Origin of the sequence: Streptomyces umbrinus (genome assembly GCF_030817415.1) — a bacterium.
GTDB lineage: Bacteria > Actinomycetota > Actinomycetes > Streptomycetales > Streptomycetaceae > Streptomyces > Streptomyces umbrinus_A.
The window spans coordinates 5563445-5676194 of sequence record NZ_JAUSZI010000002.1 but is presented as its reverse complement, the minus strand read 5'-3'; the positions used below and the strand labels follow the sequence as shown (position 1 = coordinate 5676194).

The 112750-nt window shown below is 69.8% G+C and carries 108 protein-coding genes, 1 tRNA gene, 1 pseudogene and 1 riboswitch (1 of these 111 only partly in view); of the genes and pseudogenes, 59 read left to right on the top strand and 51 right to left on the bottom strand.

Annotated elements, in window-relative coordinates; all coding sequences use genetic code 11:
- Positions 1 to 77: 77 nt before the first annotated feature.
- Together QF035_RS24755 and QF035_RS24750 are read right to left on the bottom strand one after the other, a co-directional pair.
- Positions 78 to 1100, bottom strand: coding sequence for a LacI family DNA-binding transcriptional regulator (locus tag QF035_RS24755; RefSeq protein WP_307522755.1), 1023 nt, complete (start codon positions 1098 to 1100; stop codon positions 78 to 80).
- Positions 1101 to 1123: 23 nt separating this feature from the next.
- Entirely contained in the window at positions 1124 to 1948 is an 825-nt protein-coding gene (locus tag QF035_RS24750; RefSeq protein ID WP_307522754.1) for a response regulator transcription factor, read from the bottom strand.
- A 277-nt stretch (positions 1949 to 2225) separates the two neighbouring features.
- On the opposite strand from QF035_RS24750, the gene QF035_RS24745 reads away from it, so the two are divergent.
- From QF035_RS24745 to QF035_RS24715, 8 genes are all read left to right on the top strand, one after another.
- On the top strand, positions 2226 to 3140 hold the full coding sequence (locus QF035_RS24745; protein WP_307522753.1) for an alpha/beta hydrolase: 915 nt from the start codon (positions 2226 to 2228) through the stop codon (positions 3138 to 3140).
- Between the two features lie 93 nt (positions 3141 to 3233).
- Positions 3234 to 3488 (top strand): MoaD/ThiS family protein, encoded by a 255-nt coding sequence (locus QF035_RS24740; RefSeq protein ID WP_055614662.1) that lies wholly within the window; start codon positions 3234 to 3236, stop codon positions 3486 to 3488.
- Positions 3489 to 3495: 7 nt separating this feature from the next.
- Positions 3496 to 4803, top strand: coding sequence for a hypothetical protein (locus tag QF035_RS24735; RefSeq protein ID WP_307522751.1), 1308 nt, complete (start codon positions 3496 to 3498; stop codon positions 4801 to 4803).
- A 309-nt stretch (positions 4804 to 5112) separates the two neighbouring features.
- On the top strand, positions 5113 to 5880 hold the full coding sequence (locus QF035_RS24730) for an LmeA family phospholipid-binding protein (RefSeq protein WP_307522749.1): 768 nt from the start codon (positions 5113 to 5115) through the stop codon (positions 5878 to 5880).
- A gap of 292 nt (positions 5881 to 6172) precedes the next feature.
- Entirely contained in the window at positions 6173 to 6280 is a 108-nt protein-coding gene (locus tag QF035_RS55840; RefSeq protein ID WP_362082748.1) for a putative leader peptide, read from the top strand.
- A 145-nt stretch (positions 6281 to 6425) separates the two neighbouring features.
- Positions 6426 to 7265 carry a sulfurtransferase gene (locus tag QF035_RS24725; protein WP_055617550.1) on the top strand — a complete coding sequence of 280 codons (840 nt, stop codon included), beginning with the start codon at positions 6426 to 6428 and terminating at the stop codon, positions 7263 to 7265.
- Between the two features lie 37 nt (positions 7266 to 7302).
- Complete coding sequence (locus tag QF035_RS24720) at positions 7303 to 7590, top strand: DUF1416 domain-containing protein (protein ID WP_055617549.1); 288 nt, start codon at positions 7303 to 7305, stop codon at positions 7588 to 7590.
- A 211-nt stretch (positions 7591 to 7801) separates the two neighbouring features.
- A complete protein-coding gene (locus QF035_RS24715) occupies positions 7802 to 8062 on the top strand; it encodes a DUF3099 domain-containing protein (RefSeq protein ID WP_143639496.1) in 261 nt (86 codons plus the stop codon).
- A gap of 22 nt (positions 8063 to 8084) precedes the next feature.
- On the opposite strand, the gene QF035_RS24710 is transcribed toward QF035_RS24715, so the two are convergent.
- On the bottom strand, positions 8085 to 8447 hold the full coding sequence (locus QF035_RS24710; RefSeq protein ID WP_055617547.1) for a DsrE family protein: 363 nt from the start codon (positions 8445 to 8447) through the stop codon (positions 8085 to 8087).
- A 234-nt stretch (positions 8448 to 8681) separates the two neighbouring features.
- Between QF035_RS24710 and QF035_RS24705 the strand changes: the two genes are divergently transcribed.
- From QF035_RS24705 to ygfZ, 3 genes are all read left to right on the top strand, one after another.
- Positions 8682 to 9257 carry an FABP family protein gene (locus tag QF035_RS24705; RefSeq protein WP_055617545.1) on the top strand — a complete coding sequence of 192 codons (576 nt, stop codon included), beginning with the start codon at positions 8682 to 8684 and terminating at the stop codon, positions 9255 to 9257.
- A gap of 30 nt (positions 9258 to 9287) precedes the next feature.
- Positions 9288 to 9749, top strand: a complete 462-nt coding sequence (locus QF035_RS24700) for a Fur family transcriptional regulator (protein WP_189838334.1) — start codon at positions 9288 to 9290, stop codon at positions 9747 to 9749.
- An 86-nt stretch (positions 9750 to 9835) separates the two neighbouring features.
- Complete coding sequence (gene ygfZ / locus QF035_RS24695) at positions 9836 to 10810, top strand: CAF17-like 4Fe-4S cluster assembly/insertion protein YgfZ (RefSeq protein ID WP_307522743.1); 975 nt, start codon at positions 9836 to 9838, stop codon at positions 10808 to 10810.
- A gap of 13 nt (positions 10811 to 10823) precedes the next feature.
- Here the strand turns inward: ygfZ and dtd are convergent, their stop codons facing one another.
- A complete protein-coding gene (gene dtd, locus QF035_RS24690; RefSeq protein ID WP_307522741.1) occupies positions 10824 to 11249 on the bottom strand; it encodes a D-aminoacyl-tRNA deacylase in 426 nt (141 codons plus the stop codon).
- 195 nt (positions 11250 to 11444) lie between these two features.
- On the opposite strand from dtd, the gene QF035_RS24685 reads away from it, so the two are divergent.
- Positions 11445 to 12137, top strand: coding sequence for an RsiG family protein (locus QF035_RS24685; RefSeq protein ID WP_373466713.1), 693 nt, complete (start codon positions 11445 to 11447; stop codon positions 12135 to 12137).
- A 295-nt stretch (positions 12138 to 12432) separates the two neighbouring features.
- The gene (locus tag QF035_RS24680; RefSeq protein WP_307522739.1) at positions 12433 to 13689 is read left to right on the top strand and encodes a GNAT family N-acetyltransferase; all 1257 of its coding nucleotides are present in this window, start codon (positions 12433 to 12435) and stop codon (positions 13687 to 13689) included.
- 211 nt (positions 13690 to 13900) lie between these two features.
- Here QF035_RS24680 and QF035_RS24675 read toward each other — a convergent pair whose 3' ends face one another.
- Positions 13901 to 14086, bottom strand: a complete 186-nt coding sequence (locus QF035_RS24675) for a hypothetical protein (RefSeq protein WP_055618441.1) — start codon at positions 14084 to 14086, stop codon at positions 13901 to 13903.
- Between the two features lie 204 nt (positions 14087 to 14290).
- On the opposite strand from QF035_RS24675, the gene QF035_RS24670 reads away from it, so the two are divergent.
- Complete coding sequence (locus QF035_RS24670; protein ID WP_307522737.1) at positions 14291 to 15199, top strand: winged helix-turn-helix domain-containing protein; 909 nt, start codon at positions 14291 to 14293, stop codon at positions 15197 to 15199.
- 106 nt (positions 15200 to 15305) lie between these two features.
- Here QF035_RS24670 and QF035_RS24665 read toward each other — a convergent pair whose 3' ends face one another.
- Positions 15306 to 15494 (bottom strand): hypothetical protein, encoded by a 189-nt coding sequence (locus QF035_RS24665; RefSeq protein ID WP_055618439.1) that lies wholly within the window; start codon positions 15492 to 15494, stop codon positions 15306 to 15308.
- A 216-nt stretch (positions 15495 to 15710) separates the two neighbouring features.
- Here QF035_RS24665 and QF035_RS24660 point away from each other — a divergent pair, with 216 nt between their 5' ends.
- The 4 genes from QF035_RS24660 (at position 15711) to QF035_RS24645 (ending at position 19887) form a co-directional block, all read left to right on the top strand.
- Positions 15711 to 16589 carry a GntR family transcriptional regulator gene (locus QF035_RS24660; RefSeq protein ID WP_307522735.1) on the top strand — a complete coding sequence of 293 codons (879 nt, stop codon included), beginning with the start codon at positions 15711 to 15713 and terminating at the stop codon, positions 16587 to 16589.
- Positions 16589 to 17338 carry an HAD family hydrolase gene (locus QF035_RS24655; protein WP_307522734.1) on the top strand — a complete coding sequence of 250 codons (750 nt, stop codon included), beginning with the start codon at positions 16589 to 16591 and terminating at the stop codon, positions 17336 to 17338. Before QF035_RS24660 ends, QF035_RS24655 begins: the two co-directional genes overlap by 1 nt.
- 607 nt (positions 17339 to 17945) lie before the next feature.
- Positions 17946 to 18686 carry a phosphotransferase family protein gene (locus QF035_RS24650; RefSeq protein ID WP_307522733.1) on the top strand — a complete coding sequence of 247 codons (741 nt, stop codon included), beginning with the start codon at positions 17946 to 17948 and terminating at the stop codon, positions 18684 to 18686.
- A gap of 13 nt (positions 18687 to 18699) precedes the next feature.
- Complete coding sequence (locus QF035_RS24645; RefSeq protein ID WP_307522732.1) at positions 18700 to 19887, top strand: phosphotransferase family protein; 1188 nt, start codon at positions 18700 to 18702, stop codon at positions 19885 to 19887.
- Here the strand turns inward: QF035_RS24645 and QF035_RS24640 are convergent.
- Complete coding sequence (locus QF035_RS24640) at positions 19793 to 20764, bottom strand: zinc-binding dehydrogenase (RefSeq protein WP_307522731.1); 972 nt, start codon at positions 20762 to 20764, stop codon at positions 19793 to 19795. The two genes, QF035_RS24645 and QF035_RS24640, sit on opposite strands and share 95 nt — an antisense overlap.
- Before the next feature lie 284 nt (positions 20765 to 21048).
- On the opposite strand from QF035_RS24640, the gene QF035_RS24635 reads away from it, so the two are divergent.
- Both QF035_RS24635 and QF035_RS24630 read left to right on the top strand, forming a co-directional pair.
- A complete protein-coding gene (locus tag QF035_RS24635) occupies positions 21049 to 21663 on the top strand; it encodes a TetR/AcrR family transcriptional regulator (RefSeq protein WP_307531393.1) in 615 nt (204 codons plus the stop codon).
- Between the two features lie 84 nt (positions 21664 to 21747).
- On the top strand, positions 21748 to 23871 hold the full coding sequence (locus QF035_RS24630; RefSeq protein WP_307522729.1) for a HelD family protein: 2124 nt from the start codon (positions 21748 to 21750) through the stop codon (positions 23869 to 23871).
- Positions 23872 to 24223: 352 nt separating this feature from the next.
- On the opposite strand, the gene QF035_RS24625 is transcribed toward QF035_RS24630, so the two are convergent.
- Positions 24224 to 25081 carry a nitroreductase/quinone reductase family protein gene (locus tag QF035_RS24625; RefSeq protein ID WP_307522727.1) on the bottom strand — a complete coding sequence of 286 codons (858 nt, stop codon included), beginning with the start codon at positions 25079 to 25081 and terminating at the stop codon, positions 24224 to 24226.
- A gap of 653 nt (positions 25082 to 25734) precedes the next feature.
- On the opposite strand from QF035_RS24625, the gene QF035_RS24620 reads away from it, so the two are divergent.
- Complete coding sequence (locus tag QF035_RS24620; RefSeq protein ID WP_307522725.1) at positions 25735 to 26142, top strand: hypothetical protein; 408 nt, start codon at positions 25735 to 25737, stop codon at positions 26140 to 26142.
- Between the two features lie 67 nt (positions 26143 to 26209).
- Here QF035_RS24620 and QF035_RS24615 read toward each other — a convergent pair whose 3' ends face one another.
- The 3 genes from QF035_RS24615 to QF035_RS24605 all read right to left on the bottom strand — a co-directional run bounded on the left by QF035_RS24615 (position 26210) and on the right by QF035_RS24605 (position 28293).
- On the bottom strand, positions 26210 to 26626 hold the full coding sequence (locus QF035_RS24615) for a VOC family protein (protein ID WP_189836762.1): 417 nt from the start codon (positions 26624 to 26626) through the stop codon (positions 26210 to 26212).
- Positions 26627 to 26667: 41 nt separating this feature from the next.
- Positions 26668 to 27540 carry a GNAT family N-acetyltransferase gene (locus QF035_RS24610; protein ID WP_307522724.1) on the bottom strand — a complete coding sequence of 291 codons (873 nt, stop codon included), beginning with the start codon at positions 27538 to 27540 and terminating at the stop codon, positions 26668 to 26670.
- Positions 27541 to 27753: 213 nt separating this feature from the next.
- Positions 27754 to 28293 (bottom strand): ATP-binding protein, encoded by a 540-nt coding sequence (locus tag QF035_RS24605; protein ID WP_307522723.1) that lies wholly within the window; start codon positions 28291 to 28293, stop codon positions 27754 to 27756.
- A 177-nt stretch (positions 28294 to 28470) separates the two neighbouring features.
- Here QF035_RS24605 and QF035_RS24600 point away from each other — a divergent pair, with 177 nt between their 5' ends.
- The 6 genes from QF035_RS24600 (at position 28471) to QF035_RS24575 (ending at position 33456) form a co-directional block, all read left to right on the top strand.
- Positions 28471 to 29112, top strand: coding sequence for an isochorismatase family protein (locus QF035_RS24600; RefSeq protein WP_307522722.1), 642 nt, complete (start codon positions 28471 to 28473; stop codon positions 29110 to 29112).
- Positions 29113 to 29121: 9 nt separating this feature from the next.
- Positions 29122 to 30078: a GlxA family transcriptional regulator gene (locus QF035_RS24595; protein WP_307522721.1), complete on the top strand. Its 957-nt coding sequence runs from the start codon at positions 29122 to 29124 to the stop codon at positions 30076 to 30078.
- A 126-nt stretch (positions 30079 to 30204) separates the two neighbouring features.
- Complete coding sequence (gene gap / locus QF035_RS24590; protein ID WP_307522720.1) at positions 30205 to 31203, top strand: type I glyceraldehyde-3-phosphate dehydrogenase; 999 nt, start codon at positions 30205 to 30207, stop codon at positions 31201 to 31203.
- 437 nt (positions 31204 to 31640) lie between these two features.
- Positions 31641 to 32249 carry a helix-turn-helix domain-containing protein gene (locus QF035_RS24585; RefSeq protein WP_307522719.1) on the top strand — a complete coding sequence of 203 codons (609 nt, stop codon included), beginning with the start codon at positions 31641 to 31643 and terminating at the stop codon, positions 32247 to 32249.
- Positions 32250 to 32387: 138 nt separating this feature from the next.
- Entirely contained in the window at positions 32388 to 32978 is a 591-nt protein-coding gene (locus QF035_RS24580) for a hypothetical protein (RefSeq protein ID WP_307522718.1), read from the top strand.
- Positions 32979 to 33117: 139 nt separating this feature from the next.
- Positions 33118 to 33456: a DUF2516 family protein gene (locus QF035_RS24575; protein WP_269648677.1), complete on the top strand. Its 339-nt coding sequence runs from the start codon at positions 33118 to 33120 to the stop codon at positions 33454 to 33456.
- Positions 33457 to 33612: 156 nt separating this feature from the next.
- Here QF035_RS24575 and QF035_RS24570 read toward each other — a convergent pair whose 3' ends face one another.
- The 3 genes from QF035_RS24570 to QF035_RS24560 all read right to left on the bottom strand — a co-directional run bounded on the left by QF035_RS24570 (position 33613) and on the right by QF035_RS24560 (position 37636).
- On the bottom strand, positions 33613 to 35064 hold the full coding sequence (locus QF035_RS24570) for a PP2C family protein-serine/threonine phosphatase (RefSeq protein ID WP_307522717.1): 1452 nt from the start codon (positions 35062 to 35064) through the stop codon (positions 33613 to 33615).
- A 441-nt stretch (positions 35065 to 35505) separates the two neighbouring features.
- Positions 35506 to 36591, bottom strand: a complete 1086-nt coding sequence (locus QF035_RS24565; RefSeq protein ID WP_307522716.1) for a C40 family peptidase — start codon at positions 36589 to 36591, stop codon at positions 35506 to 35508.
- Between the two features lie 235 nt (positions 36592 to 36826).
- The gene (locus tag QF035_RS24560) at positions 36827 to 37636 is read right to left on the bottom strand and encodes a class I SAM-dependent methyltransferase (protein ID WP_307522714.1); all 810 of its coding nucleotides are present in this window, start codon (positions 37634 to 37636) and stop codon (positions 36827 to 36829) included.
- A 372-nt stretch (positions 37637 to 38008) separates the two neighbouring features.
- On the opposite strand from QF035_RS24560, the gene mshA reads away from it, so the two are divergent.
- The 3 genes from mshA to QF035_RS24545 all read left to right on the top strand — a co-directional run bounded on the left by mshA (position 38009) and on the right by QF035_RS24545 (position 41749).
- Positions 38009 to 39346 (top strand): D-inositol-3-phosphate glycosyltransferase, encoded by a 1338-nt coding sequence (mshA, locus tag QF035_RS24555; protein WP_307522712.1) that lies wholly within the window; start codon positions 38009 to 38011, stop codon positions 39344 to 39346.
- Positions 39339 to 39839, top strand: a complete 501-nt coding sequence (locus tag QF035_RS24550) for a YbjN domain-containing protein (protein WP_307522711.1) — start codon at positions 39339 to 39341, stop codon at positions 39837 to 39839. The genes mshA and QF035_RS24550 overlap by 8 nt, the downstream gene beginning before the upstream one ends.
- A 158-nt stretch (positions 39840 to 39997) precedes the next feature.
- A complete protein-coding gene (locus tag QF035_RS24545; RefSeq protein WP_307522709.1) occupies positions 39998 to 41749 on the top strand; it encodes a glycosyl hydrolase family 28-related protein in 1752 nt (583 codons plus the stop codon).
- On the opposite strand, the gene QF035_RS24540 is transcribed toward QF035_RS24545, so the two are convergent.
- The gene (locus QF035_RS24540; RefSeq protein ID WP_307522708.1) at positions 41736 to 42536 is read right to left on the bottom strand and encodes a helix-turn-helix transcriptional regulator; all 801 of its coding nucleotides are present in this window, start codon (positions 42534 to 42536) and stop codon (positions 41736 to 41738) included. The genes QF035_RS24545 and QF035_RS24540 overlap by 14 nt on opposite strands.
- Before the next feature lie 49 nt (positions 42537 to 42585).
- Here QF035_RS24540 and QF035_RS24535 point away from each other — a divergent pair, with 49 nt between their 5' ends.
- Positions 42586 to 43062, top strand: a complete 477-nt coding sequence (locus tag QF035_RS24535) for a DUF2000 domain-containing protein (protein WP_307522707.1) — start codon at positions 42586 to 42588, stop codon at positions 43060 to 43062.
- Between the two features lie 35 nt (positions 43063 to 43097).
- Here the strand turns inward: QF035_RS24535 and QF035_RS24530 are convergent, their stop codons facing one another.
- Positions 43098 to 44390: an MDR family MFS transporter gene (locus QF035_RS24530; RefSeq protein WP_307522706.1), complete on the bottom strand. Its 1293-nt coding sequence runs from the start codon at positions 44388 to 44390 to the stop codon at positions 43098 to 43100.
- 174 nt (positions 44391 to 44564) lie between these two features.
- Here QF035_RS24530 and QF035_RS24525 point away from each other — a divergent pair, with 174 nt between their 5' ends.
- Positions 44565 to 45326 (top strand): phosphoglyceromutase, encoded by a 762-nt coding sequence (locus QF035_RS24525; RefSeq protein WP_307522704.1) that lies wholly within the window; start codon positions 44565 to 44567, stop codon positions 45324 to 45326.
- 93 nt (positions 45327 to 45419) lie between these two features.
- On the opposite strand, the gene QF035_RS24520 is transcribed toward QF035_RS24525, so the two are convergent.
- From QF035_RS24520 to phoU, 7 genes are all read right to left on the bottom strand, one after another.
- The gene (locus tag QF035_RS24520) at positions 45420 to 45869 is read right to left on the bottom strand and encodes a DUF7144 family membrane protein (protein ID WP_373466712.1); all 450 of its coding nucleotides are present in this window, start codon (positions 45867 to 45869) and stop codon (positions 45420 to 45422) included.
- A gap of 518 nt (positions 45870 to 46387) precedes the next feature.
- A complete protein-coding gene (locus QF035_RS24515) occupies positions 46388 to 46870 on the bottom strand; it encodes an SLATT domain-containing protein (RefSeq protein ID WP_307522702.1) in 483 nt (160 codons plus the stop codon).
- Positions 46871 to 47040: 170 nt separating this feature from the next.
- Complete coding sequence (locus QF035_RS24510) at positions 47041 to 47277, bottom strand: hypothetical protein (protein ID WP_307531390.1); 237 nt, start codon at positions 47275 to 47277, stop codon at positions 47041 to 47043.
- A gap of 186 nt (positions 47278 to 47463) precedes the next feature.
- Positions 47464 to 47964: a DUF6082 family protein gene (locus QF035_RS24505; RefSeq protein ID WP_307522700.1), complete on the bottom strand. Its 501-nt coding sequence runs from the start codon at positions 47962 to 47964 to the stop codon at positions 47464 to 47466.
- Between the two features lie 313 nt (positions 47965 to 48277).
- Entirely contained in the window at positions 48278 to 49669 is a 1392-nt protein-coding gene (locus tag QF035_RS24500) for a TerD family protein (protein WP_307522699.1), read from the bottom strand.
- Between the two features lie 249 nt (positions 49670 to 49918).
- Positions 49919 to 50071, bottom strand: coding sequence for a hypothetical protein (locus QF035_RS24495; protein ID WP_186001259.1), 153 nt, complete (start codon positions 50069 to 50071; stop codon positions 49919 to 49921).
- A gap of 243 nt (positions 50072 to 50314) precedes the next feature.
- On the bottom strand, positions 50315 to 50992 hold the full coding sequence (gene phoU / locus QF035_RS24490) for a phosphate signaling complex protein PhoU (RefSeq protein WP_307522698.1): 678 nt from the start codon (positions 50990 to 50992) through the stop codon (positions 50315 to 50317).
- Between the two features lie 288 nt (positions 50993 to 51280).
- Here phoU and QF035_RS24485 point away from each other — a divergent pair, with 288 nt between their 5' ends.
- Both QF035_RS24485 and QF035_RS24480 read left to right on the top strand, forming a co-directional pair.
- Positions 51281 to 52558, top strand: a complete 1278-nt coding sequence (locus QF035_RS24485; RefSeq protein ID WP_143639563.1) for a sensor histidine kinase — start codon at positions 51281 to 51283, stop codon at positions 52556 to 52558.
- Complete coding sequence (locus QF035_RS24480) at positions 52555 to 53235, top strand: response regulator transcription factor (RefSeq protein ID WP_033322296.1); 681 nt, start codon at positions 52555 to 52557, stop codon at positions 53233 to 53235. Before QF035_RS24485 ends, QF035_RS24480 begins: the two co-directional genes overlap by 4 nt.
- A gap of 99 nt (positions 53236 to 53334) precedes the next feature.
- Here the strand turns inward: QF035_RS24480 and QF035_RS24475 are convergent, their stop codons facing one another.
- Positions 53335 to 54030, bottom strand: coding sequence for a DUF461 domain-containing protein (locus tag QF035_RS24475; RefSeq protein ID WP_307522696.1), 696 nt, complete (start codon positions 54028 to 54030; stop codon positions 53335 to 53337).
- Between the two features lie 701 nt (positions 54031 to 54731).
- Between QF035_RS24475 and QF035_RS24470 the strand changes: the two genes are divergently transcribed.
- The 6 genes and pseudogenes from QF035_RS24470 to QF035_RS24440 all read left to right on the top strand — a co-directional run bounded on the left by QF035_RS24470 (position 54732) and on the right by QF035_RS24440 (position 61385).
- Entirely contained in the window at positions 54732 to 55214 is a 483-nt protein-coding gene (locus QF035_RS24470) for a CarD family transcriptional regulator (protein WP_003953493.1), read from the top strand.
- 344 nt (positions 55215 to 55558) lie between these two features.
- Positions 55559 to 56309, top strand: a pseudogene (gene ispD, locus QF035_RS24465) (2-C-methyl-D-erythritol 4-phosphate cytidylyltransferase).
- A complete protein-coding gene (gene ispF, locus QF035_RS24455) occupies positions 56299 to 56820 on the top strand; it encodes a 2-C-methyl-D-erythritol 2,4-cyclodiphosphate synthase (RefSeq protein WP_373466711.1) in 522 nt (173 codons plus the stop codon). Before ispD ends, ispF begins: the two are co-directional and overlap by 11 nt.
- 269 nt (positions 56821 to 57089) lie before the next feature.
- Complete coding sequence (gene cysS, locus QF035_RS24450; protein WP_269648694.1) at positions 57090 to 58487, top strand: cysteine--tRNA ligase; 1398 nt, start codon at positions 57090 to 57092, stop codon at positions 58485 to 58487.
- 122 nt (positions 58488 to 58609) lie between these two features.
- Positions 58610 to 59566: a 23S rRNA (guanosine(2251)-2'-O)-methyltransferase RlmB gene (rlmB, locus tag QF035_RS24445; protein ID WP_307522695.1), complete on the top strand. Its 957-nt coding sequence runs from the start codon at positions 58610 to 58612 to the stop codon at positions 59564 to 59566.
- A gap of 160 nt (positions 59567 to 59726) precedes the next feature.
- Positions 59727 to 61385: a DoxX family protein gene (locus tag QF035_RS24440; RefSeq protein ID WP_307522694.1), complete on the top strand. Its 1659-nt coding sequence runs from the start codon at positions 59727 to 59729 to the stop codon at positions 61383 to 61385.
- A gap of 132 nt (positions 61386 to 61517) precedes the next feature.
- On the opposite strand, the gene QF035_RS24435 is transcribed toward QF035_RS24440, so the two are convergent.
- From QF035_RS24435 to QF035_RS24415, 5 genes are all read right to left on the bottom strand, one after another.
- On the bottom strand, positions 61518 to 62249 hold the full coding sequence (locus QF035_RS24435; protein WP_055612808.1) for a nucleotidyltransferase family protein: 732 nt from the start codon (positions 62247 to 62249) through the stop codon (positions 61518 to 61520).
- Between the two features lie 138 nt (positions 62250 to 62387).
- Positions 62388 to 62870 (bottom strand): hypothetical protein, encoded by a 483-nt coding sequence (locus QF035_RS24430; protein ID WP_307522693.1) that lies wholly within the window; start codon positions 62868 to 62870, stop codon positions 62388 to 62390.
- 236 nt (positions 62871 to 63106) lie between these two features.
- Positions 63107 to 64243, bottom strand: coding sequence for an ABC transporter ATP-binding protein (locus tag QF035_RS24425; protein WP_307522691.1), 1137 nt, complete (start codon positions 64241 to 64243; stop codon positions 63107 to 63109).
- Between the two features lie 339 nt (positions 64244 to 64582).
- Entirely contained in the window at positions 64583 to 65866 is a 1284-nt protein-coding gene (locus QF035_RS24420; RefSeq protein ID WP_307522690.1) for an RNA-guided endonuclease InsQ/TnpB family protein, read from the bottom strand.
- Positions 65863 to 65985 carry a hypothetical protein gene (locus tag QF035_RS24415; protein ID WP_307522689.1) on the bottom strand — a complete coding sequence of 41 codons (123 nt, stop codon included), beginning with the start codon at positions 65983 to 65985 and terminating at the stop codon, positions 65863 to 65865. Before QF035_RS24415 ends, QF035_RS24420 begins: the two co-directional genes overlap by 4 nt.
- 174 nt (positions 65986 to 66159) lie before the next feature.
- On the opposite strand from QF035_RS24415, the gene QF035_RS24410 reads away from it, so the two are divergent.
- Both QF035_RS24410 and QF035_RS24405 read left to right on the top strand, forming a co-directional pair.
- Positions 66160 to 66237, top strand: a tRNA-Thr gene (locus QF035_RS24410).
- Between the two features lie 404 nt (positions 66238 to 66641).
- Positions 66642 to 67811 (top strand): serine hydrolase domain-containing protein, encoded by a 1170-nt coding sequence (locus QF035_RS24405; protein WP_307522688.1) that lies wholly within the window; start codon positions 66642 to 66644, stop codon positions 67809 to 67811.
- Positions 67812 to 67889: 78 nt separating this feature from the next.
- On the opposite strand, the gene QF035_RS24400 is transcribed toward QF035_RS24405, so the two are convergent.
- Positions 67890 to 68531, bottom strand: a complete 642-nt coding sequence (locus QF035_RS24400; RefSeq protein WP_307522687.1) for a helix-turn-helix transcriptional regulator — start codon at positions 68529 to 68531, stop codon at positions 67890 to 67892.
- Positions 68532 to 68668: 137 nt separating this feature from the next.
- Entirely contained in the window at positions 68669 to 71641 is a 2973-nt protein-coding gene (locus QF035_RS24395) for an AAA family ATPase (RefSeq protein ID WP_307522685.1), read from the bottom strand.
- A gap of 199 nt (positions 71642 to 71840) precedes the next feature.
- Between QF035_RS24395 and QF035_RS24390 the strand changes: the two genes are divergently transcribed.
- Entirely contained in the window at positions 71841 to 74831 is a 2991-nt protein-coding gene (locus tag QF035_RS24390; RefSeq protein WP_307522684.1) for a helix-turn-helix transcriptional regulator, read from the top strand.
- On the opposite strand, the gene QF035_RS24385 is transcribed toward QF035_RS24390, so the two are convergent.
- The 3 genes from QF035_RS24385 to QF035_RS24375 all read right to left on the bottom strand — a co-directional run bounded on the left by QF035_RS24385 (position 74828) and on the right by QF035_RS24375 (position 78961).
- Complete coding sequence (locus QF035_RS24385; protein WP_307522683.1) at positions 74828 to 76138, bottom strand: DMT family transporter; 1311 nt, start codon at positions 76136 to 76138, stop codon at positions 74828 to 74830. The genes QF035_RS24390 and QF035_RS24385 overlap by 4 nt on opposite strands.
- Before the next feature lie 602 nt (positions 76139 to 76740).
- Entirely contained in the window at positions 76741 to 77469 is a 729-nt protein-coding gene (locus QF035_RS24380) for an alpha/beta hydrolase (protein ID WP_307522682.1), read from the bottom strand.
- Positions 77470 to 77494: 25 nt separating this feature from the next.
- Positions 77495 to 78961, bottom strand: a complete 1467-nt coding sequence (locus tag QF035_RS24375; protein WP_307522681.1) for an NAD(P)/FAD-dependent oxidoreductase — start codon at positions 78959 to 78961, stop codon at positions 77495 to 77497.
- 70 nt (positions 78962 to 79031) lie between these two features.
- Here QF035_RS24375 and QF035_RS24370 point away from each other — a divergent pair, with 70 nt between their 5' ends.
- Positions 79032 to 79865: an aminoglycoside phosphotransferase family protein gene (locus tag QF035_RS24370; protein ID WP_307522680.1), complete on the top strand. Its 834-nt coding sequence runs from the start codon at positions 79032 to 79034 to the stop codon at positions 79863 to 79865.
- Positions 79866 to 79958: 93 nt separating this feature from the next.
- Entirely contained in the window at positions 79959 to 80441 is a 483-nt protein-coding gene (locus QF035_RS24365) for a GNAT family N-acetyltransferase (RefSeq protein WP_307522679.1), read from the top strand.
- Between the two features lie 3 nt (positions 80442 to 80444).
- Here the strand turns inward: QF035_RS24365 and QF035_RS24360 are convergent, their stop codons facing one another.
- Both QF035_RS24360 and QF035_RS24355 read right to left on the bottom strand, forming a co-directional pair.
- Entirely contained in the window at positions 80445 to 81428 is a 984-nt protein-coding gene (locus QF035_RS24360; RefSeq protein ID WP_307522678.1) for a zinc-binding dehydrogenase, read from the bottom strand.
- A 172-nt stretch (positions 81429 to 81600) separates the two neighbouring features.
- Positions 81601 to 82773, bottom strand: a complete 1173-nt coding sequence (locus QF035_RS24355) for an NAD(P)-binding protein (RefSeq protein WP_307522677.1) — start codon at positions 82771 to 82773, stop codon at positions 81601 to 81603.
- A gap of 160 nt (positions 82774 to 82933) precedes the next feature.
- Here QF035_RS24355 and QF035_RS24350 point away from each other — a divergent pair, with 160 nt between their 5' ends.
- Positions 82934 to 83629 (top strand): pentapeptide repeat-containing protein, encoded by a 696-nt coding sequence (locus QF035_RS24350; RefSeq protein WP_307522676.1) that lies wholly within the window; start codon positions 82934 to 82936, stop codon positions 83627 to 83629.
- A gap of 307 nt (positions 83630 to 83936) precedes the next feature.
- Here the strand turns inward: QF035_RS24350 and QF035_RS24345 are convergent, their stop codons facing one another.
- Entirely contained in the window at positions 83937 to 84437 is a 501-nt protein-coding gene (locus QF035_RS24345) for a hypothetical protein (protein WP_307522675.1), read from the bottom strand.
- Between the two features lie 37 nt (positions 84438 to 84474).
- Between QF035_RS24345 and QF035_RS24340 the strand changes: the two genes are divergently transcribed.
- Entirely contained in the window at positions 84475 to 85887 is a 1413-nt protein-coding gene (locus tag QF035_RS24340) for a M1 family metallopeptidase (protein ID WP_307522674.1), read from the top strand.
- A 13-nt stretch (positions 85888 to 85900) separates the two neighbouring features.
- On the opposite strand, the gene QF035_RS24335 is transcribed toward QF035_RS24340, so the two are convergent.
- The 3 genes from QF035_RS24335 to QF035_RS24325 all read right to left on the bottom strand — a co-directional run bounded on the left by QF035_RS24335 (position 85901) and on the right by QF035_RS24325 (position 87459).
- Complete coding sequence (locus QF035_RS24335; protein ID WP_307522672.1) at positions 85901 to 86098, bottom strand: DUF5708 family protein; 198 nt, start codon at positions 86096 to 86098, stop codon at positions 85901 to 85903.
- Between the two features lie 162 nt (positions 86099 to 86260).
- Positions 86261 to 86776, bottom strand: coding sequence for a GNAT family N-acetyltransferase (locus QF035_RS24330; RefSeq protein WP_307522671.1), 516 nt, complete (start codon positions 86774 to 86776; stop codon positions 86261 to 86263).
- A 107-nt stretch (positions 86777 to 86883) separates the two neighbouring features.
- Positions 86884 to 87459: a TerD family protein gene (locus tag QF035_RS24325; RefSeq protein WP_307522669.1), complete on the bottom strand. Its 576-nt coding sequence runs from the start codon at positions 87457 to 87459 to the stop codon at positions 86884 to 86886.
- Positions 87460 to 87691: 232 nt separating this feature from the next.
- Between QF035_RS24325 and arfB the strand changes: the two genes are divergently transcribed.
- Together arfB and QF035_RS24315 are read left to right on the top strand one after the other, a co-directional pair.
- Positions 87692 to 88120, top strand: coding sequence for an alternative ribosome rescue aminoacyl-tRNA hydrolase ArfB (gene arfB, locus QF035_RS24320; RefSeq protein WP_055617568.1), 429 nt, complete (start codon positions 87692 to 87694; stop codon positions 88118 to 88120).
- A 100-nt stretch (positions 88121 to 88220) separates the two neighbouring features.
- Positions 88221 to 89216 carry a sigma-70 family RNA polymerase sigma factor gene (locus QF035_RS24315; RefSeq protein ID WP_307522668.1) on the top strand — a complete coding sequence of 332 codons (996 nt, stop codon included), beginning with the start codon at positions 88221 to 88223 and terminating at the stop codon, positions 89214 to 89216.
- Positions 89217 to 89243: 27 nt separating this feature from the next.
- On the opposite strand, the gene QF035_RS24310 is transcribed toward QF035_RS24315, so the two are convergent.
- Positions 89244 to 89807 carry a flavin reductase family protein gene (locus QF035_RS24310; RefSeq protein WP_307522667.1) on the bottom strand — a complete coding sequence of 188 codons (564 nt, stop codon included), beginning with the start codon at positions 89805 to 89807 and terminating at the stop codon, positions 89244 to 89246.
- A gap of 412 nt (positions 89808 to 90219) precedes the next feature.
- On the opposite strand from QF035_RS24310, the gene cdgB reads away from it, so the two are divergent.
- Together cdgB and QF035_RS24300 are read left to right on the top strand one after the other, a co-directional pair.
- Positions 90220 to 91902 (top strand): diguanylate cyclase CdgB, encoded by a 1683-nt coding sequence (cdgB, locus tag QF035_RS24305; protein WP_143639606.1) that lies wholly within the window; start codon positions 90220 to 90222, stop codon positions 91900 to 91902.
- Positions 91903 to 92020: 118 nt separating this feature from the next.
- The gene (locus tag QF035_RS24300) at positions 92021 to 92986 is read left to right on the top strand and encodes a carbohydrate-binding protein (RefSeq protein WP_307522666.1); all 966 of its coding nucleotides are present in this window, start codon (positions 92021 to 92023) and stop codon (positions 92984 to 92986) included.
- An 87-nt stretch (positions 92987 to 93073) separates the two neighbouring features.
- On the opposite strand, the gene QF035_RS24295 is transcribed toward QF035_RS24300, so the two are convergent.
- From QF035_RS24295 to QF035_RS24280, 4 genes are all read right to left on the bottom strand, one after another.
- On the bottom strand, positions 93074 to 93424 hold the full coding sequence (locus QF035_RS24295; protein ID WP_307522665.1) for a peptidase inhibitor family I36 protein: 351 nt from the start codon (positions 93422 to 93424) through the stop codon (positions 93074 to 93076).
- 151 nt (positions 93425 to 93575) lie between these two features.
- Positions 93576 to 94514: a 1-phosphofructokinase family hexose kinase gene (locus QF035_RS24290; protein WP_307522663.1), complete on the bottom strand. Its 939-nt coding sequence runs from the start codon at positions 94512 to 94514 to the stop codon at positions 93576 to 93578.
- Between the two features lie 144 nt (positions 94515 to 94658).
- A complete protein-coding gene (gene nagA, locus QF035_RS24285) occupies positions 94659 to 95888 on the bottom strand; it encodes an N-acetylglucosamine-6-phosphate deacetylase (RefSeq protein ID WP_307522662.1) in 1230 nt (409 codons plus the stop codon).
- On the bottom strand, positions 95888 to 96868 hold the full coding sequence (locus QF035_RS24280) for an ROK family protein (RefSeq protein WP_307522661.1): 981 nt from the start codon (positions 96866 to 96868) through the stop codon (positions 95888 to 95890). The genes nagA and QF035_RS24280 overlap by 1 nt, the downstream gene beginning before the upstream one ends.
- Positions 96869 to 97057: 189 nt before the next feature.
- On the opposite strand from QF035_RS24280, the gene QF035_RS24275 reads away from it, so the two are divergent.
- The 3 genes from QF035_RS24275 to otsB all read left to right on the top strand — a co-directional run bounded on the left by QF035_RS24275 (position 97058) and on the right by otsB (position 99725).
- Positions 97058 to 98323 (top strand): ABC transporter substrate-binding protein, encoded by a 1266-nt coding sequence (locus QF035_RS24275; RefSeq protein WP_444968435.1) that lies wholly within the window; start codon positions 97058 to 97060, stop codon positions 98321 to 98323.
- A gap of 124 nt (positions 98324 to 98447) precedes the next feature.
- The gene (locus QF035_RS24270) at positions 98448 to 98687 is read left to right on the top strand and encodes a DUF3263 domain-containing protein (protein ID WP_307522660.1); all 240 of its coding nucleotides are present in this window, start codon (positions 98448 to 98450) and stop codon (positions 98685 to 98687) included.
- Positions 98688 to 98870: 183 nt separating this feature from the next.
- Complete coding sequence (otsB, locus tag QF035_RS24265) at positions 98871 to 99725, top strand: trehalose-phosphatase (protein WP_307522659.1); 855 nt, start codon at positions 98871 to 98873, stop codon at positions 99723 to 99725.
- Positions 99726 to 99800: 75 nt separating this feature from the next.
- Here the strand turns inward: otsB and QF035_RS24260 are convergent, their stop codons facing one another.
- A complete protein-coding gene (locus QF035_RS24260; RefSeq protein ID WP_307522658.1) occupies positions 99801 to 101210 on the bottom strand; it encodes an alpha,alpha-trehalose-phosphate synthase (UDP-forming) in 1410 nt (469 codons plus the stop codon).
- A 290-nt stretch (positions 101211 to 101500) separates the two neighbouring features.
- A complete protein-coding gene (locus QF035_RS24255) occupies positions 101501 to 102448 on the bottom strand; it encodes a glucosyl-3-phosphoglycerate synthase (RefSeq protein ID WP_307522657.1) in 948 nt (315 codons plus the stop codon).
- Positions 102449 to 102652: 204 nt separating this feature from the next.
- Positions 102653 to 102810: riboswitch (SAM riboswitch) on the top strand.
- 17 nt (positions 102811 to 102827) lie between these two features.
- Here QF035_RS24255 and thrC point away from each other — a divergent pair.
- The 4 genes from thrC to groL all read left to right on the top strand — a co-directional run bounded on the left by thrC (position 102828) and on the right by groL (position 107173).
- The gene (thrC, locus tag QF035_RS24250) at positions 102828 to 104132 is read left to right on the top strand and encodes a threonine synthase (protein WP_307522655.1); all 1305 of its coding nucleotides are present in this window, start codon (positions 102828 to 102830) and stop codon (positions 104130 to 104132) included.
- A 148-nt stretch (positions 104133 to 104280) separates the two neighbouring features.
- Entirely contained in the window at positions 104281 to 104556 is a 276-nt protein-coding gene (locus tag QF035_RS24245; RefSeq protein ID WP_269650416.1) for a MoaD/ThiS family protein, read from the top strand.
- A 455-nt stretch (positions 104557 to 105011) separates the two neighbouring features.
- Complete coding sequence (locus QF035_RS24240; protein ID WP_007493268.1) at positions 105012 to 105218, top strand: cold-shock protein; 207 nt, start codon at positions 105012 to 105014, stop codon at positions 105216 to 105218.
- A gap of 326 nt (positions 105219 to 105544) precedes the next feature.
- Entirely contained in the window at positions 105545 to 107173 is a 1629-nt protein-coding gene (gene groL / locus QF035_RS24235) for a chaperonin GroEL (protein ID WP_143639626.1), read from the top strand.
- 161 nt (positions 107174 to 107334) lie between these two features.
- Here groL and QF035_RS24230 read toward each other — a convergent pair whose 3' ends face one another.
- Complete coding sequence (locus QF035_RS24230; RefSeq protein WP_307522654.1) at positions 107335 to 109827, bottom strand: phospholipase D-like domain-containing protein; 2493 nt, start codon at positions 109825 to 109827, stop codon at positions 107335 to 107337.
- A 292-nt stretch (positions 109828 to 110119) separates the two neighbouring features.
- Between QF035_RS24230 and QF035_RS24225 the strand changes: the two genes are divergently transcribed.
- Positions 110120 to 111244, top strand: coding sequence for an NADH:flavin oxidoreductase (locus QF035_RS24225; RefSeq protein ID WP_307522653.1), 1125 nt, complete (start codon positions 110120 to 110122; stop codon positions 111242 to 111244).
- An 82-nt stretch (positions 111245 to 111326) separates the two neighbouring features.
- On the opposite strand, the gene QF035_RS24220 is transcribed toward QF035_RS24225, so the two are convergent.
- The 3 genes in view from QF035_RS24220 to QF035_RS24210 are tightly spaced (at most 59 nt apart) and all read right to left on the bottom strand, a layout consistent with a single transcriptional unit that may run on beyond the window.
- Positions 111327 to 111539: a hypothetical protein gene (locus QF035_RS24220; protein ID WP_307522652.1), complete on the bottom strand. Its 213-nt coding sequence runs from the start codon at positions 111537 to 111539 to the stop codon at positions 111327 to 111329.
- Positions 111540 to 111572: 33 nt separating this feature from the next.
- Entirely contained in the window at positions 111573 to 112244 is a 672-nt protein-coding gene (locus QF035_RS24215; protein WP_307522651.1) for a Uma2 family endonuclease, read from the bottom strand.
- A 59-nt stretch (positions 112245 to 112303) separates the two neighbouring features.
- On the bottom strand, positions 112304 to 112750 hold the 3' portion of the coding sequence (locus QF035_RS24210) for a hypothetical protein (protein ID WP_373466710.1). 447 nt of this gene lie beyond the right edge of the window; only the last 447 of its 894 coding nucleotides appear in the window; the start codon falls outside the window, past its right edge; the stop codon is at positions 112304 to 112306.

Below are 112750 nucleotides of genomic sequence, written 5' to 3'. Positions count from 1 at the left end.
GCTTTTAGGGGCGCGGGGAACTGCGCGACAAGCCACGACGCACCCGCAGCCGACCAACAACCCACCCGACCGAGCTGCTACTCACACCCACAAGACCGCCGCACAACCAACTGCGACGGAAACAACTTCAACCGCTCCCGCCGAGCGCCAGCGACCCGCAGCCCATCGTCAAGCACAAGATCCACCGCAGCCCGAGCCATCGCAGACCGATCGCTCGCGATCGTGGTCAGCGGCGGATCGGTCAACGCCGCTTCCTTGATGTCGTCGAACCCGGCGACAGCCAACTCCCCCGGCACATCGATCCGAAGCTCACGCGCGGCCCGCAACAACCCGACCGCCTGGTCGTCCGTGGAACAGAAGATCGCCGGCGGCCGATCCGGCCCGGCCAGCAGCTCAAGCCCCACCTTGTACGCGTCGTACCGGTTGTAGAGCGCCTCGAAGAGGCGACCCTCCGTCGAGCGCCCGGCCTCGTGCATCGCACGCCGCCAGCCCTCCACGTGGTCGGAGACGGGGTCACCGACGGTGGGGGTCTCCGCGACACCGCCCAGACAGGCGACGTACTCGTACCCGTGCTCGAGAAGATGACTTGTCGCGAGCTGGGCGCCGCCTATGTCGTCCGTGACGACGGCGACGTCGTCGATGGCCTCGGGCCGCTCGTGCAGCAGCACCACCCGGGCGTCCCACGCCTCGATCTCGGCGGCGGCCAGATCGTTCAGCGCGTGGCTGACGAGGATGAGCCCCGAGACCCGCATTCCGAGAAAGGCCCGCAGATAGTGGACCTCGCGCTCGCCGACATAGTCGGAATTGCCGACGAGCACCATTTTCCCGCGCTCGGACGCGGCCTGTTCGACCGCGTGCGCCATCTCCCCGAAGAAGGGCTGGCGCGCGTCCGGCACGATCAGGCCTATGAGGTCCGTACGCCTCGACGCCATGGCCTGGGCAACCCGGTCGGGCCGATACCCCAGCTCCTTGATCGCGGCGAGGACACGCTCGCGCGTGGCCGGGGCAACCGGCCGGGGTCCGTTGTTGATGACGTAACTGACGACGGCAGTCGACGTCCCTGCCAGTCGTGCTACGTCATCCCGAGTCACCTTGGCCACGCGCGGAGTCTACGCGGATGGACCTACCTCTGTGCAGGTCGTACGGGCTCCTGTGCCTCCACCGTGACCTCGGCACTCTCGGTGGCGTCGAGGTGTGCCGACTCGTCCGTATTCTCGGTGTCCCCCGGCTTCTGCTGGGCCGCCTTGGCCTTCGCCTCGTCCGTGGCCCGGTCCGCCTTCTCCGGCGTGACGAATCGGTAGCCGACGTTGCGGACGGTCCCGATCAGCGACTCGTGCTCGGGTCCGAGCTTCGCCCGCAGCCGTCGTACGTGGACGTCGACTGTCCGCGTGCCACCGAAGTAGTCGTAGCCCCAGACCTCCTGGAGGAGCTGGGCGCGCGTGAAGACGCGGCCGGGGTGCTGCGCCAGGTACTTCAGGAGCTCGAACTCCTTGAAGGTGAGGTCGAGGACCCGGCCCTTGAGCTTGGCGGAGTAGGTCGCCTCGTCGACCGACAGGTCGCCGTTGCGGATCTCCATGGGGGAGTCGTCGTTGACGATCTGCTGGCGGCCCATGGCCAGCCGCAGTCGTGCCTCGACCTCCGCCGGACCTGCGGTGTCGAGCAGGACGTCGTCGATGCCCCAGTCGGCGGTGACGGCCGCGAGACCGCCCTCCGTGACGACGAGGATGAGCGGACAGCCGGGCCCGGTGGACCGCAGCAGCTGGCAGAGGCTGCGGACCTGAGGCAGGTCGCGCCGCCCGTCGATCAGGATGACGTCGGCACCAGGGGTGTCGACGAGAGCGGGGCCTTCCGCCGGAGCCACGCGCACGTTGTGCAGCAGCAGGCCGAGGGCGGGAAGCACCTCCGTCGACGGCTGGAGAGCATTGGTAAGGAGCAGCAGAGAACTCATCGCACCCCACCTGCCTGGGTCGTCACACGGTCTTGCACGGTTTGCTTGCCCATAACGTCGGTTCCTCCTCGGTCCCTGCGAGGACGTTTGCGGCACTGCTTCGTACTTCTCGCGGCTCCCGCGCCCCTGGGCGCCGCAATTGCGCTCTGACATCGCACTTCCTGTCGCGATATTTCCCCGGGGAGTCGTATACAGCGTTCGTATACAACGCTCCAGAAAGCGCAAAAGGACCCGGGGGCTTCGCTGCCCGAGTCCTCTGCCCAGCAGAATAGCCCACATGAACCTAGGTCCGGCAGGTCATGTGACGCGATCTTTGATTCGTCCACGCCTTGAGACAACCCTGCGGCCACCTCTGCGGAGATTTCTGCGCACGGTCGACGGGGTCACGATCGATGCCGCGTACGACCCCGGAAGGGGTACGTCCGCCGCCGCAGGCGACGTCCTCGACGACGTCCTCGGTGACGTCCGGGGCGACCTCGCCATCGTCGTCGCGCACGGCTTCACGGGCGACCTGGAGCGGCTGCACGTACGTCGGGCGGCGACCGCCTTCACGCAGTACGGGGCGGTCGTCACGTTCTCCTTCCGGGGCCACGGATCCTCCGGCGGGCGTTCGACGGTCGGTGACCGCGAGGTGCTCGATCTCGCGGCGGCGGTGGAGTGGGCACGAGAACTCGGTCACACCCGGGTGGCCACGGTCGGCTTCTCGATGGGCGGGTCCGTCGTCCTGCGGCACGCGGCGATCAATTCGGCCGGCGGTGAGGAGCACGAGGGGCGCACGGGAGCGCATACGAACGCGGTGGTTTCGGTGAGCGCACCCGCTCGCTGGTACTACCGGGGCACAGCCCCTATGCGCCGCCTGCACTGGCTGGTAACCCGCCCGGTCGGCCGGGCCGTCGGCCGCTACGGACTGCGCACCCGCATCCACCACCGTGAGTGGGACCCCGTCCCCTCCTCCCCGGTGGAGTCCGTCCCGCTGATCGCGCCCACGCCGTTGCTGATCGTCCACGGCGAGCAGGACGGCTATTTCCCGGTGGACCACCCCCGGATGCTGGCCGACGCCTCCGACGGCCACGCCGAACTGTGGCTGGAGCCGGGAATGGGCCACGCGGAGAACGCGGCGGCCGACGCGCTGCTGGCCCGCATCGGCCAATGGGCGGCCGGGGCGACCGGGGCGGCAGCACCCGCGGGCTAGCCTTGGCGGTGCTTGTCACCCGTTCACCTTCACCGACCGGCCGTCGGCCGCACGGACCGACCGTCGACCGAGCGACCAGGAATCAGGATTCAGATGGCAAAGGGCACGGTGCGTTACTGGGCCGCCGCCAAGGCCGCAGCGGGCATCGCGGAGGAGCCGTACGAGGCGGAGACCCTCGCGGACGCGCTCGACGCGGCACGCGAGCGACACCCCGGCGAACTCGTCCGCGTCCTGCGGCGATGCTCGTTCCTCATCGACGGTGACCCCGTGGGCACCCGCGGACATGAGACGGTACGGCTGGCCGAGGGCGGCACGGTCGAAGTGCTCCCGCCGTTCGCAGGAGGGTGACGGGACCATGAGCAACCAGCCGTACGAGGGGAACGGGAACGGGCCCTACGAGGGCTACGACCCCTATCAGCAACAACAGCCGCCGTCGGGGTGGCCGGGCGGGCAGCAGTACGAGGCCCACGCCGAGCCCGACCAGCAGCAGTACACCCAGCAGTGGGAGGGCCAGACCTGGGAGACCCAGGTCCAGCCCCCGGTCACACCGACCGCACCTGCGCCTGCACCGGCCGCGGACACGGCGTACTTCCCGCAGCAGGCTCCGCACGGGCCGGGGGCGCAGCAGTATGCGGCCCAGTACGGCGCCCAGTACGGGGTGGTGGGGCAGCCGATGCCGGCGGAGACGGCTTGGAACCAGGCGGGTCAGCCGGGCCAGGGCGGGCAGCCGCAGGGCTACGCGGGCGCGCAGGAGCCCCAGGGCCACCAGGGCCACCAGGGCCATCAGGGCCATCAGGGCTACGGAGGCCAGCCGCACGCGCCTGCGGGTGTGCCCGGCGCATCCTCTTCCGCCTCTGGCTCCGCGCCTGAGTACGGGCCGGCCACCGTCACCGGGAACTCCGGCCTCACCGCGGCGCAGCGGGCCCGTGCGGAGGGGCGTTCGCCGATCATCGAGCCCGGTCTGCAGCCGGCCGCGCTGACGGCGGTCCTCGGGCTGCTGATGGCCGGGGCGGCGGCCGTCGGGGAGTACGCACTGGTCGTACCGCTCGTGATCCTCCAGGCGGTGACCGCGGCGGGCTGGTTCCGGCTGAACGGGATGTGGCCGGCCAGGCAGGGCATCGCGCTCGCCTTCGCGGGCGCGCTCACCTCGGACGTCGCGCTGCTCGCGGCCGGACGGGAGAACGCGCCCGCCGCGATCCTCGGCACGCTCGGCGTCTGGGTCCTGCTGACGCTGGTCCTCCAGCTCCGCAGCCATGCGTCGCCGGACGAGCGGATGTACGGGCTGATGGCCACGGTCGTGTCCGCGGCGCTGGCGATCGTCGCGACGGGGCACCTGGCGGCGGAGCCGGACGCGGTGACGGTGGGGGCGGTGGCGGTCGGGGTGGCGGTTCTGGCCCGGGCGGTGCCTCTGCCGACGGTGGTTTCGGTGGCTGTGGGGTTGGTGGCTGGGGCGGGAGCAGGGGCTTTGCTGGGCGGGCTGACCGACTTCGGCACGCCGTCCGGTGCGCTCCTCGGCGCGGGCGCCGCCGCCTGCGCCCTGATCGGGCACCGCGTCGCCAGCTACGACTACCCGTCCCGCTTCGTCCACTTCACCGCGGGGGTTGCCCTCCCGTTGGCGGCAGCGGCCCCGGCGATCTACGTACTGGGCCGAGCACTGGCCTGACGAGCCCGACCTTTTCTCGCCCCTTTCAGGGGCTCCGCCCCCGAACCCCCGCTCCTCGAACGCCGGAGGGGCTACTTCTAGCCCGTCCGGCGTTTGAGGACGAGCGCGGCAGCGCGATACGGGGGTTCGGGGGCGGAGCCCCTGAGTAAGTGACGGGAATGGGTAGGGGCGGCGGGGGCGAGGAAAAGCGCTGGTCGTACCGCCACCCCTGTCACAGCTGATCGACAACTCCCCCCGTCCCCCGGCCGGAGGCCCCGGCAGGGTTACCCTCGCGCCAGGAGACCGCCAAGGTGGGGGAACACGGAAACCATGCGAGCACTACGAATTCTTCTGATCGTGACCGTCATCCTCGGCGGCCTCTTCATCATCGCCGACCGCGTAGCCGTCGGCTTCGCCGAGGACGAGGCAGCGGACAGGCTGAAGACCAACGAGGGCCTGGCCACCACCCCCAGCGTCTCGATCAAGGGCTTCCCCTTCCTCACCCAGGTGGTCGGCGGCGAACTGGACGAGGTCGAGGTCGGCATCAAGAACTACGAGGCCGACACGAGCGGCGCCACCGGCGGCACGGGCACCGCCGACGGCACCACCCCGGACAAGATCCGTATCGACGACCTCACCGCCCAGATGCGGGGCGTCGCGTTCTCCGGCGACTACAGCTCCGCGAAGGCCGCCTCGGCGACCGGCACGGCGACGATCTCGTACGACGAACTCCTCAAGGCGGCGAAGGCCGAACCCGTGGACGTCGCGGGCGGAGTCACCGCCAAGGTCGTCGGCCTCTCGGACGGCGGCAACGGCAAGATCAAGGTCGAGGTGGAGGCCACGGTGCTCGGCACCAAGCTCCCGCGCCCGGTCTCCGTGCTCAGCTCGGTCAGCGTCAAGGGCGACACCGTCCAGGTGCAGGCCGACTCCCTCCCCAACCTGGGCATCCAGCTCGCCGAGGACAAGGTCCGCCTGATCACCGACTTCCGGCAGCAGATCGACGGCCTGCCCGGCGGCATCAAGCTCGACAAGGTCGAGGCGGCGCCGAAGGGCGTCGACATCACGGTGAAGGGTTCGGACGTCAGCCTGGTCGGGTAGGTCGGGTAGGTCAGCCTGGCCGGGTAGGTCTGGTGGGGCGGGTAGGCCAGGTGGTGGACGGGGTAGGGAGTCAGGGCGTCCGCCCACTCGAATCACCCTCCGTGTCTGTCCGAAAGGCGAGACACCCCCGTCCGCACAGCAGATGTGCGGAAGATGTGATGAGGGCTACAGCCCCTCCGGGGCCGGAGGAAAACGGGCCGGACCCTCTCCCCATCCCACATCGCGGACGATCGCGTCTCAACATACGACACGCCGGTGACATGCCCGCCTGTCCGTCCCTACGATCGACGCTATGCAGTGCAAATTGAGCGTCCTCCGGCCGCGGGGACAGGCGGATCTCACGAAGCGGCGGGCAGTAGACCTGTGCCGCGTCGCCGCCATGCTCTGTCGCACCTTCTGAGCGGAAGCCTCGTTACTTCCGCGAGCCGGGCCCTTCGACCTCTCGCGTCGGGGCCACCCCTGCGCCGTCCAGCCGCCAACGGCATGACCGCGCCCCCCTCTCCACACGCACCGCCCCGCCGCAACTGCCCCGGAGGAGAACGAGCATGAGCCGCAGCGACGTCCTGGTAGACGCCGACTGGGTCCAGGACCACCTGGACGACCCCAGCGTGGCCATCGTCGAGGTCGACGAGGACACGTCCGCGTACGAGAAGAACCACATCCGCAACGCGATCCGGATCGACTGGACCAAGGACCTCCAGGACCCGGTCCGCCGTGACTTCGTCGACCAGGCCGGCTTCGAGAAGCTCCTGTCGGAGAAGGGCATCGGCAACGACACCCTGGTCGTCCTCTACGGCGGCAACAACAACTGGTTCGCGTCCTACGCCTACTGGTACTTCAAGCTGTACGGCCACGAGAACGTGAAGCTCCTCGACGGCGGCCGCAAGAAGTGGGAGCTCGACTCCCGCGACCTGGTCGCCGAGGTGCCCACCCGCGCCACGACCGACTACAAGGCGAAGGCGCAGAACACCGCGATCCGCGCCTTCCGCGACGACGTCGTGGCGGCCATCGGTTCGCAGAACCTGGTCGACGTCCGTTCGCCCGACGAGTTCAGCGGCAAGCTGCTCGCGCCGGCCCACCTGCCGCAGGAGCAGTCGCAGCGTCCGGGCCACGTCCCGTCCGCGCGCAACATCCCGTGGTCGAAGAACGCCAACGACGACGGCACCTTCAAGTCGGACGACGAGCTCAAGGAGCTCTACGCCGAGGAGCAGGTCGACCTGGCGAAGGACACCATCGCGTACTGCCGCATCGGTGAGCGTTCCGCGCTCACCTGGTTCGTGCTGCACGAGCTGCTCGGTGTCGAGAACGTCAAGAACTACGACGGCTCGTGGACCGAGTACGGCTCCCTCGTCGGTGTGCCGATCGAGCTCGGCGCCAACAAGTAACCCAAGGCCCGAAGGACTGAAGGACGGAAACGAAAACATGTGTGGAGCGAAGGCCGGCGGCCCGGACGCCTCGACGATCAAGCCCGGTGAGACCACCATCCAGGGTCAGGTGACCAAGGACGGCGAGCCGGTGGTGGGCTATGTCCGCCTCCTGGACTCGACCGGCGAGTTCACCGCCGAGGTCCCGACCTCGGCGACCGGACAGTTCCGCTTCTACGCGGCCGAGGGCACCTGGACCGTCCGCGCCCTCGTTCCCGGCGGCACGGCCGACCGCACGGTCGTCGCCCAGACCGGCGGCCTGGCCGAGGTCGCCATCACCGTCTGAACCCGTCTGAACCGCCTGACGGCAGACACCGTATAAACGGCCGAAGGGCCGCACCCCCGGGGGGTTGGACGCTTTCCGGCAAAGGGGTGCGGCCCTTCGGCTTGCCCACGGACAGACCATTCGAGCCGCCCCGGACTCCGTCCGCCGGGTCGTGGCATCGTCCCCGTCTCGCGGGGTGAGCCTTTACGCCGAGGCGTTCTACGCTGGACGTATGTACGCGCGAAGGCGTCACGTCTATTTCGCCATGATGGGCACGTGCATCGGGCTGTTCGTGCTGGCCTGGGGAGTCGTGCGGCTCTGGTCGGTGCCCGTGGCCGTCGGCATGTGCGTCGTGGCCATGGTGATTCCCCCGCTCGCGGCGATGGCGGCCAACCGGCGCGGCCCCGACGACCGCTGGTGGGACGACCCGTCCGGCGACCCCAAGTCCGACGACTGGTGGGACGAGCTGGACGGCAAGAAGCGCCGCCAGTGACCCGTCCCGGTCGGTATTCCGGTCAGTAGACGAGCGCCTGGGTCTCGTCCGCCAGGGCCTCCTGGACGAAGACCTGGGCGCCCGCGATGCGTACGCCCTCGATGACGTCCTTCTCCGTGATGTCCCGGCGGGCGGCGCACTGCGTGCAGAGGGTGAGGCGGCCGCCGGCCAGGATCGAGTCGAGCAGGTCGGGGAGCGGCGCCGCGTGCGGCAGCTCGAACTCGGCGGCACGCCCCGGCAGCGCGAACCACGCGGACTCGCCCGTCAGCCACAGCGACACGTCCACCCCACTGGCCACGGCGACCGCCGCCACCGTGAACGCCTGCGAACAGCGTTCGGGAGCATCGGCCCCCGCCGTCACCTTGATCACGAGCTTCTTCGCCATGCGCCGAATGGTAGGGCCTACCTCGGAGAGAGCTCCGCTCCCTGCCCGACTACAGTGGGGAGCGGCTCTGTACTGCCCACCACCGCGTCACCCCCGAGGAGCACCCCGTGCTTGAGTACTTCTTCGAAGCCCTGCTGGTCCTGGTCTGTGTCGGCGTTCTCGCCTTCACCGGGCTGGCCGTGAAGAAGCTGTACCAGGGCCAGCGCTGACCCCCATCAAGGAACTGCCGACCTCATGATCGAGATCCCGTCCGACCTGCACAAGGACCTCGTCCCCCTTGCCTTCCTGCTCGGCAACTGGACCGGCGCGGGCGTCCACGACTTCCCCGGCGACGAGAAGTGCAACTTCGGCCAGGAAGTCAGCTTCACCCACGACGGGCGGGACTTCCTGGAGTACCACTCGCACACCTGGGTCCTCGACGCCGAGGGCAACAAGGTGCGCGCGCTGGAGTCCGAGTCCGGCTTCTGGCGGATCGACCAGAACCGCAAGGTCGAGGTCGTCATGGTCCGCGACGACGGCGTCGTCGAGATCTGGTACGGCGAGATGGCCGACAAGAAGCCCCAGATCGACCTGGTCACGGACGCGGTAGCCCGTACGGCCGCCTCGGGCCCGTACAGCGGCGGCAAGCGTCTGTACGGCTATGTGAAGAGCGACCTCATGTGGGTCGGCGAGAAGCAGACCCCCGAGGTTTCGCTCCGCCCGTACATGTCGGCCCAGCTCAAGAAGGTCGTCAGCCCGGAGGACGTCGAGCGCTGGGCCAAGGCCCTGCCGGACGACATGCCGGACGACGGGATCGCTTTCTTCAAGTAGTTCTACAAGTAGTTCTAGACTTTCGGTGTGGTGAGCACTGGAAGCACCGAAGGCACTGACTGGAAGAGCGATCTGCGGCAGCGCGGCTACCGGCTGACGCCGCAGCGGCAACTCGTGCTCGAAGCCGTGGACACCCTGGAGCACGCGACCCCCGACGACATCCTCATCGAGGTGAGGAAGACGGCGTCGGGGGTCAACATTTCCACGGTGTACCGGACCCTGGAGCTCCTGGAGGAGCTCGGGCTCGTCTCGCACGCGCATCTCGGGCACGGGGCGCCCACGTACCACCTCGCGGACCGGCACCACCATCTCCACCTGGTCTGCCGCGACTGCACGAACGTCATCGAGGCGGACGTCGAGATCGCCGCCGACTTCACCGCCAAGCTCCGCGAGACGTTCGGTTTCTCCACCGACATGAAGCACTTCGCGATCTTCGGCCGCTGCGAGGACTGCACGGCGAGCGCGGCGAAGAAGGCCGCGAAGGCGGAGTAAGCGGCGGAGCGGCCCCTACGGCGAGTGGGCAGCGGCACTCCGCCGGAAATAAAAAGCGCGCCTACTCGGTCGTAGGCTGTGTGGATATGAAGAGCCCTCTGCTGTCCCTGCCCGGTGCCGTGCCCGCCGAGGGTGTGGACGAAGGTGTCGCCGCCCACTACGGGGACCTGTTCCGAGAACAGCGTGCCTTCGCCGGCGGCACCGGTTTCGTGGACCTCTCGCACCGCGGCGTGGTCACCGTCACCGGCGACGACCGGCTCAGCTGGCTGCACCTGCTGCTCACCCAGCACGTCAGCGACCTCCCGGCGGGCCGCGCCACCGAGGCCCTGATCCTCTCCGCGCACGGCCACATCGAGCACGCGCTGTATCTCGTCGACGACGGGACGACCACCTGGGCCCACGTGGAGCCCGACAGCCAGGACGCGCTGATCGCGTACCTGGAGTCGATGAAGTTCTTCTACCGCGTCGAAGTCACCGACCGCACGGCCGAGTTCGCGGTCGTCCACCTGCCCGCCGGCTCCATCGCCGACGTCCCCGAGGGCGTCGTCGTCCGCGAGACGCCGTACGGGCGTGATCTGTTCCTGCCGCGTACGGACCTGGAGTCGTACGCCGCAGACGTCGACCAGCACGGCCCGGCGGTCGGGCTGCTCGCGTACGAGGCGCTGCGCGTCGAGCACCACCAGCCGCGGATCGGTTTCGAGACCGACCACCGGACCATCCCGCACGAGCTGGGCTGGATCGGCAGCGCGGTGCATCTGCAGAAGGGCTGCTACCGCGGGCAGGAGACCGTCGCCCGCGTCCAGAACCTGGGCAAGCCCCCGCGCCGGCTCGTCTTCCTGCACCTGGACGGCAGCGAGGTCCATCTGCCGCCGCACGGCGCGGAGCTGCGGCTCGCGGACGAGGGGCCCGACGGGCGCAAGATCGGTTTCGTGACGACGGCCGTACGGCACCACGAGCTCGGGCCGATCGCCCTGGGCCTCGTCAAGCGGAACGTACCGCTGGACGCGCGGCTGGTGGCCGACACGACGGCCGCGGCGCAGGAGGTCGTGGTCGAGCCGTAGGGCAGCCCGGCGGTTACATCTCCAGCAGGACGGTGAACGGGCCGTCGTTCGTCAGTGAGACGCGCATCTGCGCTCCGAAGCGGCCCGTCGCCACCGTCGCTCCCAGCGAACGGAGCTGGGCCACGACCTCGTCCACGAGGGGCTCCGCGACGTCGCCGGGGGCGGCCGCGTTCCAGGTGGGGCGGCGGCCCTTGCGGGCGTCTCCGTAGAGCGTGAACTGGCTGATGACGAGCAGCGGGGCGTCGATGTCCGAGCACGACCTCTCGCCGGCCAGCATGCGGATCGACCAGAGTTTGCGGGCCAGTTGGGCCGCCTTCTCCTTGGTGTCCTCGTGGGTCACCCCGACCAGGACGCACAGGCCCTCGCCGCTGATCTCCCCGACGGTCTCACCCTCGACGACGACGCTCGCCCCGTCCACTCTCTGCACCACCGCACGCATAAGGACCATCATGCCGTGCGTCGGATTGACGTCGGTGCCGGCCTTGATGCCGGCCTTGGTGCCGACTCCGTACGGGGGCTTTCTTATTGATCCTTACCCCCCCATCTGGGGCCGATCGGGGGCACTCGGTCACATAGCGGCCACTTGGGGTGGCACGATGCTCACACGCGCCGGTCGAGGGGACGGTTGAGGCACATGAGCACACCGAGTACGGGGCAGTCACCCGGGGTCGTATCGCTGATTCGGGGGGAGCCGCCGTCATCGCAGTCGCCGTCGCCAGAGGCGTCCCTGCCGCAGTCTTCGCCGTCGTCGTCAGCGCGCCCGGTCGCGGCGCGTCCGCCCACCCAGCGTACGGACAGCCCCATGCCTGAGCCGGCGCCCGAGCCCGGACTGGGCGTCCTTCGGCTGCCCGAACTGCGCACCCTGCGGAGGGACGCGCAGCGGGACGAGGCCGATCTGAGCTACGTGCGGCGGCTGCTGCAGGGGCGGATCGACATCCTGCGGGCCGAGTTGGGGCGGCGGGGTGCGCCGCGGCGGGGGCGCGAGGCGCGGATCGCGGCTTCCGCGTCCGTCGTCGAGCGGCTGTCGGAGATCCTCACGGATGCGCCGGCCCGGCAGCGGTCGTCCGCGCGGCACGTGACTGTGGGTACGCCCCACAGCGAGGAGTTCCGGCGGCTGGCCTCGGACATGCTCGCCGAGGTCGAGCTGTCCGACCTCGATGCGCGTACGGATCTGGAGCTGAACGCGGCGATGGGGCGGCTCGTGCGGTACGAGCAGCAGGTTTCCCTGCGGCGGCAGGAGTTGCAGCGGACGGCTGACGACTGCAGTGCGGAGATCGCCCGCCGCTATCGCGAGGGCGAGGCACAGGTGGACGACTTGCTGATGTGACGTCGACGTTGCTGGGTGCGGGTGCGTTGTGGCTGGTCGCGCGGTTCCCCGCGCCCCCGCAGGGGCGCGGGGAACCGCGCGAGCAACCAGGACGGACCGTCACGCGGCGAACCGGCCTCGGCCACCGGTGCTTTTAGGGGCGCGGGGAACTGCGCGATCAGCCCGAGGCGGCCCGCACCCATGCACGGTCCTGGCCCCCCGGGGTCCGGGGCGGAGCCCGGTTTCGGGAAGGGGTGGGGCTGGGGGAGAGGAAAACGGCGCGACACCCCCCACCACGTCTGCCTAGCGTGGCCACATGAGCCCCCGCCAGGACATCGACATACGCCCCATCCGCGAGGACGAGACCCGAGAGTGGACCCGCGCACTGCACACGGGATTCCAGCTCCCCCCGACCGTCTCGGACGCAGACGTCAAGGACCGCAGCACCTACATCGTCCCCGCCCGGACACTGGGCGCATTCGACGGCACCAGATGCGTAGGCACGTTCCGATCGTTCCCGCAGCAGATCACAGCCGTGGGGGGCTCCCCCGTGGCGGCCGACGCGATCTCGAACGTGACGGTCACCGCGACCCACCGCCGCCGAGGCATCCTCACCCGGATGATGGCCAAGGACCTGGCGGCCGCGAAGGAGCGGGGCGACACCGTGGCGACGCTGATCGCCGCGGAGTACCCGATCTACGGCCGGTACGGATTCGGCGCGGCCACGACGGCCGCCGAGTGGACGATCGACGTGCCGAGGGCGGGGCTCGACCCCCGCTGGTCGGGCCCGGACGACGGCGGCCGTATCGACCTCGTGGACGGCGACGACGTACGGAAGACCGGCCCGGAGCTCCACGAGCGGCTCAGGCGGGTGCAGCCGGGCGTGGTGGACCGCGACGAGCGGTGGTGGCAGGTCCGTACGGGCGCGCTGGTGCTCGACCCGGCCTCGTGGACCGAGCCCTTCCACGCCGTGTACCGCAACGCGGGGGGAGAGGTCGAGGGGCTGCTCACGTACACCGTGGACGACCACTGGGGGGACGTGAAGCAGCCGCTGGAGACCGCGAAGGTCAAGGACATGATCGCGGTCACGCCGGCCGCGGAGCGCGCCCTGTGGCGGTACGTGTGCTCGGTCGACTGGGTCACGAAGGTCAGGACGGGGTGGCGGGCGCCGGACGACCTGCTGCCGCATCTGCTGCCGGATCCGCGCGCGGCACGCATCCTGACGCAGGCCGACCTGCTGTGGGTGCGGGTCCTGGATGTGGTGGCGGCCCTGGAGGCGCGTACGTACGGGGCGACGGGGACGCTCGTCCTGGAGGTCGTCGACCGGGGAGGGCTGTGCGGGGGCCGGTACCGGCTGGACGCCTCGGAGGCGGGCGCGAGTTGTGCGCGGACCACGGAGGACGTTGAACTCACGCTGGATGTCGGCGAGTTGGGGTCGCTGTGGCTAGGGGACGAGTCCGCGGTGCGGCTCGCGGCGCTGGGGCGGGTGCGGGAAAAACGAGCGGGCGCCGCCTCCTTGGCCGACGCCCTGCTGCGAACGTCCAGGCGACCGTGGTGCCCGGACATCTTCTGATTCCCTGTTTCCCGGTGCTCCGTTCCGTATCGGTGGTCCGCGTCCGCGGCTTCTCCTCCGTTTGTTCTTGGCTGTTCAGTTGTGATCCGTAGCTGTTCAGTTGTTGTTCCGCGGATCCTGGAGCGAACCGCGATGGTGCGGACCGACCGGGCTCCCGGCTCCCCTCCGGAAGGGAGCACGGTCGGCCGGACTGCCGGACGGTGGCGTCCGATCAGCCGGACTGGGCGAGCAGCATCACGAGGATGACGGCCCCGAGGCCGCCGATCATGGAGTTCTTGGCCTTGATTCCGACGGCGAGGGCGACGAAGGCGATGACGCCCATCGCCCCGAACTTCACCTGGATCAACTGCTCGAAACCGATGGCGAGGGCGGCGACGATGATGGCGATGAGCGGCATGCGGTCCCTCCTTCGGGACGGGGAGGCGGACCCCCGCTGGGACCGTCCACCTGGTCGACTGTTGCGACTCTGGCGGCCAACCCCTGGGAAGCTTGACCATGTTACTCAAGTTGGCAACCAACTTCACTGAAGTTATCTCCGCTTGGACGCGTCTCATAACCACCTTCTCAATAACTGCCCAAAGATGGCGCGAAGTTGTAGTGTTTGGTTGTGGACCCGGAACGCGTCGCCGTCAATGGGCGGAAGAGGTCACAACAGCCACAGCGGTCACACCGCGAGGTGGCCGACGAGCTGCGCACCCGGATCAGGTCCGGTGAGCTGCGGCCCGGCCAGCGCATGCCCACACAGGCCCAGTTGGCCGACGAGTTCGGTGTCGAGCGCGGGGCCGTACGCCAGGCGCTGCGCATCCTCCAGTCGGAACACCTGCTGTCCAACGTGTCCAAAGGGAGCCCGGCGACCGTCGCGCAGGACGTGGGACCGGCTCTGACCGGGCCCGGAGCCCCGCCGCAGCCCACCATGGTGGCGCTCGCGTCGCGGATCACTGCGGCCTTCTCGGCCCCTCACGTGGAGATCGACGCCCTGTGTCTGACGGCGGTCTCCCTCACTCTCGCGATGGGTGAGCCGCTGCGTCTCATCCACGAGGGCCGAATAAAACCAGCCAGGATCGACGTCCGGGTGCTCCTGCCGTCCAGCGACATCGACCTCGCCTTCCCGGCACCGGTGGACGACAAGGTCGACGACCGGCTGCAGCGCCGCTGGCTGGCCCACCGCAACGCGCAGGGCCAGGTCCTCAAGCACAACCTGCTGGCGTTACGGGCCACGCACGGCATCGACGTACACATCACCTTCCGCGCCCTGCCGTTCACCCCGCCCGTGAAGCTCTACCTGCTCAACGGCGCGGAGGCGCTCTTCGCGTACTACACGCTGACGCGGCGCGGCGAGGAGATCGACCACGAGTACCTGGAGATGTACGACGCGGAGGGGACCCAGTCCATGCTGTTCCCCTTCGAACAGGGCGACGGCCTGCGGGACACGACCTTCGTCGAGCAGTCCCATCTGTGGTTCAACGCACTGTGGGAGACCATCAGCTCGGAGCTTGTGCTCACGGGCTGAGGTCTCCCACGGATGGGTACCTGATCTTCGGTTGGGTCTTCGTCCTCGCAGTTCCTGCAGTTCCTGCAGTTCCTGCAGTTCGAGAAGTGCGTGCAGTTCGTACGGGTCACAGGGCGGGCCCCGAGACCATGAGGGCGAGGACGACGGCACCGATCGAGCTGCAGGTCGGGCTCTTCGCCTTGATGCCGATGGTGAGCAGCAGCAGCCCCACGACACCGCTGGGACCGTACCGCCACTGGACGAGCTGCTCGAAGGTGACGACGAAGACGGCGGAGAGGAAGGCTATGACGGGCATGGTGGATCCTCCTTCGGGTCTTTGTGGTGCCGGTGGTGCGGGACGATGCTGGAGAGGCGCGGAGCCTTCCCATGTGCCAACTACTTGCGAGAGGAGGCAAACCTTCCGCCATCTTCGTTGAGTTGGTTGCCAACTCTGACTAAGTTATCCCCAGTTGGTCCCTACTTCAAAACAACTTCCAAACAACTCCCCTAAGATGGAGCGGAGTTGTAGCGTTTGGTCGTGACCCAGGAGAACGTGGCAGTGAACGGCAGCAGAAAGCTCTCGCCGCAGGAGATCGCCGACATCCTGCGGGACCGCATCCGCGCGGGTGACCTGCGCTCCGGCGACCGCCTGCCCACCCAGGCCGAGTTGGCCGAGGAGTTCGGCGTGGAGCGCGGCACGATCCGCCAGGCCCTGCGGGCACTCCAGGACGAGGGCCGGCTCAGCAACGTCAGCAAGGGCAGCCCCCCGCGTATCGCGGACGTGACCCCCGCGCGGGACGAACCTCAGCCGACGATGGTCGGGTTGGCACCGCAGTTGGTCGAGGCGTTCGCCGTGCCGCACGTCCGGGTGGATGCCGCGTGCCTCACCGCCGAGACCCTGATGCTGGCCCTCGGTGAGCCGGTCCGCCTGATCCACGAGGGCAGGCTCCGCCCGGAGTCGATCGACGTCCGCATCCTCCTGCCCTCCCGTGACATCAACCTCGCCTTCCCCGTCTCCGTCGACGCGCAGGGAACCCAGGACCCGGTCCACCAGCGCTGGTTGGAGATGCGCAACGCCCAGGGCCACGTCCTGCGCCACAACCTCAAGGCGCTGCGTTCGTCCCACGGCATCGACGTCAACGTGACCTTCCGGGCCCTGCCGTTCACCCCGCCGGTGAAGCTGTACCTGCTCAACGGCGTCGAGGCGCTGATCGCGTACTACATGATCACGAGGCGCGAGGAGGCCGGCGACAGCGGCACCCTCGACATGTACGACACCCTGGGCTCCACATCCCTCTTGTTCTCCTTCGAGCAAAGGGCAGGCCAACGCGACGCCGCCTTCGTCGAGCAGTCCCAAAAGTGGTTCAACGCCCTCTGGGAAACCATCACGACGGACCTGACACTCTCCTAGTGACTCCTGATACGAAGCAGACTGGTCCGGTGGCAGCAGAGACAGCGAACCTCCAGGAAGTGATCAAGCCCGCCCGCTTCGTCCTCTTCGACTTCGACGGGCCGGTTTGTCGGTTGTTCGCGGGGCACTCGGCGGAGGACGTGGCCAAGGATCTGGTGGAGTGGCTCGAACGCCAGGGCCTCCGCGGGCTGCTGACCGAGGAGGAGCGTGTCCACCCCGACCCGATGGCGGTCCTGTACGCGGTCAACCGCCGCCATCCCCACAGCGATCTGGTGGTCGAACTGGAGGAACGCCTCACCCAGCAGGAACTCAAGGCGGTCCCCTCCGCCTGGCCCACGGAGTTCGCGGATCCGCTGATACGCACTTGGAGCGCGGTGGGCGCGCGGTTGGCCGTGGCAACCAACAACTCACCTCGCACCGCGGCCACTTACTTGGAGAGCCGAGGCCTCGCCGGCTGCTTCGCGCCCAACATCTACGGCCGCACCCAGGACCTGCACCACCTCAAGCCGGACCCGCACTGCCTCAACCGGGCCATGAACGCTCTCGGCGCCGCCCCGCACTCCACTCTCATGATCGGCGACGCTCCTTCGGACTACGAAGCTGCTGAGCGGGCCGATGTTCCATTCCTCGGCTACGCGCGTAACGCCGAAAAGGAGGAGGAGCTCAGATCTGCAGGAGCCAAGACAGTGGTGACGTCACTCGAATCGGTTCTGCGGATTGTTCGGAGTGGCGTCAACCAACAGGGGTGACGCTCTCTTTGTCGAACTCAATTGCTACGCGCCCGAGGGGAGAGGAGAAGCCCGTCCGCTCTGTCGTGCAAGGGGACCTGTTGTCGCCAATGTGTCGTGGTGGGTGTGGTGTGTGGAGTGTCCCCGTACGGGTGAGTCCATCCGCTCGTCGAAGATCTGAAGCGCGACTGGACGAAACGATTCCGACCCGGCATGACTCGTTGGGGTAGTACGTTGCCCCCACCCATCATCGGTTGGTCCCAGAAAGAACGGGGCAATGTCACCCGAACCGTCCACGACGCGACGGCGTGCCAGTGATCTGAGTGATCACTCGGACGCGGTCGAAGGGCCCCTGTGTGGGTACCACCATGAAACATATGCGTTCTCGTTGTCGGCCGAGGCGGGGGCCGGCTTCACGGGGCGCTGGAAGATCCGCGAGCCCCGCGAGAGGCTGCTGTGGTTCGACAGGCGTTGCTTCAGGTCGGAGTACGAACTTCTCTACCATCTGCAGCGACGCATCGACGTCATTCCCGAGGTCGCTCCGGTGGAGGGCGTGGACCTGCAGCGATTCATCGAGGGCGTCACACTGGGGGAGCGGCATCCGTCCGGCGAAGCCGTGTCCGGGGCGGTGTCCGAGCAGATCCTCGAACTGTTCCGCCAGATGATCGCTGTTACTTCGGGCGCCCTGCTCGTGAAGCGAAAATGTGAGCCGATGGATCGGGCCGATGAGGGGGACAGCGCGGGATTCCTCGAACGGCTCATCCTTTTCACTCAGAAGCGTGTGTACGAGCGGAACCTGTCGGGATACGGAGGGTTGTTCGCCGATCTCGGACTTGGTCCCGACTCCTTCGGGTATCTCAGAAAGCATGTGGCTGGGCTGAAGGAGAGGCCGTTCTGCCTCCTGCACGGGGATCTGCACCGCGAGAACTTCATCCTCGATTCGGCGGGGAAAGTCTGGGCCATCGACTGGGAATTGGCGATGCTCGGCGATCCTCTCTACGACCTCGCAACCCATCTCCACCTGATGCGGTATCCGGTTCAGCAGGAGCGGGAGATCATCCAGCGGTGGTGTGCGATTGCCGAAGAGGTCAGAGAAGGGAGTTCCGAAGGCTGGGTCGAGGATCTGCCGAGGCTGCTCGCCTACAAGAAGGCGCAGTCCCTCTTCACGGACGTCATCCGTGAGACACAGTCCCTCGGCGTCACAGGGAGGTTCGACCGTCGGCGGCTCCGCGAGGCGAGCTGGAAGGTGTGGGACGTGCTCTGGGCGGCGGCCGAGCCGCTGGGACTGACGTCCCGGCCGAGCCTGTTGGAGATCGAGGCGGCACTCCTGCGTTGGGGCGACAGAGCGCGTAAATCGCCCCAACCCTGATCAGGAGACGTCCATGTCCTTGGTCGAACCCGACGATCACGCTCTCGCGGACGCCCGCGACGAGTTCGTACGACACGCGATACGCGCCGGTGTCAGGCTCCGTGGGCATCACAACCAGAACTTCGTGCTGCCGCTGACGGAGGGGCTGGCTCGGCATGTGGAGTGCGAGGTCGGCACGCCCGTGACGGTGCGGATCCGCAGGCCGGAGGCACTGCCGGTGGTCGTGCGCACCTGGCCGCGAGAAGGGGAAGTCCTGGATGCCGTCGGCAGGGTGTTGCCGCACCAGGTGCCGCGCTGCCTGGCCGTCGGCCGCGAGGCCTCCATCCACAGCTATGTGGATGGAGTTCCACTCTCCGCACTGCACCCGGACGGCACAGCAGTGCCCGGCGATTTCGTCGAGGAGTTGGCCGGCCTGCTGGCGCGGATGGCGCAGGTCGGCCGGGAGGCACTGCCGCCGCTGCCCGCGGACTGGTCCTCCGACGACCGGGACAGCCGAGGGTTCCTGCGGCTGCTGACGGCACAGGTGGACCACCAGGTGCGTGAGCCCAATTGGCATGTGTTCGGGCAGCTGTTCGTCGCGCTGGGCGTCCCCGAGGACGCGATGCGACGGTTCGCCGATCGCCTGCCCGCCATGACCCGGCGACCGTTCGCTCTGCTGCACGCGGATCTCCACCGGGACAACGTGATCGTGACCCGTTCCGGTGCACCGCCCCTGGTCTGTGTCGACTGGGAACTCGCAACATACGGCGACCCGCTGCACGACCTTGCCATTCACCTAGTGCGGATGCGGTACCCGAAGCCGCAGCGGGAGCGGGTGATCGACGGCTGGTGCCGGGCACTTCGACGCACGAACCCAGACTCGGTCGACGGCGTGGCACGGGATCTGCGGCACTACATCGAGTTCGAGCGTGCGCAGTCCGTCTATCCGGACGTGGTGCGCGCTGCACAGTCGCTGACCGGCCACCCCGACCGCCCCGGTCGCCGGGAGCTGGCGCGATCGACAGCCGTGGTCCGCAAGGCATTGAAGGCCGCGGCCGGACCGTTGGGACTCGATGACGTCCCGGATGTGGCCGACATCGAGCGGGCGCTTGGGAAGTGGTGCCGGTTCAGCACTTCAGCACCACCTTCCCCAGCAACTCCCGCCCCTCGACGGCCCGATGTGCCTCCCCCGCCCCCTCCAGCGAGAACACCTCCCCAATAACCGCCCGCAACCGCCCCGCCGCGGCCTCCCCGAGGGCATAGGCGGTCAGGCGGGTGAGGTCGGACGGGCTGAACTGGACGTCCGCGATGCCGAAGAGCGTGATGTCGCGGTGCTTGGCCTCCGTCGGGTTCAGAGGGGCGAAGCCGCCGGTCGGGGCGCCGTGGGCCGAGAAGCGGCCGCCGTTGGCCGTCAAGGGGAAGGCCCTCGCGCCGAGTTCGCCGCCCACCCCGTCCAGGACCACGTCCGCCGCGCCGTCGGAGCCGCCGAGGGTGTGGCGGGCCAGGGCCGGCCAGTCGGGGGACGTCGCGTCGACGACCGCGTCCGCGCCGAGGTCCCGTACGAGGGCGAGCTTCGCCTCTCCTCGGGCCACGCCCACCACCCGGGCACCCCGCGCATGGGCCAGCTGGACCAGGAGGGTGCCCATGCCGCCCGAGGCGCCCAGGATCAGGACCCGGTCCGTCTCGGTCACCGCGGTGAGTTCCAGGAGGCCCGTCGATGTCACTCCGTCGTGGACCAGGGCCGCCGCCTGGAGTAGATCCAAGGCGTCCGGTACGACCGTCAGGGCCGAGGCCGCCGCCACGGCTCGGTTCGCGTACGCGCCCGTCACGAACGAAGTGACCCGGCGGCCCAGCCACTCCGCGGGGACGTCCGGGCCCAGGGCGCTCACTACTCCCGAGACGCCGCCCCCGGGGACGTATGGAGGGGTCACCGGGAAGTATTCGCCGCCCCAGCCGGACCGTATCTGCGTCTCCACGAAGATCGTGTCCGCGTACGCGACGTCGATCATTACCTCGCCGGGGGCGGGGACCGGGTCCGGGAGGTCGGTCGTGGTCAGGACCGACGGGTCGCCGAACCGTGTCACCTGGGCTGCTCGCACGGGAATCTCCAAAAGGGAGGGGATGGAGCGCCCACTCTTTGACCTCAAGTTCGGTTGAGGTCAAGAGGGGCCGGTAAGAGGAGCCGGTACGAGGGGTCGGCAATAGGGGCCGGAACTGGCCAAGGGGCCGAGGAAGTGGTGTTCAAGGGGAGGGCGGGAGTCCGGAAAGTGCGTAGGCTCGGGGCATGGGCGAGACGGGTGCGAGGGGTGCCGCGGGTGCGACCGGCGTCACGCGTGCGGTGAGTGGGGCGAGCGCCGTGGGTGCGCCGCGTGAGGCGGGTGCGGTGGGTGGCATGGGGTTGCGTGAGCGCAAGAAAATGCGCATGTACCAGGATGTTTCGAACGTCGCCATCGCGCTCTTCCTGCAGAAGGGGTTCGAGCGGGTCTCCGTCGCGGAGGTGGCCGCCGCCGCCCAGATCTCGAAGCCGACCCTCTTTCGGTACTTCTCGTCGAAGGAGGACCTGGTTCTGCACCGGTTCGCCGATCACGAGGACGAGGCCGCGCGGGTGGTCGCCGCGCGGGCGTCGGGGGAGTCCGCCGTCGACGCGCTGCGGCGGCAGTTCCTGGCGGGGATCGAGCGGAGCGACCCGATCACCGGGGTCAACGGGGACCCGCGCATCCTCGCCTTTCACCGGCTGCTCTACGGGACGCCATCGCTGGTCGCGCGGCTGTACGAGTATCTGGAGCGGTCCGAGGACGCCCTCGCCGAGGCGCTCGGCGGTGGCCTCGATGCCCGGCTCGCCGCCGGGCAGATCATCGCCGTGCAGCGGATCCTCGCGCAGGAGAACTGGCGGCGGATCGCGGACGGCGAGCCGGTCGCGGAGGTGCGGCGGGATGCCGTCGTCGCGGCGGAGGGCGCGTTCGCTCGGCTTGAGGCCGGGCTGCCCCGCTGTGTGTGACGCCGCGCAGGCGTCGAGCAGTGGCCATTCCGTGACTAGGTAAAAACTTTAACTCGGTTACGTTATTCGGTTATCCTTGCTCGAATGACGCCACCCGACCCCCTTCTCATCACCTCCCTCACCAAGGAACGCGCCTACCACGACACCTGCCGCGCCGCCCTCGCCGCGATGGTCGACGGTGCTCAGGAACATGTCTTCACCGGAGAGGACGTGTCCGCGTCCGGTGCCGACGCCGAAGTGCTCGGGTATCGGCTCCGCAGTCGGGCCAAGGAGATGCGGGAGCTGCCCGAAGGGCCTTTGTTCTTCGGGCGGTTGGACTTCGGGGGTGAGCGTGGCGGCGCCGGTGATCACGCCGGGCAGAGCTACCACGTCGGGCGGCGGAGGATCACCGAGCACCCCTCCGCGCCGCCCCTCGTCGTGGACTGGCGGGCTCCCGTGTCGCGCGCCTTCTACCAGGCGAGCGCCCGCGATCCACAGGGTGTGCGGGTGCGGCGGCGGTTCGGCTGGGCGCCGGGAAGCCGCGGCGACTCGGCCGACCTCACGGGTCTGGAGGACGAGCCCCTGGAGGTCGAGCCGCTCGCGGAAGGGCACCTCGGGGCCGGACACCTCCCGGACGGGCGCCACCCAGAGGGGTCCCTCCCGGCGCCGCCGGGCGGCAGCCGCATCCTCGCGAACGAGATCGAGCGGCCCCGAGTCGGCCCCATGCGCGACATCGCCGCCACCATCCAGCCCGACCAGGACGAACTCGTACGGGCGGACCTCACCGTCTCCGTCTGTGTGCAGGGCGCGCCCGGCACCGGGAAGACGGCCGTCGGGCTGCACCGGGCCGCGTATCTGCTCTACACGTTCCCGCAGCGCGTCCAGCGCGGCGGACTGCTGATCCTGGGGCCGAACCGCACCTTCCTCTCCTACATCTCGGAGGTGCTGCCCGCCCTCGGTGAGACCGGCGTACGGCAGTCCACGGTCGGGGAGGAGATCGGGCGGCACCCGGTCACGGGTGAGGACGGCGAGGCCGCCGCGGTCGTCAAGCACGATGCCCGTATGGCGGAGGTGCTGCGGCGAGCCCTCTACGTCAGGGTCGGCTCGGAAGGAGGCGAGGGGGTCAACGGCCTTGCGGTGCCGGACGGTTCGTACCGGTGGCGGGTGCCCGGTGAGGCACTCGCGCGGATCGTGGCGGGCGTACGGGCCGAGGAACTGCCGTACGCCGTCGGGCGCGAGCGGGTCCGGACGCGGATCGTGCGGTACGTGCGGGAGCGGGCCGAACGGCGTGCCGGGCCCCAGTCCAGCGCCTGGGTGCAGAAGATCTCGCGGGCGCGGCCCGTCGGCACGTACGTCGACGCCGTGTGGCCCAAGGCGCGGCCGGAGGAGGTCGTCGCCGAACTGCTCGCCGATCCGGCCGTGTTGGCCGCGGCGGCGGACGGGGTGCTGGACGCGGATGAGCAGAAGGCGCTGCTCTGGGCGCGGCCGCCCCGGTCGTGGAAGTCCGCGCGATGGTCGGCGGCCGATCACGTCCTCCTCGACGAGGTCGCCGGTCTGATCGAGCACCCGGAAAGTTATGGGCACTTGGTGATCGACGAGGCGCAGGACCTGTCCCCGATGGAGTGCCGGGCGATCGGCCGGCGGGCGGTCTACGGGTCGCTCACCGTACTCGGCGATCTCGCACAGGGGACCACACCGTGGGCTGCCCGGGAATGGGGCGAACTCCTCAGTCACCTGGGCAGACCGGAGGCGGTGGTCGTGCCGCTGACCACCGGCTTCCGGGTCCCTCAGGCGGTGGTCGAACTGGCCAACCGGGTACTGGCGAGGCTGGACGTCGGAGTTCCTCCGGGCCAATCCCTGCGCAGGGACGGCGAGTTGAGGATGCTCCACACGGACGACGTACTCGGCGAGACCGTCGAGGCCGTGCGACGCGCCCTCTCGTACGAGGGGTCGGTGGGCGTCATCACGGCCGACTCGGACGTCGTACGGGTGCGGGAGGCGCTCGGCGGCGCCGGTATCGAGGCGGCCGGGGTCGACCAACTCGGCGCGCGCGTCACGGTGTTGGCGGCGGGGCTCGCGAAGGGCCTGGAGTACGACCATGTCGTCGCCGTGGAGCCGGCGGCGATCGCGGAGGGGGAGACCCGAGGGCTGCATCGGCTGTACGTCGTGCTCACGCGGGCCGTGTCACGGCTGGACGTGGTGCATGCGCGGCCGTTGCCGTTCGAGTGAGAGTCTCGCCCGCAGGCTTGGATGGCGTGGCAGGCCGTCCGCGACCCGTTGGACGGGCAGCCGGCCAGGCAGACGGGACCTAGTGGATCCCCGCATCCGGCTCCCGGGCACCCCCACGGCCCCCGACGCCTCCATCAGGACCTCCCCCGCCGGCGTCCGGACTACAGCACCGACTGACCGGCCCGCCGCCGCTCCACCCGCCCCCGACCGACACGGCCGTGGCTGGTGTGATCTTGCCGGTGAGCGGCTGGACGCCCCCCGTTGTGGCCCGCGTCTCCCCTCCCGGGCGGGCCAGTCGGCCGCGCACCGGTTGCCCCCGCCGATCTCCCCGCCGGTTGGCGTACAGGCCGAGCTACCGGGACGGCTCCGTCGGTGGTGCGTCGAGTGCGGGGATCAACTGCTCCTCCTCGTACGCCAGATGGGTCTCCAGCTCGGCGGTGAGGCGTTCGACCTCCCGGCGTGCGTGCTGGGGATCCGCGGAGTCGTCGCCGATGATCCGCTTCAACTCCGCGGTCAGGGAGGCGATGCGCTCGTGTTCCTCGCGCAGGCGGTCCAGGGCGGGGGCGAGTTCGGGGCGGCTGCCGGCCAGGAACGGGAAGATGCCGAGTTCCTCGCCGGTGTGGTGGTTGTGCAGGCCCGCGCAGAGGGTCAGACAGTTGACGCGGAGCTGGGCACCGAGGGTGGGCCCGGCGGTGGTGAACTCCTTTCGTATCAGGGCGAGTTCACGGCGGAACGCGTCATGGATGACCTTGAGTCCCTGGCCCGTCGAGGAGGCGTTCACGTTCGGCGGGCCGTCGACGGGGATCTCGTGGAGGGCGACCACCGGGATCACCCGCGTGGTCTTCGCCTGGTAGTCCGCCCAGCCCGGTTCGGCTTCGACCAGACGGGCGAAGGCCTTGTCCCGTTCGGCGCCCGCCAGCGGCTCCGCCGTCGCCTCGTACGTGAACACCCCTGTCTCCACGGTGACTTGGGGGTGATTGAGGAGGTTGCTGAACCAGTCGGGGTGCTGCGGGGCGCCGGCGGCCGAGGCGATGACCAGCACGCTCGCGCCGCCGTCGGGGTAGTAGGCGAGCGGGGTCGTGTGCCGCTTGCCCGAGCGCGCTCCTGTGGTGGTCAGCAGGATCAGCCGGGCTCCTTCGAAATAGCCGCCGACCTGGCCCGCGTTGGCGCGGAACTCTTCGATGACCTGCTGGTTGAAATCGTTGGGCATTCTCTTCTTTCTTCTCTGTGATTACTGGATCGGGACATGTGGAATCGCCACGGGGCGAATTCGGGTACGCCCGTGGTGGCGGTGCGGTGATGACGAGATGAAGGCGCGCGAATTCCCGGCAGGGCGAACGCCGGCAGGGCTGATGCGCACCCGGCGGACGTCGACAGGGCAGACGTCTGCTGGGCATGCACCTGCGGCGGCACCGGCAGGGAGACGTGCGGATACGTGGTGGCACGCGGTACGCGGTACGAGGTATGCGGTATGCGGTATGCGGAACGGCACGCGGAGGTTGTGATCTGGCGTGGCGTGGCGTCGCGCGTGCGGCGCGGCATGGCACTCGTACAGGAAACTCCGTACGAGCGCTCGGCGCGCTTGAATCAGAAAGGGCGGCCCTCTGGCCCGCCCGGGCCTCACTCGGAGGCCGGGAACCCTACTCGCTGTTGGCCCAAGGCCGACCCGGCAGTCACGGAGGAAAGGTTAATGGAATGGGCGCGGCTGGGCAATGCGTGTTTTCGGTCCTTGTTCAGGGCTCGTCCGAATAACAAGGACGCCGACTCCAGAGGCCGTTGACGCCTCACCCGTCCGTGGAGGGGGCGGGCGTTTGGCCCGGGCGTGGTGGACCGGCGGGGCCCGTCCGTGGTCGACTCCCTGCCATGAGTCTGTCGGTCGATGTGTACGTGCCCAGAGCGGAGGGCGGCATCGAGGTGCTGGACGTTCCGCCCGAGTCCTCCGACGTGGCCGGCTGGGAGCGGTGGCGTACGGAGGTGTGGGGGTCGGAGCCGGTCCGTTCGCTCGGCGCGCGGTTCTTCCCGCGGCTGGCCACCGAGGACCTGACGGTGGCGCCGGACGAGGTGTCCGACTTCCTCGCCGAGTGCGATCTGCTCCGTACGCATCTGGCGCGGATCGCCGATCACATGACGGCGGAGGCGGGGACGGATGCGGGGACGGGGTCGCGGAAGTCCCACGCCGAGCACGCCGACGACGTGAGCCGCCGCCTGGACAACATCGTGAACGCGGCTCGACGGGCGTTGGGCATCGGTGGCGGGGTCATCATCTGGTAGCGAGCAGCAGGCAGTGGCTCGGCGACCGCTTCCCCTGCGGTCGCCGAGCCACTCGTCGCGTGCCGCGCTACTTCTTGCGGGGCTGGAGGAACCGCAGGAGGTTCCCCGCCGGGTCGCGGAAGGCGCAGTCGCGTACTCCGTACGGCTGGTCCATCGGTTCCTGCAGCACGTCGCCGCCCGCGGCGCGGATCCGCTCGAACAGGGCGTCGCAGTCGTCGGTCCGGAAGATGACGCCGCGCAGGAGGCCCTTGGCCATGAGCTCGGCGACCGCCTGCCGGTCGGCGGGCGTGGCGTTCGGGTCCGCGAGCGGCGGCTCCAGGACGATCTCCACGTCCGGCTGCGAGGGCGAGCCGACGGTCACCCAGCGCATCCCCTCGAATCCGACGTCGTTGCGCACTTCGAGACCGAGCACATCGCGGTAGAAGGCGAGTGCCTTGTCGTGGTCGTCGACGGCGATGAAGCACTGTGCAAGCTTGAGATCCATGCTCATCACGCTAGTGACCGGCGGCGGGTTTGGCTTCTCCGTTACTGACCGGCAGCGGAGAAGTCGTACGCGGCCCAGTCGGTGATCGCGCGATATCCGAGGCGCTGGTAGAGGGCGTTGCTGGTGGGGTTGGCCACGTCAGCGAACAGGACGACGTCCTTGGCACCCGCGGCCAGCGCGGCCCGGCTCACCTCCGCCGACACGGCAGCCGCGTAGCCGTGACCGCGCAGATGGGCCGGGGTGTAGACGACGTCCACCTGGATCTGGCCGCCGATCAGCGGGTTCATGCCCGCGACGGAGACGGGGGTGCCGTCAGGGGTCTCCCAGAGCGTGTAGCGCTTGTCGGCGTAGCGGGTTTCGGCCCAGGTGTCGGCGTTGACGGTGACGTCTTCGCCGACGGCCTTGGAGAACTCGCCGCACCAGAAAATGGCCTCGTCAAGGTCCTGCTCGCCCAGGACACGACCCCGGCCGGCCGGTAGCGGATCCGGTGGGGTGAGCGTGCCGAGGCCGTACAGACGGACCTGCGTGGCGTGGAGTTTCGGGGTCGCGCCGGTGTGCCGCTGCCAGGCCTCGGCGAAAGCGGTGGCGGTGCCGTGGTCCGCGCTGACGCGGGAAGGAAAGTGCCCGAGGGCGGCCAGGCGGGCGGCGAGGGAGTCCGCCTGTTCGGGCGTGAGCGAGGACAGGCTCAGAGCGCGGGGCGGGAGGCGGTAGAAGGTGCCACTGACCTCGCCCGCTCGCTCCAGCACACCGAAGACGGGGGCTTCGGTGCCGAACGAGTCCGCCCCGCGCTTTCGCACTCTCTCGGCCCACGTCAGCTGCATGACGTGCGGGCCGGGCCGCGAGCGCAGGAAGTCCCCGGCCCGGGCGAGAAATTCGTCGACGTCTTCGGTGAGGTGCCAGTCATCTGGGCGCATGCCTCATGGTTCCCCAGGCGGCTGGTGTGCCCCGTGCTTTTCCGCCAGGGCGGGGCAGCCGGACTTCCGCGCAGTTGCTCGGGGCGCCCCGCCGGGGACGCGGCGACCGCCGCCGGGATCGTTGTCCTGAAATCGCCAGCGAGGTCGTCGAGCCCGTGTCGAAGCCGGTGCTCGCATACCCGACGACCTGCTGGTCTGGGGCGGAAATGGGGGCTAACTGTCGTTGCCCTTGACGGCTTCAGCGATCTGCAGGGCGGCCTCGGCGGGCGTGAGGTGCGTGGTGTCGACGACCTCGGCCTCGGCGTGCAGCCAGGTGCGGGCCGCCTCGGCGTAGGGCTCGAGGTAGTGGAGACGGAACGGGGAGTCGGGGCCGAGAACGGTGTCGCCCGCGATACGTCCGCGGAGGGTGTCCTGGTCGGCGTGGAGGACGAAGTGCCGTACCGGAATGGCGTGTTGGGCGAGGCCCGTACTGATCTCGCGCCAGTACTGCTCGACCAGGACGGTCATGGGCATCACCAGAGTGCCGCCCGCGTAGTCCAGTACGCGGCGGGCGGTCTCGACCACGAGCGGACGCCACGGCGGCCAGTGCTGGAAGTTGTCCGTCCCGGGCCCGGGCAGCGCCGGCGCGATGTCCATGAGTGTCTCGCCGACCTTCTCGGCGTCGAACACCCGCGAGTCCGGGATCAGCCGCTGCACGAGTGCACTGGTCGTCGTCTTGCCCGCGCCATGGGTGCCGTTGAGCCATACGATCATGGGATCCGACGCTATCGCCGCGCGGCGGACCGAGGGAACGGCACAGTGGAATTCCGGTACGGCTTCGGCGGCCTCTGCCGGAACAGTGTCGAGGGTGTCGGCCCTCCGATGAAAGCGGTGTCGGCCCTCCGGTGAAAACCGTCGCCCCAGCCATCCGCGCCCCAATACGGTGCCCTCATGCCGCATACACCCGCGCTCCTCGTCCTCGACATGCAGAACGCCGCCGTGGCCATCTCCCACCGGCCGAAGGAGACCGTCGCCACGATCGCCCTGCTCCAGGAACGTGCCCGTGGCGCCGGCGTGCCCCTCATCACGGTCCAGCACGACGGTCCTGGGCTGGAGCCCGGCACGGAAGCGTGGCGGATCGTGCCCGAACTGGCCCCTGGTGAGGGCGAGAAGGTCGTCAGGAAGGGCACCGCCGACGCCTTCCTGGACAGCGACCTGGGCCCGTTGCTCACGGAACTCGGCGTCACCGAGGTGGTCGTGACCGGGTTCGCCACCGAGTTCTGCGTGGACACGACGGCACGGCAGGCACTCAGCCGCGGGTACGACCTCGTGCTCGTCGCCGACGGGCACACCACCTCCGCCCGCCCGGACGTGGACGGGTTCGTCGCCTCCGATCGTGCCGTCGCGCACCACAACGCCATCTGCCGGCACATCGGCTTTCCGGCGCGCGGCATCCGTGTCCTGCCCGCGGCCGAGGTGGACTTCACCGCCCCCGGGCTCCTGACCCGGCCTGAATCCGCTCCGGTCGTGGCGGGCACCCGCCCCGTCCGAGCGGTGGGGCGCGTCGAAGGCACGCCCCACCTGCCCACGTAACCTCTTCCTGTGCCCGCACCCCGCCTGCATCGCGTCGCCGTCCTTGTGCTGGAGGGTGCGAAGCCGCTCGATGTCGGAATTCCCGCGCAGGTGTTCACGACCCGCGCGAGCATGCCGTACGAGGTGCGGGTGTGCGGGGCGACACCCGGTCTCGTGACCGGCGGCGACGGCCTCGCGTACTCCGTGGCCCACGGCCTCGACGCGCTCGCGTGGGCCGACATCGTCTTCGTACCCGGCTACCGGTTCCCGGACCGCGACGACCCGCCGCGGGCCGTCGTCGACGCGCTGATCGCCGCCCACGGCCGGGGCGCGCGGCTCGCCGCCATCTCGACGGGCGCCTTCGCGCTCGCCACCACGGGTCTGCTCGACGGCAGGCGCGCCACGACCCACTGGCACTACACGCGGGCACTCGCGGCCAGGCATCCGCTCGTCCGGGTCGACGAGAACGTGCTGTTCGTCGACGAGGGCAGCGTTCTCACCTCGGCCGGCGCAGCCTCCGGCATCGACCTGTGCCTGCACATCCTGCGCGGCGACCTCGGGGTGGCCGCGTCCAACCACGCGGCCCGGCGGCTGGTCGCGGCCCCCTACCGCAGCGGCGGCCAGGCCCAGTACGTGCCGCGCAGCGTCCCCGAGCCGCTCGGGGAGCGGTTCGCCGTCACTCGCGAGTGGGCGCTGCACCGGCTCGGCGAGCCCCTCACGCTCGACACGCTGGCGCGGCAGGCGGGCGTCTCGCCGCGCACGTTCTCCCGGCGCTTCGTCGAGGAGACCGGCTACACGCCGATGCAGTGGGTGATGCGCGCCCGCATCGACCTGGCCCGCGAACTGCTCGAACTCTCGCAGCGCAGCGTCGAACAGATCGCCGCCGACATCGGGCTCGGCACCGGCGCGAACCTGCGCCTGCACTTCCAGCGCATCCTCGGCACGACACCGAGCGAGTACCGGCGCACCTTCACGCGGGGCGAGTGACCCGCCGAGCATCGTGCAGAGGGCGTGGGCGGGTGTGGCGGGATCCTTTTGAACCATGGCGATCCCGCCACTGTCAGGGGCGTCGGCCGCGAGCGAGCCTGGTGGCGAAGGGAAGGGACATCACTCATGACTCGCATCGCCATCAACGGATTCGGCCGCATCGGACGCAATGTGCTGCGCGCACTGCTGGAGCGCGACAGCGCCCTGGAGGTCGTCGCCGTCAACGACCTGACGGAGCCCGCCACTCTCGCCCGGCTGCTCGACTTCGACAGCACGGCCGGCCGGCTCGGGCGGCCGGTGACCGTCGACGGGGACGTCCTCGTCGTCGACGGCCGTCGGATCAAGGTGCTGGCCGAGCGCGAACCGGCGCAGCTGCCGTGGGCCGAACTCGGCGTGGACATCGTCCTGGAAGCCACCGGCCGCTTCACCTCGGCCAAGGCCGCCCAGGCGCACCTCGACGCGGGCGCGCGCAAGGTGCTCGTCAGCGCGCCGTCGGACGGCGCCGACGTCACGCTCGCGTTCGGGGTCAACACCGACGCGTACGACCCGGCCCTGCACACGATCGTCTCGAACGCCTCCTGCACGACCAACGCGCTCGCGCCGCTGGCCGCGGTCCTCGACGAACTCGCCGGTATCGAGCACGGGTTCATGACGACGGTGCACGCCTACACGCAGGAGCAGAACCTCCAGGACGGTCCGCACCGCGACGCCCGTCGTGCCCGGGCCGCCGGAGTCAACATCGTGCCGACCACGACCGGCGCCGCCAAGGCGATAGGTGTGGTGCTGCCGAACCTCGACGGCAAGCTGTCGGGCGACTCGATCCGCGTACCGGTCCCGGTGGGCTCGATCGTCGAACTCAACACGACCGTCGCCCGTGACGTGACGCGTGACGACGTGCTGGCCGCTTACCGCGCCGCGGCGGAGGGGCCGCTCGCCGGGGTTCTCGAGTACTCGGAGGACGCGCTGGTGTCGTCCGACATCGTGGGCAATCCCGCCTCGTCGATCTTCGACTCGGCCCTCACCCGCGTCGAGGGCCGCCACGTCAAGGTGGTCGCCTGGTACGACAACGAGTGGGGCTTCTCGAACCGCGTGATCGACACGCTCGAACTCCTCGCCACCCGCTGACCGGACGCGGGGGTCGTACCCCGCCTCCGGCGACCGTGCCGGCCGACACTCCCGACGGAAGTGCCGGCCGGCACTTTCTTTGGCGTCCTGCCTCGGCCAACTGCGGCCCGAGACCTTCACCCGCGGAGCCAAGCTGGCAGGCGCCGCGGCATCGGCCGCGACGCGGGGACTGCCACGGCTCGGGGAGCCGGCCTGGCTTTCCTGACCTGCTGGGCGAGTCGGTATTCGTCGGCCTCACGGATGAGCTCCTGAGAGCGGAACCGGTACAACTCGAAGCGCATGCCGATCACTCCTCCTCACGCCAAGCACGGCACCCGGCCCCACCGATGCTGTGGGCTGCCCCAAGGTGAGGGTCAAAGGAAGAGCCGCGAGTGGCGTGGCGCACTTTTGCAAGCATGTGCTTGCAATAGTTAGCGGGCGTGGTGCAGGGTGGGGGCATGGCATCGCTCAACGTCGGCAATCTCGGTGAGTATCTGCGTGAACAGCGGCGCAACGCGCAGCTGTCCCTGCGGCAGCTCGCCGAAGCCGCCGGGGTGTCCAATCCGTATCTGAGCCAGATCGAGCGCGGGCTGCGCAAGCCGAGCGCGGAGGTGTTGCAGCAGGTCGCCAAGGCCCTGCGGATCTCCGCCGAGACGCTGTACGTCCGTGCCGGGATCCTCGACGCCGAGCGGGACCGGGACGAGGTGGAGACGCGTGCCGTCATCCTCGCCGACCCGACGCTCAACGAGCGGCAGAAGCAGGTGCTGCTCCAGATCTACGAGTCCTTCCGCAAGGAGAACGGGTTCGAGATCGAGGTCGGGATCAAGGCGGTCGAGGAGGCTCTGGGCGTCCCCGGTGCGGCAGACGCACCGGACGCGACCGGCACGGTCGGCGTAACGGACGTGACGGATGGCCCGGACACCGTCGTTGACAGGGCCCGCACGGCCGACGGCAGCGATGCCGGAACGAAGGACCCGCACGACCTGTACGACCCGCAGGACCCGTACGACCCGCAGGATCCGCAGGACAAGAACGACCCTCACGACCAGCAGTCCTCCGCGAGCTGACCGGGCACGTCATGACGAGCGCGGCGTGGCCAGTACGGCACGGCCGGGCACGGCATGGAACGGCCCGGCCGGCGGCGGAGTACCGCACCACAAAACCCTCACGCTTCAAGCACTAGCGATTCCGGGAGGACCATCGCCATGGCCATCACCGACGACCTGCGCAAGACCTTCAGCGACCCGACCCCGCTCTACTTCGCCGCCGGCACCGCCGATCTGGCCATTCAGCAGGCCAAGAAGGTGCCCGGCATCGTCGAGCAGCTTCGTGCCGAGGCGCCCGCTCGCATCGACGCCGTACGCGGCATCGACCCGAACGAGGTCCAGGAGAAGGCCACCGCACGCGCCAAGGAGGCGCAGGAGACCATTCAGACCAAGGTGAACGAGTTCATCGGCACCCTGGACACCGACCTGAAGAAGATCGGTGAGACGGCTCAGGACTTCGCCCTCCGCGGTGTCGGCGTGGCCGCCGAGTACGCCGTGAAGGCGCGCGAGACGTACGAGAAGGTCGCCGAGCGCGGCGAGCAGACCGTGAAGACCTGGCGCGGCGAGGCCGCCGAGGAGATCGAGGAACTGGCCGTGGCCGTCGAGCCGAAGCCGGAGCCGGTCGAGGTCAAGGCCGAGAAGCCCGCCGAGGCCAAGGCCGAGCCCGCCCCGGCGAAGAAGCCCGCGGCGAAGAAGGCCCCGGCGGCCCGCAAGACCACCGCGAAGAAGACCACGCCGCCCGCGAAGTAGGCGCGGCGCCGCCGGAGCAACGGCGACAGGGTGTTACGAGAACGGGTCGGGGACTCCGGGCACTATCGGAGTCCCCGACCCGTTCTGCGGGTACGGTGACCGCGTAGGGACGAGGACTCGAATCGGGTAGGTGGGCCAAGTGCTGTTGACCGCGTTCGGCGGCTTCATGTCGCTGATCTTCCTCGGCATGCTGGTGCTCGCGGTGGTGGCGCTGGTGATGGCGGGCCTGGCGCGCGACGACGCGTACCGCGCCGCGAACAAGCAGAGCAAGATGTTCTGGCTGATCATCCTGGGCGTCACGGTGGCCGTGAATCTGCTGGTCCCGATGGTCTTCCTGCAGATCGCCGGCCTCATCGCCACGATCGTCTTCTTCGTCGACGTCCGGCCCGCGCTCAGGCAGGTCTCGGGCGGCGGAGGCGGCCGCCGAGGCGGAAGCAGCAGCGACGGCCCGTACGGCCCGTACAACGGCGGCCGCTGAGCCCCTGCCCGTCCCCTTCAAGCCGCCCGTACGCCGGCGCGCCCCTTCAGGGCGCGGGGAACTGCGCGACCAGCCACGGACGGCCCGCAGGTCCTGACGTGACCAGCTGAGGACGGCCCGCAGACACTGAACGGCGGCACCCGGCGGAGCGCGCGGCTAAGCCACTCGGTCCAGCAACAGCACAGCCACGTCGTCCGTCAGCTCTCCGCCATTGAGGTCCCGCACCTCGTTCACAGCGGCCCGCAGCAGCTCCTCGCCCCGCAGCCCCTGCGCCAACTGGCGGCGGACCATGTCCACCATCCCGTCCTGGCCGAGCCGCTCCCGGCCCTCGCCGGTGCGGCCCTCGATCAGGCCGTCCGTGTAGAGCATCAGACTCCACTCGCCGCCCAGCTCCACCTGCTGGCGCGGCCAGCGGGCGTTCGGCAGCAGACCCAGCGCCGGGCCGCCGTTCTCGTACGGCAGCAGCTCGGCGACGGGAGGAGCCGGCTCCCCGGCACCGTCCGCGCCGATGGCGGCGCGCGAGCGGGCGGGGCGGGAGATCAGCGGGGCCGGGTGACCGGCCAGGCACAGACCCGCTCGGCGGCCGTCCGGCGCGATGTCCACCGTGCAGAGCGTCGCGAAGATCTCGTCGTTGTCGCGCTCGTGCTCCAGGACCTGCTGGAGCGTGGAGAGCAGCTCGTCGCCGCACAGGCCCGCCAGTGTCAGCGCGCGCCAGGCGATCCGGAGCTCCACGCCGAGCGCGGCCTCGTCGGGGCCGTGACCGCAGACGTCGCCGATCATGGCGTGCACGGTGCCGTCGGGGGTGCGGACGGTGTCGTAGAAGTCACCGCCGAGCAGCGCGCGCGAGCGGCCGGGCCGGTAGCGCGCGGCGAACCGCAGCGAGGAGCCCTCAAGGAGGGGCGTGGGCAGCAGACCGCGCTCAAGACGCGCGTTCTCCTGGGCGCGCAGCTTGGACTCGGTGAGCCGTCGCTCGGCCGTGTCGGAACGCTTGCGCTCCACCGCGTACCGGATCGCCCGGCTCAGCAGCCGGCTGTCCAGCTCGTCGCGGAAGAGGTAGTCCTGGGCGCCGACGCGCACCGCCTCGGCGCCGTGCTCGGCGTCCTCGGACGCGGTGAGCGCGAGGACGGCGTGCCGCGGCGCGAGCCGCAGCACGTGCTTGAGCGTGGCCAGCTCGTCCTCCGGACCGACGTCGGCGGCCGTCCGGCCGCCGGTCGTCAGCGCGAGGTCGAGCAGGATGCACTGGACGTCGTCGGTCAGCAGCCGCTCGGCCTCGGTGAGGTTGCGGGCGGTACGGATACGTATGGGCTTGCCGGCCGAGTCCAGGAGTGCGGGCACGTTCAGCGAGCCGGCCGGGTCGTCCTCGATCACGAGCAGCGTCAGCGGGGCCGTGCCCGTCTGGGCACTGCCGTTGTGGAGGCCGCCGTGGTGGGCGTCGCCTCCGTGGCCGGTGTCGCCGCAGGTGTCGCGGCTCGTCGAGGGCGGCGCCTGGCCGGGCAGGGCGCCGGGTGCGGGCACGGCCTGAGCCGGTCCGCCGGTTGAGGACGCGGCGCGAGCCTGACCACCTTCCACGGCGGGGATCGCTCTCTGCCGCGGTACGGGTACGGGCATCGTCTGGGTTCCTTCCCTCCCCCCGAGGGCATGACGGACCGAGGGGTCTCGGTCCACCGACGGGGACCATAGCGTCAGCCGCCGCCACAAAGGAATGGCGGAGGCCAGGGCACGTCCAAAACAGCCACCGTCATATGCCGCATCCCGTACCGCAATTGGGCAGGATGCGCTCTTGTCCGGGATGACGTACATCACGCCCCGGGGGTTGCCGGGCGGCCCGGAACGTGCCGCGCATCACGTGCGACAGGTCACGCCGATCGCGGCACCAAAGCGGCCAAGTGCCACTTGTAGGACGTACGACCCCGGTGGGTGGCCGGGCTTTCCTGGGCGGGTGCCCGGTCCGGGTGGACGAGTGGGCGCCCCTCAGGCCGGACGTCCGGTCCGGGTGGACCGGCGGCATCACTGCCGGACCGGCGGCGTCAGCGGTGAAGGCCGGCGGCGTCACTGTTCGGGGCGTACGACTCCGAGTATCGGCATCGATCCCGCTCCCGCGATCGTCACCGTACGTCCCGGGCGGGGGGCGTGGATGATCGCGCCGTCGCCTATGTAGAGCGCGACATGGCTGGCGTCCGAGTTGTAGATGATGAGGTCGCCGGGGCGCATGGCCTCGACGGCGATGCGGTCGAGCTGTTTCCACTGCTCCTGGGACGTGCGCGGGATGCCCTGCCCGGCTGCCGCCCACGCCTGTGAGGTCAGGCCCGAGCAGTCGAAGGTGTTGGGCCCCTCGGCGCCCCATTCGTACGCCTTGCCGATCTGCTTCGTCGCGTACTCCACGGCCTTCTTGCCCTGGGCCGACGCCTTGCCGCTGATCTCGTCGAGGACTCCGGAGCCCAGCCAGGCCGACTGCGCCTTGTACGCGGCCTGCTGCTCCAGCTTCGCCAGGCGCTTCTTCTCTTCCTTCTCCAGCTGCGACTCGAGCTTCTCGGCGGCGGCGATCTGCTTCTTGACCTTCTTCTTGGCCTTTTCCTTCGCCTCGCGGTTGGACTCCAGCTTCTTCCACTGGGCCGCCGCGTCGCGCGCGTACTGCTCCAAGTCCTCCTGGGTGCGCTTCATTTCGGCGAGCAGGCCCTTGGTCGCCTGGGCGCCCTCGCGGATCCGGCCCGCGCCGTCCAGGAACTGCGCCGGGTCGTCGCTGAGCATCAGCTTGGCCTCGTCCGGCAGTCCGCCGCTGCGGTACTGGGCGCGGGCCGCGGCGCCCGCGCGGTCCTTCAGGTGGTCCAGCCTCGCCTGCCCCTCGACGATCGAGCGCGCCAGCCCGACGATCTGCGTCGACTGCTCCTCGGCCCGCTCCTCCGCGAGGTTGTACGCGTCCGTGGCGACCGCCGCGTCGTGGTAGAGCGTGTCCAGCTTCTTGCGGACCGCTTCAAGGTCCTTGGTGCTCGCGGGTGTTGAACTCTGAGGTGGAGTCGGAGTCGGCGTGGGGGGCGGAGTCGGGGCCGCGAAGGCCACTCCAGGCGCGGACAGGATGGTTGCCGCGCAGGCCAGGGCCATGGCCGTAGTGGTCAGGCTCCGCTTGCCGGTTCCCATGGACCAACCCCCAAGTTGATTTACCGTCAGTAACTTACGAAGGCCTCGGGGATCGTGCCATGTCGGCGCGCAATGTGACAGAGGCGGGCAGGAACTCCCTCCCGCGCACCGCCCGTTCCCCACCCCTCACTGCCCACTCGACGATGATCTCCCGCGCGTTCCCCGCCAATGTGACGAACGACTCACCGAGATCGTTCCCGCCGTACCGCCCCACGGCTCCGTCGGCCCGGCCGGCCTACGAGCGAGGCGCCAACGCCTCCCAGCGCACGGTCACTTCGCCCTGCCGCCAGCGCGACGCCCCGTCCGTGACCGGCCAGTCCGCCGTCAGATCGCGTACGGCCCGGAGCCAGCGCTGTCGGGCACCGTACGAGGCGTACGGCGCCGCGGCCGCCCAGGCCCGGTCGAAATCGCGGAGGAAGGCGTGCACCGGTTCGCCCGGGACGTTGCGGTGGATGAGGGCCTTGGGGAGGCGTTCGGCCAGGTCGGACGGGCGGTCCAGGGAGCCGAGGCGGGTGGCGAACGTGACGGTTCGCGGGCCCTCGGGGCCGAGCGCGACCCATACGTGCCGGCGGCCGATCTCGTCGCACGTGCCCTCGACGAGGAGCCCGCCCCGCGAGTCGGCGCCCGCCGGAGCGAGACGGGTGCACAGCCGCGCCCAGACCTCGGCGACCTCCGCCTCCTCGTACTGCCGCAGCACGTTCGCCGCGCGGATCAGCGACGGCCGCTTCGGCAGGGGGATCTCGAAGCCGCCGTGCCGGAACTCCAGCCCCTCCCGTTCGTACGGCTTCGCGGCCGCGACCCGGGCCGGGTCGATCTCCACGCCGACCACGCGGGTGCGGGGGGCGGCGGTACGGAGGCGCTGGAGGAGCTCCACCGCCGTCCAGGGGGCCGCGCCGTATCCGAGATCCACGGCCACGGGGGCGTCCGACCTGCGCAGTTCGGCACCGTGGGTCGTCGCGATCCAGCGGTCCATGCGGCGGAGGCGGTTGGGGTTGGTGGTACCGCGCGTCACCGTCCCGACGGGGGTCGCTGCGCGGGCTTTCATGGGGGTAAGGGTAGGCGGTGCGGGCGCCTGCGGCGCCGGGTTGGGTTGTGCGTGCGGGTTCGTCGTGGCTGGTCGCGCAGTTCCCCGCGCCCTTTTAGGGGCGCGGGGAACTGCGCACGGGGGTTCGGGGGCGGAGCCCCTGAGCAAGGGACGGGAATGGGTAGGGGCGGCGGGGGCGAGGAAAAGCAACGCCCACCCGCATCCCCTACGCAACACACCATCGAACGGTTGAGCGACCCCCAGTAATGATTCGGCAAAGAGGAAATGGAGCAGAGTGCTCCGGCGTTCAAGGAGCTGGAGGGCGTTTCACGTCCTCCGTCAGGCATGCCCGCGACACGGTCAGAGCAAGTCCGCAGCAAGGAGGAACGCCACGTGAGCCAGTACGTGAGCAGGCTCGGGCTCCGCTCCCCGGCGGCCCCTTCGAGGCTGAGGGTGCACCGTCGGCCCCGCCGCGTGGCGATGCTCTCCGTGCACACCTCACCCCTGCACCAGCCGGGCACCGGCGACGCGGGCGGCATGAACGTCTACATCGTGGAGCTGGCCCAGCGCCTCGCCGCGATCAACATCGAGGTCGAGATCTTCACGCGCGCGACGACCGGGGCCCTGCCGCCCAAGGTGGAACTCGCGCCCGGAGTCCTCGTACGACATGTGGACGCAGGCCCGTACGAGGGGCTCGCCAAGGAGGATCTGCCCGCCCAGCTCTGTGCCTTCACGCACGGGGTGATGCAGGCCTGGGCCGGTCACCGGCCCGGCTACTACGACCTGGTGCACTCGCACTACTGGCTCTCGGGCCACGTCGGCTGGCTGGCCGCCGAACGCTGGGGCGCCCCCCTGGTGCACGCGATGCACACCATGGCGAAGGTCAAGAACGCCGCCCTGGCCGACGGCGACACCCCCGAGCCCGCCGCCCGGGTCATCGGCGAGACGCAGATCGTGCGCGCCGCCGACCGTCTCATCGCCAACACCTCCGAAGAGGCCGACGAGCTCGTACGGCACTACGAGGCCGAGCCCGGCAAGGTCGCGGTCGTCCACCCGGGTGTGAACCTCGACCGGTTCCGTCCGGCCGACGGACGCGCCGCCGCGCGCGACCGGCTCGGCCTGCCGCAGGACGCCCTGATACCGCTCTTCGCCGGCCGCATCCAGCCCCTGAAGGCGCCCGACGTGCTGCTGCGCGCGGTCGCCGTCCTCCTCGACGAGCGGCCCGAGCTCCGTTCGAACATCGTGGTGCCCATCGTGGGCGGCCCGAGCGGCAGCGGCCTCGCCAAGCCCGAGGGCCTGCAGAAACTCGCCGCCCGGCTCGGTATCGCCGACGTCGTGCGGTTCCGGCCGCCGGTCGGACAGGAGCAGCTCGCCGACTGGTTCCGGGCCGCGTCCGTTCTCGTGATGCCCTCCTACAGCGAGTCCTTCGGGCTCGTCGCCATAGAGGCACAGGCGGCGGGGACACCGGTGCTCGCGGCCGCGGTGGGCGGTCTGCCCGTCGCGGTGCGGCACAAGGAGACGGGCTTTCTGGTCCCGGGCCACAATCCCGTCGACTACGCGCGCGTGCTGCGCGATTTCGCCGACAACCGGGCGCTCCCGGACCGGATGGGCGCGGCCGCCGCCTGGCACGCCAAGTCCTTCGGCTGGGACACCTCCGCCGCCGCCACGGCGGACGTCTACACGGCGGCGATGCACGAGCACCGCCGTCACGTACGCTCCCACCATGGCTGACGTGGAGAGCGCGGCGGGGACCATCGAGGCGGTCCTGAAGGACGCCGAGATCGAGTGGGAGAGTCCGGAGCCCGGCCACTTCGTGGTGAAGCTGCCCGGCACCCGCAAGCTGTCGACGACCGTCTCGCTGATCGTCGGCAGGCACTCCCTGTCGCTCAACGCCTTCGTCATCCGCCACCCGGACGAGAACGAGCCCGGCGTGCACCGCTGGCTCCTTGAGCGCAACCTCAGGCTCTACGGCGTGAGTTACGCGGTCGACTCCCTCGGCGACATCTATGTGGCGGGCAAGCTCCCGCTCGCCGCGGTCACCGCCGACGAGATCGACCGGCTGCTCGGCTCGGTCCTGGAGGCCGCCGACGGCAGTTTCAACACCCTCCTGGAGCTCGGTTTCGCCTCCGCGATCCGCAAGGAGTACGCCTGGCGGGTGTCGCGCGGCGAGTCCACGCGCAACCTCGATGCGTTCAGTCATCTGACTCGACGTTCGACCGACTGACCAACTGGTCCGTACTAACTCTCCATCAGCGTCTCCATCAATCACCCGTTGCGCGACCCTTTCCTCGTGCAAGGGTCGCGTGTCATGCTCACCGCCAACGCACATCTGAACGTCGTTCACATCCATGGAAATCCCCATCCCTGGAAGGCGGTTCGGGCATGAGTGATCGTTGGGAAGGCCCCACCAGACGGGCCCTGCTCGGCAGCGCGACAGCGGTGGCGGCCGGCGCCGTGACCGGCACCGCCACCGGCGGCCGGGCGGCAGCCGCCACCGGGGACGTCGCCGGTGGCGTCAACGGGGACTTCACCGGTGGAGTCCCCGGGCAAGTGCCCGCCCTCTGGCGGGAGTTCACCCGCACGCCCTTCACGCACCCGCAGATCCCGTACATCGGCAGGGCCGGTCAACGTGCCGGGGCGGCGCACTTCCCCCGCCGCCCCGTCGTGGCCGACGTCCGCACGTACGGCGCCACGGCGGACGGCTCGGCCGACTCCGCCCCCGCGATCAAGCGTGCCGTCGCTGCCGCCGGAAGGGCCGGCGGCGGCACGGTTCTCATCCCGCCCGGCACCTACCGCCTCGACGGCCTGATCCACGTCGGACACTCGAACGTCGTCCTGCGCGGCGCCGGCAGCGCCCGTACGAAGCTGTACGCGACCCGCAGTCTCACCGAGCTGATCGGCGCCCACGGTTCGCGCTACGGCGGCGACAAGTCGTCCTGGTCATGGGCGGGCGGCCTCATCTGGTTCTGCCCGGCGGACCGTTTCGCCACCCTGACGAACGCCATCCGGGCGAAGGCCTGGCCCTTCGAGGGCTGGACCGGCAACAAGCGGGACGAGTGGGAGACCCTGACCAGGGTCGGGCCCGCCCGCCGGGGCTCCTGGACGGTGACGGTCGCGGACCCGGGACGACTCAGACCCGGCCGCCTCGTCCTCCTCCGCCTCGCCGACGACGCCGGGCACACCCTCCTGGAACACATGGCGGGCGGCGGCCCGGGCCCGGAGGCGTACCACTGGGACGACAAGACAAAATTGACCAGCTACGTGCCGTACGAGTGGCCCGTGCGCATCGCGCGCGTGCGGGGCAGAAAAGTCACCCTGGAACGCCCGCTCCCGCTCGACACCCGCCCCGAATGGGACCCGCGCCTCACCACCCACGTGGAGGCGCTCACCGGCTCGGGTGTCGAGGGCCTCACCCTCGAAGCCGTCGAGACCCCGCAGGCCCCGCACCTCCTCGACCGGGGCCACAACGGCGTCACCTTCCAGTGCGCGTACGACTGCTGGGCCGACGACATCGTCGTACGCCACATGGACAACGGCTTCGGCCTGGTGTCCGCCTCCGCCTGCACCCTGCGCGGCACCCGGGTCGCGGGCCGGGGGACGCACCACCCGTACTTCTGCCGCGAGGGCTCGCACGACAACCTCGTCGAGGACTTCGTCATCGAGCAGCGCACGACCCCGGCCCCCGCGGGGACCCAGCTCCACGGCATCAACGTGGAGGGGCTGTCCTCGTACAACGTCTGGTCGCGCGGTGACATGCGCATGGGTACCTTCGACACCCACCGGGGCATGCCCTTCGCGAACGTCCGTACCGACATCACGGTCACCAACAACGGCCGCCACGGCGGCGATGCGGTCGCAGGACCGCTCTTCGGCGCCCGGTTCACGCACTGGAACATCCGCGTCACCAACGCCCGCGCCGGCCTGACGAGGATCGACGGCCTCGCGCCCTACAGCGCCACCGTCGGCATCAACGAGGTGACGGAGTTCGACCAGATCGACGTACCCGACTTCTCCGGAGACCTGCACTCCCGCCTGGAGCTGTACGGGACCTCGGGGACGGTACGCCCGCGGAACCTGTACGAGGCCCAGCGCGAGATCCCGGACGTGCCATCCCGGACGTTCAGCGCGCGCTGAGGCGGTAGCGCCCCGGAGCCACCCCGACCAGCCGCTTGAAGTGCCGGGTCAGATGCGATTGGTCGTAGAAGCCGGTCTCCGCCGCCACCTCGCCCGGTGTGCGGCCGTCGAGGAGGAGGCGGCGGGCGAGGTCGACGCGGCGGGACATCAGGTACTGGTGCGGGGCGATCCCGAAGGCACCGCTGAACGCCCGTACAAGGTGGGCGGGGTGCGCGTGCACCAGACTCGCGGCCTCCTCCAGGTTCACCCCCTGGACGAGCCGCTCGTCGAGGAGTTTGCGCAGGTCGTGGGCAAGGGGGTGGTCGGGCCGAGGCGGAAGGTCCTCCCCTGCCCGCGGGCGCAGATGGTCGCGCAGCCGCTCGCCGATCAGGGTCAGCCTGCTCTCCGCCTCCAGCTCGTCGCCGGGGTGGGCGAGGGCGGTGTGCAGCTGCCCGACGCGCCGGCGCAGTACGGGGTCGACGAGGTCCGGGGTGTCCACCGCCGGGCCGATATAGGTCTCGTCGAGCCGGCTGAGGTCCAGGTACAGCACCCGCTTGCGGAAACCGGACGGAGTGACCGGCGAGCCGTTGTGCGGGACGTGCGGCGGGAGCAGCGAGACCGTGTCGTGCGGGGTGCCGTGCTCGTGCCGGTCGAGGTCGTACCGCACGGCCCCCGCGTCGACGATCAGCAGCGTCCACGCGTCATGGACGTGCATCGGATACGCGTACTCCGTGAAATGGGCGTGGAACACCTCCACGACACCCGGTACGCGCGGGCGCCACGCGGAGACCTCACGCTGGGCGACCATGCAAAGAACGTACAAGACGGGGACGTACGCGGCTCGGCAGTCTCAGTGCATGAACGCTGAACCCCTTCCCACGGAACCCGCCCGCGTTTCCACGGAACCCGCCCACGCCGAACCCGTCCGCTTCGACACCAAGATCGCCGTCCTGTTGCGGGAGGACCTGGAGCCGTGGCAGCGGCTGAACGTGACCGCGTTCCTCGTGAGCGGGATCGGGGCGTCCGTGCCCGAGGTGATCGGCGAGCCGTACGAGGACGCCGACGGGACCGGCTACCTGCCGATGTTCCGCCAGCCCGTCCTGGTCTTCGAGGGTACGAAGGAGACGCTGACCGCGGCCCACACCCGGACCCTCTCCCGCGCCCTGCCCCGCGCGCTCTTCACCTCCGACCTGTTCACCACGGGCAACGACCGCGACAACCGGGCGGCGGTACGGGCCGTACCGACGGCGGAGCTGGACCTGGTGGGGCTCGCGGTGTACGGGCCGCGCAACGCGGTGGACAAGGTGCTCAAGGGGGCGCGGATGCATCCGTGAGGCGCACGGTTACGTGAGATGTGGCGGGGGCCGGCCTATGAGGCGCTGACCTCGGGCTTAGGGGCAGCAAGAGGTGCCTCGGCGGCTTTGGGTTCCGTGGTCCCCGGCTTCTCCGGCTCCTCCGGGTCGTGCGTCGGAAGGTGGCGCATCAGGGCCCCGTACCCCACACCGGTGACCGTGCCGATGACCGCGCACGCGCCCCACAGCCACTCCGCCCCGTACCGGTCGATGACGAAACCGGACATCAGGGGTGCGACGAGGGCGGCCACGGACCAGGACATGGTGTACATGCCCTGGTAGCGGCCGCGGCCGTGGGTGGGGGAGAGACGGACGACGAGGCTGGTCTGGGTGGGCGCGTTGACGATCTCGGCGAGGGTCCAGACGCAGACCGTGAGCGCGAAGACGCCGACCGACCCGGCGAAGGCGGTGAGCCCGAACCCGTACCCGGCGAGGAGGGACGAGAGGACGAGAAGCCGCCTCGGATCCCGGTGCTCGATGAAGCGGGTGACGGGAATCTGGAGGACGACGATGAGGACGCCGTTGACCGCGATCGCCATGCCGTAGTCGGCGGGCGTGAACCCGGCCTCGCCCATCGCCACGGGCAGGCCCAGATACCCCTGCTGGAAGATCAGCGAGACGAGGAAGGACAGCCCGACGACGCTCATGAAGCGCCCGTCGCGCAGCACGGTCCCGAGCCCGACCTCGGGTTCGTCGACGCCCTTGGACACCCGCACGGGCCGGGATTCGGGCAGCTTCGCGAAGACGAGGATCGCGCAGATCATGGTCATCCCGGCCTCGATGAGGAAGCCGGCGAGGTAGCTGAACTCGGCGATGAACCCGGCCGCCATGGCGGAGACGGCGAACCCCAGGTTGATGGCCCAGTAGTTGAGGGAGAAGGCCCGGACGCGGTCCTCGGGCCGGACGATGTCGGCCATCATCGCCTGCACGGCAGGCCGGGAGGCGTTGCTTGCCATGCCCACCAGGAAAGCGACGGCGGCGATCGCGACCGGGTGGTGCACGAAGCCGAGCAGTGCGACGGAGACGGCGGTCGACGACTGGGCGACGAGGAGGGTGGGCCGCCGTCCGAGCCGGTCCGTCATGACGCCCGCGCCGAGGGAGGAGATGACACCGCCGAGCCCGTGGAGCGCGGCGACCAGTCCGGCGTACGAGGCGGAGTAGCCGCGGTCGAGGGTGAGATAGAGCGCCATGAAGGTGGCGACGAACGCGCCGAGCCGGTTCACGAGTGTGCTGGTCCAGAGCCACCAGAACTCGCGGGGAAGACCGGAGAGCGTCTCGCGCGTGACACGTCTCAGGGCGGCGGCGGTCATGCGGATCCCCCACGGATGTAAGCGGCTGGAGCGGTAGGCACACATTACGAATCCATCGCGGGGGAGGGCCAGCCATTTAACAGATCCCGTCAACTGTCCGGCTGCCGAGCGGATGCGTGTCCGGCTGCCGGGCGGGCGCGCAACGGATCAAAGCCTTGGATTACGCTCATGCGCATGGCCGACGCACCGTACAAGCTGATCCTCCTCCGCCACGGCGAGAGCGAATGGAACGCGAAGAACCTGTTCACCGGCTGGGTGGACGTCAACCTCAACGAGAAGGGCGAGAAGGAGGCAGTCCGCGGCGGCGAGCTCCTGAAGGACGCCGGCCTTCTCCCCGACGTGGTCCACACGTCCCTCCAGAAGCGCGCGATCCGCACCGCCCAGCTGTCGCTGGAGTCGGCGGACCGCCACTGGATCCCGGTCCACCGCTCCTGGCGCCTGAACGAGCGCCACTACGGCGCCCTCCAGGGCAAGGACAAGGCGCAGACCCTCGCGGAGTTCGGCGAGGAGCAGTTCATGCTGTGGCGCCGCTCGTACGACACGCCGCCGCCCCCGCTCGCGGACGGCACGGAGTTCTCCCAGTCGGACGACCCGCGCTACGCGACGATCCCCCCGGAGCTCCGCCCTCGCACGGAGTGCCTGAAGGACGTCGTCGTCCGCATGCTCCCGTACTGGTACGACGGCATCGTCCCCGACCTCCTGGCCGGCCGCACGGTCCTGGTCGCGGCCCACGGCAACAGCCTCCGCGCCCTCGTCAAGCACCTGGACGGCGTCTCGGACGCGGACATCGCAGGCTTGAACATCCCCACGGGCATCCCCCTCGCCTACGAACTCGACGCCGACTTCAAGCCGCTGAACCCGGGCGGAACCTACCTGGACCCGGACGCGGCGGCGGCGGCGATCGAGGCCGTCAAGAATCAGGGCAAGAAGAAGTAAGCACACACCTGAAAGCCCCCGCCCCGCGATTTCCTCGCGGGGCGGGGGCTTTTGGCATCGGGGAGCCCGGCCAGTCGGTCGGGCACACCGGTGTCAGGTCACCCGGCCGTCGTCGGCCTCTCGGTGCATGCCCGTGCACAGCGCCCAGACGACGAAGATGTTGACGGCGACCAGCGACAGGGCCCACAGGGGGTAGTACGGCACCCACAGGAAGTTGGCGAGCGCCCCCAGCCCGGCCACGAACACACCGAAGAAGCGCCCCCACAGTGCTCCGGTGAGCACGGCGCAACCCGCGAAGACGAGGATGATTCCCAGAATGAGGTGGACCCAGCCCCAGCCCGTCAGGCTGAACTCGAACACGTAGTTACGTGTCGCGATGAACAGGTCGTCCTCGGCGAGGGCCGCGATTCCCTCGAAGATCGCCATCGCTCCACCGAACATCATCAGCATCGCCGCGAAGACGGTGGTACCGGATGTGGGCCCATGCCATGGCTGTGGGTCGGCCGCGCCGGCCGATTTGGGCTGGGTGGCATAACTGGCCATACCGGCCTCCTCGGGTCGCAGAGCCATCCGGTCCAGCTCCGATCACCCGGACTGACTCGATCCCCGGTCTCAGCGTGGCACGACGTCATCCGGTCGGCATTCCGAAGCCGGGGCACGACTTCGTCGATCTTGAGCTACGGATCACAAGGTCGGGCGATGGGGAAGGCTCGGTCGGCCCCTGCGCGAGCGCCTGTCGCAGCGAGTCCAGGTCCGCTCGCATTCTGTCCCTGAGTTCCTGGCGGGTGTCGTTGAAGGCGTGCCGGACTCGCTCGAATTCGGCGTCGCCGTCGGTCGCGGTCGTGCGTCGGTCTGGCTCGTACCGTCGTTCCTCGCGCTTCCATCGGCCTCGCTCCACTGTCCAGCCGGGTACGACGGCGATGCCGCCACCGATCAGCGCGCTTACAGGGCCGGCCCAGTCCACCGAGCGATCCAACAAGCTGCATCTGCCCCTATGGGCAGGGGGAGTTGATGACCTCGATCCCGGCTTCCCGAACCGAGACGCCGGGTTCTGTGGGCGATCAGGTCAGGGGAGCGGGGCTGCCTGACGGCTCGCTGCGGCCCACCGAGGTCTGGTGTCGTTGCTCGACCCACTGACGGAGTTCCTCGTCGCCGACCCGCTCGACGGCTGCGAGCAGTTCCTGCCGGGCCCCTTCGTCGCGGTCGGACTCAGGCAGCAGTTGATACCGGTTGATGGCTCGTCGGAGGACCTCACGTGACTGCGCCGCCAGCACATAGCGGGGACCGTGCGCGAAAACCTGGCGAAAACCGGTGAAGAACAGGGCTCCACCCGCGATGAGAGCAGTCAGCCATGCCGGGGCGCCGAGTCCTGCCGCCACCACCGTGGACGACGACGTGGCAAGTGCGCCCAGCTCGCTCAAGCGATACCAACGACGAGCCGAGTCCCGCGTTTTCTCGTAGAAGGCCAGGTCGCCCTGAGCCAGGGCAAGTACGGGGTCGGGGGAATCCAGCCAGGTGTTGGTATCCGGTGTCCTTCGGCGCATGGCTCCATGGTGTCCTCACGAGGACCTCTATGGAACACGTTGTCGCTCGGAGTGCCAGGGGCACCCACCGTGCAAGGTGAGGCGTGGCCCGTCACCCGCCCGGACTGCGAAAGGCGGGTGACGCGGCCGGCTCGGCCTCCGGAGGGCTCGGGACCTACGGAGAGGGCTTGTCAGAGGTCGGGGATGTCCGCTTTGGCGCGGAGCAGAGTGTCGCGGGTGATCACCACGATCCTCTCGTGGCCACCACGTGAGGCATCGGCGGGGAGGCTGCCGTCAAGCAGGTCGGTAGTGTCGGTTCCGATGACGGCGAAGCGGCCGTCATCGAGTTCGAAGATGTCGGGGCAGGCCTGGCCTCCGACACTTCCCCGCTCGACTGGGGACGCCCCAACGCGGCGAACGATCTTCAAAGTGGTTCGGTCCTTGCCATGATCGAAGTGACAATTGGGCGCCCAACTTACATCTGTGGCAAGGCAGTTGTGGCTCAGAGAAATCCGGCGCGCATTCTTCACCCGTAAGGATGCATATATGCACCGCTGATGGCACGGGTTGGTCCGACTCCGATGGCACAGGTTGTCAATTCTTAGGGGTGTCTGTCAGCGTCTCTCAGGAGCGTCTCCGACGACCCACCAGTCGTCGCCGTCCTCCTCGGCGTCGTCCAGGGCCGCCACGAGAGCGTCGACCATCCTGCCGAGTTCGGCTTCCTCCGAGTCCGCCACCAGGCTCGCCCTGTGATGCCGGGTGGCCTCCCAGTAGTCGCGCATGGCGCGGCTCTGGAAGATGTAGCGGAGGTGGCCGTGCAGGTCGGCCAGGCTGAGCACGCCGAGCTGGTACCCCTGATAGGCATGCTGGTAGAGGTCGTTCGCGAACAGATGCCGACGCTGGGTGTCCGGGTGCAGATCTCCCTCGTACGCGTCGAGCACCGGAAGGAGCGACGGATCCTCGGTGGCCCGCCCGATCAGTCGGTGGTGGTCCCGTCGGTACTCGGTCAGCGTGTCTCGTCGCTGCTTCTCCTGAGCGAGGGCTTCGAGCCGTCGTAGCGAGACGTGGATACGGAACGCCGTGACGAGTACGCCTGCGACGCGCGCGGCCGCCACGACATGCTCCACCGATACGGCGCTTCGATTCCGACCCCCAACCCTGCGTGTGACCATGTGTTTCCCCGCTTCGGTGCTGCCAGCCGCTCTGGCCGTCCGATTGACACGGCACCCAGCGGCACACGTCCCAGGCTGCCTGTTGGACCAAACCGGCGGCAGTGCGGACAGGCAGCGCACGGAGGTAGCAATCCGCCACAAGCCCCGCTGTCGTGCTTTCCCTGTGCCCCCGAGCGCCGTCATGAAGTGCCAGTGGGGACACGTAAGCCCTTGACGGCGTCCGGCACAGTCCTCATGCGGGCCGGCGAGCAGGCTGTCAGCGCCGCTTGAACTCCACCGGGCCGCCGTTCATCTCGATGGTGCCGTCCGGGTGCAGGACCGGCCGGCGTTCCGTCATGCGGGCGCTGTACGCCTCTACGTGGTGGATGGCCGCCCCGTCCGGAGCGGTGAAGTCGACCAGGGCGATGGCCACCCAGTAGCGGGTCTTGGTGTTCTCGAAGAGGGGAACCGTGACCGTGGAGCCACGGCCGTCCGTGACGACGACCTTCGCGCCGAAGCTGCGGAAGGAGCCGAAGCCGTTGCTGACCGCGGAGTACGCGCACAACAGCACGTAACCCTGCTCGTCGGGACGGACGATACGGACGGCCTCCCGGCCCGGGACGCGGGCGTCGCCGTCGAGTTGGACGAAGGGCCGGTTCTTCAGCGAGCCGAGACGCTTGTAGTAGACGACGTCCCCGCCCTTCCCGCCCTTCTCCTTTCCCGACCCCTTCCTGGCCGCGTCGCCCGTGCTCCCGGTGCCCTGGGCACGGCCCGTTCCGCCTCCGGGTCGCAGCGGCTCGCCCTGTGCCGCATGCCCCGCCTTCACCAGCGTGCCCGGTATCGCCGCGCCTCCGCGCAGGGCCTTCGACGCCGGCACGAACAGCGCGTACAGATCCAGGTCCGCGCCCTTCTTCCGGCGCTGCTCGCTGCCGCCATCCCACTCCAGGGACGCCGTGACCACCAACTCGCGATCCTTCTTGTCCAGGCTGATCGAGATCTGGCTGCCCTTGTCGAGACTGACCGTGCCGAGGGGCGGCTTCACCAGGCTCATCGGTGGTGCGGGTGGAGGTGGGGACGTGGGCGCCCCGCCCGCATCCGACCGGCCGGCCGCCGCGGTCGTCCCTGTCTCTCCCGGGCCCTCCGGCTCCTCCGGCTCCTCCACCCGTACCCCGAAGTCCGTCGCCAGGCCCGCCAACCCCTCGGCGTACCCCTGGCCGATGGCGCGCAGCTTCCAGGACGGGCCCCGGCGGTAGAACTCCAGCAGGAGCACGGCGCGTTCGCCGTCCGTGAGGGGCGGTGGGCGGAAGAGGACCGGGTCGGCGCCGTCCTGCACCGCGCGGACCCGTACCTCCTTGACCTCGCGGAAGGTGCGGGTCGCGTCGTCGGGGTCGCAGCTGCCGACCAGGACCACGCGGTCCACGTCTGCGGGCAGCGCGGACGGGTCCACCTCGACGCGTTCGGGGCCGGTGCCGTCGGCGGCGAGATGGCGGACCGCGCCCGACTCGGCGGAGGGCTGGTTGTAGAAGACCATGTCGTCGTCGGACCTGACTCTGCCGTCCGCGGCGACGAGCAGGGCGCTCAGGTCGACCGGGTCACCCACCACATGCAGTTCGGCGGTGATACGTCCGCTCCCCACCTGCGTGTTCGCACCCTTGCCGAGCTCTGCCATGCCCGCCACCCCCACCCGTGACCCCGCCCGCGTCAAACGCGACGGCTGTCGCGCCACCCTGTCACATCAGGCCATGGCCCAATGGGGATTCGTACATGAATGCGGACCACACCGAACCGACACGGGGACTGGTGCTCCACCACGGCGGCGCCCATACGTACGAAAGGGCCCCGCACCTGAAGTGGGGCCCGTTCGCAGTCATACGTCGTACGTGATCAGCGGCGCCGGCGCGTCACCGCCCCGGCGCGATCAGCCGCACTGGCACGGATTGCCGGACTGGCACCCGCAGCCGCAGCCCGAGCCGCAGCCGCAGGCGCCGAAGAGCGGCAGGCTCTTGATCTCGGCGGGCTGCTCGGTCTCGCGCTCCTGGGTCGGGTCGGGCGTGGTGGGGGATTCGGCCATGGGTCCCTCCTCGAAGGCTTGTGCCTACACCCATTGCATGCCCACCCGGTCGGGCGCATCAACGGCGCACAGAGGCTCGCGCGCCCCCGCACCGATTCGATGCACCCAGCGCACACCGCCAGGGGCGCGGGGCTGTATCAATGTGCGGCTCCGCCGCGTGGGCGCGACAAGCCACGGTCGACCCGCACCCGCCCATGCACCTCATGCCCCGCCCCCATAGGCGCCTGCTCCACCGCCGGGGGCCTACGCCCCTTCCACCTGCGGCGTGCCCTGGATCTCGTCCACGTGCTCGCCCGTCACCAGGTACACCACGCGGTTGGCCACGGACACCGCGTGGTCGGCGAAGCGCTCGTAGTAACGGCCGAGCAGCGTCACGTCCACGGCCGTCTCGATGCCGTGCTTCCACCGGTCGTCCAGCAGGTGCTGGAAGAGGGTGCGGTGGAGGAGGTCCATCGCGTCGTCGTCCTGCTCCAGCTGCAGCGCGAGGTCGACGTCCTTGGTGATGATGACCTCCGCGGCCTTCGCCATCAGACGCTGCGCGAGCTGGCCCATCTCCAGGATCGTGGCGTGCAGGTCGTGCGGGATCGCGCGCTCCGGGAAGCGGAGCCGTGCGAGCTTCGCCACATGCTGGGCGAGGTCGCCGGAGCGCTCCAGGTCGGCGGACATACGGAGCGAGGTGACGACGATCCGCAGGTCGGTGGCCACCGGCTGCTGCCGGGCCAGCAGGGCTATCGCCCGCGCCTCCAGGTCGTGCTGGAGATCGTCGACCTTCTGGTCGGCGGCGATCACGCTCTCCGCCAGCTTCAGGTCGGAGTCGAGGATCGCCGTCGTCGCGCGACCGATCGCCGAGCCGACGAGACGGGCCATCTCGACCAGGCCCTCGCCGATCGAGTCAAGTTCCTCGTGGTACGCGTCCCGCATCAGGATGTCCCTCTCTACGTCTGCATTCGGGGGGTTCAGGGGGCTCTCGAACCCCACGCTCCCACGGTCCGGCCTGAACGCGTCGCTTTCCGCCCCCTCAAATGAACCATCACTGGCCCCAAGGTGAACTCTGGGCGACACCGCCTCTTCTCCCTGGTGGGAGGGTCGCGCATCCCGCTCGTACGAAGTGAACCAGCATGGTCCCCAGAGTGAACTCTGGGCGACGAGTGTTCGAGTCCACCCTCGGACGGCTGTGACCGGGGCGTACAGCGTGCCTAACCTGGAGCCATGGACGTGAACGCGGCGGTCGCCGCAGCGGCAGCGATCGCCGGTGTACTCACCGGTGTCATCGCCATGCTGGCGTTCCGCTGGAGCGAGCGGGAACAGAAACGCCCCACCCGCACCTCCCTGCACACGGACCCGGTGCTTCCGCCGGGCGTGGACACGGTCCTGTCCGTGCTCCGCTCCTCCGCGGTCGTCCTCGACGAGGCCGACGCCGTGGTCAAGGCCAGCTCGGCAGCGTACGCCCTCGGTCTTGTCCGGGGCGGAAAACTGGCCGTCGAGCCGATGCTCCAGATGGCGCGGGACACCCGCAGGGACGGGGAGATACGGCAGGTCGAGCTGGACCTGCCCCGGCGAGGCACCGGCCGCGGCGAGGCACTCGCCGTGTCCGCCCGGGTGGCGCCGCTCGGCTCCCGGCTCGTACTGCTCCTCGTCGAGGACCTCACCGAGGCCCGCCGCATCGAGGCCGTACGACGCGACTTCGTCGCCAACGTCAGCCATGAGCTCAAGACCCCCGTCGGCGCGCTCTCGCTGCTCTCCGAAGCGGTCATGGGCGCCTCCGACGACCCGGAGGCGGTCGAACGCTTCGCCGGGCGGATGCAGATAGAGGCGACCCGCCTCACCAACCTCGTCCAGGAGCTCATCGACCTCTCCCGGGTCCAGAACGACGACCCGCTGGAGGACGCCGAGCCCGTCCGCATCGACGAGCTGGTCGCCGAGGCGATCGACCGCTGCCGCCACCAGGCCGGCGCGAAGCAGATCACCATGGCCGCGGGCGGTACCGCCGACCTGAGTATCTGGGGCAACCGGGGTCAGCTGGCCGCCGCGCTGGGCAACCTCGTGGAGAACGCCGTCAACTACTCGCCGGCCCGCACCCGGGTCGGCATAGCCGCGCGCCGGGTGACCGCGCCCGGCGGAGACCTCATCGAGATCGCCGTGACCGACCAGGGCATCGGCATCTCCGACAAGGACAAGGAGCGCATCTTCGAGCGCTTCTACCGCGTCGACCCGGCCCGCTCCCGCGCAACCGGCGGTACGGGGCTGGGGCTCGCGATCGTCAAGCACGTGGCGGCCTCGCACAGCGGGGAGGTCACGGTGTGGAGCTCCGAGGGTCAGGGCTCCACCTTCACCCTGAGGCTGCCGGAGGCGGGCGCGGCCCGCGACCGCGCGACCGACGACCAGACACCCGGACTCGACGAAGACGACGAGACCGGTCAGACCGACGGGACGACCACCGTCTCATCCCCGTACGAACCGTTTTCTGCCCCGGAGGTCCTTCCGTGACCCGAGTGCTCGTCGTCGAGGACGAGGAGTCCTTCAGCGACGCTCTGTCCTACATGCTCCGCAAGGAGGGCTTCGAGGTCGCCATCGCGACCACCGGACCCGACGGACTCGACGAGTTCGAGCGCAACGGCGCCGACCTCGTCCTCCTCGACCTGATGCTGCCCGGACTGCCCGGCACCGAGGTGTGCCGCCAGCTGCGCAGCCGATCGAACGTCCCGGTGATCATGGTCACCGCCAAGGACAGCGAGATCGACAAGGTCGTGGGGCTCGAAATAGGAGCCGATGACTATGTCACCAAGCCCTTCTCGTCCCGCGAGCTGGTGGCCCGTATCCGGGCCGTCCTGCGCCGCCGCGGCGAGCCCGAGGAGGTCACCCCGGCGGCCCTGGAGGCCGGTCCGGTCCGTATGGACGTGGACCGCCACGTGGTCACCGTCTCCGGCTCCAAGGTCGACCTGCCTCTCAAGGAGTTCGACCTCCTGGAGATGCTGCTGCGCAACGCGGGCCGCGTACTGACCCGTATGCAGCTCATCGACCGGGTCTGGGGCGCCGACTACGTGGGCGACACCAAGACCCTCGACGTCCACGTCAAGCGCCTGCGCGCCAAGATCGAGCCCGACCCCGGTGCGCCTCGCTACCTGGTCACGGTCCGCGGCCTCGGGTACAAGTTCGAGCCGTAAACCGCTTGGGAGACGTCGGGAGACCGACGCCGCGGAGAGTTCGAGTACGGCGAAAGGGCGGGCCCCTCCACAGGGGCCCGCCCTTTCGTCGTACGGGTGTCAGTGGCCCGCGGCCGACTCCGAGGCCGTCGCGCTCGACGAGGCCGCGGTGTCGGAGGGCTCGGAGCCCGCCTCGCCGGTCGCGCCCGACGCGGACCCGGACGGGGAGCCCGAGGGCGACCCGCTCGCCGAGCCGGACGGTGAGCCCGAACCGGAGGGCTTCGCGGACGGCGTCGTCGGGATCTCGGTCGGGCCCCACTTGGAGAAGTAGCTCTCGGCGGGCACGACGAACGCCTTCAGCGTCACGTCACCGGTCTTGCTGAAGGTGAAGGTGACCGGCTGGGCGTCGCCGTCGTCGAAGGCCTCACGGCTGCTCTCCAGTACGGCGGAGGCGTTGCCCTTGCCGCCGAGGATCACCGAACCGCCGGCCGGGATGGTCAGCGCCCCCGAACCCTTGGCGGGCTTGATCGTGGCGGGCTTGGAGATGCCCTCCACGGCGATGGAGTCGAGCGTCTGGGCGGTGGGGCCCTCGTTGAAGAGGGTCGCTGAGACGACGGCGGGGCCGGTCGACTCCAGCTCGGGCTGGGTGACGACGACGGCACTCTGGATCTGGATGTCACCGACGCTGGTGGCGGCGTTGTCCGGCTTGATCTCCAGCGTCTGGGCCTTGTTGCCGGCTCCGCACGCGGCGAGCGAGGCGACCGAGAACGCGATGGCGGCGGCGGCGAGTCCGCCGCGTCGAAGGCTGCTGCTCACGGCGGCGGCAACTCCTTGAACGTGGGCGAAGCAGAGCGGCTCCTGCATAAAGCCGCCCTAAGGGTCTGTCAGCGGCCTTAGGTTACCGAGCCGTTCCCGCGCCACCGCACCCGACCCGCCTCTAGCGGCCGGTGGGTGCGCTCCGGCCCGGTCGAGCCTCCCTTGTCACTGGGCCCGTCACTGGCCGCTCAACACACTCGGCGGTTCCATTGGGCGCACATTGGTCTGCCATTCACATAAGAAGCATCGGTAAGCCCCCCGTCCGGCTCTTGCGGAAATCACGTAAGGAATGCACGGCGATCCCGGAAATCGATCTTCGGCCGATGCCCGGTTGATCTTCCGTCGATCTCGGGTCGGCTCTCGGGCCGATCTCCGACGCGCCTTCGGCCGCCGTGATCAATTCCGGATTCCCCTCGTACGGGACTCCGCTCACCGAACGGAGTAGCGGAACGTGAGCTCTCGGAACCCGACAAATCTGGACGTTCAGGCACGTGAGCGGGGTCCCGGCGTGTTGTAACGTGCGCGTTTCCCTTCGTGTGGAGAGCCGCTCCGACCTGCGAATACCGTCCTCCGCTACCCCTCCGCAGCACGTTCATGTCGCGATTGTCAAGCCCCGAGATATGCCCTGACCTGCGAAAACGCCATTCAGAACACGCGGTTTCCGTGTTACCCTGGATAGCCACGGAAGGGGTACCTGTCACATGACGTTCAAGGTTGGCGACACCGTGGTCTATCCCCATCACGGGGCCGCGCTGATCGAGGCCATCGAAACTCGCCAGATCAAAGGCGTGGACAAGACCTACTTGGTGCTGAAGGTCGCCCAGGGCGACCTGACGGTGCGTGTGCCAGCGGACAATGCGGAGTTCGTCGGCGTACGTGATGTGGTCGGTCAGGACGGGCTGGACCGGGTCTTCGAGGTACTGCGCGCGCCGTATGCCGAGGAGCCCACGAACTGGTCGCGTCGTTACAAGGCAAATCTCGAGAAGCTCGCCTCCGGCGATGTCATCAAGGTTGCGGAAGTGGTCCGTGACCTGTGGCGTCGTGAGCGCGAGCGTGGACTCTCCGCCGGCGAGAAGCGCATGCTCGCCAAGGCCCGCCAGATCCTGGTGAGCGAGCTCGCCCTCGCGGAGAACACGAACGAGGACAAGGCCGAGGCACTGCTCGACGAGGTCCTCGCGTCCTGACGCCCGTCTGCGCTCTGATCGCTTTCTGACCAGAGGCGAAACGAGCGGTTCGGCGCAATGAAATGCCGCGGTGCCCGATGACGTATCCATTGTCGCCGGGCGCTGCGGCATGTTCGTGCCCGGATACCTTGCTCTCGGTGCCCCCGAACATTCATGCCGATCATTTCTCGACGAACATTCACGGCCCCGATACTTGGCGTGCCGGGCCCGGGCAGCGGCTCGACCGAATGTCACGGAAGGGTCCGGTCAAGGCGTCGCGCCCGGCACTCCCCCAACCTTCGGTCGGGGGTACCACGCCCAGGCCATACCCACGTCGGCCGAGCACACAAACCTGACAGGAACCGATGTCTGACGATTCGCGCCCTTCGCCTTCCGGGGCCCGTACGGCGGCCGTGATTCCGGCCGCCGGCCGGGGCGTACGCCTTGGTCCGGGCGCCCCCAAAGCGCTACGCGCGCTGAACGGCACCCCCATGCTCATCCACGCGGTACGCGCCATGGCCGCGTCCCGTGCCGTCTCCCTCGTCGTCGTCGTGGCTCCGCCCGACGGAGCCGCCGAGGTGAAGACGCTTCTCGACGCGCACGCCCTGCCCGAGCGGACCGACTTCCTCGTCGTCCCCGGGGGAGACAGCCGGCAGGAGTCCGTACGGATAGGGCTCGACGCGCTGCCGCCCGGGATCGACATCGTGCTCGTGCACGACGCCGCACGTCCGCTGGTGCCCGTGGACACGGTCGATGCCGTGATCGAGGCCGTACGGGAGGGGGCTCCCGCCGTCGTGCCCGCGCTGCCGCTCGCGGACACCGTCAAGCAGGTCGAGCCCGCGGCGCCCGGGGAGCCCGAGCCGGTTGTCGCCACACCGGAGCGGGCGCGGCTGCGGGCCGTGCAGACTCCGCAGGGGTTCGACCGCGACACGCTCGTGCGTGCGCACGAGACCGTGACCGAGAACGTCACGGACGACGCGAGCATGGTCGAGCAGCTCGGGCTTCGGGGTGGTTGTCGTGCCCGGGCACGAGGAGGCGTTCAAGGTGACGCGTCCCCTGGACCTGGTGTTGGCGGAGGCCGTTCTGGCGCGGCGGAGGTTGAACGATGGCTTCTGAGGGGTCCGGGGGTTCCGAGGGATTTCAGGGGCCCGTGCTGCCGCTCGTCGGTATCGGCACCGACATCCACGCCTTCGAGGAAGGGCGTGAGCTGTGGTGCGCGGGGTTGAAGTGGGAGGGGGAGGGGCCGGGGCTGGCCGGGCACTCCGACGCGGATGTCGTCGCGCATGCCGCCTGCAACGCGCTCTTCTCCGCGGCCGGGATGGGGGATCTCGGGCAGCACTTCGGGACCGGGCGGGCCGAGTGGGCCGGGGCTTCGGGGGTTGTGCTGTTGACGGAGGCGGCGCGGATCGTTCGCGCCGGGGGTTTCACCATCGGCAACGTGGCCGTGCAGGTCGTCGGTCCTCGCCCCAAGATCGGCAAGCGCCGTGACGAGGCGCAGAAGATTCTTTCGGAGGCGGTTGGGGCGCCGGTGTCGGTGTCCGGCGCGACCACGGACGGCCTCGGCTTCCCCGGGCGGGACGAGGGGCTGATGGCGGTGGCCACGGCGTTGGTGGCTCGGGTGGGGTGACTTACTCGGGGGCTCCGCCCCCGAACCCCCGCTCCTCAAACGCCGGAGAGGCTGAAAAACCTCAGGGGCGCGGGGAACTGCGCGACCAGCCCCCACCCACCCGCACCCGACGACGGGGTCTGGGGCGGAGCCCCAGAAGGACGGGACGGGAAGGGGCGGCGGGGGCGAGAAAAAGACTGGGCGGGCGCCCGCGGAGCGGACGTCACGAATCGTGAGCCATGTGTCGGAAGGGTCTCGGGGCACTGGTCGTCGCCCACTACCCTGGAGGGGTGACTATTCGCCTGTACGACACCAGCGCCCGGCAGATCCGTGACTTCACCCCGATCACGCCGGGTTGTGTCTCGATCTACCTCTGTGGCGCCACCGTGCAGGCGGCCCCGCACATCGGGCACATCAGGTCCGGCCTCAACTTCGACATCATGCGCCGCTGGTTCGAGCACCGCGGCTACGACGTGACGTTCATCCGGAATGTCACCGACATCGACGACAAGATCATCTGGAAGGCCGCCGAGCAGAACAGGCCGTGGTGGTCGATCGGTTACGAGAACGAGCGCGCGTTCAACGACGGCTACACGGCACTGGGCTGCCTCCCGCCGACGTACGAGCCGCGCGCGACCGGCCACATCACCGAGATGGTCGAGATGATGCGCACGCTCATCGAGCGCGGGCACGCGTACGAGGCCGAGGGGAACGTGTACTTCGACGTGCGCTCCCTGCCCGGCTATCTCTCGCTGTCCAACCAGGACCTGGACGAGCTGCGCCAGCCCGCCGGGGAAGGCGAGACCGGGAAGCGGGACCCGCGGGACTTCGCCATGTGGAAGGCCGTCAAGCCCGGCGAGCCCAGCTGGGAGACGCCCTGGGGCCGGGGCCGGCCCGGCTGGCACCTGGAGTGCAGCGCCATGGCCCACAAGTACCTGGGCCCCGCCTTCGACATCCACGGCGGCGGCATCGACCTGATCTTCCCGCACCACGAGAACGAGATCGCCCAGGCCAGGGGCTTCGGCGACGAGTTCGCGCACTACTGGGTGCACAACTCGTGGGTCACCATGAGCGGCGACAAGATGTCCAAGTCGCTCGGCAACTCCGTACTCGTCAGCGAGATGCTCAAGGCGTGGCGGCCCATCGTGCTGCGCTACTACCTCGGCACCCCGCACTACCGCTCCACCATCGAGTACAGCGAGGAAGCACTGCGCGAGGCCGAGTCCGCGTTCGCGCGGATCGAGGGCTTCGTGCAGCGGGTGGTGGAGAAGGCCGGAGCCGTCGAGCCCGCGGCCGAGGTCCCGCCGGCCTTCGCCGAGGCGATGGACGACGACCTGGGCGTCCCCCAGGCCCTCGCCGTCGTGCACACCACGGTCCGCCAGGGCAACAGCGCACTGGCCGCCGACGACAAGGAGGCCGCGGTCGCACGGCTGGCCGAGGTCCGCGCCATGCTCGGCGTCCTCGGTCTCGACCCGCTCGACCCGCACTGGGCGGGCGAGAGCGACCGCGGCGAGGATCTGCACGGAGTCGTCGACACGCTCGTACGGCTGGTGCTGCAGCAGCGCGAGTCCGCCCGCACCCGCAAGGACTGGGCCACCGCCGACGCCATCCGTGACCAGCTCAACCAGTCCGGGCTCGTGATCGAGGACGGCCCCCAGGGACCGCGCTGGACACTCGGCCCGCGCTGACCGTTTCCTTGATCGATTGTGCCGCTCGGGTGTCCGGGCGGCACACTCGTAGACGCACGGCATTTCACAGACACGTACACCACAGACGTACGCATGTACGCCCTCACACAGACAGGTAGGTCATGGCCGCTAACAACCGCCGCATGTCCGGCAAGAAGGGCGCGCAGGTCGGCAGTGGCGGCCAGCGACGCCGGGGCCTGGAAGGCAAGGGTCCGACCCCGCCCGCCGAAGCGCGCAAGGGTCACAAGAAGAACCGCATCGCCGGCGCCGTCGCCAAGGCCAACGCGAAGCAGACCGTGCGCCGCCCGTCGCCGCGCGGCGGCCGGGGCGGCAAGGGCACGTCCGAGATGGTCGTCGGGCGCAACTCCGTCGTCGAGGCGCTGCGCGAGGGCGTCCCGGCGTCGATGCTCTACGTCCAGCAGTTCATCGACAACGACGAGCGGGTGCGCGAGGCGCTCCAGCTCGCCGCGGACCGCGGCGGCATCCACCTCATGGAGGCCCCGCGCCCCGAGCTCGACCGCATGACCAACGGCCTCAACCACCAGGGGCTCGTCCTCCAGGTCCCGCCGTACGAGTACGCGCACCCGGAGGACCTCGCGGCCGCCGCGTACGACGAGGGTGTGGACCCGCTGATCGTCGCGCTCGACGGCGTGACCGACCCGCGCAACCTCGGTGCCGTCGTCCGGTCCGTCTCCGCGTTCGGCGGTCACGGTGTCGTCGTGCCCGAGCGCCGTGCGGCCGGGATGACCGCCGGTGCGTGGAAGACGTCCGCGGGTGCCGCCGCCCGTACGCCGGTCGCCCGTGCGTCCAACCTGACGCGGGCCCTTGAGGCCTACAAGAAGGCCGGCCTCGTCGTGGTCGGACTCGCCGCGGACGGGGAGGCCGAGGTCGGTGACCTGGAGGCCCTCGGAGGGCCCGTCGTCATCGTCGTCGGCAGCGAGGGCAAGGGGCTTTCCCGACTCGTCGGTGAGACCTGTGACTTCAGGGTGCGGATTCCTATGCCGGGTGGCACGGAGTCGCTGAACGCGGGTGTGGCTGCGGGAGTTGTGCTGTACGAGGCGGCTCGGCGCCGGGCCTGAATCGGTGTGGCTGACGCCCGGTTGAATTGATCCGCGGGTGCGTGGGGGCTGGTCGCGCAGTTCCCCGCGCCCCTTGCGGGGCGCGGCTCGTTGATCTTGACGGGGTCCGGACAGATCGGGGCGGTCAAAGCAGTGTCCTAAACACACGTCACTCGGTTAGATGAGTGTGGACACCAGAACACCCCGCACACCCACGGGGGACCGCTCGTTGGGATTCGACGACGCTCCCGCGCTGAGCATGGTGAAGGTGCCGAGCGATCCGGCGCAGGTCATCGTCAATCATGCGAGCTTCCGCGTGCAGCTGAACGCCGCCCCGCGGGCCCAGTCCCCGCGCGCCGCGCGGCACTTGAGCTCGGGCGAGGACACCGCGCGCATCCCCGTCGTCGGAACCACCGCAGGCACCCGCCGCCGCGCGCCCGTCGTCTGGAGCGGGAAGTCCGCCCCCGACGACACCGGCGCCACCCGGCTGTTGCAGGCGGTGCGGAGCACGAGTCTGCGGCACGGCGCCGAGGCGCCCGCCGACGACGGCGGTGCGACCCAGGTCATCCCGCGCGTCGGCGAGGGCGGACCCCCCGGGTTCGACGTCGACGCCACCGTCGAGACACCGACCGTCCGCGGCCCCGAGACCCGCCTGCTGCCGCAGATGCGCAGCGCGGGCAGCGCGTACGAGGAGATCGACGAACGCCCGTACGCGGACGGCGAGTTCGAGGACGACGACTCCTACGACGCCGACGAGTACCGGGACGAGGACGACGGCGCGCTCAAGCGGCACGGCGCCGCCCCCGTGCGCCACGGGTACTACCCCGGCCGCCGGATGAACCTCGGCGTCGTCCTGCTCCCGCTGCGCGTCTTCCTCGGCTTCATCTCCATCTATGCCGGCATGGGCAAGCTCTGCGACCCCGTCTACTTCGACGGCGGCAAGCGCGGCTCCATGGTCAAGTGGCTCAACTCCCTGCACCCCTGGGAACTCGCCGAGCCACTGCGCCAGTTCGCCCTCGAACACCCCGTCGGTGCCGGACTCCTCATCGCCTTCTTCCAGGTCATCGTCGGCGTCCTCACCGTGCTCGGCCTGTGGCAGCGGGTCGCCGCGGTCGTCGGCGCGCTGCTGTCGGCGGCGCTGCTCCTCACCGTCAGCTGGAAGTCCGTCCCCGCCTACGACGCACCGGACATCATCTACCTCGCCGCCTGGTCCCCGCTGATCATCGCGGGCGCCCCCGTCTACTCCATCGACGGCCGCCTCGCCGGCGAGGCCTGGCGCACGCTCGGACCGCGCGCCGACATCTGGGAGCTGCGCAGCCGCGTGCTGCGCCGGGGCGCGCTCGTCACGACCATCGTCGTCGGACTCACCCTGCTCATCGGCTCGTTGCTCGGCGGCGCCGTCCGTGACGCCGACCGCGTGGTCGTCCCCGGACCCGGCGAGGCCCCGCGCAACGAACTGCCCGGCTCCCCGCTCCCGGAGGAGCCCGGCCAGCGCCGGCACAAGGAGAGCCCCTCGGCGGCCAACTCGCCCACCCAGGGCGCCACTTCCGCGAGTCCCTCGGGCGCCGCGACCACACCGGGCGCGGCCCGCGAGACAGCGGGCGCCGGTGCCGGGCAGCCCAGCCAGACGCAGGGCTCCGGTCAGGCCCCGCCCCAGCAGTCGGCCCCGCCGCAGGCCCCCAGCACCAGCGCCGGTCCGTCCTCCTCGGGCGGCACCACCGGCGGTACGGGCTCGGGCGGCGGCTCCGGCAGCGGCGGCGGCTCCGGCTCCGGCGGGAGCACGGGCGGCAGCGGCGGCTCCGGCGGTGGCTCCGGGCTCGTGGGCGGCCTGCTGGGCTGACACCGCCCGCCGACAGGGCGGCACGGCCAAGCCGGTACGGCGGCCCAGGACCGTACGACGACGGGGTCCGCACCACTCAGGTGCCGGGCCCCATCGTCGTACATGCCACTCCTGCGGGTCGGGGCAAGTGCCTCAACGCCCCAGCGCCGCCAGCTCCTTGGCGGCCTCGGTGAGGTCCTTCGCGGTGTCGATGGCGCGCCAGTACGCGCCCTGCGGGATCGGGTAGCCGGCCAGACGGCGCTCACGGGCCAGGCGGGGGAACGTGGAGCGCTCGTGGTCGCCGAGGTCGGGCAGCAGGGCGGCGAACTCGGGGGAGAAGACGTACACACCCGCGTTGATGCCGTACGCGGTCGGCGGGGACTCGATGAAGTCCGTGATGTGGCCGAAGTCGTCGGTCTCGACGGCGCCCCACGGGATGCGGGGGCGGGCCAGCGCGAGGGTGGCCACCGCGTCGCGCTCGGTGTGGAAGTCCGCCATCTCACGCAGCGAGAAACGGGTCCAGATGTCGCCGTTCGTCGCGTACCAGGGGCGGTCCGGGTGGGGCAGGTGCTTGGCGGCGAACTTGAGGCCGCCGCCGCGGCCCAGGGGCTCCGTCTCGACCACGGTGGTCACGGAGACGGGCAGGTCGGCCGAGTCCAGCCACTGCTGGAGCACCTCGGCGAGATGGCCGCACGAGACGACGACGTCGGTGACGCCCTCCTCGGCGAGCCAGGCCAGCTGGTGGCCGATGATCGGGGTCCCGGTGCCGGGAATCTCGACCATCGGCTTGGGACGGTCGTCGGTGTAGGGACGCAGCCGGGAGCCCTGGCCGCCGGCCAGGACGACGGCTTGAACGGGGCGCGACGCGGCGTTCGGATCGGTCATGACCCGAACTGTACGTCGCGCTCCGCGGGCTTGGCGGGTAGGGCTCGTGTGGGCTGCACGGGTGGGCACCTGCGGGGCCGTGGGGGCTGGTCGCGCAGTTCCCCGCGCCCCTTCGGGGGCGCGGGCCCTCCGGGCGGCTCAGGTGTGCTGGGCTGCCACGCCCGTGGCGAAGGATGTGTCGCAGACCGGGCGGGCGAACGACTGGGCTCGGGTGGGGCCGTAGGCGCGGACGGCGGCGCGGCCCAGGGCGCGGGCGATGGAGGCGCAGTGCTTGGCGAGCGACGGACGGCCGTTCACCGCCTCCTGGAGGTGGGTGAGGGCCACTCCTGGGCTCTTCTCCTGGAGTTCGAGGAGGAGCTTGTCGCGCAGCACGTCCTGCGGGGCGCGGGACGGGGCACGTCGGGAGACGTCCTCGGCGGATGCGGCGAGCACCGATGTCGAGGAACTGTTTCCCGACCAGTTGACTCGGGTGACCGCGAGCGTCCCGGAGAGCACCAGGACGACGGGCAGAACGAGGGCGAGAGTACGGCCGATCCGGCGGGCCGGACCGCGGCCGTGCCGGGTCGGTCGGCCGGCGGGACCACGGCCGTGTCGCGTCGAGTGGTTAGTGGAGTGCTTCACGCGAGTGAGGGTAGCGCGGGGTGATGTTTTGGCGACATTTAGTAATCAATTCGGGGGACGGGTAAACCGTCGTGTTCGAGTTTGATGTTGACGTACGGGTATCGAAATGCCCGTTCTGCCGGGGTATTTGTCGACAACGAAGAAGGCCCCGCAGCAGCCTGCGGGGCCTTCTTCGTCAACCTGGGTGAAATCTCCGGGATCGGCCGGGCCGGACCCGGCCGGATCGACCGACTCGGTCAGTCGGAGAGACGCTCGCCCGTGGACGTCGAGAACACGTGGGTCTCGCCCGGACGCGGCACGACGTGCAGCGTGGCGCCCTTCTCCGGGACCGCGCGGCCGCTGACGCGGACGACCAGGTCCTTGAGCTCGTCGTCGACCTTGGCGCTGCCGTAGACGTAGCCGTCGGCGCCGAGCTCCTCGACGACGTTCACCGTGACGGCGAGGCCCGCCGGGGCGTCCTCGGTGTCCTTCGACAGGGAGGCGGCCGCGGCACCGTTGTGCTCGACGATGTCGAAGTGCTCCGGACGGACACCGACGGTGACCGTGGTGTCACCCTTGTCGGCGGCGGTCTTGAGGGCCTCCCGGTTGACGGGCACCACGCTGTTGCCGAACTTCACGCCGCCGTCGGTGATCGGGACCTCGACGAGGTTCATCGCCGGGGAGCCGATGAACCCGGCCACGAAGAGGTTGCTCGGGCGGTCGTACATGTTGCGCGGCGAGTCGACCTGCTGGAGCAGACCGTCCTTGAGGACCGCGACACGGTCGCCCATCGTCATGGCCTCGACCTGGTCGTGCGTGACGTACACCGTGGTGATGCCGAGGCGGCGCTGCAGCGACGCGATCTGCGTACGGGTCGAGACGCGGAGCTTGGCGTCGAGGTTCGACAGCGGCTCGTCCATGAGGAACACCTGGGGCTCACGCACGATGGCGCGACCCATCGCGACACGCTGGCGCTGACCACCGGAGAGGGCCTTCGGCTTGCGGGCCAGGTAGTCGGTGAGGTCGAGGATCTTCGCCGCGTCCTCGACCTTCTGGCGGATCTCGGCCTTGTTGATGCCGGCGATCTTGAGCGCGAAGCCCATGTTGTCGGCGACCGTCATGTGCGGGTACAGCGCGTAGTTCTGGAACACCATGGCGATGTCCCGGTCCTTGGGCGGCAGGTGCGTGACGTCGCGGTCACCGATGTGGATCGAGCCGGCGTTCACGTCCTCGAGACCCGCGAGCATCCGCAGGGAGGTGGACTTTCCGCAGCCGGAGGGACCGACGAGGACGAGGAACTCGCCATCCGCGACGTCGAGCTCGAGCTGGTCGACGGCGGGCTTGTCGCCACCCGGGTAAATGCGGGTCGCCTTGTTGAACGAGACAGTGGCCATGGGTCGTAGGCCCCCTTCACCGGCAGGAACGTGCCGGACGATCCGTTGTAAAGGTGGTGTGACCGCTACGGAACGGTCCGTAGTGGTGTAGTCCACATGAGCGGACTGGTTCAGGACGCTACCTCGCGTTCACACGTTCTGTCAGTACTCCGAGGGCGATGAAGTTCGAGGAAATTTTCGATCGTGGAAGAGCAGATCACTTTTGACCTTGCCGAGGCTTCCCGCTTCACAGCCGCTGCCGACGGACAACGGGTCACCCCGTCGCCACGCACGGTCTCACGCAGGCTCCACAGGCATTCCGGCCGACGGCCCGTCGGTCCGTACCGCACGCCGGCCCTACTACGCGGCCAGCAGGCACTCCTCCAGTTCCGAAGCCTTGATCAGGGCCGGAGGCTTCCGGTCCGGAGGCAGTGCGGGCGCAACCAGCCAGTACAGGAGCATCCCCTCATCCCGCAGATTCGCCGCCGCGTTCACGTCCCGGTCGTGCCCCGCACCGCACTCGGCACATGTCCACTCCCGGACGGAGACATCCAGCTTCGGGCCCTTCACATGACATGCCGAGCACCTCCGAGTGGAGGGGAAGAAGCGGTCGACGACCACCAACGTCCGGCCGTACCACTCGCACTTGTACCGCAGCTGCCGCAACAGCTCACCCCACCCGGCGTCGATGATCGCCCGACTCAGCTTCGCCTTCCGCCGACGACCCTTCCCACGAGCCGGACGCAACAGGGTCACGATGGACAGATCCTCCACCACGAGCACTTGGTTCTCGCGCACGAGGCGGGTCGTGAACTGGTCCAGCATGTCCCTGCGTACGTCACTGATGAGCGCGTAGAGGCGCGCGATCTTCTGCCTGACCTTCTCCCGGTTCTTCGAACCCCTCACTTTCTTGTGCAGCTCCCGCTGCAACCGCGCCAACTTCTCCGCGTACCGCTTCAACAGCCGCGGATGATCCAGCTTCGTACCGTCGTCGAGCGTCACCAAGGACGCCAGCCCCAGGTCCAGCCCGACCGCCTTCGGCTCCTGCGAACCGGGCAGGAAGACAGCAGGCAGCACTGTCATCCGTTCCTCGACGAGCGCGGACACGAAATACCGACCGGCCCGGTCCCGCGTCACCGACAACCGGACCGGAACCGCCCCCGCAGGAAGCGGCCGGGACCAGCGAACGTCCAACGGCTCGGACTGCTTGGCGAGCGTGATCAGGCCCGTTCCCAGCCGCTCAGGATCCTCGACCCATCTGAACCCCGTACGCACAAACGTCGCCGCATCCCGCGATCGCTGCTTCTTCCTCCGCTTCGGATACTTCGCCACCCCCTTGAAGAACCGCGTGAACGCCTGATCGAGATGCCGCAGGGCCTGCTGCAGCACAGTCGAGGACACCTCCTTGAGCCACGCCCGCTCCTCGGCCTGCTTCCAACCCGTCAGCGCCCGACACGTCTCCGCGAAACCCACGTTCACCCGGTGCTGATCCCAGGCTCCCGACCGCAGGGCCAGCCCCTCGTTGTAGACCCACCGACAGGCACCGAACGTCTTCCCCAACTGCTCGGCCTGCGCCTCCGTCGGATAGAAGCGGAACCGGTAGACGCGATGGTGGGCGCCGGTCTCCTTGGCATGGCTCTTCAATGGAGCTCGGCATCGAGGCCCTCGTGCTTGCGGCGGGCCTCGATGCCGAGCTCCTCACGCTTGATGCGCTCGGCCCGGACACCCTTCACCGCCTTCGGCTTCTCCGCCGACTCCACCACGAGCCCCCCTCGCAGTCCGATATTCGGAACAGCACGTCAGTCCGTTCAACGAACGGGTGCGCGGGTGGTTACGCATGGTTTTCGAGGTCCCCTGACAGGGCAACTTCGTGGATCGGGTCGAGGGGGTCTGTGTACAGTGGAGCCGCCTTCGCGTACGGCGTTGTAGTGCGCGATGCCCCCTTAGCTCAGCTCGGCCAGAGCGCCGCACTTGTAATGCGTAGGTCGTCGGTTCGAATCCGACAGGGGGCTCCACTCCAAGCCCAGCTCAGACAGTGTCTGAGCTGGGCTTTTGGTTGAGTGGAAACGGCGACGAGGTGGTGTTCATCGCCGACCGCGCGGCGTCTGGGCGCGCGTGGCGCCGGAACGGGCAGACTCGGGAAGCCGGCCGAGGAGAAGCGGCCGAGGGGAGGCGCTGCCGCAGGCGGCCGAGTCTCACGGCCTGTCTGTAGGTACGGAGGTGTACGCGCGGGCATGCCTCGCGGAATCGCGGCGGAAGCGCAGATGTGCGTGCCGGACCCCGTGGCCCAGGCGTGATCCGAACGAAAGGGCTCAAAAGCGCTCAACCGACTCAGGGCAGGCAACCCGCCCGCTCTGCCGCGGTGTCCCTTGCGTTGAAGATCCTCTGCAGATCCTCGACGGAAGGGACGTACCGATCGATGAGAGTATCCCGCACCCTCCTGCGTTTCGGACTGGTGGGAGCCGTGGCGCTCACCGCGACATCGCTCATGGCATCCGCGGTGGCCGGCCCGGCCTCTGTTTCAGCACCCGCCCCGGCCACCGGAGATCACAGTGCGACGCGGGAGGCGATGGATGCCGCCGTGAAGGACGGCGTTCCTGGTGTGGTCGGGCAGGCGAAGGACAAGTACGGGACCTGGAAGGGCGCTTCGGGTGTCGGCGACCTCCGGACGGAGCGGCCGCGCTCGGCCCATGACCGCTACCGCGTCGGCAGTGTCACCAAGACGTTCGTTGCCACGGTGCTGCTCCAGCTGGAGGCGGAGGGTGAGCTGTCCCTGGACGACAAGGTCGACGAGTGGTTGCCCGGCGTGGTCCGGGGCAACGGCCATGACGGCCGCCGGATCAGTCTCCGTCGGCTCCTCAACCACACCAGCGGCATCTTCAACTACCGCGACGACAGCGAGTTCGTACGGAAGTACATCGTCAAGGACGGCTTCTTCGAGAACCGCTACGACACGGTGACCCTCGACCGGCACGTGAAGTACGCCATGGCGAACAAGCCGTACTTCACGCCGGGCGAGTCGTGGATGTACTCGAACACCAACTACTCCCTGGCGGCGATGGTGATCGAGAAGGCCACGGGCAACTCGTACGGGGACGAGATCCGCCACCGCATCATCGAACCGCTCGGCCTGCACGCCACATCCGTCCCCGGTACGGATCCGAAGATGCCCCGGCCGAGCAGCAGGACCTACGCGAAGCTCGCCGAGTCCACGACCGGCCCGACGTACGACGTCACGGAACTGAACCCCACGCTCGCCGGCGGCGGGGGCGACATGATCTCCGACGCCGGCGACCTGAACCGCTTCTACTCCGCCCTGCTCCGCGGCGGGCTGCTGCCCAGGGCGCAGCTCGCCGAGATGAAGGCGACCGTCGAGGCCGCCGGTCTCCCCGGCGTCCGATACGGCCTCGGCCTTGCCGAACGCAGGCTGAGCTGCGGTGTCGTGGTCTGGGGGCATCACGGTGGCATCGTCGGCTCGATTTCGGAGGCGGTCACTACAGCGGACGGCCGTCACTCGCTGGCCTTCAACTTCAACGGGGACTGGTCCGGGGACAGCGACGCGGTGATCGAGGCGGAGTTCTGCGACTAGGAGGCAGAGCTTGTGGAGCGTAGGTCGTCGGTTCGGGTCCGGCAGGGGCTCCAGAGGTGGGAGCGGCCCGGTGGTGGGTCAGATGATGCCCGCTCGGATTGCGTACGAGACGGCGTGGGCGCGGTTTTTCAGGTGTAGGCGCTTCATCACGCCGTAGAGGATGTATTTGACGGTGCGTTCCGAGTAGGAGAGCTTTGTTGCGATTTCGGCAAGTTCGGTGCCTTCGGCGACGAGGCGGAGGACGTCCACCTCGCGGGGGCTGATGCCGGATGCGGTGAGGCCTCGGGGGGCGAGGAGTTCGCGTTGGGCCCAGCGGACCTGTTCCATCAGGGTGCCCTGGAGGGTGGGTGGGAGGCTTCCGCCGCCGTCGGCGATGGTGTGCAGGGTTCGGATGAAGGCTGCCTGGCTGAAGGAGTCGCGCCAGAGGACGGCGCGGACTCCGCGGTCGACCGCGGCCGAGACGTCGGCGTGCCAGTCCTTGCCCACCACCAGGGCGAACCGTGCGTCCGGCTTGTCGCAGAGGCTGCGCAGCAGGTCCAGGGTGGAGGAGTCGGCGACGTCGACGGTGACCACGATGATGTCCGCTTCGCGGAGCCTGTCCGGTGGGATCTCGCGGATGCGGCGGTCGTTGTGGAGATAGCTGAGGAGTCCGGCGCGGACGATGGCGTCGGGTGCGTGGATCGCCACGCGCACGGTGTCTGTGAGTACCTGCTGAGGCATTCGCCCCCCATTCGGGAACCCAAGTGGTCCATGCCGTTCAGGAGTTGATGGTGGCATGGGTGGTTGCCTCGATCCGCTTCCGGAGGCCCCTGGTTCGTTAAGGACAGGGAAATCTGGCATGAGCGGGGTGGGAGGGGTCAGTGGTGGTCGGCGGTCATCGGGCTGCCTGTGAGTACGGCTGTCACGACGGCTGTGCGGGATCGCATTCCGGTGCGTGCGAAGAGCCGGGACAGGCGGTTGGCGACCGCGTCCTCGCTGAGCCGCAGTACGGCCGCGATCTGGCGGTTGGTGAGTCCCTCGGCGAGCAGGGTGGCCAGCAGGTGCTGGTTCTCCGCCGTGGCCTGTTTGCGGCCGGGTACGGGTAGCCCGGTCTCGCGCATCGCGGTCCTGGTGTGGAAGCGCCACAGGGTGGCATCCAGGTCGCCGAACCGTTCGTATGCCTCGTGCAGGAGGGTCGCCGGGGCCGCGTTCGCGCGTGCGGCGGCCAGGAGTGTGACTGCCGTTTCGAACGGTTGGGTGCGGGAGCGGGCCAGGTCGACTGCCTCGTGCAGGTGCTTGCGGGCTTCTGGGGAGTCCGGGTCCAGGATCTTTCCGGACGTCAGCAGGTGCAGGAGTCGTGTGCGGCCGCTGTTCATCTGCTCGGCTGTCTGTTCGAGGCGTTCCAGGCAGGCCGTCGCCCGGTCCGGGTGTCCGGCTTCCGCGTGTACCTCGGCGAGTGAGGCCAGCAGTTCGTCGGTGCCGTAGAAGGATCCGCGTTCGTCCGCCGCGTGAAGGCCGCGCCGGAGCAGTTCCTCGGCCCGGCCGAGGTCGCCGAGGGTCCGCAGTATGTCGGCCTCGGCGTGGTCCAGGATGTGTTCCAGCGGCCCGTTCACCTGCCCGCGCACGCTGCTGATCAGGCGGTCGGCGCTGGTGGTGCGTCCTTGGGCGAGGAGGATGGCCGCTGTGCGGGCGGGGAGCAGGTGGTGTCCGGGGACCACGTTCAGGACTCCGCCGTTGACCAGGAGCCGGCGTGCCAGTGAGAGCGCCTCGTCCCATCGTCCGTTGAGGTGGTGCCACAGGAACCGGCTTGGCTGGGGGAGCAGTTTGAGGGACATCTCCCGGGTGGACAGCAGGTTGGCTGCCCCGCGCAGGTCGCCGATGCCGAGCAGTACGTCGAACTGGGCGATGTTCTGTGCGAATGCCTTGTTCGGAGGCAGGCCTGGTTCCTCCGGCAGGGCCAGTGCGCGGGTGAACCGGTCCGGGCTGCCCAGTACGTACTCCGTGACCCTGCTGAACAGTTCCAGCAGTGCGCGGCTGCCAGGGGTGGCCTGCCATACGCGCTCGGTTTCCACCATGAGGGTCAGTGCCTCCTGCCACTTCTCCAGTTGCCACAGTGCCTGGACGCGGCCGGACACGGTGGCCATGGCGGACAGCGGCAGTCCCTCCCACCAGAGTGCGGTGCCCATGCGGGACAGGGCCGGCCAGTCCTGCTCGGCGGCTGCCGACGCCACCAGCAGGGTGGCGGCCTCGTGGACCGCCTGTGAGTCGAGGCCCTCGGCGGGGCCGCACACGAGCCATTCGGCAGCTGTCCGGGCCGTCCGGTAGTCGCCGCAGCCGAAGGCGGCCTGGCCGGACCGGAGTATGGCGAGGTCGCGGGCGTACTGCTCCTCGATGAGGCGGACGGCTCCCATGTGCCACCGCAGCATTCCGCGGCGTTCGAGGTCGGGGTACAGCGATCGTGCGGCGGCTGTCAGTTCCGTCACGGCGCGGTCGCTGTCGATCAGGAAGCCGGCGTCGGCGATCCGGTCGGGGAGGTAGGTCTGTGCGTCCGCCTCGTCGAGGAGTGCGGGCGGGGGTGGGTCCTGCGGGGCGGCTCCGGTGTCGGCCGAGGTCTCGGTCGGGCTCGCGGGGTCCGCCCGGTTCCCTGTGCCCCCCGGTCCTTCGCCGGCCCACAGTGCTTCCACCGCGGCCGCGGACAGGTGGCTGCGCTTCACGGGGCCCAGCCGTTCGCGGACGGTGTGTGCCAGTAGTGGTACGCGGAACGTCCAGCCGCGTGTCGTGGAGGCGGCGTTCTGGCCGGGCAGTTCGTCGAGGATGCCCTCGTCGACGAGGGTGCGGATGCTGTTGGTGACGGCCTCGGGGGGCAGCCCGGTCGACGACGCGATCAGGGTCTCGGCGGCCCGGCCGAGCGGCCACAGGATGCTCAGCGCCGTGGCCACCGTTCCGCAGGGCTCTTCCAGGGTCCGCAGTGTCGCGATGTACCGGTCGTGGTCCGGCAGCAGCGGCACGGGCGCACCGGTGCCGAGGAAAGCGTGGCCGTCGGCTGTGCGGATCGCGTCCTGTGCCGTCCATTCGACGAGGAGGGCGTCCAGTGCTCCGGGGATGCCGCGGGTCAGCTCGTGGACCCGCCGCATCAGGTCGGCGTCGGGTGCCGACCGCAAGCGCTGCGCCACCATGGCGGTGGCGTTCTCCAGGGTGAGGCGGGGCAGGGCGATCGTGTGTGCTGCCCGGTTGTGGGCGAGCCGGTCCATGGTGTGGCCGGAGCCGGGGGGCGGGGGTGTGCTGTCCGGTGCGGTGTGCCGGACAGCCGTGAGGATCAGCCTGATGCCGGGCGGAGCCCGTTCGAAGTCGACCTCGTCGAGCAGGGCGAGGGATTCGGTGTCGGCGTGGTGGGCGTCGTCGACGAGTACGACGGCGGGGGTCGGTCGCGCCAGAGCGGCGGCGAGTGCTTCGGCCATCGCTGTCGGGTCGCCGCGCTTCGTGGCGGCCAGTGCTTCCGCGGCCGGCTTGTGCGCAGGCCTGCGTTTCGTCGTGACGGACCGGTGTTCCTCCAGGGCCATGACCATTCGCAGTGCCAGCAGTTGGGGGTGTTCGCCGTCACCGGGGACGCATGCGACCGTCAGGACCGCGATTCCTCCCGCGCGCAGTCGCTCGGCGGCGGCGTGCGCGAACACGCTGCGTCCGATGCCCCGTTCGCCGCGGACGAGCACCAGGCGTGGCCCGGACGGATCGCGGAGGCCGCGGTCGATCTCGTCCGACTCGACCGTTCGGCCGAGCAGGTCCTCGCCCGGACTGTGGAACCGTGCGGCCGTGCCGCCGAAGACCAACTCGGTGTCTGTCCGAGCAGCCACTTTCTCCACCGCAACCTTCGACGAATCACGTACCGGGCGGGCGGCGCCCGCCTCGGACCGACCCGACGGACGGGCCCCGGTCCAGCGCCTGCAATCATGGCAAACTCGGCATAAAAAGTTGACCTGTTCAGACATTCGGACGACTCCAATTCTCATGAAGCAGTTCGGCATGGAGAAAAAGGGAAAACAAGGAGTCGTCGTGCAGCAGCGCCCCTCACCTCTCGTCGGCCGGCAAGGCGAAGTCGAGGACGTGGCCGAGGCGTTACGCACCACCGGACACACCACCGGGCAGGCCTCCGGGCACGCCACCGGTGCCGCGGCTCGGACCCTGCTCGTCACCGGTGGCGCCGGAACCGGCAAGACCGCCGTGGTGGAGCAGGCGCGGCAGCTGGTGGTCCAGGAGGGCGCCAAGGTCCTGCGGCTCGACTGGGAATCCGGCGAGGGTCCGGCGGGCGGTACCGCCGCTCTCACGGACGCCGTCTGCGGCGTACTCGCCAAGGTCCATGACGGCCGGCTGCCGGCGCGTATCGCCGCGGTACGCCGGGTGCAGGCGCGGGCCGGCGGCCCCGGCGGTGAAGTGGCCCTGCTGTCCACCCTGGGCGAGGTGCTGGCGGACGCGGCCCGTGAGGTCCCCTTCGCCCTGATCCTCGACAACGCCGAGCGGATGCCGGCCCGGACGGCCTCCGCGCTGGGGCTGTTGTTGCGCACGTTCCGTCCGGCGGGCGTGCCGGTGGTGATGGCCGGGCGGCCGATGAGCCCGGGGCACGTCGCCGGTGCGCAACTGCCCGCGGCGGCCGACCGGGTGCTCGAACTGCCGGCGCTGTCGTCGGCCGATGTCGGTGAGCTCGTCGCGCGACGGCTGGGCCGCCCCGTCCAACCCGAGCTGGTGACGGCGGTGCTGGCTTCGCTGGGTCCGCTGGCGGGCAGTCCGGCCGCCGTGCTGTCGGTGCTCGCCTCGCTGGAGGAGTGCGGCGGCCTGCTCGAACTCGACGGCCAGGTGTGCCTGACCGTGCCGGAGGGCGGGCTGCGGCTCAGGGCGGACGTCGCGGAACTGGGCCGGCTGTGCTGGCCGGACGCGTCACCGGACGCCGGCACGGTCGGGGCGGCGGCCGTGCTTGCCGCTCTGGTCGAGCAGGCCGAGGTACGGCTTGAGGACCTGCACCGCGTGAAGTCGCCGGACGGGCCGCTCCAAGCCGTCGGCCGTACGGTGGACAGGCTGGTCGGGGACCGGGTGGTGACGGTCGGTCAGGACGGCCGGATCGCGTTCGCCGTTCCCGCGCTCGCGGCGGCGCTGCGGACGCTGCCCGCCCGCGGCGAGGTGCGGTCGTTGCACGCCACGATCACCGGACTGGTGACGGACCGACTGGGCGCCACCGCGGCGGGCACGCGGCGGCCGCGGCTGGCCGGCCATGTGGCGGCGGCGGGCGCGATGATCGACGACGGCCTCGCGGTGCCGCTGCTGCTTGCCGCGGCCGGCAGCAGTGTCAGGTTCAACCAGGCCTGGGCGGTGCGCAGTTACCACTCGGTGTTGCGGCACCTGCCGCCGCACGACCCCAGGACACCCGGCGTGCTGCACGAGTCCGCCGGTCTGAGCCTGCGGCACTGCGACCACATCGGCGTACTGGCGCTCGGCGAGCCGCTGCTCGCCTGTCTCGACGTGCCGCACGGCGACGAACGGGGGGACCGCGACGAACGGGGGGACCGCGACGAACGGGGGGACCGCGAGGACCGCGGCGACCGCCGGGACCGGGACGGTCTGGAGTGGGTCACGCGGGCATGGGCTCTGTCGGCACTGCACGAGCACCGGTCCCCGTACGACGATGACGCCGACCCCCGATACCGTGCGGCGCTCCAACGGGTGCCCGCCGCGGAGGTGTTGGCGGCGGTCGGTGGACGGTACGGGATCGGCCCGAGCACGCCGACGGCCTTCCGGCCGGGGGAGGCCGCGCAGGAGTCCGGCTCCGGCTCCGGGCCGGTGCCGTCACCCGCGGAAGTGCGGCTGTTGGCCGCCGCCGTGGGCAGTGGCGCCGAGTTCGAGCGGGCCCGGCGGGGTGTGCCGGGGGACGCCCTCGGCGAGGCGGCCCTGGACCGGTTGCGGAACGCCGCCGCGTACGGGGATCTGGCGGGTGCTCTTGAGGCCGTGCTCGGTGAGCGGTACGTCGTGGCGGGGGAGAGCACCGCCGTCCGGTACCACTCCATGGTGCGCCACTACCTGACGGGGGACTGGGACAGCGCTCTGTCGTGCGCCCGCCGGATCGAGACGCGGGGCCGGTCGGGCCGCGCGGCCGGCGTCGGACAGCTGGCCCGGGCGCTGGCGGCCGAGATCCAGCTCATGCGCGGGGAGTTGGGACGTGCCCGCGAGTGGCTGGACCTGATCCCGGACTCGGCCGGCCATCCGCTGGTGGCCCGGGCTCGGCTCGGCGTCCGGTACTGGTCGGGGCAGGTGGACAAGGCTTTGGCGGGCAAGGTCTTGGTGGACGAGGCTTTGGAAGCGGCTCGGCACGACGTGCGGCGGGCGCGCGAGAGCGGACTGCTCGCGGGCCTCGACCGGGTGCTGCTGCGCATGCTGTCGATCACGGTGCGGGGCGACAGCCCGGAGGCGACGCGGCGGACCCTGGCAGAACTGGAGGCGCTGTACGAGGAGGCCGCCTCGCCCATGACGTACGAGGCGGTGCTCGTCGCCCGCGGGATGGTGCACGGTGACGCGGACAGCGCGCTCGCCGCGTACCGGTTGGTGCAGCGGCGGGTCGATCTGCCGTTGAGCGTGGACTGCTGCCAGTGCCTGACGGACGTCGGCGACGACCCCCAGTCGTGGCTGGACGAGGCGACGCGGAGCGGGCACGCGCTGGGCATGGGGCGGCCCGTCCGCAGCCTGCTCGGCGCGGCGGCGCGGCGGCGGAACGTGTCGATCCCCAGGCGCCGTGCGGTCCGGACCGGGCTGAGCGATCGCGAGGTGCGGCTGATCGGCATGGTGAGCGACGGATCCACCAACCGGCAGATCGCTGCCCGGCTGGCGTGCAGCGAGAAGACCGTGGAGCAGCGGCTTTCGCGGCTGTTCCAGCGGACGGGCTGCCGTTCCCGGGTGGAGCTGGCCGCGGCCTGGCTGGACGGCAGCCTGGCGCGCCAGGGCTTGGTGCCGGGGCACCAGGCCCCATGGCCAGATCCCAAAGGCAGATCCCAGGGACCCTAGGTCCCATGGGTGTTCTCGAAGTCCGGCCTCGGTTCCTCGGGCCTGGGCGGTCGGCCGCCCAGGAACATGGTGTCGAACGCCCCCGCCCCGTGATAGCTGAGCTGAATCGTCGGGCTCTCGTCCCCGGGGCGGCGTGCCCAGTCGACTCGGGGGTCCCGTCGGGCGTCGGGCCGGAGCGGTGGGTGCCGGGGTGTTGTCGGCCGGGCGGTCTCGAAGGCCGCCCAGGCCTCGAACGCGTGGGCCGGTGTGCTGTCCGTCGGCTCTCCGACCGTGGACACGGTGGACACGCCGACTGTGGGCGGGAGTTGGGACGGGTACGGGGCGTAGGCCGGGTACGGGGGTGCTCCGGCACCGGCGTTGTCCTGTCGGCGCTGTTCGTCCTGCCAGCGGAGTTCGTGCGGCCCGCGGAGGTCGTCCTCCCGCGGTACGGGCTTTTTGCCGCTGTCGCTCGTCATCACCACCGTGACGCCGATGATGATCAGGAGGAGCCCGGGGACGGTCGCGGGCGCGACGCCCTGGTCCATCAGTGACCAGGCCATGAGCGCGGCCACCGGGGTCTCCAGGAGGAGGAGGACACTCATCGTCGTCGCCGATGTCCTGCCGAGGACGAAGTTCAGTGCGCCGAGCCCCAGCAGCTGCGGGAGGATGAGCAGTCCGAGCAGCGACAGTTGTGTGGTCCTGTCGAACCCGGTGAGCGGGATGTCGAACAGCCAGCAGGCGGCGAGCAGTTCGATACCGCAGACCAGCGAGGTGACCGTCGAGTACAGGGGCGTGCTCACGTCCGCCCGTGACTTCTCGCTCAGCGCCGCGTATCCGGCCTGGGCGACGGCCCCGGCGAGGGCGAGCAGGTCCCCCAGCAGTGCCGTACGGCTGCCGGACTGGATGTCCACACCGGCGGCCGCGGCCGCTCCGATCACGGCGAGCGTGAGACCCGCCCATGTCCTGCGGGATGCCCGGACGCCCTGACCCGCGGCGATGAGGGCCTGCCAGACGGGCTGGGTGGCGACGAGCGCGGTGGACATGGCGACCGAGGTCAGCTGCGTACTCGTCATGAAGGCCGCGAAATGGAGGGCGAGTGCCGTGGCCGCGAGGAAGCCGAAGACCATGGGCCGCCACTGTTCGGGGCGCAGCAGCCCGCGCTCGCCACGCACGACGCGCACCACCTCGCGGCGGCGCAGTATCAGGAGGAACGGCCCGAGGGTGGCGAAACCCAGGGCGTTGCGCCAGAAGGCCATGGCGAGCGGCGACGCGGTGGCGGCGGCGGTGAGCGGGGCGGTGGCGGATATGGAGACCACGGCGATCGCCATCGCGGCTATGGAAAGCGGATCGATTCTGGATTTCACTCGCGGAACTGACTCCGATTCGAGCATGGGGGGTCGCGGAACGGGCAGTGCTCGGCATGGGGGAAGCCATCGGTCCGCCTCTTGGCGGTACGGACTGTAGGGGACGGTCGGCTCGGCGCCAGCCTTGTTCAAAAGCCGCTCAATGCCCGTTTCACGGGCGGTGGAAGTGGCTGCCCGGGGCGCTGATTCGTGCGACGGAGTGCCGGTTCGCCGAGGGCCCGTAGCGCCGGTCGCGGCGATGTCCGCGCTGCTCAGAGACTCGTTGGCCGGAGGTGAACGGCCGGGTCGCCGACTTGTCACCGGTGAGGGAAAGAGCTGTCGCCGAAATCGAAATTCGGCGGCGTCCCCGACCGTGTCTCGCGCTCACCCCGATCTGAATTCGGCCCGTCTGTGCAGTGCGCAGCGGACTGGCGGGCAATGAAATTCAACGAGGTCGTGCCGGCGTCGATGCCCCACCGCGGTGCCTGACCGGAATGCCGGGAGGCCCCGCGGCGGGGGCATCTTTTACCGCGACAGGACGATCCGGGTGACCGCGACCGTGCTGCCGATGCTCCACGGAGTACGGGTCACCCGCTGACCCGGCCCTCCCGCACGGGCAGACCCGCCGCCTCCGCGATGACGCGGGCCGTGCGCAGGCCCTCGCGGTGGGCGCTTCCGGAGTGGGCGGGGCGGCAGCGGCCGAGTTCGGAGGCGTACTCGGCCATGACCGCGCCCGAGTGGTCCGTGGTGAGCACCGTGAGCGGCGCCGGACGGCCGCAGGCGGCCAGGACCGCCTGGAACTCTTTGGCGTTGGCGAAGTCGCAGACCCGGTCCGCCGTGCCGTGCACGAGGTGGATGGGCAGCGGCGGGGCGGAGGCGCAGACGGCCATCGGGGAGGGCAGGCCGAGCAGCGGCTCGGGCTGGTTGTAGCGGGCGGCGATGCCGACCACGGCGGCCGGGCGCCAGCCCTCCGGCGGGTCGGGGCGCAGGGCCGTGGCCATCGCGGCCCGGCCGCCGAGCGACCAGCCGACGAGGACGACCTTCGCCGGGTCCCGTACGAAGTCCCAGGTGAAGCGGAGGGACGCCTCGAGGTGGGGGCGGCCGCCGTCGGGGGCGTCCGGGTGCCAGTCGGGGACTATGACGGTGGCGCCCAGGCGGGCCACCTCCGCGGCCAGGGCGCCCAGGACGTCCCGCTCGGCCGGGCCGCGCCCGTGCCAGAGCAGAACCGTCGGGGCGTCCGCGGCGGCGGCGCGATGGATGTCGAGGAGCTGACCGTCGGAGGAGTAACGGACGGTGTCCATGACTGCGGTGCTCATGGGGTTCCCCTGTCTTTACGGCGGATCAGCGGCCCGCGACCCGGTCGGCGATACGCGCGATCCGGGACGACTGTGCGGCATGGGTGGTGAGTTCGCGGCGGTCGGCGGCTCGATACGTCGCGTACATGCCGTGTACCCCGAGCCAGCGGAAAGGCTCCGGTTCCCACTTGCGGACCTTGTGTTCGACCCAGGGGAGGGTGGTGAGGTCGGTCGCCCCGGATTGGCCGGAATCCTGCTGGATCAGGTCCCGGAGGGTGCGTGCGGCGAGGTTGGCCGTGGCGACACCGGAGCCCACATAGCCGCCGGCCCAGCCGAGGCCCGTGGAGCGGTCCAGGGTGACCGTGGCGCACCAGTCGCGCGGGACACCGAGCACGCCCGACCAGGCGTGGGCCACGGCGACGGAGGAGAGCTGGGGGAAGAACCGGACGAGGATCTCCCGCAGGGCGCGGACCGTCGACGCCTGCGTACGGCCGTCGTTGTCCGTGCGCGAACCGAAGCGGTACGGGACCCCGCGGCCCCCCAGCGCGATGCGGTCGTCGGCGGTGCGCTGGGCGTACATGTAGGCGTGCGCCATGTCGCCGAGGGTCTCGCGGCCCTCCCAGCCGATGGACTCCCACTGCTCGGCGGTCAGCGGCTCGGTGGCGATCATCGAGGAGTTCATGGGGAGCCAGGTCCGCTTCTGGCCCTTGAGGGAGGCCGTGAAGCCCTCCGTGCAGCGCAGGACGTACGGGGCGCGGACCGTGCCGTACGGCGTGACGGCGTGCTTGGGTCTGATCTCGGTGACGGGCGTCGACTCGTGGATCGTGACACCGAGCGCCTCGACGGCCGCCGCCAGGCCCTTGAGCAGCTTGACGGGGTGGAGGCGGGCGCCGTGCGGGGTCCAGGTGGAGCCGACGGCGTCCGCGACCTTGATCCGCTCGGCGGTCTCGCGCGCGCCGTACAGCTCGCGGTCCTTCTCCCCGTACGAGAGCTCCGTCTCGTGGAAGGCCTTGAGGCGGGCCAACTGAGCCGGGGTGTAGGCGACTTCGAGTACGCCGCCCCGGTGGACGTCCGCGTCGATGTCCTCTTCCCCGGTGACCCGCACGACCTCGGCGACCGTGGCGTTCATGGCCTCCTGGAGGCGTACGGCGGCCTCGTGGCCGTGCAGGCGCGCGTACCGGTCGCGGCCCGCGATGCCGTTGTAGAGCCAGCCGCCGTTGCGGCCGGACGCCCCGTAGCCGCAGAACCGCTGCTCCAGGACGGTGATCCGCAGGAAGGGGGCGGCCTTCTTCAGGTAGTACGCGGTCCACAGGCCGGTGTAGCCGCCACCTACGATCACCACATCGGCGCTCGCGTCCCCCGGGAGGGGCTCACGGGGCGCCGGGAGTCCGTCCTGCGCGTACCAGAACGATATGCCGCCGTTGACTACGGTGCGGGGCCCGTCGGCGGTGCGGGGCGTGTGCGCCGCGCGTGCCGTGTCGGTCGCGCGGTCCGCGTTCTCCGTGCTGCTCATGCGCGGGACGTTAGCTTCTCCGGGTGGCGGGTGTCTCCCTCGGATTCCATGGTTGCGTGAGGTGATGGTCATGGTTCGGTATGCGCGGCTGCTGGAGCGGGGCGAGGAGTTCCTGGAGCGGTGGGGGCTGCGGCAGGAGGGGACGCCCATGAGCGGGCAGGTCTCGGTCGTGCTGCCGGTGGTGCGCGAGGACGGCACGCGGGCCGCGCTGAAGCTCCAGGACGTGGACGACGAGACCGTCGGCGAGGGCCTCGCCCTGCGGACCTGGGGCGGCGACGGGGTCGTACGGCTACTTGAGGACGACGCGGAGACGGGCACGCTGCTGCTCGAACGGCTCGACGAGGGGCGGCCGTTGGCCGCCGTGACGGATGTGATGGAGGCCACCGGGATCCTCGCGGAGCTCCTGGCACGGCTCACGGCCGTGCCGGCGCCTGAGGGGCTGCGGACGCTGGACGGGGTCGTCGCGGGGATGTTCGAGCGGTTGCCGGCCGTCCTCAAGTCCCTTGAGGGGCGAGGTGGGGCCGAGGACGACCGGCGGCTGCTGGAGGACTGCGCGGCGGCCGTGCGGGAGGTCGCGGGCGAGCCCGGGGACCGGCTGCTGCACTGGGATCTGCACTTCGAGAACGTCCTCGCGGCCGAGCGTGAACCGTGGCTCGTCATTGATCCGAAGCCGTTGGCGGGAGACCCGGGGTTCGAACTGCTGCCTGCGCTGTGGAACCGGTACGGGGAGGGGCAGCAGGCGCGGCGCTTCGATCTGCTGACGGAGACGCTGGGGCTTGACCGGGAGCGGGCCCGGGCCTGGACGCTCGGGCGGGTGCTGCAGAACTCGTTGTGGCAGGTGGAGGAGGGGGAGGGGCTGGACGTTGAGCAGGTTGCGATTGCGCGGGGGCTGCTTGGGCGTTGAGGTCGGGGGAGGAGGGGGCGCTTGGGCGTTGACTTCGGCTGACGGCCCGGATATTGGCTCTGACCGACGGCAGCGTCGTCGTAGCCTGCCCGCATGATTCGTACCGCGACTCCCGCAGATGTGCCCGTGATCCACTCCATGGTTCGTGAACTGGCCGAGTACGAGAAGGCGTTGGAGGAGGTCCGGGCCACCGAGGAGCAGTTGCGCGAGGCGCTCTTCGGGGAGCGGCCTGCCGCGTTCGCGCACATCGCGGAGTCGGCGGACGGCGAGCCGGTCGGGTTCGCACTGTGGTTCCTCAACTTCTCGACGTGGCGCGGCGTGCACGGGATCTACCTGGAGGACCTGTACGTACGGCCGCAGGCGCGGGGCGGTGGGTACGGGAAGGCGCTCCTCGGGGAGCTGGCCCGGATCTGTGTGGAGCGGGGGTACGAGCGGCTGGAGTGGGCCGTACTCAACTGGAACAAGCCGTCCATCGACTTCTACGAGGCGTTGGGGGCCCGGCCGCAGGACGAGTGGACGGTGTATCGGCTGACGGACGGGGCGCTTGCGGAGTTGGGGCGGGGCGGCGGGGGCTGAGCGTTACGGTTCCAGGATCACCTTGCCGATGGTGTTCCGCGTCTCCAGGGCCCTGTGTGCGGCTGCCGCCTGTGAGAGCGGGAAGCGTTGGACTGCCGGGGTGAGGCGGCCTGCGGCGGCCTCGGCGAGGGCTCGTAGTTCCAGGGTGCGGATGGGGTTGGGGCCGCCCGTCTTCTGCGTCATCACGGGGCCCAGGACCGATTCGGATACTCCCTCCACGAGGTACGGGGTGCCGTCGTGCAGGCCGGCTCCGGACCAGCCGAAGACCAGGTGCTTGGCGTTGGAAGCTGTCAGTAGCGCTACCGACTTGCGGGCCGTGTCGCCGCCCACGCCGTCGAAGACGATCGTGGCCCTGCGGTCGCCGAGGAACCGTCTCACCTGGTCCGGCCAGTCCGGGTCCTTGTAGTCGACGGCCAGGTCCGCGCCGTTCTTCTCGACCCGTGCCACCTTCTCGGGGCCTCCCGCCAGGCCGATCACCGTGGCGCCCGCGTGCTTCGCGTACTGCACGAGGAGAGTGCCGATGCCGCCCGCCGCGGCGGGGACGATGGCCACGGAGTCGGGGGTCAGGTCGGCGAACTGGAGGATCCCCATCGTGGTACGGCCCGTGCCGATCATCGCGACGGCCTCCGCGAAGTCCAGGTTCGCGGGGATCTCGTGGAGGCGGTCCACGTCCGTGACCGCCAGTTCGGCGTAGCCGCCCGGGTTGAAGCCCAGGTGTGCCACCACGCGTTTGCCCAGCCAGAGGGACGCGACGCCCTCGCCGAGGGACTCGACCGTGCCGGCGACCTCGCGGCCCGGGATCGTGGGGAGGGCGGGCAGCTCCGGGAGCGGGCCCTTGATGCCCGCCCGGATCGCCGTGTCCAGGAGGTGTACGCCCGCGGCGGCGACCTGGATGCGGGCCTGGCCGGGGGCTGGGCGGGGGGCGTCCGTTCGCTCGTACGTGAGGTTCTCGGCCGGGCCGAAGGTGCGGAGGCGGATGGCTTGCATGGGGATCCTTGGGTGGAGTGTTGGGCGGGGCTCTCGCTTTGGGGGTGGGGGTTTCGGTTTTCGGCTCTCGGTTTTTGGCTCTTGGCTCTCGGTTTTGGCTTTCGGTTCCGGGTTGGGTTCGGGGTGGGTGTGGGTTGCGGTGCGGTTTGTTCGTTGCCACCAGCGTTCAACCTCAAGCGTGCTTCAGGTCAAGGGCCGACCTCGTTCGCGTGCCCAGTGCCAGTGACACCGCCTCCAGCGCGCTGTTGAACGAGACTTCGGAGAGCACGCCCGGCGCCGCTACCTGGTCGCCCGCCAGGTAGACGTCGTTTCCCCGGTCGATGCGGGGGCGGTCCCGCCAGCTCGTACCGGGCAGGTCCACCGCGCCGGTGCGGCCGTTCGCCAGCGCCTCGCGGCGGTACGTCACTCGGTCGCGCCAGGCCGGGAACGCCAGGTCCAGGAGTTCCTCGGCGCGGGCGATGCCGTCCGCGCGGGACTCGTGCGGGGCGATCGGGATCTGGCCCTGGAGGAGTTGTTCGCCCGCCGGGGCCAGCGAGCGGTCCTGAGCCGTGAACCGTTCGATCCAGCCCGGGGCGTCGAGGTCGGAGACTGCGAACGCGTCGCCCCTGCGGGTACGGACCGCCAGGTCGATCAGGGCCGCGCGGCCGCTCGTCCACGTCAGGGAACTGTCCCTGAGGAGGGTGCGGGCCGCGTCGAGGGAGGTGGCGACGATGACCGGGCCGTGGTCGGTGGGGAGTTCGTCGACGCGGGCCAGGGTTTCCACTCGTACGCCCAGGTTCCAGGCCCGGGCCGCCATCCTGTCGATCACGCTCGCCCAGCCGCCGCGCGGGTAGTGCGCCTCGGGGGGCAGCTTTGTCGCGCGGCGCAGGCGTTCCTGTACGAACGCGGCGGAGAGGGCGCCCGGGTCGTGGTGGAAGAGGGCGACGGCGGAGTAGTGGGCCGCCGCGGTTGCGCCCTCGTCGCCGGCGATGTTTGTTGCCCAGGTCCTGAAATCCTGGTCCACGGGGGCCTGTTCGGCCGTGCGGCGGAGGAGTTTGAGCATCGCGAACGGTGGGGTGCGGCGGAGGGTGCCCTTGTGGCGGAGGCGGAGGCGGGCGGCCTCCAGGGGTGGGAGTGGGGCGAGTTCGCCGATCAGGTTGCGTTGGCTGAGCCAGGTCCAGTGGGGGCCGCCCTTGTAGAGGGCGTGGGGGCCCTCGTTCGTTTTGTACGGGCCCTCGGTGGTGCGGGCTCGGCCGCCGAGGGTGTGGTGGGCTTCGTACACGGTGACCTTGGCGCCTGCTTCCGCGGCGGTGATGGCCGCGGTGAGGCCGGCGAAGCCGCCGCCGACGACGGTGATGCGGTGCATGGGCTTGGGTCTCCTCTGGTCCGGGGGCTGTGTTCCGGGTGCCTGGGGTTCGTTGGGCGGTTCCTCTCCTCTATGACTCCTCGGAGGCTTCGGAATGTGACATCGGGGGGTGTTTTGGCTGGTCAGGGGGATTGTCGGTGGGTGGGTGCAGGATGGGGGGATGGTGAGGAACGTGGCGAAGGCGGGAGCGAAGGTGGGCGTCAAGAAGGCTCGGCGGCCTGAGGTGCGGTTGCCGCCGCTTGAGCCTTTTGGGGGTGGGGGGCTGGAGCCTGACGGGGACTATGACGGGCTGCGGTTCAGTGACGTCGACTTTGTGGGGCAGGACGGTGGGGGTGCGCGGTTCATGGACTGTGCGCTGGTGGGGTGTGCGGTGGATGAGACTCGGCTGCGGGGGGCGCGGGTGCTGGACTCTGTGCTGAGTGGGATCCGGGGGGTGGGTACGGATCTTGGGTCTTCGACCTTCCGGGACGTGGAGGTTGTTGATGCCCGGCTGGGTGGGGTGCAGTGGCACGGGGCCGTGCTGGAGCGGGTCGTTGTGCGTGGGGGGAAGATCGACTACCTGAATCTGCGGGAGGCCCGGCTCAGGGATGTCGTGTTCGAGGGGTGTGTGCTCGTCGAGCCGGACTTCGGGGGTGCTCGGCTGGAGCGGGTGGAGTTTGTGGACTGTGTGCTGAAGGGGGCGGACTTCACTGGGGCGACGCTCGTGGACGTCGATCTGCGGCGGGCGGCCGAGGTGGAGGTCGCGCGGGGGGTTGATCGGTTGGCGGGGGCCGTGATCAGTCCGGCTCAGTTGATGGATCTGGCGGGGGTGTTCGCGGCGGAGATGGGGGTTCGGGTGGTGGGGGTGGAGGTCTGATACCGCCTGCCGGTTGGGGTGGGGCGCGGGCCGTGCCGGTACGTCGAGTCCGCCGCTCTCCGGGTATACGGCCGTGGGTTTGAAGGGCACCGCCCTACGGAGGAGCCCTATGCGGCGGACTTCGACGCACCGACACGGCCCGCTCCCGTGCGTTGTCGGCTGCGGTGCGTCCCCGACGGCTCTTCGGGTGTCGGCGGGCGCCTTTTGGGCGTGGCCGCGCATATTCAGCCCGTCCGGCGTTTGAGGACGAGGCCGTTCAGGCCGATCGGGGGTCTGGAGGCGGAGCCCCCAGGGCGGTCACACTGGCTCAGGGCACCCGGGGAAAGCGGGCCTCAAGACTCCAGATCGCCGGGTTCTCGCGGAGCGCCTCGTGGAGGTCGGTCAGGTCGGCCAGGAGGTCGTGGAGGAAGTCGCGGGCCTCGCGGCGGAGTTCGGCGTGGGAGAAGGTGAGCGGGGGCTCGTCGCCGGGCATCCAGTCGGACTCGATGTCGACCCAGCCGAAGCGGCGCTCGAAGAGCATGCGGTCGGTGGACTCGGTGAAGTCGAGTTCGGCGCGCTGGGGGCGGGAGGCGCGGCTGCCGAGGGGGTCCTTGTCGAGTTGCTCGACGATGTCGCACAGGGCCCACGCGAAGTCGAGTACGGGCACCCATCCCCAGCCTGTGGACAGCTCGCGGTCCGCCTTCGTGTCGGCGAGGTAGACGTCCCCGCAGAACAGGTCGTGGCGGAGGGCGTGGACGTCCGCGCGGCGGTAGTCGGTCTGCGGGGGGTCCGGGAAGCGGGCGGAGAGGGCGTAGCCGATGTCGAGCACGTGGGTGATGGTGTCATGTCGTCTTAGGATCACCGTCGTGCCCCGATCTGTGCCCGTTGGTCCAGCGACCGCCGCCGTTCTGCTCGTGCTCGCCCTCGTCGGCTGCGACGGAGGGGTGCGGGGGACCGCGGGTGCGTCCGGGGTGCGGGATCCGTACTTTCCCAAGGCTGGGAATGGGGGGTACGACGTCACCCACTACGGGCTGACTCTCGACTACGACCCCAAGGCGCGGCGGCTGACGGGGAAGGCGGAGATCACGGCTCGGGCGGAGCAGGATCTGAGTGCGTTCGACCTTGATTTCAAGGGGATGGCGGTCGAGTCGGTGGACGTCGATGGCAAGCGTGCTCGCTTCAACCGCAGTGGTGGGCAGGAGCTGGTTGTCCGGCCTCGTGACGATCTTGATGGAGGGGCCGTGTTCACCACCGTTGTCCGTTACTCCGGTTCGCCGGTGACGATCACCGATCCGGACGGTTCGGAGGAGGGCTGGCTGCGGACGGAGGACGGGGCCCTCGGGCTGGGGGAGCCGACCGGGTCCATGGCCTGGTTCCCCGGTAATCACCATCCGAGTGACAAGGCCACGTACGACATCAGGGTCACTGTGCCCGAGGGGCTGAAGGCCGTGTCCAACGGGGAGTTGCGGAGTGAGGTGACCAAGCGGGGGCGGACCTCGTTCGTCTGGCACGTGGGGGAGCCGATGGCTTCGTATGTGGCGACGGTCGCCGTGGGGGAGTACGAGGTGCGGCGGTCCAAGGGGCCGCACGGGCTGCCTGTGTATGTGGCCGTGGATCCCGGTCAGGCGAAGGCGAGCCGTGAGGTGCTCGGTCGCATTCCCGAGGTTGTGAAGTGGGCCGAGCTGAATTTCGGGGCGTATCCCTTCTCGTCGGTGGGCGCCATTGTCGAGAGGGAGGATGACGCCGGGTACGCGCTGGAGACGCAGAACCGGCCCGTGTTTCCCGGTGCTCCGAGCGTCGAGCTGCTCGTCCATGAGCTGGCCCATCAGTGGTACGGGAACTCCGTCACCCCGAAGACCTGGCGGGACATGTGGCTGAACGAGGGCTTCGCCACGTACGCCGAGTGGCTGTGGGCGGAGGACCATGGCGGCGACTCGGCCCAGGACGTTTTCGATGCCCTGTATGAGGGCGACTACTTCGACAGCCGGGAGGACAGCGACGCCGTCTGGGCCTTTCCACCCGCGAAGCCCCCGAACGCGGCCCGTATCTCCGACAGTCCCGTGTACGAGCGGGGCGGGATGGTGCTGCACAAGATCCGCCAGAAGGTCGGCGACGACACCTTCTACGACATCGTCCAGGGCTGGGCCGCCACCCGCCGCCACGGCAACGCCGACACGGACGACTTCACGGCGTACGTGGAGAAGAAGGCCCCGGGTGAGGATTTCTCGCGGATCTGGGCTGACTGGCTCTACGGGGAAGGCAAGCCGGACCAGCCCTGAGGGGTGAGCTCCGTCAGCCCCTTGCGCTGCTCGTCCGTGTCGCCTGGAACAGGCCGAAGAGTGTCTGGACCGCGCCGATGACCATCATGACCACCCCGGCCTTGCCCAGGGAGACGAACGAGATCTCCACTCCGTCGGCGAACAGTTTCAGGGCCAGGCCGGCCAGGAGGGTCGCGGACCCTTCGGCCAGGTTCTTGGTGGCAGGACTCACTGGTGGGCTCGCTTCCCGTGGACGCTCCGACGCACCGGTTGCCTGGACGCAGGCCCGGAGTGGATGCGTCTCATCTTAGGAATGGCCAGGTCAGCGGGGCGTCGGTCGTGTGGACGAGTTGCCACTACATCGTTCGAGGGAGTTGGGGAACCTACCGCTTCTCTAGCGCAGGATTTTGCGCAGTACCGCGCAGGGGCGGCCCAGTTGGCGGTCCTTGCGGTGGCCGATGGTCTCGTAGCCGATGGTTGTCCAGAAGGCGAGGGCCCCGGGATTGTTGTCGAGGGCGGCCAGGCGTACGGCGTCCCGGCCCGCCTCGCGGAAGCGGTCCTCGATGTGGGTCGCCAGTTGTCTGCCGTATCCCTTGCCCTGTTCTTCCGCGGCCACCAGCAGCAGGCCGATCCACGGGTCGGGGTCCGTCGGGTCGGGGTGGTGGGCGAGGGTGATCGCCACGGCGGCGAGCTGTCCGGCGCTGCGCGCCAGTAAGACGTCCACATCTGGGTTCGTCAGCTCGTCGGCCAGCGCCGTCGCCACCTGTTCCGGGCGGATGTCCTGAGGGTCCGGGAAGTCGCCGCTGAGGGCGTAGAACTCGTGGTTCGACGCGTAGAGCGCGGTGAGTTCGGTGAGGAGAGGGCCGGGGAGGTCGTGGTCCGGCGTGAGGGCGAGGGGTTCGATGATCACCCGCCGCAGGTTAGCCGGGCGAGGGTGTGTGCGGACGCGGAGGAGCCCCCGGTCCGGGTGTACCGGATCGGGGGCTCCTCCGCTGCCGTTCAGGCGGGGTTCGGCCGTCAGACGTTGACGCCGAAGTCCTGGGCGATACCCGTCAGGCCGGACGCGTAGCCCTGGCCGACCGCGCGGAACTTCCACTCCGCGCCGTTGCGGTACAGCTCACCGAAGACCATGGCCGTCTCGGTGGCCGCGTCCTCCGAGAGGTCGTAGCGGGCGAGCTCGGTGCCGCCGGCCTGGTTCACGATGCGGATGTACGCGTTGCGGACCTGGCCGAAGTTCTGCGAGCGGGTCTCCGCGTCGTAGATGGAGACCGGGAAGACGATCTTGTCGACGTCGGCCGGGAGGCCCGCCAGGTTGACGTTGATCGCCTCGTCGTCGCCCGCGCCCTCACCCGTGCGGTTGTCGCCGGTGTGGACGATCGTCTGGTCCGGGGTCTGCTTGTTGTTGAAGAAGACGAAGTGGGCGTCCGAGTAGACCTTGCCCTCGGGGTTGACCGCGATGGCCGAGGCGTCCAGGTCGAAGTCGGTACCCGTGGTGCTGCGGACGTCCCAGCCGAGGCCCACGGTGACGGCGGTCAGGCCCGGAGCCTCCTTGGTGAGCGAGACGTTGCCACCCTTGGACAGGCTTACAGCCATTGTTGGGAGTCCTTCCCTCGTTTGACGTACGTACGGGTCGTGCGGTCCTGCGTCCTGCGGTCCTGCGCGTCGGGCTTCGTACGGGACGAAGCTACCGGCACCCCTATGAACGCCGAAGGGGGTCCCCAGGGTTCCGCACCTCTTTACTTTCTTTACCTAGTCTCCTGGAGGGGCGTGGCGACGCGCCGAAAAACGGGTGACGTGGACCGGACGGGCAAGGGACCATGGGGGCATGTCCGGTCCCTACGTCATCCGTGGCTCCGTCTCGCTGCCCGAGGCCGAGCTCATGTGGCGTTTCTCGCGGTCCTCCGGGCCGGGCGGGCAGCACGTCAACACCTCCGACTCCCAGGTGGAGCTGCGCTTCGACCTGGCGAAGACGGAGGCGCTGCCTCCGGTGTGGAAGGAGCGTGCCCTCGCCAAGCTGGCCGGGCGGCTCGTCGACGGTGTCGTCAGCGTGCGTTCCTCCGAGCACCGCTCCCAGTGGCGCAACCGCGAGACCGCGGCCGTCCGGCTCGCCTCGCTGCTCGCCGAGGCCACCGCCCCGCCGCCGCGGGCCCGCCGCGCCACCCGGATCCCCCGCGGGATCAACGAGCGCCGGCTGCGGGAGAAGAAGCAGCGCGGCGACATGAAGCGGGGGCGTTCCGGGCGCGACTGGACCTGAGGGGCCGCGTCCTCTGTCACATCCGGCCTCCCTGGCCCGTCAACTCGTCGACGGGCCGCGGAAGAGCGCGGAAACACGAGTGGCAGAGGAGACGCGGCACATGAGCGGGGACGAATTTCCGACGCCGAAAGAAAAGCCCGAAGGAAAGTCGGAAGCCCGGCCGCAAGGCAAAAGGAACGGCCGCGGCGACGACGGCTCGAACGGCCGTCGCGGCAGCCTTGGGAGTGGCGGCGGTACCGAAATTCTCGCCCTGCGGTTCGAAACGCATCGGGCCCGTCTGCGGGCCGTCGCCCACCGCATGCTCGGTTCGCTCTCCGAGGCCGACGACGCCGTTCAGGAGGCCTGGCTCAGGCTCAGCCGGTCGGACACCAGTGAGGTCGTGAACCTGGGCGGCTGGCTGACGACCGTGGTCGGCCGCGTCTGTCTCGACATGCTGCGCTCCCGCCGGACGCGCCGTGAGGAGCCGCTGGACGAGCCGGGCGTACGGATGCCGGAACCCGTTCTCGCGCCCGTCAGCGGGGCCGACCCCGAGCAGCAGGCGCTGCTCGCCGATTCGGTGGGCCTCGCCCTGCTCGTCGTACTGGAGACCCTGAGCCCGGCCGAGCGGCTCGCGTTCGTGCTGCACGACCTGTTCGCCGTGCCCTTCGACGAGGTCGCGACCGTGGTGGGGCGTTCGCCCGCCGCGACCCGTCAGCTCGCCAGCCGGGCGCGGCGCCGGGTGCAGGGCGGCGCGCCCGCGTCCGATGGCGATCCCGACCGGCAGCGGGAGGTCGTGGACGCGTTCCTGGCCGCGGCGCGCGACGGTGACTTCGAAGGGCTTGTCGCGGTGCTCGATCCGGATGTGGTGGCGCGGTCCGGGGCCGGGGTGACGACAGGCGCGGCGGCCGTGGCATCCGGTGCGATCTCGTTCGGGCGGCTCGCCGCGGTCGGGCGGCCCGCCCTCGTCAACGGGGCCGTCGGGGTCGTGGGCCTCGTGGAGGGGCACCTGGTCAGCGTGCTGTCCTTCACAGTCGTACGCGGCCGGATCGCGATGATCGACATCGTCCGGGAGCCGGAGCGGCTGGCCGGGCTCGACGTCACCTTCCTGGAAGGGTGAGGCGGACCGCAGACACCTCTGCCGCCGCTACCCCAACTGCCGGTACCGGCCGCGGAAGTACGTCAGCGGCCCGCCCTCCGTGTTCGGTGCCGAGGACGTCAGGACCCGGCCGATGACCAGCGTGTGGTCCCCGGCGGTCACCCGCTGCTCGGTGCGGCACTCCAGGGTCGCTAGGGCGCCGCCGATCAGCGGAGCCCCGGACGCCTCACCGCGTACCCACTGGAGGTCCTCGAAGAGGAGGCGGTCGGAGATGCGGCCCTTCATGGCGAAGCGGCCCGCGATCTGGCGCTGGCTCTCGGTGAGGACGGAGACCGCCCACAGGGGCTGTTCGTCGAGCAGGTCGTCCATGCGGGAGCCCTCGCGCAGGCCGACCATGACGAGGGGCGGGTCCAGTGACACGGACATGAAGGAGGTCGCCGTCATGCCGACGTCCTCGCCGCTCGGGCCTTCCGGGTCCGGCTGGGGCTCGTGCGCGGTCACCAGGACCACACCCGCGGCCAGCCGGGACATGGCGGCGCGGAACTCGTCGTTGCTCACCCCCTCAGCATGCACGGATGGGGCGGGAGGAGCGGCAGAGGGAGTGTTCAGCACAGGAAGACGCTATTCTCCGGCCTCCGTCCGTCACATCGGGCCAGGGGCCGAACCGGGTCCTAGGACCGGGGAAGGAGTGTGACTTGTGCCTCCTATCAGGCGCGCGCACATCTCCCACCAAATTGCGTTCAGTAAACGCACGGCGAAAACACAGAAACTCTACTCAATTGTTCATCTTCACCTGTGACTTGAGTCACAGGTGCCATATTTTGTTGACCCTGTGTACCGAGTGGGCAGCGCGCTGTGATTCAGTGGCGGGGACGCTGCGAGCAGTAGGCGATCAGTGGGACCGGCCCGTGAGCGGCCGGTGAGTGACCAGTAGGCGATCAGTAGTCGATCAGTAGGCGATGAGTACCGACGAGAAGCCTGGATAACTCTGGAGTTGCTGTCGAGCGTCTCGGGGAGAGCGAGCATGGAGACCGAGTCGGAGCCGTACGTCCGTCTTGCGACCCTGCGGCAGCTGCATCAGGTCATGGCGGACATGAACACGGCCCGCAGCCTGGCCGACACGCTGCAGACCGTCGCCGACGGCGTCGTGACCGGCCTCGGCTACGAACTCGCCTGCGTCAACCTCGTACAGCCCGACGGTGATCTCGTGGTCGCCGCCCTCGCCGGGAACTCCGCCGCCGAGGCGCTCATCACCGGACGCGTCGGCTCCCGTACCTCCTGGGAGCGCCGGCTCACCATGGGCGAGGCGTGGGGCGATCTGCGCTTCATACCGCACACGGAGGGCTGGGTCCTCGACGAGGACGACGTCCCGCAGTGGTACACCGACGGGCCCGCGCCGCGCTTTGAGGACGAGTGGCACCCCGCCGACCGCCTCTTCGCGCCCATGTACACCCCGGGAGTCCCCGGCGGCTCCTGCGGCGAGCTGATCGGCGTCCTGTCCGTGGACCGGCCGCGCAACGGCCGGCACCCCGGCGCGTGGGGCCGCGAGGCCCTGCAGATGTACGCGTTCCAGGCCGCCATCGCCATCAGCAACGCGCGTCTACGAGCCAACATGCAGCGCGCGCTCGTCCGCCTGGAGCGGGAGCAACAGGCGCTGCGCGCCAGTGAAGAGAGCTTCCGGCAGGCCTTCGAGTACGCCCCGTCCGGCATGGCGATCGCCGAGATGGGCGGCGACCAGCACGGCCGGATCCTGCGCACGAACGACGCCCTGTGCCGCCTCCTGGGCCGCCCCGCCTCCTCGATGCGCCGCTACTCCTTCTCCGACCTCGTCCACCCCGAGGACATCGGCACCCTGCTGCGGACCTCCGCCGAGGGCGGGCGCGCCGAACTCAGACTCTGTCGCCGCGACGGCACGTACCTCTGGGTGTCGCTGCGCAACAGCGTGGTCGCGGACGCCGCCGACGGGCCGCGGTTCCTGCTCACCCACGTCGAGGACATCGAGGACCGCAAGCGCCGCGAGCTGCAGCTCGCCCACCGGGCCTCGCACGACTCGCTCACCGGCCTGCCCAACTCCGCCGAGCTGCGCTCCCGGCTCGGCGCCCGGCTGTGCGCGCGGCCCGCGGCCATCGAGCCCGGCGTGGTCGACACGATCGACGCCGCGTACGGGCACGGGCCCGCCGACCACGCCGCGGTCGGCGTGTACGACGCGAACGGGCACGGCTTCGACTACCGGCCGGGCCCCGAGGCGTTCGACGCCTACGACCACCATGTGCACACCGTCGCCCCGGAGGGCGAGCGGGACGACGGGACGAAGGGGCTCGCGGTCCTCTTCTGCGACCTCGACGGCTTCAAGTCGATCAACGACCGCTTCGGGCACAACGCCGGCGACTCGGTCCTGATCGAGGTGGCCCGGCGGCTCGGCGGCGCGGTGCGTGACGGGGACACGGTCGCGCGGCTCGGCGGCGACGAGTTCGTGGTGCTCGCCGACGGCCTCGGCCGCGCCGACGCGCAGGACCTCGCGGTACGCCTGCGGAACGAGATCATCCAGCCCATCAGGGTCGACGGCCGGGCCATGCGGGTCGGTGCCAGCTTCGGTATCGGGTGGGCACACTGCGGCATGACGGCGGACGAGGTGTTGCAGTCCGCCGACGAGCGGATGTACATAGAGAAACGGTCTCGTCCCAAAGCGCACAGGCGTGCGGGCTGATCCCCAGGTCAGCGATGCGATGCGAGCTGAGTCACCCGTTTGGGGCAGCGGGAGCGGGTAGGCTCGCCTTTCGATCCCCCGTACCGCATCTGAACCGCACCCGCTAGGAGACCTAGGGATGACGCCCGGCAACAACGGCGCGAGCACGCCCGAGGACGACGACCCGTTCGGCTATCTGTACGCCGACGGGCAGGCCGCCGGAGCCCAGCCGCCGAGCGGCGGGGGTGGCTACGGCTACCCCGGCTCGGTCAACAGGGTGCGGCCGGTCGGTGAGCGCCAGTACGGCCAGTCCGCCGCGCCGACCGCCCCCACCGCGCAGTACGGACAGGTGCCCCAGCAGTCGGGGACGTACGGTCAGCCGAACGCGAACTACTCGGCGCCCGAGGCCTTCCCCGGCGGCGAGCCCACCACGTACCAGCCGATGCCCGACCAGGGACACGGCCACGGCGGTGGCGGCCGGGGCCGCGGTCCCAACACCAAGGGCCTGCTGATCGGTGCCGTCGCCGTCGTGGCGGCCGTCGTGATCGGCATCGGTATCGCGATGCTCGGCGGCGACTCGGACGACGACAAGGGCGGCGAGGCGGCGGGCTCGAACCCGTCGGCCGCCGACAGCGCCGAGCCGAGCAAGGAGGCGTCGAAGCCGGCCGAGGACCCGGCGGACCTGCCGGAGATCGACGCGAAGGCCCTGAAGCTGGGCCCCGGCGTGACGACCGCGTCGGACATCAAGGGAGCCGAGGCCGCCGGCGGTATCTATGTGGCGGGCTTCAACCAGGTCGGCGCGTCGGTCACCTGGAACATGAACGACATCCCCAAGAGCGGCAAGTACACGCTGTTCGTCAACTACGGCGTGCCCGGCAAGGACGCCGACGCCACGCTCACGATCAACGGCCAGGCGCAGAGCCGCCCGCTCAACCTGGCGAACTTCTCCAAGGCCGCCGAGGGTGACTACGAGAAGGGCTGGACGGAGACGTGGGCCAACATCCAGCTGAACAAGGGCACCAACGTCATCGCGCTTTCCTGTGAGACGGGAAACCAGTGCGATGTCAATCTGGATCAGCTGTGGCTTGAGAGCGGCTGGAAGTAGGGGCTGAAGCGCGGTGCTCCGCCCGGTCACGGGCGAAGCACCGTCGATGCACTCCAGGAGCGGCCCTCGATACGAGGGCTCGCGGCACTATCGTGCGTAGACCGCGATTGAGTTGACGGCACCGGGGTTGTCCGCGTACGTGTGCGGCTGCAGAGTGGCCAGCTTGGTGCCCTGCTGGCAGCCAGTGGTGGCGTGCCAGAGTTCCACACGGTAGTTCGTCTGGTTCGAGACGGACCGGTTGATCCGGTTGAGGGCGTAGCAGCCGGGTGTCAGAGAGTTGACCTTCCTCTCACCGGTCCTGTTCTTCCCCGACCATCCGCACGCATACCCTTGCGGGCAGGTGTTCGGATCGGCCGCCGCGGCCGGCGTGGCGAGCGTGCCGCCCAGCAGCAGTCCGGCCACAGCCGTCATCGTCAGACCAGCTCTGATCATGCCCATGACATATTTCCTTTTTTCTTGATCGACAGACTTTCGAATGCTAACGCAGGGCCTGCAGTTGCGCGCGTGAATAACGTGACGTGAGATCAGACACGCAGCATGGCCGAGCACTTGGCGGAAGAAACCTGAAGCGACGAAGTTTTCGAGCTGTTCACCGCGTCTCAACCTGACGCTGGAAAAGGTCCACGGTGACGAGATCCAGCAGTTCCTCGTACGCCGACCGGTCGAACTCCCCCGCCACCGGCGCAAGTACAGTCGCCGCGGACAGGGCGACCGCCCGGGAAAGCCGCTCCGGCCAGGGCAACCGCTCCACCAGCCCCGACAGCAGCCCCGCCACCACGGAGTCACCCGCACCCGTGGGATTGCCGCGCACGGCCCGCGGCGGAGCGGCACGCCAGTCCCCGTCCGGCGTACGGGCCAGCAGCCCCTCCGCCCCCAGTGACGCCACGACCGAGTGCGCCCCGCGTCGGCGAGCGTCCCGGGTGGCCTGCGTAGGGTCGTGCGAGCCGGTCAGCTCGGCCAGTTCGTCCGCGTTCGGCTTCACGATGTCGGGCCGTGCGGCGATTCCCCTCCGCAACGGCTCCCCGCTCGTGTCGAGCAGCACCGGAACCGCCAACGCCCGAGCGGTGCGCACAAGTTGGGCATACGCCCCGACCGGCACCCCGGGAGGCAGACTGCCGCACAGAGCCACCGCCGAACAGGAGCGCAGCAGAACCTCGTACGCCTCCTGGAAGGCGGACCACTCTGCGGGGGTGATCTCCGGTCCTGGTTCGTTGAGTTGAGTCGTGTCACCGGTCGCCGTGTCGGCCACCGCGATCGTGCGACGGGTCGAGCCGCTCACCGGGACCAGCGCGTCGACGACATCCGGCGTGTCCGCGAGCTGCTCCCGCAGGGCCCGCCCGGTGGCGCCGCCCACGAAGCCCGTCACGGTCACCTCGTGGCCGAGGGCCGCGAGCACCCGGGCCACGTTCAGGCCCTTTCCGCCCGGCCGCTCGATCACCTCGGTGACGCGGTGCGAGGTGTGCGGTCGCAGCCCCCGTACGCGATAGGTGATGTCGAGAGCGGTGTTCAGCGTGACCGTGAGGATCACCTGGGCCGGCCTCCCTCGAAGAGATTCATCACGTAGACGCGTGGAACGCGCTTGCCGGTTGTTCCGGAGGCCCGATCATGCCAAAGGGAACGGCGGTCGGCCCAGTCCCGAGGGCCGACCGCCGTACGGCAACACGGGTGTGAATCACCCCAGTTGGGGATCCACCACCCATTCGCCCCGCCGCATCACGCCCTTGAGCTCGAAGTCGGCGTCCAGTACCACCAGGTCCGCGTCCTTGCCCGGCTCCAGCGAGCCCACCCGGTCGTACAGGCCCAGTGACCTGGCCGGATTGGCCGCGATGGCCGCGACGACGTCCTCGATCGGCAGCCGGTCCACGGTCACCGCCCGCTTGAAGGCCCGGTCCAGCGTGAGCGTGGAGCCCGCGATCGAACCGCCCTCCACGAGCCGCGCCACACCCTCGCTGACCTCGACCTCCAGCGGGCCGAGCATGTACCGCCCGTCTCCGAAGCCCGCCGCGTCCATCGCGTCCGTGATGAACGCCACTCGGTCGCCGCCCGCGTGATGGAACGCCAGCTGGAGGGAGGCCGGGTGCAGATGGACACCGTCGTTGATCAGCTCGACCGTGATCCGCTCGTCCTCGAGGAGGGCGGCGATCGGACCGGGGGAGCGGTGCCCGAGCGTGGGCATCGCGTTGAAGAGGTGCGTCGCCACGGTCGCGCCCGCGTCGATGGCCTCCACCGTCTGCTCGTACGTCGCGTCCGTGTGGCCGATCGCCGCGATGACGCCGTGCTCGGCGAGGAGGCGTACGGAGTCGATGCCGCCCGGAAGTTCGGTGGCGAGCGTGACCATGCTGGCCCGGCCGCGGGCCGCGTCGATCAGCTTGCGGACCTCCGCCGGGTCCGGGTCGCGCAGCAGCTCCTCGGAGTGGGCGCCCTTGCGGCACGGGGAGATGAACGGGCCCTCGAAGTGGATGCCCGCGAGGTCGCCCTGCTCGGCCAGCTCGGAGAGGAGCCCGGCGCGCTGGGCGAGGCCGTCCATGTCGCCGGTGACGGTGGAGGCGACGAGAGTCGTCGTGCCGTGCAGGCGGTGGGTGTGGATGCCCTTGAGGATCTCCTCGACCGTGCCCGAGGTGAAGGAGGCTCCGCCGCCGCCGTGGTTGTGCATGTCGACGAAACCCGGGACCACCCAGTGGTTTCGCAGGTCCACCGTCGGAGCGCCCACGGGAGCGCTCCCGGCGATCCGCGTGCCCTCGACGATGACGCGGCCGCCGGGCACCGTCCCGGTGGGGAGTACGACGTTGGCACCGGCGATGACCACCACGTGCGGGTCGGTGGGGGCTGGTCGCGCACACGCGGCGGAGCCGCATGATGTCTCGCCCCGCGCCCCTGAAGGGGCGATGCGCTCAGTGGTCATCAGGGGGTTACCTCCGAAGCGGGGTTGGAAGGGGAAGGGGTGCCCAGCAGGTCCCAGGCCAGGAGGCCCGCGCCCAGGCAGCCGGCCGTGTCCCCCAGTGCGGCGGGGACGATGGACGGGAGTTTCTGGAAGGTGACGCGTCGCTCGACCGCGGCTCGTAGCGGTGTGAACAAGGTTTCCCCGGCCTCGGCGAGACCGCCACCGATGATCAGGGTCCGCGGGTCCAGCAGGGTGAGCGCGGTGACGAGCCCGTCGGCCAGCGCGTCCACGGCCTCCTGCCAGACCACCAGGGCCCGTGGGTCCCCGGACTCGACGGCCTTCGCGCAGTCCGCCGCGTCCGCCTCCGGGTCGCCGGACGCCTCGGCCCAGGCCTCGCTGACCGCCGCGGCGGACGCGAACCGCTCCAGACAGCCGCGCTGGCCGCACGGGCAGGGGGCGCCGCCGGGGCGTACGACGATATGGCCGATCTCGCCCGCGAAGCCGTGCGCGCCCGCCTCCACGCGGCCGTCGATGCCGATCGCGCCCGCGATGCCGGTGCCGAGCGGCACGAACAGGAACCGGTCGGCGCCCTGGCCCGCACCGATCCGGCCCTCCGCGAGCCCGCCGGTGCGCACGTCGTGGCCGAGGGCGACCGGGATCCCGTCCAGCCGCCGGCTGAGCAGGTCCCGCAGGGGTACGTCGCGCCAGCCGAGGTTGGCCGAGTACGCGGCGATGCCGCGGTCGGCGTCCACGATGCCGGGCACGGCGACCCCGACGGCCGCCGCGGGCTCGCCGAAGTGGCGCTCGCCATGCGCGCGCAGGTCGGCGGCGAAAGCGAGGATCGACTCGACGACGGAGTCCGGACCGTGCTCCCGGCCCGTGGCGCGGCGGGCCCGGTGCAGCACGGGGGGAGTCCCCCCGGAGGGCGCGGCGTCGACCGCCCCCACGAGGGCGGCCTTCATCCCGGTGCCGCCCACGTCGAGGGCGATGACATGTCTCACGGGTACAGTGTCGCCCCTTACCCCGTGAGAGGTCTAGTCCACTCACGTGGTGTAGACCTTAGAGCGAAATTGCGAATCGAAAGCATGAGATCGCACGTGTGAACGAGCCGTGTGGGCGGGCCGGGTGAACCGGCCGTGTGAATCGGCAGTGCGGGACGAGTGCGGGACGAGAAGGTTGGGGCGGCAGCGGTGCAGCGGCGAGTGACAGGTCTGATCGCGGTGGTGTCCGCGCTGGGCATGACGGCGGCCCTCGGCGGCTGTGGCGGTTCCTCCGGGTCCGGGGACGTCACGCTGCGACTGGTCGCGGCCGACTACGGCGACTCCAAGGCGAACAGCTCGCAGAAGTACTGGGACGAGCTGACCAAGGCGTACGAGGCGAAGAACCCCGGGGTCAAGGTCGAGGTGAGCGTCTACTCGTGGAACGAGGTGGACGCCAAGGTCAAGAAGATGGTCGCCGACGGTGACGCACCCGACATGGCACAGATCGGCGCGTACGCCGACTACGCCGCGAAGGGGCAGCTCTACAAGGCCGATGACCTGCTCTCCATCAACACCCAGGCCGACTTCGTGAGCCGGCTCACCGAGGCCGGCGAGATCGACCGGACGCAGTACGGCATGCCGTTCGCCTCCTCGACGCGGCTGCTCTTCTACAACAAGAAGCTCTTCCGCGACGCGGGTCTCACCCCGCCGCAGAGCTGGAGCCAGCTCGCGTCCGACGCCGAGGTCCTCAAGTCGCGTGGCGTGAAGTACCCGTACGCGCTGCCGCTGGGGCCCGAGGAGGCGCAGGCCGAGACGATGATGTGGCTGCTGAGCGGCGGCGACGGCTACACCGACACGGTCGGGTCGTACGGCATCGACTCCAAGCAGAACGTCGAGACCTTCACCTGGCTCAAGGAGAAACTGGTCGAGAAGGGGCTCACCGGACCCGTCGCGCCCGCGAATCTCAACCGTGCGGAGGCCTTTGCGGCGTTCACTCGCGGTGAGGTCGGGATGCTGAACGGCCATCCCACGCTGATGCAGGCCGCCGCGGCGAAGGGCGTGAAGTTCGGCATGGTGCCGATGCCCGGGATCAACGGGCGGTCCAAGGCGACGATGGGCGTCGCCGACTGGATGATGGCGTTCAGGCAGCCCGGGCATGCCGAGCAGGTCGGGAACTTCCTCGACTACGTCTACAGCGAGAAGAACGTGCTCAAGTTCTCGCACGAGTACGACCTGCTGCCGGTGACCACGTCGGCGTCCGAGGCGATGTCCGCGGACAAGTCCGACGCGGATCTTGTCGGTTTCCTCGACGAGTTGCCCAATGCCGAGTTGTATCCCGTGGCCAAGACGTCGTGGGCGTCCGTGAGCGCGGACATCAAGCAGCAGATAGGCAAGGCGGTGGGCCCGAAGGGCAGCCCGGCGGCGATCCTGGGACAGCTGCAGCGGGCTGCTGCGGCGGAGGAGAACGCGTCTTAGCTCCGCTGGTCGGTCTGGCTGGTCTGGCTGGTTGTTGGTCGGGTGCGGGTCCGTGGGGGCTGGTCGCGCAGTTCCCCGCGCCCCTGTCGGGGCGCCTTTGCCGGGCTCCGCTAGCGTGCTGGGCATGGAAGACGCGGAGCTGACACCCCAGGAGCTTGCCGTTCTTGCGCTGGAGCGGCGGGGGTGGGCGACTCCGGGGGCCAAGGAGCGGGCGATACGGGAGGAACTGGGGCTGGCCCCGGTCCGCTACTACCAGCTCCTGAACGCCCTCCTGGACGCGCCCCGGGCCCTGGCCCACGACCCCGTCACGGTCAACCGGTTGCGGCGCGTGAGGGATGTGCGCCGGGACGAGAGGGAGGGCTGAGGGCTTTCCTCGCCCCCGCCGCCCCTGCCCGTCCCATCCTTCGCAGTTCGCCGCGCCCCTGGGTATTTCAGCCTCTCCGGCGTTTGAGGAGCGGGGGTTCGGGGGCTGGCCCCCGAGTAAGTGACGGGAATGGGTAGGGGCGGCGGGGGCGAAAGACTTCGCGGCCGCGGATAGGGTCGCAGCATGGCCAGTCACCCCGAGTCATCGTCGATGCCGACCCCCGTGACCCCGGCGGGCCGAGACGGCCTCGAAGCCATCATCGCGCGGCCCGACAGGGCAGTCCTCGCCTTCGACTTCGACGGCACCCTCGCCCCGATCGTCCCGGACCCCGAACAGGCCCGCGCCCACCCGGACGCAGTACCCGCCCTGGCAGCCCTCGCCCCGAGGGTCGCCTCCGTCGCCGTCGTCACCGGAAGGCCGGCCGGCGTGGCCGTACGCCACGGCGGCTTCGCCGGAGTCCCCGGCCTGGAGCATCTCGTCGTGCTCGGCCACTACGGGGCGGAACGCTGGGACGCCGTCACCGGCACGGTCCAGGCCCCCGCCCCCCACCCCGGCGTCGCCGAGGCCCGCGCCGAACTCCCCGGCTTCCTCGACTCCATCGGCGCCTGGCAGGGCACGTGGATCGAGGAGAAGGGCAGGGCCGTCGCGGTCCACACGCGCCGCGCGCAGGACCCCCAGGCCGCCTTCGAGGCCCTCCGCGAACCCCTCGCCGAGCTCGCCACCCGCCATGGCCTGATCGTCGAACCGGGAAGAATGGTGCTGGAACTGCGCCCGCCGGGCATGGACAAGGGCGTCGCCCTCGGCGAGTACGTACGCGACGTCGGAGCCGAGTCGGTCATGTACTGCGGCGACGACCTGGGCGACCTGCCCGCCTTCGCCGCCGTCGAAAAACTCCGCTCCGACGGCGTCCCCGGCCTCCTCGTCTGCAGCGGCAGTAACGAGGTCACGGAACTCTCCGACCGAGCAGACCTGGTGGTGGACGGCCCGGAAGGGGTAGTCCGCCTACTGGCAGCACTGGCGACTGAGCTGGCCTCATAAGCTTTTAGGGGCGCGGGGAACTGCGCGACCAGCCCCCACGCACCCGCACGGTCCAAACAACCCCGCGCCGACGAGCTACGCCTCCAGCGCGTTCAGCTGGTCCAGAAACCACTGCGCCGGAGGCAAAGCGGTCGCGGCCACAGCCAACCGCTTCGTCCTCTCGGCCCGCTCACCCACCGGCATCGTCAACGCCTCGTGCAAGGCCCGGGCCGTGCCCGAAACGTCATACGGGTTCACCACAACCGCATCCTCGCCCAACTCCTCGTACGCCCCCGCCTCCCGCGAAAGCACCAGCACGCACCCGTCGTCCGACACGACCGGCACCTCCTTGGCGACGAGGTTCATGCCGTCCCGGATGGGGTTGACGAGGGCCACGTCCGCCAGCCGGTAGGAGGCCAGGGAACGGGCGAAGTCGTCCTTGAGGTTCAGCAGGACCGGGGTCCAACCGGGCGTCCCGTACTGGGAGTTGATCTCGTCCGCGACCCGCTGCACCTCGGCCGTGTAGTCGCGGTAGACCGCGAGGTCCTGCCGCGACGGGTACGCGAACGCCACGTGTACCACCCGCTCGCGCCACTCCGGCCGCTCCTCCAGCAGCTCCCGGAACGCCAGCAGTCCGCGCACGATGTTCTTGGACAGCTCGGTCCGGTCGACCCGCACGATCGCCTTACGGGCGCTGCCGTCGGGAGCCGTGCCGATCTGCTCGCGCAGTACCGCCAGCCGCTCGTCCACGTCCGGCCGGTGCGAGCGCTCGCGCAGGAAGTCCGCGTCCGCTCCGAGGCCGTGCACCCCGATCCGCGTACCGGAGGGGATCCCGGGACCCAGGACGGCGTGACAGCAGTCCGTGAACGCGTCCGCCCACCGCTGGGTGAGGAACGCGGCCCGGTCAGCGCCGAGGATCCCGCCGAGCACCTTCGCCGCGATGTCGTCCGGCAGCAGCCGGAAGTACTCCGGCGGAGCCCACGGCGTGTGCGAGAAGTGCCCGATCCGCAGGTCGGGGCGGAGTTCACGGAGCATCCGCGGGACGAGAACCAGGTGGTAGTCCTGTACGAGGACGGCCGCGCCCTCCGCCGCCTCCTCGGCCAGCGCCTCGGCGAAGGCGTGGTTGTACGTCTCGTACGCCGCCCACTGGCGCCGGAACTCCTTGTCGAAGACCGGCTCAAGCGGTGTCTGGTAGAGCAGGTGGTTGACGAACCACAGCACGGAGTTGGCGATGTCGTTGTACGCGGCGGCGTGGGTGTCGGCGTCGATGTCCAGCATCCGTACGCCGTCTTCGCCCACGCCGCGTCGTACGGCCTCGCGGTCGCCGTCGCCGAGGGCCGAGCACACCCACAGGGCGCCTGCGTCCGGGCCGATCGCGGAGAGGCCGGAGACGAGGCCGCCTCCGCCGCGCTTGGCGGTGAGCGCCCCGGTCTTGTCCTGGGTGTACGAGATCGGGCCGCGGTTGGAGGCGACCAGGATGTTGTGGGTGCCGCGGGTGGAGACCATGACTCGAAATCTAGCCCCCGGTGTAAACGCTCAAACGTTCCCACCCGGCGTGGGGGCGAGGTTGTGGGTCGCCTGACCGCCGGGTGGGGGCTGGACTGCGCAGTTCCCCGCGCCCCTAAAAACCTGGGGGCGCGGGGAACTGCGCAGTCTTTTGGCTTTCAAGGGGCGCGGGGCGGTGACATGTGCGGCTCCTCCCCCACTCTCGGCTTCGCTCGAGTGGGGGGACCCCCATCGTGGGCGCGCCCAGCCCCCGCGGCGCCGCAGACAACAACGGCGCACCCCGCGGAGCGCTACGCCGCCTTGCGTTCCACGTACTCCTCGATCTCCGCCATCGGCGGCCGTTCCTCCATGTCCACCGAGTACGTGCGGGGCTCGAAGCCGTTTTCGCCTCGCTCGAACTGGGTGAGGGAGGGGCGGATCATGTGGCCGCGGGCCAGGCGGAGCTGGGCGGTGCGGTAGATCGCGGCGGACATGCGGCCCAGGGCCTGGCCGTCCTGGTGGCGGTGTTTGCGGACGCCGACGTCGACCTGGGCCAGGGCGTCCAGGCCCACCAGGTGCAGCGCGTCGACCAGCATGCCCAGCTCGACGCCGTATCCGACGGGGAACGGGAGCTGTTCGAGGAGGGAGCGGCGGGCCGCGTACTCCCCGCCCAGCGGCTGGACGAAGCCGGCCAGTTGCGGCCAGTGCATGTTCAGGAGCGGGCGGGCCATGAGTTCGGTGACCCGACCTCCCTGACCTGCGGCGGAGCCCAGCGGGCGGTCGTACATCGCCTTGACGAGGTCGACGCCCGGTTCGGTGAGGAGCGGGCCGACGATCCCGGAGACGAAGTCCGCCGAGAACTCCTTCAGGTCCGCGTCTACGAAGGCCACGATGTCCCCGCGGGTGACGAGGAGCGAGCGCCACAGCACCTCGCCCTTGCCGGGGACGGCCGGCAGCCGGGGCAGGATCTCGTCCCGGTGCACGACACGGGCGCCCGCCTCGGCGGCGACCTCGGAGGTGCGGTCCGTCGAACCCGAGTCGATCACCACGATCTCGTCGACGAGCGGCACCTTCCTGGTCATCAGCTCACGGCGGATGATCGCGACGATCTCGCCGACGGTCTCCTCCTCGTTGAGCGCGGGCAGTACGACACTCACCGTGGAGCCGGTGGCACGCTTCGCGGCGATGAGTTTCTTGAGCGGGCGGTCCTCGACGGACCAGGAGCGCGTGCTCAGCCAGCGCTCGACGTCTTCCAGCACGTGCGGCTCTCCCTTGCGTTCATTGGGATGCGTGTGCCCGCCGCGGCCTGCAGTGTGGGTTGCGTCACTGTCATCTCGCGGTTCGGACGGCTCTCTCCACCATCCAGGCCTTCGGTTACAGTCTTGAACAACGCTGATGACCATCGCATGTCGGGGGTCGTTGCGTGCACAACCAAAACCAGAGCCAGAACCACAACTGAATACCGCTCATCCAGAGGGGCAGAGGGATACGGCCCGTTGAAGCCCCGGCAACCCTCCAGCCGGTCTCGTCCTGATCATTGTCGATCAGCGCAGCGAGGCTCCCGGCTAGGGAAGGTGCCAAATCCGTCTCACGGCGAAGTGCGTCGTGAGGAAGATGAGGAGAAAGGGCCTCGCCTCCATGGCTGCGCAGACAGTTGCAAGCACCACGAACTCCGCCCCCGTCGCGAACTCCGTCGACCTCGGACCGGCCGCCGCGCTTTCCTGCCGTGAATGCGGCCACCGCGTCCCGCTCGGTCCGGTCTTCGCCTGCGAGGAGTGTTTCGGCCCGCTGGAGATCGCGTACGACTTCTCGGCCTATGACACCGAGGAGCTCCGCAAGCGGATCGAGGCGGGCCCCGCGAACATCTGGCGGTACGCGCCGCTGCTGCCCGTCCCCGCGGACGTGGCCGACAAGCCGAACATCAACCCCGGCTGGACCAAGCTCGTCCAGGCCGACAACCTCGCGCGCGAACTGGGTGTCGACGCCGGCAAGCTCTTCGTGAAGGACGACTCCGGCAACCCGACGCACTCCTTCAAGGACCGTGTCGTCGCCCAGGCGCTGGAGGCCGCGCGTGCCTTCGGCTTCACCACCCTCTCCTGCTCCTCCACCGGCAACCTCGCCGGTGCGGTGGGCGCCGCCGCCGCGCGCGCCGGCTTCCGGTCCTGCGTGTTCATCCCGCACGACCTGGAGCAGGGCAAGGTCGTCATGGCCGCGGTCTACGGCGGCGAGCTCGTCGGCATCGAGGGCAACTACGACGACGTGAACCGCTTCTGCTCCGAGCTGATCGGCGACCCGGCCGGCGAGGGCTGGGGCTTCGTCAACGTCAACCTGCGGCCGTACTACGCGGAGGGCTCCAAGACCCTGGCGTACGAGATCTGTGAGCAGCTCGGCTGGCAACTGCCCGACCAGCTCGTCGTGCCCATCGCCTCGGGCTCGCAGCTCACGAAGATCGACAAGGGCCTGCAGGAGCTGATCAAGCTCGGGCTCGTCGAGGACAAGCCGTACAAGATCTTCGGTGCACAGGCCGAGGGCTGCTCGCCGGTGTCCGTGGCGTACAAGGCCGGGCACGACGTCGTACGGCCGCAGAAGCCGAACACGATCGCGAAGTCGCTCGCGATCGGTAACCCGGCGGACGGTCCTTACGTTCTCGATATCGCCCGGCGTACGGGTGGGGCCGTGGAGGACGTGAACGACGAGCAGGTGGTCGACGCGATCAAGTTGCTGGCGCGGACCGAGGGGATCTTTGCGGAGACCGCCGGTGGTGTGACGGTGGGCGTGGCGAAGAAGCTGATCGAGAACGGTCTGCTGGATCCGAGTCTGACCACTGTTGTGCTCAACACCGGGGATGGTCTGAAGACCTTGGACGCGGTTGCTTCCGACACGGGGCTGACCGCGACGATCCGGCCGAACCTGGATTCCTTCCGTGAGGCTGGGCTCGGCTAGTCGTTTCATCCTGCGGGCGCGTGGGGGCTGGTCGCGCAGTTGCCCGCGCCCCTGAAGACTGCGCGGTTCCCCGAGCCCCTAAAGACAAAGACTGCGCAGTTCCCCGCGCCCCTGAACGGGCCACCCACTCCGACGGAGGTCTAACCCCATGAGCGTCAACGTTCGTATCCCCACCATCCTGCGCACCTACACGGGCGGCAAGGCCGAGGTTTCTGCTGAGGGTGGGACTCTTGGTGCGGTCATCGCCGACCTGGAGAAGAACCATGCCGGGATCGCCGCCCGGGTCCTGGACGACCAGGGGCAGCTGCGCCGGTTCGTCAACGTGTACGTGAACGACGACGACGTCCGCTTCGAGCAGGGGCTGGAGACGGCGACGCCGGACGGGGCCGGGGTGTCGATCATTCCCGCCGTCGCCGGCGGCTGACCGTCGGGAGCCGTGCCGAGGGCTGATCATTACCTTCGGTAACGGCCGTCACCGAGAGTTCATCGAATTGCCCCCTCCGTGAGAGAAGCGGAAGGGGCAATTCTGTATGGTTGAGCGCGGTACAGTTGGGGAACCTGCTTCGATCCGCACGCCGGGCGCATTGAGATCCCGCCCGAAGCCCGACAAGAAGTAGCCAAAGTGCCCCGCCTTTTTGAGCCTTTTATGGCATTCATGGGGCCCGACTTGCCCTGAATCTTCGTGAATTCTTCACATATTCCCGATCGGTCGTGCCCGGAATTCTCGTCGGATTGACCTGTTGCAGACGGCAGTTGGACGGATACATTCAGCCGCGGTCGACGCGTTCCGGCGCACACCCCCAACCGTTGGGGGGTGAGGTCTGACCCGGATCCGCGAAGTGCGGGTCTGTGCAAGGGCCAGTAATAGGGGAGTTAGGCATGGCTCAGGGCACCGTCAAATGGTTCAACGCGGAGAAGGGGTACGGCTTCATCGCGGTCGACGGTGGTGCGGATGTTTTCGTCCACTACAGCGCGATTCAGATGGACGGCTACCGCACCCTGGAAGAGGGTCAGCGGGTCGATTTTGAGATCTCGCAAGGCCAGAAGGGGCCGCAGGCGGACATGGTCCGACTGGCGACCGGCTGAAGCACGCGCCGACTTACTGCAGCGACGTTCTTCTTCCGAAGGGCTCGTACCCCACCGGGTGCGGGCCCTTCGGCATGCTCGCGCCCCGTCCGTGCGCTCTCTTCCCACCTGCTCCCACCTGCGGATCATCGTGAGCCGCTTGCACTCGCATGGGTCGAGTGCTAATCATTGGCGTTAGCACTCTGAAGGTGAGAGTGATAACGAGGACCGGGTCGGTGAGGCCCGCAGGCCGGGTGGGGCAAGGAACCACGAGGTCGGCAGGCCGTCCGTCGCGGGCGCGGGCGCGGTCCTGGAGATTCCACCCCAGTCCGGGAGGACCACTTCACATGGCCAAGATCATCGCGTTCGACGAGGAGGCACGGCGCGGTCTCGAGCGCGGGATGAACCAGCTCGCCGACGCCGTCAAGGTCACCCTTGGTCCCAAGGGTCGCAACGTCGTCCTCGAGAAGAAGTGGGGCGCCCCCACGATCACCAACGATGGTGTTTCCATCGCCAAGGAGATCGAGCTCGAGGACCCGTACGAGAAGATCGGCGCTGAGCTGGTCAAGGAAGTCGCCAAGAAGACGGACGACGTCGCCGGTGACGGTACGACCACCGCGACCGTTCTGGCGCAGGCGCTGGTCCGCGAGGGCCTTCGCAACGTAGCCGCCGGCGCCAACCCGATGGCTCTCAAGCGCGGTATCGAGAAGGCCGTCGAGGCCGTCTCCGGTGCCCTCCTTGAGCAGGCCAAGGATGTCGAGACCAAGGAGCAGATCGCTTCCACGGCCTCCATCTCCGCCGCCGACACCCAGATCGGCGAGCTCATCGCCGAGGCGATGGACAAGGTCGGCAAGGAAGGCGTCATCACGGTCGAGGAGTCCCAGACCTTCGGTCTGGAGCTCGAGCTCACCGAGGGTATGCGCTTCGACAAGGGCTACATCTCGGCGTACTTCGCCACCGACATGGAGCGTATGGAGGCCGTCCTCGACGACCCCTACATCCTGATCGCGAACTCGAAGATCGCCAACGTCAAGGACCTGCTCCCGCTCCTGGAGAAGGTCATGCAGTCGGGCAAGCCGCTGCTGATCATCGCCGAGGACGTCGAGGGCGAGGCCCTGTCGACCCTGGTCGTCAACAAGATCCGTGGCACCTTCAAGTCCGTTGCCGTCAAGGCCCCGGGCTTCGGTGACCGCCGTAAGGCGATGCTGAACGACATCGCCATCCTCACGGGCGGCGAGGTCATCTCCGAGGAGGTCGGCCTCAAGCTCGAGAACACGGGCCTTGAGCTGCTCGGCCGCGCTCGCAAGATCGTCATCACCAAGGACGAGACGACGATCGTGGACGGCTCGGGTTCGGCGGACCAGGTTGCCGGTCGCGTCAACCAGATCCGTGCCGAGATCGAGAACTCCGACTCGGACTACGACCGCGAGAAGCTCCAGGAGCGCCTGGCGAAGCTGGCCGGCGGCGTGGCCGTCATCAAGGCCGGTGCCGCCACCGAGGTCGAGCTCAAGGAGCGCAAGCACCGCATCGAGGACGCCGTTCGCAACGCGAAGGCGGCCGTCGAGGAGGGCATCGTCGCCGGTGGTGGCGTGGCCCTGCTCCAGGCCTCCTCGGTCTTCGAGAAGCTGGACCTGGAGGGTGACGAGGCGACCGGCGCCAACGCCGTGAAGCTCGCCCTGGAGGCCCCGCTCAAGCAGATCGCCGTCAACGGTGGCCTCGAGGGTGGCGTCATCGTCGAGAAGGTGCGCAACCTTCCCGTCGGCCACGGCCTCAACGCCGCGACCGGTGAGTACGTCGACATGATCGCCGAAGGCATCATCGACCCGGCGAAGGTCACGCGCTCTGCCCTGCAGAACGCCGCGTCCATCGCCGCGCTGTTCCTCACCACCGAGGCCGTCATCGCCGACAAGCCGGAGAAGGCCAGTGCCGGCGCCGGCGCCGGTGGCGGCATGCCGGGCGGTGACATGGACTTCTGAGCCCCTGCGCAAGCAGCCAAGGCTCGGTAGTTCATCGCAGTTCGCAGTACTTCGCAGTTCGCATTACGCAGTACTTCGCATTACGCGAACGAGGGCGGCATCCCATTCCAGGGGTGCCGCCCTCGGGCGTTTCCGCCGGCGTTCCGCCGACGGGGCCGTGATCAGGCGTTCTTGAACGCGTCCCGCAGGCGCATCTCGTTGTGGCCGTTGCCGTCGTAGTCGTCCGAGTACGTCAGCGCCAGACGGCCGTTCGCGGCCAGGGCCACGGCCGGGCCGCCCTGGCCCCCGCCGGTCACCACGTTCATCCGGGTGGGAACGAGCCGGTCGGTCGCGGTCCCGTCCGCGTTGAAGCCGCGGGCCCAGACGTCGTCCTGACCGGCGTGCAGGGTCGCGGGGTTGCCGACGAACACGTCGAAGGCCTCCTTCCACGCCACGACGAAGCTGCCGTCGTCGGCGACCGCCACATCGGCGTCGGCCTGGTCGGAGATCGGCCGCTTGCCGTCGACGTAGGGGCCGGTTTCGGTGGCGTCCTCGGTGGTCCGCCGGTCGGCCGCCGCGGCGGCGCCGGCCGCCGAGAAGACGCGGTGCTGGATCCGCTGGGGCCGCACCAGCGTGCCGGAGCCGGTGGTGTACTCGTCCGTCCACGCCACGACGAACCGGCCGTCACCGGCCGACGCCACCGCGGGCCTGGTCTGCTGCCCGTCCGTGAGCGAGTTGGCCACCTTGCGGGCCACGGCGAAGCCGCCCGAGGTGTTCAGCTTCGCCACCCCGATGTTGATGCCGCCGTTGCCGTCCGCGTCCTCCTCCCAGGCGACGACCATGTTCCCGGCGTCGTCGATCGCCGCGTCGGGCCGACGGTTGGACCCGGCCGCACCGGAGTTGATCGTGCTGACCTGGACGTCCTGGTAGCGCGCGGCGCCGGTCGGCGACCAGCTGCTCGCGTACACCTGGTTGAGCGTCGAGCCGTCGGCCGTGCTCTCCCAGGCGACGCCGTAGGACCCGTCGCCGGCCACCGCGACCGTCGGCCGCAACTGGTCGCCGTCACCGGAGGCGTGCGGGCGCGGCAGGGTCGTGACCGTCCCGTCCGGGGTGATCCTGCGTACGGCGATGTCGGCGTACTTGTTGCCGTCGTCGTCCTTGGCCCAGACGACGGTCGCGTTGCCCTGGTCGTCCACGCCGACGTCGGGCTTCTGGTGCGACCAGGTGGTACCGGTCCCGCTGTTGCTCAGCAGCTTCTCGTCCCAGAGGGGTACGCCGTCCTTGTACATGCGGATGTACACGTCGGTGCCCAGCTCGGTGTCCGAGGCGTCGTGCCGGTCGCCCTGCTCGTACACGACCGCCGTGTAGACGGCGGAGGTGCCGCCGGAGGCGACGGCGCTGTAGTGCTGGTCGCCGTTGGCTTTCACGTTGACGCGGGAGTAGTGCTGGGACGTCGAGCCGTACTTCGTGGCGTCGACGTCGACCACGAGGGCGCGGGCTTTGTCGAAGTTGGCGACGAACGCCTGGTAGGTGCCCGCGTCGTCGATGCGCAGGATCGTCTCGTCGTTGGTCTTCAGCGAGCCCGCGGTCCAGTTGTGGGAGCCCGTGTAGACGTGCTGGACCTGGGTGCCGTCGTCCTTCTTCCACTCCGTCAGCAGGTACTTGGAGTGCACGGTGCCGCGGTTGCAGGACGCGGTGGCCGTGGCCTTGTAGCGGCAGCCGCCGGGGCGGTTGCCGTAGGCCGCGATGTCGAGGCCGGCGAGTTCGTTGACGCCGTTGTTGCCGCCGCCGTCGCTGAGGTCGCGGACGTTCGCCTCGATGGCGCAGCCTTCGGTCCGCTTGGTCTCCAGGGCCTCGTAGACGGCGGGCCGGGTGGAGCGCTGGTCGAGCTCGGCCGCCGCGATCCTGATCTTGCCGTCGTGCGTGCAGTCGACCTGGTCGATGAACGAGGCGAGGATGTCGGCGTTGCCGTAGTGAGTGGCGTCCGAGGCCGTGTCGCGCGGGGAGAAGTACGCCTCGACCGGGGAGTTCGGGTCGCCCGTGGTGTGGTCGTACGTCGTGTGCAGGCTGTCGCCGGCGTGCTCGACCTGGTCGTTGAAGTGGTTGCGGTACCGGGTGGCGAGGGTCGCGTTGTTCGCCACGACGACCGCGTTGTTGATCTCGCCGTCCTGGCCGCCCGCGAGGTTCTGCGAGCTCTGCCAGACGACGTTCTTGCGGCCGTCGGTGAGCGCGTCGAGCACTATGTACTTGTCGTGGTTGATCGCCCGTGCGTCGCCCGAGCCGTTGCCGAGGCAGCCGTTGCTGCACCGGGTGAGGGTCGAGTCGCCCGTCAGCGGCAGCTGGCCCAGGTCGCCGGAGTTCACGCTCTCCGCGACGATGCGCAGGGTCACACCCCGCGCCTGCGCGGCGGCGAGCTTCTCCCGCAGGGTCGCGCTGCTGAACCAGTACATCCCCATATAGAGGGTCGAGTCCGGCGCCGCGAGGTCGATCAGTTCACCGGCGCCGGTGCTGATCGAGTAGTCGTAGGCGCCCGTGGGCTTCGGGTAGTTGAAGACCGAGGTGTAGTTCCCGGAGACGACCGTCTCCGCCTGTGCGGTGGTCGTCGGAGCGAGCAGTGTGGCTCCGAGGGCGAGGGGGACGGCGAGAGCGGCCGCCCACCGTATCTGTCTACCCATCTGTTCCCTTGCGTTCGAATGGTGTTGATGGCCACCACACTTTATAGATCACGCGATCGATCCCACGCGCGAACAGGTCGGCCTTGACCGGGTGCGGAGGTGTGGCCGGGATCACGGGGGGTCGGAGGCGGGGAAGTGGAATGTCCTGGTCACTTGGGTGGTTGATTGGGGGAGTGATCCATGCGCATGCACATACCAACGGGGATGCGCATGCGTACACCTGGATCCGCAGATGGACCGACTGACCGCTCGACCACCACTCGACCACTCCACCCCCACGAGGAGCTCCTACGTGACTGTCGCCCCCTCCGCCTCCCGCGCGGCCGAGATCCTTTCCCGGCCCGTCGCCCTCAACGGCCTGACCGTTCCGAACCGGATCGCGATGGCGCCGATGACCCGGCAGTTCTCGCCGGGCGGTGTTCCGGGGGAGGACGTGGCGTCGTACTACGCGCGCCGTGCCGCCGCCGGGGTCGGCCTGATCGTCACCGAAGGCACGTACGTGGGCCACGACTCGGCCGGGCAGAGCGACGACATTCCGCGCTTCCACGGTGAGGAGCAGCTGGCCGGGTGGGCGAAGGTCGCCGAGGCCGTGCACGCGGCGGGCGGGAAGATCGTGCCGCAGCTCTGGCACATCGGGAGCGTGCGCAGGGCCGGCGAGCCGCCGTTCGCGGACGCCCCGTCCGTCAGCCCGTCCGGTATCCACACCGAAGGCGCCGAGGTCACCGGCAAGGCCATGACCCAGCAGGACCTGGACGACGTCATCCAGGCCTTCGCCGAGGCCGCTGCCGCCGCCGAGCGCATCGGCTTCGACGGAGTCGAACTGCACGGCGCGCACGGCTACCTGATCGACCAGTTCCTGTGGGCGGGCACGAACCGCCGCACGGACGCGTACGGCGGCGACCTCGTCGCCCGGACGCAGTTCGCCGCGGAGATCGTGGCCGCGGTGCGCGCCGCCGTCTCGCCGTCCTTCCCGGTCATCTTCCGCTTCTCGCAGTGGAAGCAGCAGGCCTACGAGGCACGTCTCGCGGAGACGCCGGAGGAGCTGGAGGCGCTGCTGGCCCCGCTCGCGGCGGCCGGTGTGGACGCCTTCCACGCCTCCACCCGCCGCTACTGGCGCCCGGAGTTCGACGGCTCGGACCTGAACCTGGCCGGCTGGACGAAGAAGCTCACAGGCAAGCCGGTCATCACCGTCGGCTCGGTCGGCCTCGACGGCGACTTCCTCAAGGGCTTCCAGGGCGAGGGCGCCCCGGCCAGGGGCATCGACGACCTGCTGGACCGCCTGGAGAGCGACGAGTTCGACATGGTGGCCGTGGGCCGCGCCCTCCTCCAGGACCCCCAGTGGGCGGCGAAGGTCCTCGACGGCCGCTTCGACGAGCTGGGAGCGTACGACGCGGCGGCGCTGGGCTCACTGAGCTGAGCCGACCAACACTGGCGGCTGTTGTACGCAGAGGGCGGCACCCTTCTCGCGGGGTGCCGCCCTCGGGCGTCCCGCGGGTGGGTCAGGAAGCGGCCTCCTGACGGTCCTCTTCCTCCAGCTGGGCCATGAACTCGTCGTGGGACATGGCCGCCCCGGACGGAGCGGCCTCACGGGCCTGCGCTTCGGCGATGTCCGCCTCGTCCCGCAACCGCTGCGGCTCTTCCGGTTCGCTCGTCGGGATGGGTACGGCGGCGGACTTGCCGTGCTCACCGGTGGGAGAGCGCGGTCGGCTCACTCTGGCTGTTCCTTCGTCGGCGCGCGTGGGCCGTCAGTCCGCGTAGTCCTTGAGCTTCTCGGTTTTCAGGGTGATGCCGACGGGTTCGGGGATCTCCACGATGGATCCCCACGGGTAGGAGGGAGCCTGCTGGTAGCGGCCGTCCTTCGGCTCGCTGAACACGGTGACGGTGTTGTTGTCGCGGTCGATCAGGAGGTAGACGGGGATGTCGGCCTCCGCGTAGCCGACGGGCTTGTCGATGCGGTCGCGCTGGTCGGTGTCGCGGTCGTGGGAGGTGATTTCGACGGCCATGAGAGCGCCGTCGGTCTCGGACCACTCGCCGTCGTCCCTGAAGTGATCCACCGGCGCCAGGAAGCCGTCCGTACGTGCGCGGCCCTTGCGGTAGGCCTCCGCCTTGACGCCCCGCTCGGGCGCGAGGTCCAGGTCAGGGCGCTGCTGCATGCACTGGCGGAGCAGCCACATAAAGATCGACGTGTGTTTGCCGTCCGGCATTGCCTTGACCCTTAGTTTTCCGTTGATGTACTCAAGCCGCACGGTCTCGGGTGCCTGGCTCTCCAGCTCCTCGAAGTCCTCGACGTCGAGCGGGTACTTGCTGGACAGGCGCCCTTCGAGGAATTCGAGCTTCACGCGCTTCGGCGCCTTGCGGGCAAGCTCTTCGAAGTCCTCGACGGACATCTGCGGGTGTTCGGTGGTGCCAGGGGTCATGGTTTTGCCTCCTCCCTTCCATCGTGCCCCGGCTGTGTGCCTTCGGACTGTTGGAGCGGTCATAGGCGTGGCCTTTCTCGTCGGTCGACCATCGCCGCGCGGGCCGCGGCGGCGTGGGCGTGGACTGCGGTGGATGTCAGGGGGACGGACGGCCCAGGTGGCACCGCCTCGCCCCGGCACGGGCCGCAGATGCCGCCCGGCAGGGCCTCCGGGCGGCCCGGTGTGCCGCACTTGGCGCACTCCAGTACGCGGAGGGGTGGGCGTCGCGGCGGAGTCGGTTCCGGTTCCGGTGGGAGCTTCGTGGTGAGGCGGGTGCGGACGATGGCCGCCGGGCTGTGGACCGGGACCGGGAGGCCTGCGGTCAGGGCCTGGAGTACGTACTCGTCGGTCGCGCCCCTCGCGAACCACTCCGTGACCAGCGGGGCGAGGTCCTCGCACGCCCTGGCGGAGAGGGACAGCGCCGGGGTCGTACGGCCGAGGGCCGCGAGCAGGATGTACGCGCGGGA

Excerpts from the sequence above, each read along its gene's own strand:
- QF035_RS24560 (WP_307522714.1), bottom strand. The coding sequence starts at position 37,636 with ATGAAAGCCCGCGCAGCGACCCCCGTCGGGACGGTGACGCGCGGTACC.
- QF035_RS24355 (WP_307522677.1), bottom strand. The coding sequence starts at position 82,773 with ATGCACCGCATCACCGTCGTCGGCGGCGGCTTCGCCGGCCTCACCGCG.
- QF035_RS24245 (WP_269650416.1), top strand. The coding sequence starts at position 104,281 with ATGAGCGTCAACGTTCGTATCCCCACCATCCTGCGCACCTACACGGGC.
- ygfZ (WP_307522743.1), top strand. The coding sequence starts at position 9,836 with ATGAAGAGCCCTCTGCTGTCCCTGCCCGGTGCCGTGCCCGCCGAGGGT.
- QF035_RS24585 (WP_307522719.1), top strand. The coding sequence starts at position 31,641 with ATGGCATCGCTCAACGTCGGCAATCTCGGTGAGTATCTGCGTGAACAG.
- QF035_RS24440 (WP_307522694.1), top strand. The coding sequence starts at position 59,727 with ATGAGTGTGGACACCAGAACACCCCGCACACCCACGGGGGACCGCTCG.
- QF035_RS24370 (WP_307522680.1), top strand. The coding sequence starts at position 79,032 with ATGGTTCGGTATGCGCGGCTGCTGGAGCGGGGCGAGGAGTTCCTGGAG.
- QF035_RS24620 (WP_307522725.1), top strand. The coding sequence starts at position 25,735 with ATGAGTCTGTCGGTCGATGTGTACGTGCCCAGAGCGGAGGGCGGCATC.
- QF035_RS24725 (WP_055617550.1), top strand. The coding sequence starts at position 6,426 with ATGAGCCGCAGCGACGTCCTGGTAGACGCCGACTGGGTCCAGGACCAC.
- QF035_RS24485 (WP_143639563.1), top strand. The coding sequence starts at position 51,281 with ATGGACGTGAACGCGGCGGTCGCCGCAGCGGCAGCGATCGCCGGTGTA.
- QF035_RS24580 (WP_307522718.1), top strand. The coding sequence starts at position 32,388 with ATGGCCATCACCGACGACCTGCGCAAGACCTTCAGCGACCCGACCCCG.
- QF035_RS24515 (WP_307522702.1), bottom strand. The coding sequence starts at position 46,870 with ATGCGCCGAAGGACACCGGATACCAACACCTGGCTGGATTCCCCCGAC.
- nagA (WP_307522662.1), bottom strand. The coding sequence starts at position 95,888 with ATGACCACTGAGCGCATCGCCCCTTCAGGGGCGCGGGGCGAGACATCA.
- QF035_RS24360 (WP_307522678.1), bottom strand. The coding sequence starts at position 81,428 with ATGCAAGCCATCCGCCTCCGCACCTTCGGCCCGGCCGAGAACCTCACG.
- QF035_RS24325 (WP_307522669.1), bottom strand. The coding sequence starts at position 87,459 with ATGGCTGTAAGCCTGTCCAAGGGTGGCAACGTCTCGCTCACCAAGGAG.
- QF035_RS24545 (WP_307522709.1), top strand. The coding sequence starts at position 39,998 with ATGAGTGATCGTTGGGAAGGCCCCACCAGACGGGCCCTGCTCGGCAGC.
- QF035_RS24665 (WP_055618439.1), bottom strand. The coding sequence starts at position 15,494 with ATGCCCGTCATAGCCTTCCTCTCCGCCGTCTTCGTCGTCACCTTCGAG.
- QF035_RS24350 (WP_307522676.1), top strand. The coding sequence starts at position 82,934 with ATGGTGAGGAACGTGGCGAAGGCGGGAGCGAAGGTGGGCGTCAAGAAG.
- QF035_RS24720 (WP_055617549.1), top strand. The coding sequence starts at position 7,303 with ATGTGTGGAGCGAAGGCCGGCGGCCCGGACGCCTCGACGATCAAGCCC.
- QF035_RS24675 (WP_055618441.1), bottom strand. The coding sequence starts at position 14,086 with ATGCCGCTCATCGCCATCATCGTCGCCGCCCTCGCCATCGGTTTCGAG.
- QF035_RS24730 (WP_307522749.1), top strand. The coding sequence starts at position 5,113 with ATGCGAGCACTACGAATTCTTCTGATCGTGACCGTCATCCTCGGCGGC.
- QF035_RS24295 (WP_307522665.1), bottom strand. The coding sequence starts at position 93,424 with ATGGGCATGATCAGAGCTGGTCTGACGATGACGGCTGTGGCCGGACTG.
- QF035_RS24600 (WP_307522722.1), top strand. The coding sequence starts at position 28,471 with ATGCCGCATACACCCGCGCTCCTCGTCCTCGACATGCAGAACGCCGCC.
- QF035_RS24500 (WP_307522699.1), bottom strand. The coding sequence starts at position 49,669 with ATGGCAGAGCTCGGCAAGGGTGCGAACACGCAGGTGGGGAGCGGACGT.
- QF035_RS24365 (WP_307522679.1), top strand. The coding sequence starts at position 79,959 with ATGATTCGTACCGCGACTCCCGCAGATGTGCCCGTGATCCACTCCATG.
- QF035_RS24740 (WP_055614662.1), top strand. The coding sequence starts at position 3,234 with ATGGCAAAGGGCACGGTGCGTTACTGGGCCGCCGCCAAGGCCGCAGCG.
- QF035_RS24540 (WP_307522708.1), bottom strand. The coding sequence starts at position 42,536 with ATGGTCGCCCAGCGTGAGGTCTCCGCGTGGCGCCCGCGCGTACCGGGT.
- ispF (WP_373466711.1), top strand. The coding sequence starts at position 56,299 with ATGGCTTCTGAGGGGTCCGGGGGTTCCGAGGGATTTCAGGGGCCCGTG.
- QF035_RS24435 (WP_055612808.1), bottom strand. The coding sequence starts at position 62,249 with ATGACCGATCCGAACGCCGCGTCGCGCCCCGTTCAAGCCGTCGTCCTG.
- arfB (WP_055617568.1), top strand. The coding sequence starts at position 87,692 with ATGTCCGGTCCCTACGTCATCCGTGGCTCCGTCTCGCTGCCCGAGGCC.
- QF035_RS24525 (WP_307522704.1), top strand. The coding sequence starts at position 44,565 with ATGGCCGACGCACCGTACAAGCTGATCCTCCTCCGCCACGGCGAGAGC.
- QF035_RS24715 (WP_143639496.1), top strand. The coding sequence starts at position 7,802 with ATGTACGCGCGAAGGCGTCACGTCTATTTCGCCATGATGGGCACGTGC.
- QF035_RS24385 (WP_307522683.1), bottom strand. The coding sequence starts at position 76,138 with ATGGCGATCGCCGTGGTCTCCATATCCGCCACCGCCCCGCTCACCGCC.
- QF035_RS24315 (WP_307522668.1), top strand. The coding sequence starts at position 88,221 with ATGAGCGGGGACGAATTTCCGACGCCGAAAGAAAAGCCCGAAGGAAAG.
- QF035_RS24605 (WP_307522723.1), bottom strand. The coding sequence starts at position 28,293 with ATGATCGTATGGCTCAACGGCACCCATGGCGCGGGCAAGACGACGACC.
- cdgB (WP_143639606.1), top strand. The coding sequence starts at position 90,220 with ATGGAGACCGAGTCGGAGCCGTACGTCCGTCTTGCGACCCTGCGGCAG.
- QF035_RS24470 (WP_003953493.1), top strand. The coding sequence starts at position 54,732 with ATGACGTTCAAGGTTGGCGACACCGTGGTCTATCCCCATCACGGGGCC.
- QF035_RS24630 (WP_307522729.1), top strand. The coding sequence starts at position 21,748 with ATGACGCCACCCGACCCCCTTCTCATCACCTCCCTCACCAAGGAACGC.
- QF035_RS24735 (WP_307522751.1), top strand. The coding sequence starts at position 3,496 with ATGAGCAACCAGCCGTACGAGGGGAACGGGAACGGGCCCTACGAGGGC.
- QF035_RS24750 (WP_307522754.1), bottom strand. The coding sequence starts at position 1,948 with ATGAGTTCTCTGCTGCTCCTTACCAATGCTCTCCAGCCGTCGACGGAG.
- QF035_RS24230 (WP_307522654.1), bottom strand. The coding sequence starts at position 109,827 with ATGGGTAGACAGATACGGTGGGCGGCCGCTCTCGCCGTCCCCCTCGCC.
- otsB (WP_307522659.1), top strand. The coding sequence starts at position 98,871 with ATGGCCAGTCACCCCGAGTCATCGTCGATGCCGACCCCCGTGACCCCG.
- QF035_RS24400 (WP_307522687.1), bottom strand. The coding sequence starts at position 68,531 with ATGCCTCAGCAGGTACTCACAGACACCGTGCGCGTGGCGATCCACGCA.
- gap (WP_307522720.1), top strand. The coding sequence starts at position 30,205 with ATGACTCGCATCGCCATCAACGGATTCGGCCGCATCGGACGCAATGTG.
- QF035_RS24680 (WP_307522739.1), top strand. The coding sequence starts at position 12,433 with ATGAGCCCCCGCCAGGACATCGACATACGCCCCATCCGCGAGGACGAG.
- dtd (WP_307522741.1), bottom strand. The coding sequence starts at position 11,249 with ATGCGTGCGGTGGTGCAGAGAGTGGACGGGGCGAGCGTCGTCGTCGAG.
- QF035_RS55840 (WP_362082748.1), top strand. The coding sequence starts at position 6,173 with ATGCAGTGCAAATTGAGCGTCCTCCGGCCGCGGGGACAGGCGGATCTC.
- QF035_RS24745 (WP_307522753.1), top strand. The coding sequence starts at position 2,226 with ATGAACCTAGGTCCGGCAGGTCATGTGACGCGATCTTTGATTCGTCCA.
- phoU (WP_307522698.1), bottom strand. The coding sequence starts at position 50,992 with ATGCGGGACGCGTACCACGAGGAACTTGACTCGATCGGCGAGGGCCTG.
- QF035_RS24625 (WP_307522727.1), bottom strand. The coding sequence starts at position 25,081 with ATGCCCAACGATTTCAACCAGCAGGTCATCGAAGAGTTCCGCGCCAAC.
- QF035_RS24570 (WP_307522717.1), bottom strand. The coding sequence starts at position 35,064 with ATGCCCGTACCCGTACCGCGGCAGAGAGCGATCCCCGCCGTGGAAGGT.
- QF035_RS24710 (WP_055617547.1), bottom strand. The coding sequence starts at position 8,447 with ATGGCGAAGAAGCTCGTGATCAAGGTGACGGCGGGGGCCGATGCTCCC.
- QF035_RS24495 (WP_186001259.1), bottom strand. The coding sequence starts at position 50,071 with ATGGCCGAATCCCCCACCACGCCCGACCCGACCCAGGAGCGCGAGACC.
- groL (WP_143639626.1), top strand. The coding sequence starts at position 105,545 with ATGGCCAAGATCATCGCGTTCGACGAGGAGGCACGGCGCGGTCTCGAG.
- QF035_RS24615 (WP_189836762.1), bottom strand. The coding sequence starts at position 26,626 with ATGGATCTCAAGCTTGCACAGTGCTTCATCGCCGTCGACGACCACGAC.
- QF035_RS24685 (WP_373466713.1), top strand. The coding sequence starts at position 11,445 with ATGAGCACACCGAGTACGGGGCAGTCACCCGGGGTCGTATCGCTGATT.
- QF035_RS24530 (WP_307522706.1), bottom strand. The coding sequence starts at position 44,390 with ATGACCGCCGCCGCCCTGAGACGTGTCACGCGCGAGACGCTCTCCGGT.
- QF035_RS24405 (WP_307522688.1), top strand. The coding sequence starts at position 66,642 with ATGAGAGTATCCCGCACCCTCCTGCGTTTCGGACTGGTGGGAGCCGTG.
- QF035_RS24270 (WP_307522660.1), top strand. The coding sequence starts at position 98,448 with ATGGAAGACGCGGAGCTGACACCCCAGGAGCTTGCCGTTCTTGCGCTG.
- thrC (WP_307522655.1), top strand. The coding sequence starts at position 102,828 with ATGGCTGCGCAGACAGTTGCAAGCACCACGAACTCCGCCCCCGTCGCG.
- QF035_RS24550 (WP_307522711.1), top strand. The coding sequence starts at position 39,339 with ATGGCTGACGTGGAGAGCGCGGCGGGGACCATCGAGGCGGTCCTGAAG.
- QF035_RS24215 (WP_307522651.1), bottom strand. The coding sequence starts at position 112,244 with ATGACCCCTGGCACCACCGAACACCCGCAGATGTCCGTCGAGGACTTC.
- QF035_RS24520 (WP_373466712.1), bottom strand. The coding sequence starts at position 45,869 with ATGGCCAGTTATGCCACCCAGCCCAAATCGGCCGGCGCGGCCGACCCA.
- rlmB (WP_307522695.1), top strand. The coding sequence starts at position 58,610 with ATGGCCGCTAACAACCGCCGCATGTCCGGCAAGAAGGGCGCGCAGGTC.
- QF035_RS24565 (WP_307522716.1), bottom strand. The coding sequence starts at position 36,591 with ATGGGAACCGGCAAGCGGAGCCTGACCACTACGGCCATGGCCCTGGCC.
- QF035_RS24610 (WP_307522724.1), bottom strand. The coding sequence starts at position 27,540 with ATGCGCCCAGATGACTGGCACCTCACCGAAGACGTCGACGAATTTCTC.
- QF035_RS24375 (WP_307522681.1), bottom strand. The coding sequence starts at position 78,961 with ATGAGCAGCACGGAGAACGCGGACCGCGCGACCGACACGGCACGCGCG.
- QF035_RS24260 (WP_307522658.1), bottom strand. The coding sequence starts at position 101,210 with ATGGTCTCCACCCGCGGCACCCACAACATCCTGGTCGCCTCCAACCGC.
- QF035_RS24645 (WP_307522732.1), top strand. The coding sequence starts at position 18,700 with ATGTCCTTGGTCGAACCCGACGATCACGCTCTCGCGGACGCCCGCGAC.
- QF035_RS24705 (WP_055617545.1), top strand. The coding sequence starts at position 8,682 with ATGATCGAGATCCCGTCCGACCTGCACAAGGACCTCGTCCCCCTTGCC.
- QF035_RS24535 (WP_307522707.1), top strand. The coding sequence starts at position 42,586 with ATGAACGCTGAACCCCTTCCCACGGAACCCGCCCGCGTTTCCACGGAA.
- QF035_RS24240 (WP_007493268.1), top strand. The coding sequence starts at position 105,012 with ATGGCTCAGGGCACCGTCAAATGGTTCAACGCGGAGAAGGGGTACGGC.
- QF035_RS24380 (WP_307522682.1), bottom strand. The coding sequence starts at position 77,469 with ATGAGCACCGCAGTCATGGACACCGTCCGTTACTCCTCCGACGGTCAG.
- QF035_RS24425 (WP_307522691.1), bottom strand. The coding sequence starts at position 64,243 with ATGGCCACTGTCTCGTTCAACAAGGCGACCCGCATTTACCCGGGTGGC.
- QF035_RS24300 (WP_307522666.1), top strand. The coding sequence starts at position 92,021 with ATGACGCCCGGCAACAACGGCGCGAGCACGCCCGAGGACGACGACCCG.